A 115343-nucleotide genomic window follows, 5' to 3' on the forward strand; every position below is an offset into this window, starting at 1 on the left:
GCGCGCACCGTCGCGACCAGGTGCTGCACCGCCGCGTAGCGCTCGAGCTCGGGGAAGGCGTCGACGCTGACTCCACCGGGCGTGGCCACGCGGCCCAGGTCGTTGCGCTCGAGGTCCACGATCATGGCCAGCTCGGCGCGGTCCTTGACACTGGCCAAGAGCTCCCGCGCCAGGCGCGCGTCTTCCTCGTCGTCGATGCCGCGCGGCGCGGTGCCCTTGATCGGACGGGTGACCGCCTCGCGGCCGTCGAAGTCGAGCAGCAGCTCGGGGGACGACGAGAGCAACGCCCCACCCGGGAACTCCAGGTAGCCGGCGTAGGGCGCCGGGTTGGCGGCGCGCAGGCTCTCGTAGAGCGCCAGCGGCGACTGATCGACGGAGCAACTGATGCGGTGGGCGATGTTCGCCTGGTACAGCTCGCCGTCGCGGATCAGCTCGCGCACGGCCTCGACGCGCTGGCGATGTTCCTCAGGCGGCGTGTGGCGTTTGAGTCCGCGGCCGGCAACCGCGAGCGGCGGTGGGTTGACGCGAGCGTCGGCCAGGCGATCGCGGGCGTGCTCGAGGCGCCGCTCCAGGGGTCCGCGCGGGTCGTCGTCGAGTTCGGCGGCGACGAGGGTCGCCGTCCCGCGCACGTGATCGAGCAAGAAGAAGTCGGTGTAGAGCCCTCCCGCGATCAGTGGCTGACCCCAGGGCTCCGCGGGCAGCTCAAGAGCCTCCCCCGCCACGCCGAGGTCGTAGGCCAGGGCGCCGATGAACCCGCCGGCGAAGGGTCCCTGCACGCCCAGATCAGGGATCTGGCCAACCAGGTCCCGCAGGCCGGCGATCGACGTCGTGCCCTCGGCGCGGACGAGTGGATCGAAGCCCACCAGACTCCAGCGACGCGGGCTCCCGGCGACCGAGTCCAGGGCGACGGGCCCGCCCAGGCAGACCGCCGCGCGCAGGGCGATGACCGCGTCGATCCCCTGTTCGAGCTGCAACTGCTCCACCCTCGAGGGGCGACCTGCTCCAGCGCTCCCGTTCATTCGGCCGGGAGTCTACGAAAGACGGTCGGCAGCCCTTGGATTCGCTCCGGCGCGGGAGAAAGGCCGCAGGCGCCCGAGTCCCGGGCAGTAGCCTGACGCCCTCGTGCCCTGATCCCGAAGTTCGACCGCACCTGGCGGGTGTTCCGACGCGGGAACGCGTCGCTGGCGCGCCTCGCCGGCGACCACCCGGCCCACGGCCGTTGCCGTCGACCTTCGCGCTCAGGACACCAGTTCCGCCACGGCTCCCGACTCCCTCGAACCTTGTCCAATAAGCGCTCCGGCCGGTCCGTCCTGGGCCTCGTGTTCCTGACCATCTTCATCGACATGGTCGGGTTCTCGGTGCTGTTCCCGCTGTTCCCGGATCTGCTCGCCCACTACTTGGATGCCGAGGGCCCTGGCAGCTTGATCGGCGGACTGGAATCGACCCTGCAGGGTTGGGTCGGCGGTCGCGAGGGTGCCGAGTTCGCGGTGATCGCGCTCTTCGGCGGCGTGTTGGGTTCGCTCTACTCGATGCTGCAGTTCCTGTTCGCACCCTTCTGGGGCGGGCTCTCCGATCGCATCGGCCGTCGCTCGACCCTGCTCTTGACCCTCGGCGGCACCGCGCTGTCCTACCTCGTGTGGTTCTTCGCCGGCAGCTTCGCGCTCCTGATCGTCGCGCGCATCCTGGGCGGGATCATGGCCGGCAACATCGCCACCGCCAGCGCGGTCATCGCCGACGTGAGTGAGCCGAGCAAGCGCGTCAAGAACATGGCCGTGGTCGGCATCGCTATCGGCCTGGGCTTCGTGCTCGGCCCGGCGGTCGGTGCACTGGCCTACCTGCATATCGACGTCCTGGCCTGGTGGCCCGGCGGCGAAGCCCTGGGCGTCAACCCCTTCTCGGGCGCGGCCCTCGCGGCCCTGGTCCTGGCCCTGTTCAACTGGCTGTGGGCCGCTGTCCGCTTCCCCGAGACCCTGCCCGTCGAGCGTCGCGGCAGCTCCGACGGCGCCGAGCGCTCTCGCAACCCCTTCGCCGCCCTGGCGCGCATCAACCTGCCCGGGGTGACGCGCACCAACATCACCTACCTGATCTACCAGACCTGCTTCGCGGCGATGGAGTTCACGCTCGTGTTCCTGGCCGCCGACCGCTTCCTCTACGGGCCGAAGGAGAACGCCTGGATGTTCGTCTTCGTGGGACTCACGATCGCGTTCATCCAGGGCGGCGTCGTGCGGCGCCTGTCGGGCAAGGTCTCCGAGAAGAAGATCGCCATGGCGGGGATCACGCTGATGTTCCCGGGGCTCTTGGCCGTGGGCTTCAGCGGCTCGCCCAACCTGCTCTACTTCGGCCTGTTCTTCCTGGCCGCTGGCAGCGCGCTGACCTTCCCGAGCCTGTCGGCGCTGATCTCGCTCTACGTGCCGAGCACCGACCAGGGCCTGGCCCTGGGCACCTTTCGCTCCATGGGATCCCTCTCGAGGGCCATCGGACCGGTGCTGGGTGGCCTCGCCTATTGGGGTCTGGGGACCACCGCGCCCTACTTGATGGGGGCGCTCGTGCTGATCGTGCCCCTCGCCATGGCAGCCACCCTGCCGCCGATTCCCGAGGACGAATCCGTCTCGGCTACCTGACCGGGGTGGACGAATCTCGACCCGGGCATCAAGGCCCGGGCGGGGCCCGGTCGATCCTCCGTTCGCCATGAAAGCCTCCCGCACCCTCGCCCCCCTGCTCCTGACCGCCGCCGCCCTCGCTGGAGGCCACGCAGCCTCGCGACCCGAGGTGGCCAGCCTCCAGCAGGACAAGGCGACCCTCGAGGAGCGGGTGCTGACCCTCGAGAGCAAGGTGGCGGAGCTCTCCCGGCGGATGGAGCAGGTCGCGGCGGACGCCAGCACCTCGCGCCAGAAGACCGACCAAACGGTGGACTACCTGCGCCGCCAGGCCAAGCAGGCCGAGCGGCTGAAGCAGTCCTTGGACGTCTCCGAGGAGGCGGGTTTCACGGCTGGCATCAACCCCCGCTCGCGCGAGGTGCTGCTCGAGGCCTTCCGCGGCGTTGCGTCCGAGGCTCAGGTCGGCCTCCCCGGTGGCAACGCCGCGCCCGCGCCGACGGGCGGGCGTCGCCCCTGACGGGCGCTGCGCGCGACCACGAGGGGCGCGGGAAGACGGGGCGAACTGCGCGCAATCGCGGGCTAGGATCGGCCCATGTACCTGCGACCCAGCTTGTCCCCGCCCAGCCTGCGTGTTGCGGCGAGCATCGTCGCGCTGTGGATCGCCGGTACCGCCCTGGGCTGCGTCGGTGACAAGTGGACCTCGACCGAGGCCTCACCGCCTTGGCCGATCGTCGAGGGGACCTGGCGCGACGACCCGACCTGGTACGACGGCTTCGCCGAGGTCGCCGTCTACGACGCGACGCGGGTGATCTACGGCGAGCCGCGCCACTACCGGGCCACGGCCTACACCAACAAGCAGCGCATGGACCCGGCCACCACGACCAAGGCCGAGGGTTCGGACGGTGTCGAGGTCTTCAAGCACCATTGGTCCGAACGGGTCCCCACCGAGCGCTACGACTACGACTTCTCGACCGCCGTGTTCACGCGCACGGCGGACCTGTCCACGTTCAAGTGGACCTGCGCGACCCAGGAGGACTGTGGCGCGAGCTTCAAGCAGGCCTGGTCCGACGGCGACGGCTGGCGCCTGTTCGAGTCCACCTACTTCCCGGGCGAGGGCATGACCCAGGGGCGCCGGCCCGGCCCCCTGCCCCTGTCCGTCGACGCCCTGACCCTGGTCCTGCGCGACTTCCCGGTCGACACGCAGGGCCGAACCGTGCGAATCGCCCTCCTGCCGAGCCAGCGCGACACCCATCGAGTGCCGTGGACAACCGTCGAGCTCGAGTTGGTGGACAGCGGAATCGCGACGATCGAAGTCCCCTACGGCACGCTCGAAGCTCGACGCATCGATCTGTGCGAAACGGGCGCCAAGACGCTCGTGGCCAGCTATTGGTTCGCGATCGACGACTCCGCGCCGCTGCTGGGAGCCTTGCTGCGCTTCGAGGATCGCGACGGACGCAGGTACGAGCTGGTTTCGCTCGAACGCTACCCCTATTGGGCGCGGGGCCCCCGTTGAGCGCGGACGACACAGTGCAGCCCAGGGCCGACACGCCCCTGGCGCGCGACGTCGATCGCTTCCTGGACCACCTGGCCCACGGACGTGGATCGAGTGAGCACACGGTGCGCGCCTACTCCGGCGATCTCGAGGAGCTCTTGACGACCCTGCACGAGTTGGGCGTCGAACGGGGCGAGGACGTCACGCCGCGTCACCTGCGGCGGCATCTGGCTCGCCTCGATGCGCGCGAACTCGGCAAGACCACCATCCAACGCAAGCTCTCGGCGGCCCGCTCCTTCTTCAAGTTGCTGGTGGACGAGGGGCGCATCGAGCTGCATCCGGCCACCGGACTGCGTCAACGCCGCACGCCCCGACACCTGCCAGGCGCCCTGTCGATCGAAGAGGTCGAGACGTTGCTGCGCGCGCCGGACCTGACGCTCGCCGCGGGGCGCCGCGACCGCGCGATCTTGGAGCTGATGTATTCGGCCGGCACTCGCGCGGCGGAAACGGTCGGGCTCGACCGCGCCGACATCGATCGGGAACAGGGCCTCGCGCGAGTGCGCGGCAAGGGACGCAAGGAGCGCTTGGCGCCCCTGGGGAGCTACGCCTTGGAGGCCCTGGATCAATACCTGACAGACCCCGAGCGTCCGACCCCCGACGAGGCTGGAGCGGTGTTCCTGAACCTCAAGGGCGGTCGCCTGACGACGCGTTCGCTGCAGCGCATCGTCGAGCAGCGCGCTCTGGAGGCGGGGCTGCGGCGGCGACCGACGCCGCACACCCTGCGGCACAGCTTCGCCACCCACCTGCTCGACGCCGGAGCGGACTTACGCAGCGTCCAAGAGCTTCTGGGCCACGCCAACCTGGTCACGACGCAGATCTACACCCACGTGAGCCTGGAGCAGCTGCGCCGCGTCTACGAGCGCGCCCATCCGCGGGCCCTGGACTGACCGCCCTTGCGCGACGGGAGCGAGCCTCGGCCCTGCCCGGAGCGCCAAATCCGACGGATTCGAGTCCGCGCCCGGAGCCCAGGTTGCTCCTACACCCTCGGGGCCTGCGGAGCCCTGTCGTGCCCATCCCTGGGCACCACTTCGGCCCCCAGTGGGCCCGGACGAGCCGAGGGCCGCGGCCCCAGGACGAAGGAACGAGACGCAATGATCAACCACATCTCCAACCTCGGTGCGACCCTCTGGCGCGCCATGGGAGACGGCGCGCTGGTGACGGACGGAGCCCTGGTCCTGGGCGCCAATCGGGCCCTGGCCACTGCTCTGGGAACGACCGAGGAAGACCTGGTCGGTCGGCCCCTGACCGATCTGTTCGCGACCTCCCTGGCGGCGACGCACGATGGCTACGGCCCCTACACCATCGGCGATCTGGTCAGGGACGCCGCCGCGGGCCACCCAGGTCGTGCGTCGTTCGAGCTGCGCGGAGGTCGCGCCGGTGGGCGGGAGATCGAACTGCACCTCGAGCGCATGGATCCCACGACCCTGGTGGGCCTGGTCCAGCGTGGCCCCGAGGACGGCGTCCTCGACGTGCGCCTGCGCGAGGCCCAACGCATGGAGTCGGTGGGACGGCTCGCGGCTGGGATCGCCCACGACTTCAACAACATGCTGTCGCCGATCCTGGTCTATTCCGACCTGTTGCTGGACGACGCGCAGCTGACCGAGGTCCAGTCGGAGCAGCTGGGCGTGGTGCGCTCGGCCGCCGAGCGTTGCCGCGTCCTGTCCCGACGCCTGCTGGATCTCGGTCGACGGCGGCCCTCGGGACAGCGCGCCGCCGATCTGCGGCAGGTGGTCAGCAACCTCGAGCCGCTGCTGCAGCGCAGTCTGTCCAGTGACGTGCGCCTGGAGGTCGAACTGACCTCGGCGGAAACGGTGGTCCTCGCGGATCCGTCGCAGATCGAGCAGATCGTCTCCAACCTCGTGCTCAACGCCCATGACGCCATGCCCACCGGCGGCGAGATCCACGTACAGATCCGGCGACGGACGTTCGCGGCCGGGGACTTGGACGGGCATCCGGACGCCGTGGCGGGTGATTTCGGCGTGATCGTCGTCTCCGACAACGGTGTTGGAATGGACCCGGACTTGCAACAGCGCGCCTTCGAGCCCTTCTTCAGCACCAAGGGCGACGCGGGCACCGGCCTCGGCCTGGCGACAGTGCAGGGCATCGCGCGCCAGCACGGCGGCCACGTTCGGCTATACAGCGAGCCGGGCTTGGGCACGACGCTGCGCGTCTACCTGCCCTCGACCAGTGCGTCGATCGCAGAGCCGGTCTGCGGGCAGGCGCCGATCGAGTCGCGCCGAGGTCGAGGCGAGTTGATCCTGGTCGCCGAAGACGACCACCTGATTCGCGCGGTGGCCAGCACGATCCTCGAACGCATCGGCTACCGAGTGATGGTCGCGCGCAGCGGCGCCGAGGCCCTCGAACTGCTCTCCACCTCGAGCGAGCGGGTCGACCTGCTCCTGACCGATGTGATCATGCCGGACATGACCGGAGCCGAGTTGGCCGCGCGGGTCAAGGCGCGCTTCCGTGCAGTGGAGGCGGTCTACATGTCGGGCTACACCGATAAGGTCGTGGCCCGCCACGGCCTACTCCATCCCCACATCAGCGTGCTGGAGAAGCCGTTCACCGAGAACGAACTCGCGGCCCAAATCGGCCGGGCACTCGACTGAGGTCGGGAACGGCGCGCTTGCCGGGGGGCTCGGGCCAGTAGGCTGGCCAGCCCGCAGGAGACCCACGATGCAGCTACGAACTCGACTTGCCCCCGCCGCCCTCTCCGTCTGCCTCGCCCTCGGTGTCGCCGCGCCCGCGGGCGCCCAGGACATCGTCGTAGTCAATGTGGCCGACCTCGAACTCGACGGATCGGAGTGGCCCGCCGACCTCGGCCGAGGACTCGGCTGGTTTCGACCGGGTGAGTTCGAACTGAGGCTGGCGTTGGACGGAGCCCCGGAGGCGTACCTGGTCACGGCCCTCGACGACCAGGGCTGGATCGGCTACGAGGGCCTCGTCGCCGAACTACGCAGGGGCGCGATCGTGGCGGACCTGGGCCCTGGGGCGATCCTCGAAGGGTCCACGGAGCTGCGCGGCACCCTGACGCTGCCCGCGCCCGAGCGGGGTGACGCGCCCCTGCGGCTGCGTTTCCGTGCGCCGCGCGGTGCCTTATCGCGCGGTGCCTTATCGCGCGGTGCCTTGTCGCGCGGTGCCTTGTCGCGCGGTGCCTTGGAGTCCAGCGGCCCCCTCGACCTGGCCTATGGCCGTGCGAGACACTACGCGCAGCTGTTGGGACGCGACCTGCCGGGATCGGCCTGGTTCCGGCATCTGCGCGGCCGATCGCTCGCGCAGCTCGAGGCCGCGAGCGATGCATCGGAGGGCAGTGGCGTCGATGCCCCCCACAGCTCCTTGGAGCTGCGCTTCGGCTCGATTCACGGTCGCGACGGTGAGCTCGGGCCCTGGCGCGATCGCTGGCGCACCGACGACGCCGCGACCTTCAGTCTGGTCTCCGGCGGCCGCGCCTTGGCGGAGAACATGCAGCTCGATCGCATGTTGCCCCTGACCGTGCCCGCCGAGGACACGGTGGAGTTGGACTCGATCGAGGGCGTGACCGTCGCAGCCTTCGACTGGGGCCCCTTGGTCGAGGGACTGGATCCAGTGCGCGACGCCCTCGCCGCGCACATTCCGGCGGACCAATACGCCCTGTATTCCCCGTCGCTGGACGCCTTCTCGCGCCTGCTGGACGAGCTCGAAGCCGACGGTGCGCCCGTGGTCGCCGCACTCGAGACACGCGCGCGGGACGCGCGCACGCGCCAGATGTACGAGCGGCAGCTCTGCGCGCCCCTGGGACTCGTCGCGCGGACCCTGGGCGCACTGGTCGTGCGCTCGGTCGCCGTCACCGGAGGCGACCCCTACCTGCGAACCGGCACCGACCTCGCGCTGCTGTTCGAGACACCCGGCCCGGGGGTGCTCGCCGAGTGGCTCCACGGGCAACAGCGTGCCGCCGCCGAGGCCCACGCCTTGGCCCGCACGGTCGAGACCACCGTCGGACCCTGGTCGGTGCGCGGCGTCGTCACGCCGGACCGCTCGATCAGCTCCTGGGTCGCCAGCGGCGCGGACTTCGTGGTCGTCAGCAACTCGATCCGCCAGTTGGAGGTCCTGGCGCAGGTCGAGGCGGGCAACCTGCCCGCCGCCGCCGAATCGCAGGAGTACCGCTTCTTCAGGTCTCGCTATCCCCTCGGCACAGAAGACGAGACCGCTTTCGTGATCGTGCCCGACGCCGCCATCCGCACCTGGTGCAGCCCCCTGTGGCGCATCGCGACCGCGCGGCGCACGCGCGCCCTGGCCTACCTCGAGGACATCGCCGTGGCCTGGCGCTTCGCGCCGGTGCTCGAGCGCCTGGGCCTCCCGCCGGTACCGCGCGACGACGCCAGCCGCGCCATCGACGGTCTGGGCGAGCTGGCGCTGACCGTCGACGGTCCCGTCTCGGAGCACTACGGTTCGATTGCCTTCCTGACCCCCATCGCCGAGTTGGCCCTGACCCACGTGTCCAAGCGCGAGGCCGAGCTCTACGACACCTGGCGCGACGGGTTCGAGCGCAACTGGAGCAACTTCTTCGATCCGATCGGCGCGTCGGTGCGCCAGACCGAGAGCTCGCTTGCGGTGGACCTCAGCGTGATCCCGCTGATCCTGGGCAGCGACTACCGCGACATGATTCAGGTCGTCGGCGCACAGTCCCTGGAGGGCCGCGACGGCGATCCCCACGAAGGTGCGGTCGTGCACTTCACCAGCGCCCTCGATCCCGAGGGGGAGGAGATCCAGGAGGCCGGCCGCGACCTGTCCGGCTTCGTCGACGGCTTCGGGCCCAACGCGCTGAGCTGGCTCGGGGACTGGTGGTCGATCCACGCCGACGACAGCGAGCTCCTGGACGAACTGCTCGAGGCCGAGGATCTCAACGATGCCTGGGACACGCTGGAGGCCGACCTGGACCTGCTGCCGGTGGTGTTCGAGGTCGGCGTGGCCAAGCCCCTGGCCCTGGCCGGGTTCCTGACCGCGATCCGGGCCATGGCCGAGAGTTCGGCGCCGGGTCTCGTGGACTGGCACACGGACCAGACCGCGGATGGGCGAGCCTTCGTGCGCGTGGCCAGCACGGCTCTCTCCGACGACGAGTTGGCTCTGTACTACTCAACCACGCCGCGCTCGCTGATCGTCTCGTTCAACCGCGAGGCCCTGGTGGCGGCCCTGGACCGCTGGAACCCGCCCGCGGACGAGAACGGCGAACGGCCGGCGCGACCCGACGAGACCGCCCCCACCCCGTGGCTGGGTGAGAGCGTGGCCTTCGAGTTCGAACCCCGCGCATTGCTCTACCTGGGTTTGATGGACGGCGACGACCCGCGTGAGCTGCCCCTCGAGGCGAGCTTCGCGAACCTCCCTGCCCTCGACGAGTGGCACCGGCTGTTCCCCGGCCGGGATCCGGTCGAGGTGCACGAGGAGCTATTCGGCGAGCGGCTGGTGTGTCCGAGCGGCGGCACGTACGTCTGGGACGCCGAGGCCGGGCGCATGGCGTCGAGCGTCTACGGTCATCCGGGCGCACCGCAGCATCCCGCGGGGGCCCAGGTGCTGCCCCCGGCGCTGCGCGATCTGGCGCGGATCCGATTGGGCCTGACCTTCGAGACCGCCGTCGACGGGCTGCGCGCCCGGGGCGAGCTGCTGCGCCGCTGAGGCCGCCCACCACCGAAAGGAGCCAGCGTGGGGCAATCAACGAGCTGGACACCGCCCGAGGTCGCCCCAGGCGCCGAGCTGCGCGCTTGCCTGCCCGTCGAGGGCTGGCGGGCGGCGATGGGCGTGATCGCCGCCCGCCACGGGCTGGATACCGCCTCCTTGGAACCCTTCGCGGGCGGCTCCGACGTCGTTTGGGCCTGCGGTGACCGCGTGGTCAAGCTGACCGATCCGCGCTGCTCCTGGCAGCTCGCCGCAGAGGCGGACTGGCTCGAGCGGCTGGCCGGACGGACCTCACTGGCCACGCCGCGGCTAATCGACATGGGCGAGCTGGAAGGTTGGCCCTACCTCGTTCTCTCGCTCTTGCCCGGTCGCGCCCTGGGCGAGTTCTGGCCCGCACTGCCCTACGACGAGCGGCGCCGCCTGGCCGCCGACATCGGGAACTTCATCGCCGAACTGCACGGCGTCGATCCGAGCGACGCCCCGCGCACCTGGCCCGACTTCTGGACTGACTGCCGCGAGCGCGCACCGGTGCGCGACCTGGGCGATCCGCGGTTGCCGGATTGGGCCAGGCCCCTGGCCGAGGAGGTCGGCTCGTTCCTCGAAGCCGAGGGACCGCTCGACGCGCAACGCCATGTGTGCCTGCACACGGAGTTGCTCGACCAGCACCTCTTCGCCCGAGAGCGCGCCGGCAGGGTCGAGCTGTGCGGCGTGCTCGACTTCGCCGACGGTCGCGTGGGCCCCGCCGAGTACGACTTCCCGCCCCTGGCCGATTTCGTATTCCGCGGCGAGGGCGACCTGCTACGCACCTGCCTCGAGGCCTACGGTCGACCCGGGGTCGAGCTGAACCACGGCCTCGCCCGTCGGCTCCTGGCCTGGGGACTCTCCCACCGCTTCGGTCGACTTCAGCGCATGCTCGCCGCCGTTGCGCCGAGCCGGCCGCGCACCCTGGACGAGCTCGCGACGCTGCTCTTCGGTCTCGACTGACGACCGCGGAAGTCGACCGCCGAACCCGGTCCTCCTGGTTAGCCAGCTCGGACTGTTCATGAGGACATGCTCGTGAGTAGTCCGGGCTAGTGTCCTGGACACTGGATGGCCGGCCGAAGACAGGCCAAATGCTCGCGGCGGTGGCGATTCAGCCTTCCGACAACTCCAAGGAGCGGCGGGCGACCTTCCAGTCGGCCAGGGCCGCACCCACTGCCGAGGGCTCGCCGAACAGGCGTACGCGCAGGGCGCGCCCGGGGCCCAGGGGTAGGACCTCGAACCAGAAGCTGCGCCCGGCGGACTCGAACTCGCAAGCCTGGCCGCGGCCCAGAGAGCAGCGCACCGGTCGCACGCGCTGCACTTCCTGCTGTGCGCGGACCTGCGCGATGGTGGCCTCGATGTAGTCCGCGGCCTCCTGGGCGCCGATGGCGTAGCCGCCGAACTCGAGCGTCACCTGCTCGCCGCCGCCGTAGAGGGTCGTGGTGAAGCGGGTGTGGTCCGCGTCGTCGCTGAGGAACCAGTGACTGGGCAGCTCGACAGTCAGGTCCAGGTCGTCGACGGTGCGCGGCACCGATCGGTAGCGCAGGCCCAGGAGCAACGCTTTGGTCACCGCGGCGCCGGTGGCGCAGTTCAGGCCGACTTCGAAGGTCGCCGAGCCCTCGAGCTGGAAGTCGATCCCCGAGCCGAACACGCTGCGCTCGCCCGACCAGTCGAGTTCCACCAAGCGGTGGGCCCGGGTGTCCACGATCAGCTTGCAGTCCCCTTCGTAGCGCACGGCGAGCACGGCCGTCTCCTCGCGACGCACCTCCGAGCTGACCAGGCGGCCGACCAACCGCGCCAGGCCCAGCTCGTCCACGGACACCAGCTCGAATTCGCCCAGGGCCGTCACGTCCCCCACGGCGTCGGTCAAGAGGGTCCCCACCGCGTGGGGCGCGACCGTCAAGCTCTCGCCGACGCCGACGCCCACTGGCAGGCCCAGGTCGAAGCCGAAGCTCGACGCCTCCGCGAGCAGTCCGTCCATGACTCGGCCGCGCACCCCACGCCCAACGGTACTGGCGTCGAACATGCCCTCCCGCTCGCGGTAGGCCACGCGGACGCCGACCAGCTCGGGGTCACGCACGGTGCGCTCGACGCTCTGGTCGAAGCGCAGGAACCGGCGCACCCCCTCCCAGCCCCCGTTCTCGATCGCGGTGAACTCGTCCACCAGTGCGATCGTGCGACGCTCGTCCACCGGCGCGCGCGAGCGCCCCTGCGGCGTCTCCGTGGTGAGCGAACCGCGCACGCGCGAGGTCCACTCGACCAGCACCGGTCGGCCGACCTGAGGCACCGAACTCAGATCGTGCAGCACCTCCGCGGCGGTAGGTTCCTGGTACGAGGCCGCAAGGCCGGCCGCTAGGCAGGTGACCAGACTCGAAGCCAGGCTCGTCTTCGTCATTCCCATGGTCACAGGACTGGCGCGGCGCCACGCTCGGCGGCGCCCGTCCGGGTCCATTCTGGACCTTATCGCGCCGATCGCGGAACCGCCGCGGGAATAGGTCGTGCGGGGTCGTCGTCCAGCTCCGCGCCGCCACGACCGCCCTCCAGAGAGCTCCCATCCAGACCCGTTTCGTCGTCCCGCTCCTGTTCGCCGCCCTCGCCAGCGCCTGCCAGGTCCCGCACCGACACGGGTGAGAGCTGCCCTCGAAGGCGGCGGAGACGACCTCGGAACAGCCCACGCTGGCCGAGTTCCAGATTCTCACCCTCCAGAACGCCTCGGCCGCGGAACTATCCATGACTCTCCGGCCCCTGGTGCCCGAGTCGCTGCGCCTGACGGCCAATCAACGCACCAACTCGTCGATCGTCTCCGGACCCCTGGATCAGGTCGATCAACTGAGAGCCCTGGTGGACCGCCTCGACCGGGAGGTTCGCTGACAGGGAGGATGATCCAGGAGGGCTCGTCGAGCGGGCCCGCGCCAGTTCTCGGCCGCGCGGATCTGACTGCCGGGGCTTCACTTCGGCGTCCGCTTCGGCGAGAACCTGCACGGTTCGATCGACCGCCGCGCGGACGGTACCTCCCGCAACCTCCCCTTGAAGCCCGAACAGATCACCGAGACCGCCCGTCGTCTGCGCACGGCCGAGTCCGGCGTTCGCATCCTGCGCACGCTGAGCTGGTCGCCCGAGGTGCGGCGGGAGTTCTTCGCCCGGGACGCCCGCGAGCTGCCGCGGGTGACCTACCCGGTCATGAACGCGGCGCCGATCCACGCCCAGTTGGCCGAGATTCGTCGGGGCATCGAGGGCGACGGCACGGTTGCACGCTGGCTGCGCCGCTGCGCGGATGCGATCGGCAGCTCGGCGGACATGCTGGCCAGCGCCGGCACGCCGGCCTTCCTCGAGTACGGCAAGCGGCTCTACGGCACCCCGACCAGCCAACAGGGGGACGCCACGGCCCTGGCCCTGGCCCAGACGGTCGAGCGGGTGTGCGACAGCGTCGCCGGCCTCGACCTGGGCGCGCCCTCGGCCGCCTGCCACTTCGCCACCGCCGTGGCCCAGGGCCTGCGCCGCGCCTGCGTGCGGCTGTTCGGCGACCAAGCGCCCGAGGTGGTCGTCGTGGACCAGCTCTCGGCCAATGCCCTGGCCGGGCCACGCCGCATCCAGGTCCGGCGCGACGCCTGCTTCACTGACCGCGACCTGAACCAGTTGATCCAGCACGAGGCCTACGTCCACGTGTGCACCTCGCTCAACGGTCGCGCCCAGGCCAAGCTGCCGATCCTGGCCGCCTCCCACGCGGGGACGACTCGCACCCAAGAAGGGCTGGCGGTCTTCGCCGAGTTCATCACCGGCACCCAGGACCCCGACCGACTGCGGCGCCTGGCGGACCGCGTGCTCGCGATCGACATGGCCCTGCGGGGCGCGGACTTCCTCGAGGTCTACCGCTTCTTCCTGGGCCGCGGCATTCCCCGCGAGCAAGCCTTCGAGAATGCCCGTCGGGTATTCCGCGGCGGCGTGGTCGAAGGCGGTGTTCCGTTCACCAAGGACGTGGTTTACCTGGACGGCTTCCTGCGGGTCACGAACATGCTGCGGGCGATCGTGGCCGGGGGGCGTGCCGACTGCCTGTCGCTCCTGTTCTGCGGCAAGTTGGACCTCGAGGACTTTCCGGCCCTGGCGGAGCTGAGCGAGATCGGCCTGTGCGCGCCACCGACTTACCTGCCCCCCTGGGCCGCCGACCGCCGTTTCCTGGTGTCGTACCTGGCCTACTCGCAGTTCCTGGACGGGGTCCGGGTCGACGAGCACCGCAGTCACTACCGCGAGCTGCTCGGGCGCACGGACACCGCGCCCTGGGGCGGCGAGACCGTTCCCACCGACATCCCCACCCGTGGGGCGGTGATCGACGGCTGACGGAGCGGACGTCGGAGTCCAGGGTGCCGCCAGCGCGCGAGAGGCGGGCCCGTCCGGCAGGCGATGAACGGTCCCCCCCCGCTACGTCGACTGCGCCCTCCACGACACCGGTCGACCACCGTTGGTTGACGTCGATTGGTGGCGATCGTGGCCGGGCCTCTTGCTAGCCTGCTGCGGTGAATAGTGACAACGACGAAGGGGCCGGCAGCCTGGCCTCGACGACGGACCAGGGCCCCCTGGTCCTGAATGGGATCGAGATCCCAAAGGGCACTCGCCGCACGCTCTCCCTCCCGGTGGCGCGACGCTACACCGCCGGCGAGGTGTCCTTGCCCGTGTGCGTCATCCATGGCCGCAGGCCCGGACCGCGGCTGTTCGTCTCGGCGGCGATCCACGGCGACGAGATCAATGGGGTCGAGATCGTCCGACGCCTCTTGAAGCGCCAGCTGCTACCGAAGCTGCGCGGCGCGCTGATCGCGGTCCCCGTGGTCAACGTCTACGGCTTCGTCGAGCAGACGCGCTACCTGCCCGACCGCCGCGACCTGAACCGCTGCTTCCCCGGCTCGGCCAAGGGCTCCCTCGCCAGCCGCTTGGCGAACACCTTCCTGCAAGAGGTCGCGAAGAAGGCCACCCACGGCATCGACCTGCACACGGGCTCGCTGCACCGCACCAACCTGCCCCAGGTGCGGGCCTCCCTCGACGTACCCGGCAGCGAAGCCCTGGCGCGCAGCTTCGGTGCGCCGGTGATCCTGGATTCCGCGATCCGCGAGGGCTCCCTGCGCGAGTCGGTCGGCGAGCTCGGGGTGCCGATGATCATCTACGAGGCGGGCGAGGCCCTGCGCTTCGATGAGCTCGCCATCAAGGCGGGCCTGCGCGGGGTGCTCTCGGTCATGCGCGACCTGGGCATGCTGCCGGCAGTCAAGCAGAAGAGTCGCCGGGTCGAGCCCTTCGTGGCCCACGGCAGCTCGTGGGTCCGCGCTCCCGAGAGCGGCATCCTCGTCACCAAGCTGCAACTGGGCGCACGGGTCGCCCGCGGCCAATGGCTCGGCACCATCTCGGACCCGCTCGCCGAGGAGGAGGAGCCGATCATCTCCCCCACCGACGGCGTCCTGATCGGGCGCACGAACCTGCCCCTGGTCAACGAGGGCGACGCCGTGTTCCACATCGGCGTCTTCGAGCGTCTCGACCCCGTCGCCGACGAAGTCGACTACTTCCAGGACGAACTCACCCCCGATTCGTGAACACGGACGGGGGGACCGCTGGAGCCCGGGCCCCCTGCTCCAACGCTGGTCCCCGGCGGCATCCCCGCCGCGGTCAGCGCGAAGCGCCCGAGAGCACGCGCCCTGAGGCCCGAGAGAACGCGACCTGAGAAACGGGCCCCAAAGAACAATGAACTCCACCATGAAGATCGGAATCCTCTCCTGCAGCCCCAACTGCTACAGCACGCGACGGCTGAGGGAGGCGGCCCTGTCCCGTGGACACAAGGTCACGGTGCTGAACACGCTGCGCTTCAGCATCGACCTCGACAAGGGTCGGCCCGCCCTCTACTACAAGGGCAAGAGCCTCTCGACCTACGACGCGATCATCCCGCGCATCGGCGCCTCGATCACCTACTTCGGCACCGCTGTCATTCGTCAGTTCGAGCAGATGGAGGTCTTCTGCGTCAACGGCGCAGCGGGTATCTCCAACTCCCGTGACAAGCTGCGTTCGCTGCAGATCCTGTCGCGCCACGACATCGGCATCCCGGCCACCGAGTTCGTCAAGAACCGGGCGGACGTGCTGCCGGCCATCGAGCGTGTCGGCGGCGCGCCGGTGATCATCAAGCTGCTCGAGGGCACCCAAGGGGTGGGCGTGATCCTGGCCGACAGCGAGAAGGTCGCCGAGGCGATCATCGAGACCCTGCAGAGCACGCGTCAGAACGTCCTGATCCAGAAGTTCGTCTCCGAGAGCAAGGGCAAGGACATTCGCGCCTTCGTGATCGGGGATCGCGTGGTCGCAGCCATGCGACGGGTGGCCCAGGGCAGCGAGTTCCGCAGCAACGTGCACCGCGGTGGCCGCACGGAGCTGGTCGACCTCGAACCTGCCTACGCCGAGGCCGCGGTGCGCGCGGCCCAGATCATGAACCTGCAGGTGGCCGGCGTGGACATGCTCGAGAGCAGCACAGGCCCCCAGATCATGGAGGTCAACTCCTCGCCGGGCCTCGAGGGCATCGAGGGAGCGACCAAGCTCGACATCGCCGGTGCGATCATCGACTACACCCAGGAGCACGTGCGCTTCCCCGAGCTCGACATCCGCCAGCGCCTGACCGTCAGCCGCGGCTACGGCGTCAGCGAACTGCACATCCCCGAGGGCTCGGAGTTCGTGGGTAAGACGATCGTCGCGTCGGGTCTGCGCGAGAAGGACATCGCCGTGCTGGCGCTACACCGCGGCAACACCGTCATCCCCAACCCCCGCGACAGCCGCGTGCTCGAAGGCGGCGACCGGATGATCTGCTTCGGCAAGCGCGAGTCCATGAAAGACCTGATCCCCGAGCGCCGCAAGCGCCTGCGCAAGCGCAAGACCAAGGTGCTCGACACCGAGGTCCCCACGCACCTCGGCAACGAGTGACGGCGAGCCGACGCCGCGAGGAAGCGCCGAGCCGGCCCGCGCCGACCGTGTGGCGCGCATGGGCGGCTGCTGCGCCTGCTCGCGCGGAGGGGTGCGGACCGGGCGGCGCTGAGGACGGACCCGGGAGAGGGAGCTGACCTGGCCTCCTCTCCCCCGGGCATCTCGCCCGGCGGGCCGCCGTCCGGTTGGTCGAGCCCTCCCCACCGGGCGCAGGAACGAGCTGGCACTCGAACAGATCGGCGTCACCCCTCGGCGGTGGCCATTCGTCGAGTGCCGGCGATAGTCCGCCAATCCCCCGAGGTGGTCGGTCGAGCCGCCGCTACCCTGCTGCGCCTTTTCGCCCGGCTCCCGCCCCTCGATCCCCTTGTTCGACATCCAAAGCAGTCCGGAATACCGACCCCGGACTGACCTGCTCTCCGGCCTGACCGTCGCCCTGGCCCTGGTCCCCGAGGCCGTCGCCTTCGCCTTCGTCGCCGGGGTCGAGCCGCTGGTGGGTCTCTACGCGGCCTTCATGGTCGGCCTGATCACCGCCGTCTTCGGCGGGCGGCCGGGGATGATCTCCGGCGCCACCGGCGCCCTCGCAGTGGTGCTCGTGAGCCTGGTGAGCGAGCACGGCCTGCAGTACATGCTGGCGGCGGTGCTACTGATGGGCCTGATCCAGATCCTGGCCGGTCTGCTGCGGCTCGGCAAGTTCATCCGCATGGTGCCCCATCCGGTGATGCTGGGCTTCGTCAACGGCCTGGCGATCGTGATCTTCATGGCGCAGCTGGGGCAGTTCAAGGCCCCCGACGCCGAGGGGCACCTGCAGTGGTTGAGCGGCGCGCCGCTCTACACGATGCTGGCCCTGGTCGCGGCGACCATGGCGATCACCTACTTCCTGCCCAAGCTGACCAAGGCGGTGCCTTCGTCCCTGGTCGCGATCGTCAGCATCACCCTGTTGACCGCCGGGCTCGGGCTCGATTCGCCGACCATCGTGGACTACCTTCGCACCATGAGCGGCAACCCCGAGGCGTCGCTGGCGGGCGGCCTGCCGTCATTCGCGCTGCCGCAGGTGCCCTTCAATCTGGAGACGCTGCGGATCATCCTGCCCTACGCGGTGATCCTGGCCTCGGTGGGCCTGATCGAGTCGCTGCTGACCCTGACCCTGATCGACGAGCTGACCGACACGCGCGGTCGCGGCAACCGCGAGTGCGTGGCCCAGGGCCTGGCCAACGTGACCTGCGGCTTCTTCGGTGCCATGGGCGGCTGCGCGATGATCGGGCAGAGCATGATCAACATCAACTCGGGCGGGCGCGGTCGCCTGTCGGGCATCACCGCCGCCCTGGTGCTGATCTCCTTCGTCGTGCTGGCCTCACCGCTGATCGAGTTGGTGCCGGTGGCGGCCCTCGTGGGCGTCATGTTCATGGTCGTGCTCGGCACCTTCGAGTGGTCGAGCTTCCGCGTCATGACCAAGGTCCCCAAGTCGGACGCGATCGTGATCGTGCTGGTCTCGGCCGTGACGGTCGCCACCGACCTGGCGGTGGCCGTGCTCGTCGGCGTGATCTTCTCGGCCCTGGTCTTCGCCTGGAAGCACGCCAAGGTGATCCATGTGGTGTTCGAGACGGACGCCAGCGGCCGCAAGGTCTACTCCCTGCGGGGTCCCCTGTTCTTCGGCTCCACCAAGAGCTTCCTCGAGCTCTTCGACCCGAAGGGCGACCCCGACGACGTGATCGTCGAGTTCCAACACGCGCGAGTTTCCGACCACTCGGCGATCGAAGCCATCGATACCCTGGCCGAGCGCTACCTCAGCCTCGGCAAGACCCTGCACCTGCGCCACCTGAGTCCGGAGTGTCGCAAGCTGCTGCGCAAGGCGGGCAACCTGGTGGAGGTCAACGTGATCGAAGATCCCAAGTACCACGTGGCGACGGACGCCCTGGCCTGATGACCACCGAGCCCGAGCGAACCGACCGAGCCTCATCCCGTCGCGGAGCCTCGCTGCTGTTCGGCCTCGGGGGCCTGTTGCTCGCCCTGGCCGGCTGCGGAGGCGGCGCCACGGAGGCAGGTCAGGGCGACTATTGGCAGGGCTACGTGGAAGGCGACAACGTCTTTGCCGCGTCGTCCCAGGGCGGCAGCCTGGTGCGGATCGCGGTGGAGAAGGGACAGGCGGTAAAGAGCGGCGAACTGCTGTTCGAGCTCGACCCCGAACCCCAAGCGCTGCAAGTGGAGCAGGCGCGCGAGCGAGTGGCCCAGGCCGAGGCGCGCCTGGCCGACCTCGAGCGGGGCGTGCGCCCCAGCGAGCTCGCCGCGATCGAGGCGCGCCTCGCGGGCGCGAAGTCGGCCCTGGGGCGCGCGCGCGCGGACCTCGAGCGCCGTCGCGAGCTGTTCGAATCCTCGGGCCCCGACGTCGTCTCGAAGGAGGAGATCGATCGCTTCGCCGCCGAGGTCGAGGTCGACGCCTTCAACGTCGCGAGCCTCGAGGCGGAGCTCGAAACCGCCAGGCTCGGCGGTCGCTCCGGCGCCGTCGAGGCAGCTCGACGGGAGGTCGCCACGTTGCGCATCGCCCAGCGCGAGGCCCAGTGGGCCCTGGACCAGAAACGGGTCACGGCCCCCACCGCTGCCCTGGTCCAGGACACCCTCTTCGACGTGGGCGAGGTCGTGCCCGCCGGCCGTCCGGTGGTCTCGCTGTTGCCGCCGGGCGGAGTGCTGGTGCGCTTCTTCGTGCCCCAGTCGGCCCTGCCGACCCTCGCCGCCGGCGACTCGGTGCAGGTGCGCGTGGACGGCCTCGAAGGCGAGTTCCAGGCACGGATCCGCTTCATCACCACCGAGGCCGAGTTCACCCCGCCGGTGATCTACAGCCGCGAGTCGCGCTCGAAGCTGGTGTTCATGGTCGAAGCCACTCCGGAGCCCGATGCCCTCGCGCGACTGCACCCGGGGCAGCCCCTGGAGGTCAGGCCGGGCGCGCGGTGAGCGACGGCGAAGCAGGCGCGCCCCCGCCCGTGATCGACGTGCAGGGGGTCACCAAGGCCTTCGGTGCGAAGACCGTGGTCGACCACATCGACATGTGCGTCCGCGCCGGGGAGATCTACGGCTTCCTGGGCCCCAACGGCTCGGGCAAGACGACCTTCCTGCGGATGCTCTGCGGCCTCTTGACGCCCGACGAGGGCACGGGCACCTGCCTGGGCTTCGACATCCGCCGCGAGTCCCTCTCGATCAAGCGCGAGGTCGGCTACATGACCCAGCGCTTCAGCCACTACGAGGACCTCAGCATCCGCGAGAACCTCGACTTCGTGGCGCGGCTGTACGGCATCCCGAAGCGGCGCGCGGCGGTGGATCAGACCCTGGAGCAGTTGGGGCTGGTCGAACGCCAGCGGCAGCTCGCCGGCCAGCTCTCAGGCGGTTGGAAGCAGCGCCTGGCCCTGGCGGCCTGCCTTCTGCACCAGCCCAAGCTGCTGCTGCTCGACGAGCCCACGGCCGGCGTCGACCCCAAGGCGCGGCGCGACTTCTGGGAGCAGATCCACGGGCTGGCCGCCAAGGGCCTGACGGTGATGATCACCACCCACTACATGGACGAGGCCGAGCGCTGCCACCGCCTGGCCTACATCGCCCGCGGCCGCCTGATGACGCGCGGCACCGTGGAAGAGGTGATCGAACGCGCGGCCCTGGCCACCTTCGAGGTGCGCGCCGGCAATCGCCCGGAGCTGATCGCGCGTCTGCGCTCGGCGCCGGCCATCGCCCAGGTGGTGCCCTTCGGCAACTCCCTGCACGTCAGCGGTCCGGACCGCCGGGCCATCGAAGCGGTGCTGGCGGAGCAGGTCGGCTCGGACAGCGCTTGGAAGCAGATCGACTCCAGCCTCGAGGACGTCTTCATCAGCCTGATGACCGAAGCGGAGCGAGCGCCGCGATGAACCGCGTCTTCTCGCTGACTCGGCTGTTCGCGATCGTCGCCAAGGAGTTCGTCCAGATGCGGCGCGATCGGCTGACCTTCGCGATGGTGCTCGGCATCCCGCTGATGCAGCTCGTGTTGTTCGGCTTCGCGATCAACTCCGACCCCCGCCACCTGCCCACGGCGGCGCTGATCGAGGACCACAGCGCCTTCTCCCGCGGCTTGATCGCGGCCATGGAGAACAGCGAGTACTTCGACCTGACGGAGGTGGTCGAAAGCGAGGCCCGGGCCCAGGAGCTGATCGAGCGCGGCGAGGTGCAGTTCGTGCTGCACGTGCCCCAGGGCTTCGCGCGGGACCTGCTGCGGGGCGAGCGCCCGCAGTTGCTGCTGCTCGCCGACGCCACCGACCCGGCGGCGACCAGCAACGCCCTGGCCTCCCTCGACGAGGTGCTGCGGCGCGTGCTCGGCCGCGAGCTCGACGGACCCAACGCCTGGCTGCTATCGACCCCGCCGGCCGCGGCCCTGGTGGTCCACGCCGCCTACAACCCTGAGCGCATCAGCCAGTACAACATCGTGCCCGGGCTGATGGGCGTGGTCCTGACCATGACCATGGTGCTGATCACGGGCCTGGCGATCACCCGCGAGAGCGAGCGCGGCACGATGGAGAACCTGCTCGCCACGCCAGCCCGTCCGGTGGAGATCACCCTCGGCAAGATCATCCCCTACGTCCTGATGGGCTACCTCCAGGCCGGGCTGATCCTGCTGGCGGCCAAGTTCCTGTTCGCGGTCCCGATGGTCGGCAGCATCCCCCTCCTCGCGGCGGTGACCTTGATCTTCATCGCCGCCAACCTGGCGATCGGCATCACCTTCTCGACGATCGCCCGCAACCAGCTCCAGGCGATGCAGATGGGCTTCTTCTTCTTCCTGCCCTCGATCCTGCTGTCGGGCTTCATGTTCCCCTTCCGCGGCCTGCCGGTCTGGGCCCAGTACATCGGCGAGGTGCTGCCCCTGACGCACTTCCTGCGGATCGTGCGCGGCATCCTGCTCAAGGGCAACGGCATCGAGGCGATCGCGCACGAGGTCGGGCCCATGGCCCTGTTCGCGCTCGTCGCTCTGTTGATCGGCTTGACCCGCTTCCGGCAGACCTTGGACTGAGCGCGAGCCGTCCGGCGCCGCGCGGGGTCGGCTTCACGGGTCCGTCGGCCGCAGGGCGTGGTCGAGCCGATCCGGCGTCCCAGGCGGTTGCCCTCGACCGAGTCGTAGAGGAAGTGGATCCCCAGGTCGACCCGCGAGAGGTCGCACTCCATCGCCGCCTCGGCGAAGCTGTCGAAGGAGCGCTCGGGCGGCTGAATCTCGAGCTTGCCGGAGTAGGGGCCGGCCCGATCCACCAGCGGTGTGTCCATCGTGAAAGAGTGCTGCGCGCCGAACGTGTCCTCGAGCACCGCCACGGCCGCCGCACTGGCACAGCCATTGGTAGACCTCAGGCGCGGTGGCGCGCGGGCTCCGTTTCCTGAGGTCCCCTTTCAAACCGTGCGTGCGAATTTCCCGCACACGGCTTACCGATGGTCTCTTCACGACGCATGCGTGCCTCCGGGGTAGCGAATGGTGCCGAGCAGCTTGTGGAGTCCGAAGTCATGGACGAAACGAGTATGGGGCCAGTCGGAGTGGGAGAAAGGACGACGCTTCCAGCCCTCGCGCTGGGCGAGCAGGCGCACCAGTCGGGAGGTCACGAAGCGGTCCACAGAGCCAAACTGCTTCGAGGCGTTGCCGGTGCGAAAGTAGTTGCCCCAGCCCCGCAGGACCGGGTTCAGGACCGCGATCACATCGCGTATGTCCCGCAGACCCGCCCAGCGGCGCCGATTCGTCAGCTCTCGCACGCGATCACGCACGGCGTTCATCGCTCGATGCGACGGCCAGCGGAAGAGGTAGCACCCCCCCTTGAAGACCGACTGCACCAAACGAAGATAACAGCCCAGGAAGTCAAAGCCTTCCTTCCCGATCTCAAGCTCGACCAGTTTCGTCTTCGTCGGGTGCAGCTCGAGGCGCAGGTTGGCCAGGATGCCCTGGAGCCGGCGCAGCGCCTCCGCGGCTTGGCTGCGGCGCCGGCACATCACGACGAGGTCGTCCGCATGGCGGACGAGCTGCCCCAGATGCGACCAATCGCGTTGCCACGCCTCGTCGAGTGCGTCGAGGTAGATGTTGGCGAGCAGCGGCGAAATCACACCACCCTGGGGAGTCCCCGTGGTGGCCTTGCGCACGCTGCCCTCCTCCAAGACCCCGGCTCGAAGCCACTTCCAAAGAAGCTTCAGGACCCGTCGGTCCGAGACTCGGCGAGCGATGCGATCCATCAAGACGTCTTGGTCGATCGCATCGAAGAAGCCCGCTATGTCGGCGTCGACCACCCAATGGTGGCTACGATTGCCCGCCACGCGCAGCTGTTCTTTCGCCTGCGTCGCGCTGCGCTTCGGCCGAAAGCCGTAAGAGCAAGGCTGGAAGTCCGCCTCGAAGATCGGCTCGAGGACGAGCTTCGCGGCCTGCTGCACGACACGGTCCCGCACCGTCGGAATGCCCAAGGGGCGGGTACGCCCATCAGGCTTGGGGATGTACTGCCGCCGGACCGGACTGGGGCGGTACTTCCCATCTCGTAGCTGCTGCTGGATCAAATCCAGAAACGCGGCGACGCCCGCGGCTTCGATGGAGGCGATCGTCTCGCCGTCCACTCCCGCCGCGCCGCCGTTCGCGCGCACGCGCTTCCACGCCTCCAGCAAGACCTCACCTCGCCAGATCCGGTCGTACAGGGCGTGGAAACGCCGCTCCCGGCTGCACTTGGCTGCCGCGTAGAGCTTGCGTTGCAGGCATCGGACTTTGTCAGGGGGGGTTGTTGGCCTTCACGGCATGCCCTCACCCGTTCCTGCAAACACAAGCATGACCAAAGCAGGGCCCCTTCCCTCGTCCCGACTTTCACCGGGCGTCAACAGCACTACGAGCCCCTCGGACTCCCTTCCGGCACGACACCACTTCGCATTCCGCTCATAGGCGTCGCCTGCGCTCGACGTGAGCCGCCGGTTAGGGTCTCTCCTGTTCCGTGACGAGCTGTCGCTGCGTGCTCTCCTCCGTACCCCGGGGGTGTCCTGCGCCGCTCCGGATTCTTGCGCGCAGTCTGTTGCCTTCGCCGTGACATGACCGGCTCGGCCGACCCCTCCCTTTCGGGGGCTTCTCTCTCGGGGCTGCAAGGTTCGCTTATGGCTGGGCCCGCAGCCTTGCTCCCCGCACGGCAGGCCTACGCCCACCGTCGGGCTCTCGACGCTCCGCTCAGACGGCGGGATCTCTCCCGACGCCCGGAGCCTGCTACCTGGCTCTCCGGCGACTACCAGGGCGGGACTTCCACCCGCGAGCTCGTCACGGCCTGCGAGCCAGCCCTCTCCAGTCCCCCTCCGGGGGACCGGGAGGGAGTTCGCGTCAGGACGCACCATGGGCAGAGGGTACGAGGGAAAGGCGTAGGTGTACCGATGGGTGTTGCTCCAGTCGGGCTCCGCCAGCGTGTCCGGGTTGCCGTCGTGCTCGGCCCAGCGAATCGCGGCGTAGGGTCGCCAGTGGTTGTAGGAGATCTTGTTTTCGAAGGCGTTCACGCAGGCGTCGTAGACCGCCATCTCGAGCAGGGCGAACAGGCGCGTGGCCTCCCACAGGTCGAGGTCCTCTTCCGTCACCTGCCGCCGCGCCAGGCGGTTGTGCGAGTTCTCCACGAAGTCCTTCCACCACCGGGCCAGGTGGCTCTGGTCCGCGCTGCGCGTCGCGCTCTCGAAGCGGCCGAGCTGGCTGACCTCGTCGAACGCGCGCGGGTAGGCCTCGCTGTCGATGGCCGGCGGCGGAGGACTGCGGAATCGGTCGCAGCGCTCGAGCACGAAGGGCCGCGCCCGCGCCACCCGGCTCCGAAGAAGAAGCCATCCGGCGTGCCGCTGTGCTCGTCGAACTCGGCGTAGACCCCGGCCCGATGGGATGCCGGCTGTACTCCCCCTCGCCGTTCCACCCGTCGGCGACCCGCCGGGCCAGCACGGCGGCGGCTGCAGCGCGACCGAGGGCCTCGCCGCCCATCGAACCGGCGCCGTCGCCGGCGCTCGCCAGGCCCTCCTCGAGCAGGCCGAGCAGGTCCTGGGCCCGGTCGGGGTAGTGGTCGACCGCGACCTCGAAGGCCGCCCGGGCCGCGGCGACCAGGGGGTCCGCTGGCGGCTCCTCGCCGCGGTAGGCGTAGCTCTCGTAGCGGGGCCTGATCACATTGAGGGCGTCGTGCACCGCCAGGTGCATCATCGCGGCGGCAGGCAGCCCCTTGAGGGTCAGGAAGCCGTCCTCCTGCTGCGCGATGGCGAGCAGCTGACCGTTCCACTCTCGGGCCAGGTCGGCCTGCGCCTGGGCGCCGAGCGGCGCCGGCGGCGCGTCGTTGGTCGGGGTGTGGGCGCAGGCGCCGGCCAGGGGCGCCAGCAAGACGAGCGTTGCGCGGGACTGCATCCTCTTGCCTCCTCGGTCCGGTGGCGGTGGCCGGAGTCATCGGGAAGCGGCGGCTCGCGGACGCACCACACGCCACGTACCTGTTGACTCCTGCCGGTGGGGCCCCGGGCCCGCTGATCGATCAGATGGCCGTCAGGGGACAGCAGTTGGCGCGCGACCTGACCGACGAGGACCTCGATCCCGCCTTCCTCGCGTGGAGCATGCATGCACGCATGAACACCGAGGCCCTGCCCCCGGGCCGACTGGTGCTGGAGTTCGCCTTCGAGGGCGTGCCCGAGAGCCTGAGTCGCTTCTGGCTCGTCAGCGAGGAGCGCGTGGTCGACTTGTGTATCCGGCCCCCCGGGCTCGACACGGACCTCCTGGTGCTCGCGGACCTGCGCCGCTTCGTCGGGACCTGGCGTGGCTTCCGCGACCTGCGGGCCGAGCTGAAGGCGGGGACGATCCGTCTCAGCGGACCGGTGGAGCTGCAGCGCCAGTTCCCCGCTTGGCTGCTCCGCAGCGGACTGGCGCCCTACGAGCGCAGGCGCGACGGACGGGAGCGCCGCCTGTTCGAGGCCAGCCGCCGCGACGATCGATCGGCGGCGACGCCGCCAACGGTCTGAGCGGGTATCCGGCGTCCCGCAGGGAGGCCATACTCGCGAGTGCTGGCCCGAGATCCACGGGCGCGCCGCGGTCGACGCCCTCCGAGCTCGGCCGCGGCGCCCGGACTCCCAGAACGATGCGAATCGTGTTCACGAAGCTGACGGACCAGCGCCACCGCCTCGAGCTGCGGCGCGAGGGGTACCCGTGCGAAGCCGTCGAGCTGGAGACGCGCAGCCTGCTGCTGCACGACCTGACCCACTTCGCCGTGGAGGCTCGGGCCGAGATCACAGAGGGGGTCTACGGCCGCCTGGCCGCGGGCTCCAGCCTCGCGGAGCTGGCCCAGGCCGTGGAGGCGCCCGGGCTCGCCATGGCCGAGGACCTGGTGGGGCCGATGCAGTCGCTGTTCAACGGTCGCGGCAGCCGCGAGCGCTACCTCGAACTCGGGCGGGCCCGCTACCCGCAGGTCGTGGACGAGGCGTTCGTCGACGACGTGCTCGAGTCCCTGCGCCGCCTAGTGGGTCGCTGGCGGGCGACCCCCTTCGGGGGCTCGATGGAGCTGACCTGGCCAGCGCGGGACGCCGTCTGGGGTCCGAGTCCGGACCCTTGACCGTCCTGGAGCGGCTCCGTCCCGGCACGGGGCCCGGCGGCCCCCTATACATATGATTCCGATGCATGTAGGGTGACGCCTGGTCGCGGAAGGACCCAACCCCGCCGCGGCCACCGACCATGAACCTCAAGGGCACGCTACCGCTGTTGATCCTGAAGGTGCTGCAGGGCGGTCCCCTCCACGGGTACGCCATCGCCCAGCGCATCCGGCTGCTGTCCGACGGGCTGCTCGACTTCAAGGAGGGCAGCCTCTACCCCACGCTCCACGGCCAGGAGAACCGCGGCCTGATCGAGTCCGTGGAAGAGCAGGAGCGGGGGCGCGCGCGGCGCAGCTATCGCCTGACTCCGAAGGGTCGCAAGGCCCTGACCACCGAGGCCCAGCAGTGGCAGAGCCTGGCTGCGGCCGTCGACACGATCCTGGAAGGTGGCCCCGCATGAAGACCGACCGCGGCGCCCTGCCGATCGAGCTCCGCCACTGGCTGGAGCAGGCGACCCACGGACTGAGCGACGAAGCGCGCCAACGGGTGGGCCGCGAGATCGAGGACCACTTCCGCTCGGCCCTGGAGGCCGCGTCGGCCGAGGGGCTCGATCCGTCCCTGGCGCGACGCCGAGCCCTGGACGCCCTCGGCGACCCGGCTGCCGCGGCGCGTGACTTCCGCCGGACCAACCTCACCCGCTTCCAGTCGCGGTTGCTCGAAGGCCACTGCGGGCGCCCGAGGTGGCCAGTCCTGGCACTGCATCTGGGCCTGGTGGCGCTGGGGGTCTGGCTCACCGCCGCCCTGTCGGGGCCAGAGGGACCCTCGCTGGTGGCCAAGGTCTCCGTCGTCTCGATGGCCGTCGCGGCCGCGGTGATTCACCTGGTGGCGCCCTGGCTCTTCGATCGAGGCCGGAAGGGCCTCGCCGTCCTGTCTAGCGGCCTGGCCCAGTGGCTACTGTTCGCGAGCCTCTGCGTCGGTGTGCCGCGAGGACTCGACGTCCCTCCGCAGCCCCTCGCCGCCTGGTTCTACGCTGCGGTGCTGCTCGTACTCCTCGTGCTCTACCTGCCTGCCGTGAGCAAGGCCAGGCATCTGGGGCCCGAGCAGGCCGGACCCTGACCTTACGGCTGGCCGGGTGACCGCGCCCCGGCCGGCGCGCTTCGATCCGGGGCTCGCTCGCTAGGCTGCTGCGATGCAGGTCCACTACCTGGAGATCGTGACCACGGACGTCGAGGGCGTCTGCACGCGCTTGGAGCGGGAGCACGACACCGTCCTGGGCGAGGGCGACCCGCTCCTGGGCGGAGCGAGGACCGCGCCGCTGGCAGGGGGCGGGATGGTCGGCGTCCGCGCGCCGCTCGACGGGTCCGAGCAGGCCGTGGTCAGGCCCTACTTCCTGGTCGACGACATCGAGGCCGCCGTGGCCGCCGCCCAGGCGCAGGGCGCCGAGGTGGCCCACCCGCCCCTCGAGCTCCCGGGCCGCGGTAGCTTCTCGATCCTGATCCAGGGCGGCCTGCACCACGGACTCTGGCAGCTCTGACCCCACTGGCCCGCCACCCCCAGCGACGGCCATGCGTGACATCTCCAAGTCCATTGGTCACACGCGGCTAGGCCAGCTGGCTGCGACCGCGATCTGCGGCAACGACATCACGTCGTCGTGCCTCTACGTCTCGGCGCTCGCGATCCTCTACGCGGGCAAGCTCGCCCCCGTCGCGCTGCTGCTGGTGGCGGGCGTGCTGTACCTGTACCGCTCGATCTACGCCGAGGTCGTCGGCGCCCTGCCCCTCAACGGCGGTGCGTACAACGCCCTGCTGAACACGACGAGCAAGTACCGGGCCTCCGTGGCCGCCTGCCTGACGGTGCTCTCGTACATGGCCACGGCGGTCATCTCCGCCAACGAGGCCATGCACTACGTCCACACGCTCTGGGCGGGTTTGCCGATCCTCTGGGCGACGGTCGGCCTCTTGGCCGTCTTCATGGGCCTGACGATCATCGGTATCAGCGAATCCTCGCGCGTGGCGATCGCGATCTTCGTCACCCACCTCGCGAGCCTGCTGCTGCTGCTGGCGGTCGGACTTGTCTACATCGCAGGCCACGGGCTGGAGACCTTGACACAGAATCTCGCCACGCCCTCGCCCGGCGGCTTCGCGATGGCCCTGTTCTTCGGCTTCTCCGCCGCCATGCTCGGCATCTCGGGCTTCGAGAGCTCGGCCAACTTCGTGGAGGAACAGGAGCCGGGGGTGTTCCCCAAGACCCTCCGCAACATGTGGCTGGCGGTCTCGTTCTTCAATCCGGTCATGGCGCTCCTGGCGCTGGCGCTGGTGCCGATCCCCGAGGTGGCCGAGAACCGCACCGCGCTGCTGGCCCACATGGGGCACGAGGCCGGGGGCAGTTGGCTGGCGACCCTGATCTCGCTCGACGCCGCCCTGGTCCTGAGCGGAGCCGTGCTGACCTCCTTCGTGGGCGTCAACGGCCTGGTCACGCGCATGACCCTCGATCGCTGCCTGCCCCAGTTCCTGCTCGAGACCAACCGACGCGGAACGACCCACCGCATCCTGATCGCGTTCTTCCTGCTCTCGGTCTCGGTGCTGCTGATCACCCGCGGCGAGTTGGAGGCCCTGGCGGGGGTCTACACCATCTCGTTCCTGGCGGTGATGGTGCTGTTCGGCCTCGGCAGCATGCTGCTCAAGATCAAGCGCGCCAAGCTCCCCCGCCCGACCATCGCCACCTGGCCCACGGTCATCCTGGGCGTCGGCGCGGTGCTGGCCGGCCTGGTCGGGAACATCGTGATGAACCCGCCGTACTTCTGGGTCTTCGTGCGCTACTTCGTGCCGGCTCTGCTGGTGGTCTCGATCATGCTCGGTCGCATCGCGATCCTGAAGGCGATGCTCTACATCGCACGGCAGTTGATCGTCTCGGTCACCAAGCCGATGGGCAAGCTGGTCGTGACGATCCGCGAGTGGATCGACGAGATCAACTCCCAGCAGATCGTCTTCTTCACCCACGGTGACGACATCGCGCAGCTCAACAACGCGATGCTTTACGTGCGGGCCAACGAGAACACCAACCGCATCAAGATCGTCCTGGTCGCGAAGGACGCCGAGGAGGTACCCGAGCACCTGCGCGAGGAGATCGCGCTCTTGGACCAGGCCTACCCCAAGATCGACATGGAGTTCGTGGTCAGGAAGGGCGAGTTCGGGCCCAAGTTGATCCACGAGCTGTCGGAGCTGTGGAAGGTGCCCACCAACCTGATGTTCATCGGCTCGCCCACGGGGCACTTGGAGTACAGCCTCAGGGACCTGGGCGGCGTACGCCTGATCATCTGATGGCTCGACGGGCCGCTCAGGCGGTCTCCAACTCGGCCAGGCGACGCTCGAAGTAGCGACGCTCGGGAGCCTGTCGCGCGAGAGCCAGGGCGCGGCGGTAGGCGGCGGCCGCCTCGTCCCCGCGGCCGAGGCGTCGACACAGGTCGGCGCGAGTGGCGTGGGCCGGCAGGTAGCGCTCGAGCTCGCGTCCCGCCGCGCCGGCGAACAGGGCGTCGACGAGGGCCAGGCCCACGGCCGGGCCGTCGCGCATGGCCACGGCGACAGCGCGGTTGAGCTCCACCACAGGCGAGGGCGCCACGCGCAGTAGAAGGTCGTAGAGCCCCACGATCTGGGGCCAGTCGGTGGCCTCGGCGCTCGGTGACTCGGCGTGCACGGCCGCGATCGCCGCCTGCAGGGTGTAGGCGCCGAAGTTGCGGTTGGCGAGGGCCCGCTCGACGAGGGCCACGCCCTCGGCGATCTGCCCTCGGTCCCAGAGGGCGCGGTCCTGGAACTCGAGGGTCACGAGGTCGCCCGCGACGTCGAGGCGCGCGGAACGCCGGGCGTCGTTCAGGAGCATCAGCGCGAGGAGTCCGGCGGCCTCGGTGGCGCCCGAGGAGCGGCGGGGCTCGAGGCCCAAGTCGCGCCGCGCCGCGCTCGGTGTCTCGTCGCCGCCATCGATCAGCCCGAGCACCAACCTGCCGAGGCGGATGGCCTCGGCACAAAGGTCGGCGCGCACCAGCGTTGCACCGGACGACGCGTGGTGGCCCTCGTTGAAGACCAGGTAGACCACCTGCAGGACCCCAGCCAGGCGAGCCGGCCACTCGGCCGGGCCCGGCACTTCGTAGGGGAGCTGCTCGTCGCGGATCTTCGTCTTGGCGCGGACGATGCGCTGGGCGATGGTCGACGGCGCGGTGAGGAAGGCGCTCGCGATCTCTTCCGTGGCCAGGCCGCAGACCTCGCGCAGGGTCAGTGCCACCTGCCCCTCGGGGGCGAGGGCGGGGTGGCAACAGGTGAAGACCAGGCGCAGGCGATCGTCGACCAGCTCCCCGTCGAGGGCGGCCAAGCCCGGCGCCGAGGTGGAGCGGTAGCCCTCGGCATCGCGCTCGATCCGCTCGGCGACGACCGCCAACGACGCATCCCGCCGCGCTCGCCGCCGCAGGGCATCCAGGGCGCGGAAGCGCCCCGCCGCCACGAGCCAGGCGCGCGGGTAGGCGGGGATCCCCTCGCTCGGCCAGCGTCGCAGGGCCTCCGCGAAGGCGTCGGAGAGGGCCTCCTCGGCCAGGTCGAAGTCGCCCAGACGCCGGATCAGCGTCGCCAGCACGCGGCGCGAATCGGCGCGGTAGATCGCGTCGATTCGCGCCGGAACGTCGCCCGCTGCGGCCGCCATCGCCTACTTGTGGCAGGTCGGCGAGAAGGGCCGGACCTCGATGCCCCAGCCCAGCTCCTCGCCCATGTTCGCGGCCGGGTGCAGGGCGGCGATCCGCAGGGCCTCGTTCATGTCCCGCGCCTCGATCAGGATCAGACCACCGACCTGCTCCTTGGTCTCGAGGTACGGGCCGTCGGTGATCACTGTCTTGCCGCCCCGCGGCCGCAGGCAGACCGAATCCCACTCCAGGCTCTCACCCGAGATCAGGTGACCGCTGGCGCGCAGCTCCTCGTCGTAGACCCGCGCCTGGGCGACGATCGCCTCGAACTCGGCCGGGGTGAGCTGCTCGTTCTTGGATTGGTCGCCGTAGGCCAGGACCAGGTACTTCATCGTCGTCTCCGCTCGCGTCGCTCTTTTCTCGGGCGCCCGCCCGGACAACAGGTCCGCGAGCTCACCCACGAGTCGCTCGGCGGGGTCCACGATCGACAAGTGTCTCGAGGAAATCCAGAGGGCGGGGGCGCGTGGGCGCCGCTCGGGTTCATCGGCAGCGCGGGGCGCGCGCCAAGGGCGGTAGGGTGTTGGCCAACCATGGCCCTTTGGAACAAGTGGTGGCCCCGCAAGGGCCGAGCTCCGCAGTCGAACTCGCCGGTCGCGGCACCTGCCGACGCGCCGGTACCTGGGCCGGGGGCCGAGCTGCGGATCGTGCGGGCCTACCACGAGCGGACCAAACACCACCTGCACCGCTACGCCGAGGGGCCGGCGGAGCTCGACTGGGAGAACCAGCCGGACCCCTTCCGCAGGTTCGACGGCTCCCCCACGGTCGAGCTTCCGCTGCCCCAGGAGGATCCGGGGACCGCGTACGGTCAGGCCCTGGTCGAGGGCCGCGTTGCCGCTGCGCCACTGGATCAGGCCGGCATCTCGCGCCTGCTCTACGACAGCCTGGCGATCTCGGCCTGGAAGGAGGCGGGCGAGACGCGATGGTCCCTGCGGGTCAACCCGTCAAGCGGGAACCTGCACCCGACCGAGGGCTACCTGCTCCTACCGAGTCTCGGCGTCGAGGGACTCGGCGAGAGCGCTGGTGTCTACCACTACGCGCCGCGCGAGCACCTGCTCGAACGTCGCGCGGCGTTGCCGGCCGACCTGTGGGAGGACCTGGGCTTGGCACGGGGCAGCTTCCTCGTGGCCCTGAGCTCGATCCATTGGCGCGAGGCGTGGAAGTACGGCGAACGCGCCTACCGCTATTGCCAGCACGACGTCGGGCACGCCCTCGCGGCGCTCGCCGTCGGCGCGTCGGGGCTCGGCTGGCGGGTGCGGCTGGTCCAGGGCATCGGCACGCGCGACCTCGGCCGGATGATCGGACTGCCGGACACGGACGAGGACCCCGGACCCGAGGCCGAGTACCCCGACTGCCTGGTGAGCGTCAGCCCCGACGGGTCCGAGCCCGCCTTGCCGCCATCGGTCATCGCGCGCTTCGACGGTCTCGATTGGCACGGCACTCCCAACGCCCTCTCACCGGACCACGTCGAGTGGGACGTGATCGAGGTCACGGCCAAGGCAGCCCTCCAGCCGAGTGGAGCGCCGCCCTGCGCGCCCTGGCAACGCGAGGTCAGCGGCCGTCCGCCCGTGGCCGCCACCGGCAGCCTGCGCCAGATCGTCCGCCAGCGCCGCAGCGCCCTGGCCTTCGACGGTCGCACCGGCATGTCGGCCGAGACGTTCTTCCGGATCATGGAGAGCTGCATGCCGCGCGCCGGCCGCGTGCCCTTCGCCACGCTCCCCTGGAGCCCGAGGGTCCACCTGGCCGTGTTCGTGCACCGGGTCGACGGCCTGACGCCCGGGCTCTACTGGCTACAGCGCGACCCCGCGAGTCAGGAGGCCACTCGCAGCGCGTGCCGTGAGGAGTTCCTGTGGCTCCCCGCCGAGGGCGCGCCCGAGGACCTGCCCCTCTCGCTGGTCCTCCCCATGAACCTGCGCAGCCAGGCGGCCTCGATCTCCTGCGGCCAGGCGATCGCGGCAGACGGCGCCTTCAGCCTGGGGATGATCGCCGAGTTCGACCGTTCCCTGGACGAGCACGGCGCCTGGTTCTACCCGCGCCTGTATTGGGAGGCCGGCGCCATCGGCCAGGTCCTGTACCTCGAGGCCGAGGCAGTCGGCCTGCGCTCGACCGGCATCGGCTGTTTCCTCGACGACCCCATGCACTCGATCCTGGGCCTGAAGTCGCGGTCGTTGCAGAGCCTCTACCACTTCGCCGTCGGCAAGCCCGTCGACGACGAGCGCCTGACGGACCGGCCCGCGTATCCGGCGCCTTGATCCCCCGCCGCTGTTCCGTTCCGCTGGCCGGGCTCCGTTCCCCGACGCGGATCGACAGAAGGCGTTCGACGCGGACCTCAAACACTGGCGTCCCTACAGGACGTGGCGCTTCGAGCGAAACGCCGACCGGGCCGACCTAGAGCACCGCCATGGCTACGACACGAAGCACGCGATGCACCTGGCTCGACTGCTGAAGATGGGCGAGGAGGTGCCCTCCCAAGGCACGTCGATCGTGCGCCGACCCGACGCCGAGTGGCTGCTCGGAATCCGGGATGGCACCCTCGACCACGAATCGCTCGTCCAACTCGCCGAGCCGATGACCTAGAACCTCAATCAACAGATGGAGACGTCGAAACTTCCTGACGTCCCCGACCAGCAGGCCGCTGAGGACCTACTGACCGAACTCCGCCAGCAGGCTCTGGCGCCTTCTGCGAACGGATCCGAAGCGCGAGATTGAGCGCTTGCTCGAAGGCCGCGCACCGCGCGCCACCGAGTCGCCCGAGGCCGCCGGAGCCCGCTCGCAGCCGTCGAAGGCTTGGTGCCAGGGGCCCAGTGCGTCCCCTTCGACGGTGTCTCGTCTGCAACCGTCGCCACTTCCCCGGTGTATGGCCGCTTTCGCATGGGGCGTGCGAAGGGGAAGAGATGGTGAAAGTAAGGGGACACCGTTAGAACTCTTCTCCTGCGGCGTCCTGGAGCTGGATAGTCGGATCCAGGACCTGGTCCGAGAGGCCGCATGAGAGAGCGCGTGAGGCTCCCTGGCCTGGCAGCCGGCCCATCGGGCCCAACGTGGGCCGATGCCCTCAGATCGCGTCTTGGCCGCCCAGGACGCCCGCCTGCCCGCCCCAGCGGCTTCCCCTCAGCTCGCGTTCTTCCGGGGCTGCGCAGTCCTCTCCGTGGCTCCGCCTGGGACTCCGGGATCGGGCGGCATCGCCCCCTCTTGGGCGAGGCGCCGTCGAAGCTCACATACGGATGGGCTGGCAAGGAGATGCCAAGCTGTTCCAAGCACCTCCGAGAATGCAATCGACAGTCCGTTGCCGTCGAGCTGGAAGGCCCGGCCAACATCGCTGATGAGCTTCTCGACTTCCTTGAAGGTCTCCGCCGTCGCCGAGTGGTGCGCTCCTCCGCACCTGTTGGCGACGAAGCGAACGGCCTTCTCGCGGTCAACCGTCGCTCCGAGCGTCCCGAGGCTTGGTTGCTTCCAGAACTTGCCGAGCATCACCTCATCCGTGCCGTAGTCCTTGCGCGACTCGGCAGCCAACCACTCGAACTACGGTCGGTGCGGGCTCTTCGACCGGGGCTCCCGGAGGACCCAGAGCGGTGGCACCACCTTCTCGCGGCATCGGTGCCCCCGCACTCGAAGAAGAGCGATTGCTCGATCAGATCCGCCTTCACCTTCGGGGTCGTCACCTACAAGTCCAGCCCATGATCGCGTCCCACTCGACCGAGCAGGCCGTCGTCCATGAGGACGCGCAAGATGATGCTCGCCTGGACCGCTCCCCCAGGGCCGGGATGGCCAGAGGACACGATCGCGGCGAGCTGGTCGAGGTGAAAGCAGACGAGTGCCTCGCGGCTGATGAGGGGCATGGTCGGGTCCTCCTTCCGAAGGAGATCAACACTCGGAACTCTGAGCTTGAGCAAGGGAAACGGCGCATCCAGCCGAATCCCGCCTGCGCAGTTCGGCACTCACCATTCCGACAACGAAGAAGGCCGGTCCCTGGGAGGGTCCGCCCTTGGGCACTTCCAGATCACAGGCGCGCCATCGCCCGGCTCAACTCCAGGAAGGAGCTGCGACATGGCTCAGTATCGCCCCTGCCGATCGACCGTCCAGCGTCCGTCGCCGAGGTCGAACGACGCCACCTCGTGGACTTCGCGGTGGTACGCGCTTGCCAAGCACCTCGATGGCCGAGGACACCACAGGCGGGCGTGGCGCCTCCGCAACTGCCGACCGCGCAAGGAAGGTGGCTTCACCTGCAAGCGTCCGCAGCTCTGCGACTACTGCCGACTCGTGCGCACCCTGGATATCAGAAAGGACTACGCGACACGGGCGCTGAGGGGCGTGAACGAGTTCCCGTCAACTCGGCTGTTCTGGGCGACCCTTACCTTGGGCGAGGACGACTCGTTCGAGTCTCAGGCCAGCGCCTTCCTCAACATGCTGCGCTCGATGCCGAGCCGGAGCAGCTCTTGGAAGAAGGTCACGGGGATCCTGTGGTCCCCTCGAACCCTCCAAGAGGGCGAGCCGAAGATGGCGTACCCACCTCCACTGCATCCTCGCCGTCGATCTCCTCGATGCACCGAGGCATCCCAGATCTCTGGTGCTCGCATGGACACGCGCGGTCTGGGCACACGAGCACCAAGGGAACCCCGCACCTTCCTCGAAGGCCGCTGAACGCTTCTTCCGACGCCTCGTCCTCAACCGGGACATCCGCCCGCTCCACTGCTACTCGTTGTCTGCACTCTCCACGCCTCGAATCGCTACCTACTCGACGCGCAATCTGGCCGACGACATCGGGAAGCTGTGCGAGTACGTGGGAATGCGGAAGGACCACCGGCACGACGCAGGGCCCGCCGATTCTCGATGCGAGCCCAGGACCACGTCGACGTGGACGAAGCTCGGGTGTACCTCCGTGGCTGCACCGTGGCCTTCCGGGCCATCCCGAGGGAAGACCTCGACGCGCTCGCCGTCATCTGGAAGACTGGGAACTCGATTACAGAAGAGGAAACTCCGGGTAGAGCGGAACGAGGGAAGCTCGATGAAGATCACCAGCCTTTGCATCCTTGCCATCGGACTCGCCGGATCGGCGAGGCTCCTCCCGTCCCAACCCCAGGATGAACAGGCCAAGTCGAGTGCCACGGTCGAGGGAGTCTTCGTCGATCAAGACGGAGCCCCGCTCGAAGGCGTTCATGTCCTCAACCGCATCTGGCCCGGGGCGGAGTCCTCGACCGAGAGTGATGGGGACGGGCACTTCGAGATCCTGCTCGAATGGGATGGCAACAAAGACGGGACCTGGTACGAGGGCTACGCCCGGAAGGAGGGTCGCGCGATGCTCAAGTTCCGCGCCGATCTTCGTGCGGGACAGGAGTTCGACTTCGGGCGACTGACGCTGACCCCCGGCGGAGTTCTCTCCGGCGAGGTCCTCGACGCTTCGGGAGCCCCCTTGTCGGGGGCCATGCTTCTCGTCGTGGATGCGGCCCAGCAAGCCTCGGCCCCCGAAGGCGCACAAGCGGACGGTCCACCTTGGGAGCAGGTCATCGACCGGGGCAGCACCGACGCATCGGGCGCCTACGAGATCATCGGTGTCCCACCGGGCACCTGGTTCATCGTGGCGAAGCACGAGAGCACCTGGTGGCTTTGGAGCGAGCCGATCAGGCTGGAGGCGGGGAAGAGGGCAACAGCATCCCCCTTCCACCTGGAGTCCCTCCCCGCGGAGTATCAGATCCAAGGCCGGGTCGTGGATCCCGGCGACAAGCCGGTCGCCAACGCGCAGGTCGCCACTTCGGTCCTCTCCCCTGACGGGCGCTTCATGATGCAGACGACGGCTCGTACGGATGAGTCGGGCCAGTTCGTCCTGTTCTTCTCTCGGCTGCCCAGCGGGACGGTGGACCTTCGCGTCCAACCGGAGGGAGACGAACTGGATGACGGTTCGCTCTTGGATGTGTCGCCTGGAGCGCGCGACCTAGTCGTACACCTGGGAGGAACGAAGGTCCTTCGGCTCCACGTCGTGGACGACACGGGCCGACCCGTGGAGCGCTACGGATGGGGGCTTTCGATCGACAAGCCGGGCAGCTTCGTCATGACCGGGTCTGCTCCCGCGTTCCATGAGGGCGGCTACGCGACCCTGCGCGTCCCCGAGCACCCTTTCGAGCTGGAGATCCGCTCTGACGCCCACGACCGCAAGGAAATCGGCGCGTTCACGCCCGATGCCTTGCCGAAGGTCTTGGAGATCACCCTCACGTCCTCGCAGGCGATCTCCGGCTACGTCACCTTCCAGGGCCGTCCTGTCCCGGACGTTTTCGTCGAACTGGTTCAGCGAACGCCCAACTACCTCGACGGCGTCGTCGAGGGCCACTGGAACGGACTGTACTACGGCCTCGAGAGTTCCACGACGCACACCGACCAGAGCGGACGCTTCCGCATCCCCAACGACTTCCCCCACATCACCTACTACGCGCGGGCGTGGGCGGACGGGTACGCGGAGGGAACGTCCGGTCCCGTCAAGGTCGGGGCGACAGGGGTCCACGTCGAACTGGGGGTTGGCGGCGAGATTGCCGGAGTCGTGAGCGTGCCTCGCGGATTACCGCCAGGTGGCATCGAGCTGGAGTTCTACCGGGAGGAGATCAAGGCGAGCAGCATCAACACCTCCGTCGGCAAGATCCTTCGAACGATAACCGACGACGACGGGTCGTATTCGCAGCCCCACCTGGATCCTGGAACGTGGCTGGTCAGAGTCCACCCCTCCGGGACGTTGCTCTCTGACCTGGGCTGGTCCGAGGCCAAGGTCGAGGCGGAGTCCCATCCGTACGTCGTGACGGTCCAGGACCAAGACACCACCTACTTCGACATCGCACTCGGAAGGGACGAGCCTTGCATCCTCGAAGGACGCATCTCGGTCGGGGACAAGATCCGGGAGGGCTACAGCGAGTTGCTCCTCGAAGGTCCCTTCGCGCTCGATCTCGATTTCTCCGGCGTAGACGAGCATGGACGCTTCCGGCTAGTGGCACGGTCATCCGGGAAGTACCGCCTGGTCATCAACGCCGGACCCGGACACCACCAGTACAAGACGATCACCGACCTCGTCGAGCTTGTCCCCGGCACCAACGCATGGGAACGCGACCTGCCCGTTGACCAGTGGACGGGGGAAGGCATCCGCCTCGACGCCCACTGAGCCATGACGGGGGAGAACGCGCTCCATGTGCTCCAGCTCGACGACCGCCTGACGATCCGCCTGACTGCCGCCGAGAAGCACCTCATCAAGTTCCTTGCCGGTCAGGCGGGGATGTCCACGGGGCGCTACGTGGTGATGGCAGAGGGAGTACGTGTACTACCGCTGCGCTCGGTTCAACGCTCCGGGTCACCCCAGAGTTCGCGTGTTGGAGGCGGCCTTGGACGCGCAGGTCCTCGCGCTGTTCGACACGCTCCGCGTGGAGGACAACGGAGGTTCGAGCCTGATTCGTGGGGGCTCTCCAAGCGCGCACGTGGAAGGCACAGGAACGGTCGGCTCGTCACCTCGGCCGCCTGAACTCGCGCGTCGCACGCGTGCGGAGCATGCGAGACGAACTCCTCAATGGCCGCCTGGCGCGTGAGTTCGACGAGGAGACCATCGCTCGCAAGGACACCTAGCTGCGCTACGAGGAGGCCAGGCTCAAGGACCAGATCGACACGATCGACAACCACCGCACCGACGAGACGAGCTTGATCGTCGAGACGTTTTCGCCGTCGGCAAGCCCGTCGACGACGAGCGCCTGACCGACCGGCCCGCGTATCCGGCGCCTTGAGGGCGGCCGGTCTCAGTACTGGATGAGTTGCACGGGTCAAGATCGCTGAACGCGTGCTCGTCAACTGCGGCAAGAAGTCGGGCAGGAGCGAAGGATGAGCGCCCCCCTCGGGCCTGCGGCAACCGCGGCCCTGCGTACGGGCACCCTCGCGATCGACAGTTGCTTCGAGCAGGTCCGCTACGGAGCGTCCAGCCCCGGAACGAGCGACCGGTGCTGTCCCCGTGAACATGTCTCGAGTGCCTGGTCACTGGGCACCTGTACCGCGGGCGCGCAGCGGCCCGCACTAGACCGATGGGCCCCGCCGTCTCTGGCCAGCCATGCGAACGACCATCCTCGGCCTGCTTCTCCTCGCCTCCTGCGCCGCCTGGCACTACGACGTCGATCAAGCGGCAAGCCCCTTGGCCACCGACCAGCGGCCCGCCGGTGTCGTTCCGACGGTGCAACACTAGGGCGGGATGCGGACGGTCCTGCGGGAGGGGCGCACCGAAGGCCGCGTCGACCTCATCGACGTCGTTGGTCCGACGACCGTCGCGGTCGGGGCCCTGGAGGGTCTGGTCGGGGAGATCAGGGTCCTGTGCGGCGTCGCCCACCTCGCCCAGGCCCAGGACTCCGCATCGGTAGACGGCCTGCTGGTCCGCAGCGCTGTCGATGGCGACCGAGCAGCACTTCTGATCGCCGCCGCCGTCGCGGATTGGAGTGAGCACAAGATCGGTTCGGTCATGAGCCTTGCCGAGCTCGAGTAGCGGATCGCGTCCGTCGCCGCCGATCAGTCCATCGACTCCAACCCCTTTCCCTTCCGGGTCGAGGGCACCGCGAGCCAGCTCGAGTTCCATGTCCTCGACCACTCCAGCCCGATCGCCCGCCCCGACGGACCTGCCCCATGGCGCCTCTCCGGCGAGGACGAGAGGGTCGTCCTGGTCGGGTTCTACGCGCGGGATGCCGGCGGCGTCCTGAGCCACCACGGGCAGACGACGCACACCCACGCGATCGTCGAGCGTAGTTGGGCTTCAGGGCACCTGGACCAGGTGTACTCCACGGGCGGCGCCACGCACTTCTTCCCGTTTCGCTGAGCTGGGGTCGCCGATGCTTGCAAGTGGCGCGGGCCGGCGCGGAATCATTCCCAGCCGGCCCGCCGACGATCCCTCAGGGCTGCCCGACCAGGATGTCGAGTCCGTTGGTGAGCCGGATGCCCGCAGTCGGCGTCAACGCAGCCCCCTGGCAGGTCAAGTATGCCCCGACGAGGGTGCAGGTGTCGGGCAGGCCCACGGCGAACGGTGCGCCCGGCGCGGTCGCCGACAGGAGCACAAAGGGTCCGCCGAGATCGCACAGCAGGGTCCCCTCGACTCCCAACGGGAGGTTGGCGGGGATCGCACCCACCAACAGGAAGTCGGCCACGGCGCCCGGCTCGAACGTCGAGTGGTCGATCGAGGGTGACCAGATCGAGCCGACCACGGGCTCGGCGCCCGTCGTCGGTTGGAGCGCGGCGGGGTTGGCCGGCAGCCCGCTGCGGACAACCTGCACTGGCTGGACGGCCTGGTTCCCGCAGCCGTCGATGGAGAAGACCACGTCGCTCCCGTCGGAGCTCGCTTGAACGCGTCGGTCGCGCGCGATCACGCGCACCCGCACGTCGGCGATGCCGTCACTGGACGAGAGGCGCCAGTCGTAGGCGAACTGGGTCGCGGGGAGATCGTCGATCAGCCAATGCCAGGTGCGCCCGCCGTCGTAGGAGGCCTGGAGGTCGAAGCCGCGCAGGGCCTCGTCGTCGGAGACCGTCCAGGTGACCGCGACGATGCCGCCGGAGTGATAGGCATCCCCCGCCGACGGCGAGGTCATTGCAACCATCGGCGGCGCGTCACCGATCCATGGGTGCGGGCGCAGCTCGAAGTTATCGCTGAAGTACCAGCGGTCCTCGCCGGCGCAGAACAGGGCGTAGCGCGCCAGGTCCGTGCTCGCGGCCGGCACGCGGTCGGAGAACATCGGCTGCTCCAAGCCGTAGCCGAGGTCGACGAAGGTCCCGAGGTCCTCGAGCTGCAGGTACAGGTTGCCCCAGACGCCACCCCACGCCAACGAGTACGGCTGGCCCACGGTGACGCCCGAGGAAAGGTCCGTCTCGAAGGCGAAGGGCTGCTCCCCGTACTCCGCGTCGAAAAAGAGCACGTCGCTCCAGCCCTCCTGACCGGCGTCGTCGACGGCCACGATGCGGAACGCCGACGGGTTGATGTTGGAGGACGGCACGGGATCGGGGATCGTGACCTCGAACGACCGCGCGAGCCCGGAGATCCCCTCGACGATCGGCGCGAGGCCCGGATTGTCGCCGTGCGCCGAGTACTCGATGCGATGGGACACGATCTCACCGTCGTCCTCGACCGTCCAGCGCAGGTGCAGCTTGCTACCCGGCTCCAGCGAGCTGGTGATGCGCGGCACCCGCACGACGGGCGGGTGGTCGTCGAAGTCGGGCGGCGTCGCGAGGAAGCGCAACACCCCGACCGGTCCCTCGACCAGATCCCCGGAGCCGCCGGGGTTCGAAGGGTGCTGGGGCCCGTCGGCGCCGCCCCAGTAGGCGCCCTGGGCCTCGTCCTCGACCGGCTCGCCGCTCAGCACCTCGCTCTGGACGGCGATGCCGTTGCCCTCGAACCAGTTGGGGTTGGGATCCGCCTCCAGGTGGGCGCTGCCGAGGCCGGTGGCGCGCGCCCCGATGGCGTTGTCGAGGATGCGGGTCTTGCCCACCTCCAAGGTCCCGAACTGCGCCGCGGTCGCGCCGAAGTCGTTCTGCTCCAGGAGACAGCTCTCGAGCCGCACGTAGGAGTCCGACGCGACCACGCCGATCTCGGCCCCGCGAACGATGCAGTGCTCGAGCTTCGGTCGGCGGTCGTTGCCCTTGTAGCGGATGCCGGCCCAGGGCTGAGCGGGGTCGGCGGCCTCGAGCACGATCGGCGCGTCGGGTGTTCCCAGGGCATTGAAGCGCGAATGAAAGGAGGCCAACGCCTCGGCGGACGGTTCGAAGAGGATCCGCGTTCCAGGCTCGACCTCGACGATGCCGGACAGATCGCCGTCGCCGAACGCGCTGCCCTCCCGCCACAGGTAGGGCACGTCGAGGGCCCCCAGGTCGATCACGCCGCGCGCGATGTTGTCGAGGAACTCGGCGACGTTCTGCTGGTTCCCCGACGTCGGGACGACGCTGCCGGGCAGTAGCCCACCGCCGCGCAGGGTCAACGGAACCGGATTGCCCGCGATCGAGTTGTTCGGGCCGAGCATGTGGTTCGAGCCGAACAACGAGATCGGTCCCTGTCCGTAGTCGGTCTCGCCCGGTTGGTAGTCCGTGACGTAGTCGATGGCCACCACGCCGTGCTGTTGGGCGGCATCGGCGACCTGCAGACCGCCGCGGACGAGTTGGCTACCGCCGTCGCTGAGGGCGAGAAGAGCCTGGGACCTGGTCACCCCCACCTGGCTGGCCTGCTCGACAACCTGGCCGCCGTACGCCTCGCCGCCGGCGACGCACGGGGCGCCGAACAGGCCAGCCGCGCATGCTTCGAGGTCCGCCAGCAGCTCCACCCCAAGGGCCACTTCCTGCGCGCCCGGTCGGCGGCGCGAATCGGCCTGGCGCTCCAGGCCCAGGGCCTCGAATCCCAGGCCCTGCCCTGGCTGGAGCTGGGCGAGGTCGGCTACGCGCTCCAACTCGAAGTCGGAGACCCCCGACGAGCGGAGTTCGAGCGGGCCCTGGCGAGCTGCCGCGAGGCGCTCGGATCGGGCGAGCCCCGGCCCTCTTCTGCGAGCGAAGGCCATGCGTCCGATGGGTAGTTGGCTGCCAACAGGTGGGTCCAGCGAGCGCTCGGACCGATGGCCCCCGCAGCATGGCTGCGGCCCAGACCCCGAGGTGCACCGGTAGCAGTGCCGATGCGACTCGGATGACGGCACGATCGACTCTCGAGCTTCGCGATCTCCGAGCGACCTCGAAACTCGGAGACCCGCTCGATCTCGCCCCGGCGAACGCGCCTGAGGACTACTACCTCGAAGGGTGGTCCCGCCATGAACGCTCAATCACCTCGATGGTCTGGATCTTCATCCTCGGCGAGCCCGTCCGCTGCGTGTGGTTCGACGAGGACGGGAAGCTCGCGGACTGGTTCGTCGGCGGCTCGTGATCAGCGCGGCCGTGTCCTCGGATCCCCTCACTGGCTACCCCCGGGCAATCAGGAACCCGACGCGCGTGGTCTCGAATGTGGCCACGGGGGCCGCCGCCACCGCTCTACGGGAACTGACTTCGCACGCCGGCCGAGGCAAGGAGGCCACCCACCGGCGACACGGGCGACCTATAGTTGCAGGCGCGGCTCCCAGTGGCTGCGTGCCGCTGCCAGCCCCGCCAGCGGCCCCAATCGGACATGGACCAGCCCAAAGCGCCCAGCCGCCTCCACCTGTGGAGGTTCGTCCGAGGGGACGAACCGTCGCCGGCGTTCGAGCAATGGGCCTACCAGGACCCGACCCTGCAGACGCAACTCGGAGCCGACCTACACCTGGCGTTGATCTCGACGGACTTCTATGACGCGGAGGCCGTCTGGTCGCTGCGCGAGCGGCTGGGCTCCTACCTGCGCTCGTTGCCCGGGCCCCGCTGCCGCTGCGTGCGCCTGCGCGACCGGGACATCGTGGACATGGGCTCGTTCAACGCTCCCGCACCGGTGTTCGAGCAGGACCGTGAGTGGTCCCACGAGGACGTGATGGACACGCTCGCAGAAGTGCGACGGCGCGGTGAGCCGCGTTGGTGGCTGTGGGCCGCACGCTGTACCGCCTGCGACCAGGCATGGCTCGTCGGCTCCGAGGAGCGCCAGAACGACCTCTACTGCTTGCGACGCCTGGACGAGAAGGAGCTTCGCGCCATCGAGGATGAGGACCGCTGGCCGCAGGACTTCGACAGCTACGAGCGTCTGCTCCATCTCGGCAGAGAGGCGGGACGAAGGGTCCGATTCGCCGATCCGCTCGACTCGTCCTTGGATTGCACGATGGCCGACCTCGCGCGTGCGAGGCCAGGGATCAAGGTCGGTGAGCTGGCGAGTCTCCTGAACCTCGACATCGACTTGGCCGCCGAACTGGCGCGACGCGCCGAGCGGCAAGGCGGCGTGACCATCTCGTTCGACGAGCAATCTTCCGGGTGAACGCGAAGCGATGCGCTCGGTCGTGTAGCGGGCACCGGACGCACGCGGCCCCCCCGGCAACAACGACACTTGCAGAGCCTGCTTCGGCAGCAGGCGACGGCAGCCAGCTCCCTGATCCACCCTCCGCTGGTGGGGTTGACGCACCGTCGTTGGACGACGGCGAGTCGTCCGGAACGGCACTCGCTCGAGCCCGGCAGGCAGGAGATAGTGGAGGCAAGGTGGCAGGGTTACACCTCTCTGCTCACGGTGTCCGTAACCCAGAGCTCGATAGCGGGGAGCTGACCCTCACACCGGCCTGATCGAATGACCGACCACACGAAGCCGTTGCATAGCAGCACGGCCCCCCCATGCGCGCCTACGTGATCCACGCCCCCGGTGGCCCGGATGCCCTTCAACTGGAGACGACTCCCGACCCCGCGCCGAAGGAGGGTTGGGTCCTGATCGACGTCCGCGCGTTCGGTCTCAACCGCTCGGAGTGGTTCACCCGGCGAGGAGACTCTCCCTCCGTCAGGTTCCCTCGTGTGCTCGGAATCGAGTGCACCGGGGAAGTCCTCGACGCCGGCGGCACCGACCTCGTCCCCGGCACGCGCGTTGCGGCACTCATGGGTGGCATGGGTCGCGAGTTCGACGGCAGCTACGCGGAGAAGACCCTGGTGCCGCGTGACAGCGTGTTCGCCCTCCCCAACGACCTGCCCTGGTCGCACTTCGCCGCCCTGCCCGAGATGCTGCAGACGACCCACGGGTCGCTGCACAAGGGACTCGAGGCCCGCGCGGGAGAGACGCTCCTCATTCGCGGTGGGACGAGCTCCGTCGGCCTCGCCACCCTGGCGCTCGCGAAGGACGCCGACATGACCGTGATCTCGACCACCCGGTCGCTGGAGAAGGAGGACATGCTGCGTGCGGCAGGCGCGGACGACGTGATCGTCGACACGGGCGAGATCGCCGGAGAGATCAGGCGACGAGCCCCGGGTGGCGTCGACCGCGTCTTGGAGCTGATCGGAGCGACGACGCTCCTCGACTCCCTGCGCTGCACCCGCCGCGGCGGCGTCGTCTGCATGACGGGCATCCTCGGAGGGTCCTGGACGCTCGACCAGTTTCACCCGATGGGCGACATTCCCACTGCGGTGAAGCTGACTTCGTACGCCGGGGACGCAGGCGACATCACAGCCGACTTGCTCTCGTCCTACATCCAGAAGGTGCAGAGCGGGTCGCTTTCGATCCCGCGTGGACCCGTGTTCCGATTCGATGAGCTGCGCGAGGCGCACACGCTCATGGACGACAACAAGGCCAACGGGAAGATCGTCGTCACCCTGGAGACCCCGTGAGCCGTTCGCTCGAAGTCTCGATGTCGCAGAGTGCGAGAGAGGTGGTGACCCCGAGGGGATTTGAACCCCTGTTACCAGGATGAAAACCTGGTGTCCTAGGCCTGACTAGACGACGGGGCCACCGGTCGCGCGAGCGGCTTGCCGCCCTGCGAAGCGAAGAAGTTAGGGTCCCCTACCGGGGGCTGTCAACGCGGCGCAGGCCTAAATTGACGGGGGTCGGGTCGCGCGCGGGATCGGAGCTCGGAGCTGTCGTCGAGGGGCCGGCCCGCTCAGCGCAGGGGCGGTTCCCAACCGGCGGCGGCGATGCGGGCGAGCACGTGGGCGTACTCGCGCTCGAGGCCGTCGACCAGGGCGCCGGTGCCGCGTGCTTCGTGGGGCAGCACATTCCAGGTGTAGGTCTCGATCTCCACGTGCAGCTCGTCGAGGCCCCACAGGCGCGGCTCGGCGAGCAGGTGGCCCAGCATCTGGTCGGCGTCGGCCAGGGTCGTGGTCAGGCCACCGGCGCCTTCGAGGGGGCCCGCGAGATCCACCGGCACGTGGAAGTGGCAGCGCCACTCGCGCGCGGCGTTCCAGCGCTCGCGGCCGGCCTCGTCGAGGGCGGCCAGCTCGGCGATGTCGCCGCAGCGCAGCACGCCGCCGCCTTCGCTCTTGGCCGTGACCTGGTGCAGGTAGACGGGCTCGTCGAGGGCCAGGAGGCGCTCGCGCCCGGACTCGTCAGAGCCGGGGTCGGGCAGGCGCAGGGCGCTGGAGAACTGCAGCTTGCCGAGCGGCAGGCCGACGGAGTTCGCGGCGCCGCAGGCGCGCTCGAGGTTCTCGAACTCCACGGCGGCGTGGCAGGCGTCCAGGCACAGGCCCATGTAGCGACGCACGCGCTCGCGCACGTAGCCTCCACCCAGGGCCCGCGCCACGTGGTCGACGGTCGGGGGCACGTCGGCGGACCACTCCACCGTGTCGTTGGCGCAGGAGCGTGGCTCGGGCTCGACGCTCAGCACCATGCGCGGCGCGCCCCCGCGCTCGAGCTCCTCGAGTTCCGCCACGGCCGCGGCGAAGCCGGGCGCGCAGCGCTCGATGGCCTTGGCCGCGTGGGCTTCGGTCGAATGCATGCCCGCGTGGGTACTGATCGACACGTGGCCCGGATCGTGGCGCTGGAGCCCGGCCGCGATGCGCGCAACGCCGACCGTGTAGGCGGCGCGCTCGGCCTCGTCCCAGCGGGGCCGGAAGACGCCCTGCTTCAGCCCCTCGGCGTGGAAGTCGCCGTAGGGGAAGGCGTTGAAAGTGAACGGGTCCAGATCGCCGTCGGCCAGGACCTCGGCCAGGCGCGCGCGATCCGCGGCGCCGTTCTCGGCCGCCAGGGGCAGGGCCACCGATGCCGGCAGGTAGAGGCCCACGCCGAACGGCCCGCCGGCGCCGAGCCGCTCGCGCAGGGGCAGGGTGACCTCCCGTACGCCGGCGATGACGCCATCCAGGTCCTTGGCCGGATGGACGTTCAGGCAGTAGGCCAGCTTGACAGCACGGCCCGGAAACCTCGGGTGAACGAAGCGCACGAGGGCGGGCTCGACTGGCTCTCAGGCCGCCGGGACGGCGATCCCCTCGTCCACGAGCAGCACCGGGATGCCGTCGCGGATCGGATAGACGATCTGGCCGTCCTCGCGGAGCAGGCCGCCCTCGATGGGCTCGGTGACGCGCTCCCCGCCGACGTTGGTCAGGGTCCTGCCCGCGATGGCCGCGTTGACGCGGGCGATCAGAGCCCCGTCAGCCTCGGTCAGGGGCTGGAGGGTCTCGGGGCAGGCGACGATCTCGAGTAGGTCCTTGTTGATCATGGCGATGGGCGCGGCGGCGGATGCGGTTAGGTTAGCCGCTCCAAGACCATGCGGATCCATCGAGCCCCGAGCACCTGCTTCTGTACCGGTTTCTGGGCCGCGATGTTGGCTGTATTGCTGGCTTCGCCCCTCGTTTCCTCGACGGCCCGGGCGGCCGCGCAGGAGCTCGAGATCGGTCCACCGACGGGTATCGAGTGGCCCAGCGAGGGGCGCGTCTCCGCAGCCTTCGCGGCTCTACCCCCCGGCGAGGCCGGAGTTTCGCCGTCCTTGGCCTGGCCTCCGGTCGACGCCGCGCCCGGGGCCTGGACGGACGGCGGGCCCTGGTCGGATTGGGCGGAGGCGGTGGCCGCCGAACGCGACGGCGACCAGCCGGACGTGGCGCGACGCGAGCGGCTGTGCCTGACCGCCCTGCGCCAGGGTCGTCACGGCGACGCCTGGCGCCACGCGGCCGTGGTCGCGCGCCAGGACCCCGACCGCGGCCGAGCCCTCTTGGCTCGCCTCCAGCCTGGCGCGCCGGCTGGAACGGCGGTGCTCGGCGACGGCCGGCTCGAGCCCCTGCCCATGGGCGTGCTGCTGGAACCCTCCCTCGCGCCCCCCACCGATCCCGGTCCCAACCGCCTCGACATCCGCGAGGTCGTCGTGCATGGCCTGCGGATCGGCGAGGGAGTGGTCGGCCTCAAGGTCGGCGTACGCGGCGACGGGGTCGAGTTGCAGATCGAGCACGAGGGCGGAGCCCCGGTCGAGCTCTCCGTGCGGGTCCCCTGCCCGATCGGCTTCCGCACCCGCGTGGAGTACGCCAACTGGGAGAAGCTGCCCACCATCGGCGAGTCGATCCCGGTGCGCGTTGAAGCGGGCGGCGAGGCCTTCCGGGTCTGGGCGCGCAACGAGCTGGATCCGACCCCCTGGCCGGCGGCGACTCCGGCGACCTTCGACAGCCGACTGACCCACTCCGGGCTGCTGCTCGTGGTCGCACCGGGCGACCCGGCGGCGGCCGAGCTGGGCGGCCTGGCGACGGCCTTCTCGCGCCTGTTGGGCGTGGCCTGCTCGACCGTCACCGACCCCCGTGCCCCGGCGGCGGGCGTCACCGCGCCGCTGCGGGTGGATCTGACCGACCCCGCGAGCCGCGGGCCGCGACTGGCGGCCCTGACCGGCGCCGTCGAACACTTCGCCCTGGAGCGCGGCGAAGGCGCTCGCTGAGAATCCACGGCGGCCCCGAGCGCAGCGCAGGCGGGATGACGACGGTCCCGGCCCGCGCCTACCGCGTCCCGCCCCGCGCGCGACGTCCGCTGGAGCCCGGTTAGACTGCCCGCCCCGTCCCCTCCCCCCCGCGAGACCATGAGCAAGAGCCGACCCTACGCCGACCATCGCCGCCGCTTCCTCGACCTCCTGCGCGAGCAGGACGCTGCGGCGGTGATCTTCACGGCCACCGAGAAGACCCGCAACCACGACGCGGAGTACCGCTTCCGGCCGGACAGCGACTTCTGGTACCTGACCGGCTTCCGTGAGCCCGACTGCTGTCTGCTGCTCCTGCCCGATCGCGAGGAGGGCGAGTCGGTGCTGTTCCTGCGCCGGCGGGTGCCCGAGGAAGAAGTCTGGACCGGTCTACGCCTGGGCGTGGAGCGTGCCTCGGAAGTGCTCGGTGTGGACGAGGCGCGGCCGATCGAGAAGCTCTGGGACGACCTGCCGGAGCTGTTGAAGGGCTACCGCGACATCGTCTACGCCCTGGGCCGCGACGAGGGACGCGACCGCAAGATGATGGACGCGGCCAAGGTGCTGCGGCGTCAGGCGCGCGGTGGCGTCCAGCCGCCGTTGGAGTGGATCGATCCGCTCGAGACGCTGCACGAACTGCGCCTGTTCAAGACCGAGAGCGAGCTCGAGATCATGCGCCGCGCCGCCGCGGTCACCACCGAGGCGCACACCGCCGCCATGGCCGAGACCGCGCCCGGCGTGAACGAGGCGGCCATCGACGGCCTGCTCGAGTACACCTTCCGTCGCCGCGGTGGCACCGGTGCCGCCTACACCAACATCGTCGCGGGTGGGGCCAACGCCTGCATCCTGCACTACATCGAGAACGACCGTCCCTTGAAGGCGGGCGACCTCCTGTTGATCGATGCGGGCTGCGAGATGGACTTCTACGCCTCGGACGTGACGCGCACCTTCCCGGTCGACGGTCACTTCAGCGCGGAGCAGCGAGCCCTGTACCAGGTCGTGCTCGACGCCCAGAAGCAGGCCATCGAGCACGTCCGCAAGGGCGTCACCTTCGAGTCGGTGCACGACGTCGCCACCCGCGCCCTGTGTGCGGGGCTGGTCGAGCTCGGTCTGGTGCAGGGCAGCGTCGACGAGGTCGTCGAGAGCGGCTCCTACCGGCGCTTCTACATGCACCGCACCGGTCACTGGCTGGGGCTCGACGTCCACGACCAGGGTCGCTACCACCTCGCCGGCCAGTCGCGGAAGCTGCAGCCGGGGATGGTCCTGACGGTCGAACCGGGGCTCTACGTGGCGCCGGACGACGAGACCGTCGAGGCCCGCTGGCGCGGGATCGGCATCCGGATCGAGGACGACATCCTGGTCACCGAGAGCGGCTACGAGAACCTGACTGCCGCGATCCCCAAGGAGATCGAGGACGTCGAGGCCGCCTGTGCCGGAACCGGCAACCTGGCAGCCGTCTGACCCCACGCCCATGGCCGATCGACCCGAGGGCGTTCCGAGCAGGCTGCCGCGCGAGCAGGTCTACGCGGCCCTGGTCGAGGCCCTGCGGGTCGCCAGTCGGCCGCGTGCGGCGTGGATCGCCGGCTTGCTCGTCCCGGTCTTCGGCTACGTCCCGCACCTGCGCGGCGACGGCTTGATGATCAGCGACGGCCAGGGGGTGGTCAGCCCCTTCAGCGGGGTCGAGTTCAACCTGGGCCAGGGCAATCTGCAGATCGCGGTCACCGCCATCGCCCTGGCCTTGCTCTGGATGCGGCTCCAGGCCAGCGCCATCGCCGGCCTGATCGTCGAAGCCGACCGCAAGGTCGGCCGCCTGGAGCGGACCGACGGCGAGCTTGGCGAGGACGAGCCGTCCCTGAAAGCCCTGGGCAAGAGCGGCGAATCGCGGGCCCAGGACTGTTTCGGTGTCCTGGTCGCCCGCTACTGCCTGGGTCTGGCTGCGATCACGGGCTTCCTGGTGCTGCCGTCGGCCGCAGCGGTCAACACCAGCAACTGGGCGCCTGGACTCGAGCCGATTGTCTGGTCGGCCTTTGTCCTGATCGTGCTCCTGGTCTTCCTCTACCTGGCCGTGGTCGAAGTGACGGCGCAGATCGCGCTGATGAGCTGCGTTCACAACGGACGCGGTCCGGTGTCGGCGCTGCAACACGCCTGGCGCCTGATGCGCTCCGACCCCGGCGCCGCCACCCGCGCGGGCCTGGCCCACTTCGCAATCTTGGTCGGAGTAGCCCTGGTTCAGGGTGTCCTCGTCGGCGTACTGGGCGGACTCGGAACCATCCTCGCGTTCGCCGCGGCCGGCGCAGGCGGGGTCGCGCGCATCAGCTTCTGGGAGCGCGCCTACGACGCCCTGGGTGGCTGGCGCACCGCGACGCCGACCCCGCCGAGGGATCCCTCGACCCAGAAACCGGTAACGGCGGGCGTCGCCGCGGTCGGCGAGTAGCGTCCACACGCCTGGGTTCAGTTCACCCGTCCTACGTGCCCTGATCGAAATCACCGATCGGCTCGACCCGGGGGAGGACCCGCACCGGGGAGGTAGGTGGTGAGCGCACCAGGGATCGAACCTGGGACCTACTGGTTAAAAGCCAGTTGCTCTGCCAGCTGAGCTATGCGCCCACCGTCCGACCGGCGGCGAACCGTCGGTCGGGGGCGAAAGCATAGGGAATCGAATCCGGCGATGGAAGCCTCCCAGACTCCCGATTCCCTCGGATCCGCGGAGCACGAAGCCGCGCCCCCGGAACCCACCGGGTCGGCGGGAGCGAGGCCCCGACCCGGTCCACCACCGACCGATCCGCCCCCGACCTTCGATCGCCGCCGGCCCCCACGCTGGTCTCCACTCGCGGCAGCGCAAACACAGCTCGCGGCAGTTCAAGTCCGGCCAGCCGAACCGAGAGCCACGAGTGCGATTGCGAGCAGCCCCGGTCGAGGCAATGCGGCCGGCCTCTCTCAGCGCGGCGCCCGCACCAGCGACACCGCGGAAACCGACGACGCCTCGCGAGCCCGGGGCTCGCGAGGCGTCGGCACGATCGCATCGGAATCGGCACCAGCGCATCGGAATCGGCGCCGGCGCGCGGGAGTCGGCCCTCGGCCCTACTCCATGATCTCGGCGACCTTCTTCTCGTAGACCGCGTCGACCTTCTTCTCCCACTCCTTGAGCAGGACCTGGATCTCGTCGACCAGCTTCTTGTGGTCGTCCTCGGTCAGGTCGCCGTCCTTCTTCTGCTGGTCGGCATGCTTGTTCATGTCGCGGCGGACGTTCCGCATGGCGACGCGTGCCTCTTCGCAGATGTCCTTGACCTTGTGCGCGAACTTCTCGCGCTGCTCACCGGACAGGGGCGGCAGGGTGATGCGTACGACCTTGCCGTCGTCCTGAGGCGCTGCTCCGAGGTCGGCCTTGGAGAGGGCCTTCTCGATCTCCTTCATCACCGAGGCGTCGAAGGGCTTGATCGCCAGGGTGCGCGCATCGGGGATGGTCACCGAGGCGAGCTGGGCGATGGGCGTCGGCGTCCCGTAGTAGTCGACCTTGATGTTGTCGACCAGCGCCGAGCTGGCGCGTCCGGTGCGGATGCCGCGCAGCATCTCGGTCAGGTGAGACAGCGCCTTGTCGAAGCGCTGCTTGGTCTCCTTGATCGTCTCGGAGTCAGCCATTGGATTGCTCTTCCTGCGTCTGGGCGCTCGAATCGGCGCCGGGGGTCCCCATCCTAGCTCGCGGGTTCGCCGGAGCCACCTCGGGGCGGTCCAAGTTCACGACCGAACCGTCACGGGTTCGGGGCCAAGCCCCGAGGCCGGGGCCGCTCATGCGCCGACGATCAGGCCTGGATCAACGTGCCCAAGTTCTCGCCGCGGATGGCGCGCTCGATGTTGCCCTCGCGGAACAGGTCGAAGACCAGGATCCGCAGGCCTCGCTCCATGCAGAGGGTGATCGCGGTGCCGTCCATGACCTTGAGGCCGCGCTCGAGCACTTGCATGTAGGTCAGCCGGGGCAGGCGCTCCGCGCTCGGATCGAGCTTGGGGTCGGCGGTGTAAACGCCGTCGACCTTGGTCGCCTTGAGCAGGACCTCGCAGCTCAGCTCCGACGCTCGCAGGGCCGCCGCCGTGTCGGTGGTGAAGAAGGGGTTGCCGGTTCCTCCGCCCAGGATCACCACCCGGCCTCGCTCCAGATGCCGTAGGGCCCGACGCCGCACGAACGGCTCGGCCACCTCACGAATCTCGAGCGCCGTCATCAGGCGCGTCGGTGCGCCGGCGGCCTCGATCGCCTCGCTCAACGCGACGCCGTTGATCACGGTGCCGAGCATACCCATGTAGTCCGCGCTGGCCCGGTTGGTGCCCAGCTCGCTGAACTGGGCCCCGCGCAGGATGTTGCCCCCACCGCAGACCAGAGCGACCTGGACGCCCAGGCTGGCCACGTGGGCGACCTGCGCCGCCACGCGCTTGACTGCGTCGGTATCGAGTCCGTGGCCGGTTTGGGGATCGCCGAGGGCCTCGCCGGAGAGCTTGAGGAGAACGCGCTGGTAGGGCATCGGGGGAGTCTCGTGGGGGGCTGCGAGAGTCGGGATGGTCGGGGCCCGCGGTCGGCGCCACGGTCGGCGCCACGGTCGGCGCCACAGTCGGCTCTGCCGCCGCGGTCGTGATACGACGCGCGGCCCAACCGTCGGGGACGGTCGGACCGCGCTTGGTGGTCAGGTATGGCGACCTGGCTCGATCACACTTCCATCAGGGAGAAGAACTCCACCTCGGAGTCCCCACCCAGCTCGGCCTTGACGGCCTTGGCGACCGTGAGCTTGTCGTCGAAGATCCAGGCCTGGTCCACCAGGCAGCGATCGGAGAAGAACTTGCTCATCTTGCCGTCGATGATCTTCTCGCGCATTTCCGCGGGCTTCTTGGCGAGCTCGTCGCTGTCGCGGAAGACCTCACGCTCGCGCTCGATCACGTCGCCGGGGACATCCGCGGCGTGCAGGTAGGCCGGCTTGGAGGCGGCGATGTGCTGGCACAGTCGCACGAGCATCGCCTTGACCTTGTCGGCGTCCGCCTGGGACTTGATCGCCGCAAGGGCGCCGACCCGATGGTTGTGGTGCACGTAGGACCCGACGTAGCCGTCTGAGGTCGTGAAGCGCGCGGCGTCGGCGACCCGGATGTTCTCGCCGAGCTTCCCGATGGCCTGTTGCACGTGCTCCTCGACCGTGACGCCGTTATCGACGGTCATGCTCGAGAAGGCCGCGGCGGCTTCCTCACCCGAGGGCAGGTCGCCGTTGAAGGCGGTCTCGGCGAGGTCACGCATCAGGGTGGTGAAGTCCTCCGTGTTGGCCACGAAGTCGGTCTCGCAGCGGATCGCGATCAGCGAACCACAGCGGGCGTCGTCACCGATCTTGGCCGCCACGCGACCCTCGGAGGTGTCACGATCGGCCTTCTTGGCGGCGGTCTTCAGGCCGGATTTGCGCAGATGGTCGACGGCGCCTTCGAGGTCGCCGCCCGAGGCCTCGAGGGCCTTCTTGCAGTCCATCATCGCCGCGCCGGTCTTCTCGCGCAGCTCGCGGACCAATGCAGCCGTAATGGCCATGGTGCTCGTCTCCTGATGGATCTCCAGGCCGGCTGTGCCGACGCTGTCGACCCGGGTGTCGGGTGAATCGTGGGTTACGGTCGCGGTCGCACCGGCTTCGATGCAGCCGCCCTTCGTGGAGCCAGCCACCGGGACTGAGCCGCCGAGGCCCGCCCGCGAGGGGTGGCCGTCGGGGCGATCCCGGGCGCGTGGCAGGAACGGGCGCGCGATCGATGATCACGCGCCCTCTTCCTCGGATCAGTCCTTGTCGGCCTCGACGCTCTTGACGGGCGTGGCCGGCGCGTTCAACTCCGCCGCGTCCGCATTGGCCGCGGGACGGTCGACGGTCGACGGCGAAGCGGAAGCGACTTCAGCCGAAGTAGCGGCTTCGACAGGCTTGGGGGCGCCCGCAGCGGCGGCCGAACCACCGGCGACCGGCGTCTCGTCCGCGCGGCGCGGGGGCGGCACGTTGCCGCGCGTCGGGCGCGGCTCGTCGCCGACGGGCGCGTCCTCGTTGCGCTGGGCCGAACCCACCGCGGCCAGGCTCTCGCGAGCGTTGGCGGCACCTTCCTCGACGGCCGAGACCAGGTTCTCGACCAGCAGGCGCACCGACTTCAGCGCGTCGTCGTTGCCGGGGATGATGATGTCGATGCCCTCGGGATCGCAGTCCGTGTCGAGGATGCCGATCACGGCCAGGCCCATCTTCTTGGCCTCGCGCACCGCGTTCGCCTCGCGGCTGGGGTCGATCACCAACAGCGCGCCGGGGATGCCGCTCATCTCGCGCACGCCACCGAGGTTGCGCTCGATCTTGCGCTTCTCGCGGCGCAGCGACGCGACCATCTTCTTCGAGAACTGCTTGATCGAGCCGTCCTCCTCCATGCGCTCGAGCTCCTCGAGGCGGCGCAGGCGGCTGCGGATCACGCTGAAGTTGGTCAGGGTGCCGCCGATCCAACGCTCGGTCACGACCGGCATGCCGGTGCGCTCACCCGCGTCGCGGACCACGCCCTTGACCTGGCGCTTGGTGCCGACCCACAGGACCTGGGCGCCCTCGGCGGCCATGTGGTAGAGGAAGTTCCGCGCCCGCAGGAGACCGCGCACGGTCTCGCGCAGGTCGATGATGTGGATCAGGTTGCGGCGCGCCTGGATGTAGGGCGCCATCTTCGGGTTCCAGCGCGAGACGTGGCAGCCGAAGTGCACGCCCGAGTCGATGAGTTCTTGAACGGTGACGTTCATGGGGTAGGGACCGTGATCTCCCCGGATCCGGGGGTCGTGACCGGCGGCCGCTGCAGCGGGGCAGTCGGCGCGCGGGTTGAGGTAGTTCGATGGAAGCAGATGTGGCGGCGGGAGATGCGAACCGTCGCACAGCCCGAACGCCGGCCCCCGGAACGACACGCTCGAATCACACCCGAGGGCCCCGCGCGGCCTTGCCACCCACGTCGCCGGATCAACGACGGGGTGCGGGGCGGGCGCCGGATCGCGGTGGGCTCCAGGGGAGCTGCTCTCGCGAAGGGGCGCCACGGTCCCCCACGAGACCGGGCCAGGAGCCCCCGGAGGCAGTCCGAGGGGACCGATTCCGGAGGAGAGGGCCGACAAGAATAGCGACGGCCTCTCCACAGTCAATCGAGCGCTTGGGCTCCGTGGCCCTGGCGACGCATGTCGACGCCGATTCGAGGCCGCTCGAACCGGCGGTCGCCGGGCGGCCCGCCAACGGCCAGACGACCCTCGACCGGCAACTTGCTGGACGACTGCAAGCCAGACCAACCCCATCGCAGGGGCCGCTCGGCGCCCGGTCGTCCGCGGCCAACAAATGCAAACCCCTTGGGCGCCGCGGCCCCCGCAATCCGGAGTCGGAAGGCCCGTTTCGAGTCTCGTCGCCAGGGAGCCGTCGACGCATAATCGGCCGCCGCGTCGGGGTTGCCCCCCCCCACCCGACCGAAAGAATGCACGAAACGAGCACGATCCTGGTCTGCGACCACCGAGGCGCCGGCATCCTCAAGGCCCTGCGCCCCCTCGCCGCCGCTGGCTTTCGCATCGAGTGCTCGCAAAGCCTCAAGCACAGCCTCGAACGCCTGAATCGGGCCCGGCCGACCCTGATGGTGGTCGACATGCTCTCGCCCGAGGGCTTCCACGAGCTCGGGGCGCTGGATCGCGCCCGCGAGGAGCCCCAACTGGTCCCGATGCTGGTGGTGCGGGACTCCGAGCATTCGGCTGCCTGGCAGCGGGCCGTGCGCGCCCTGCATGCCCCCGCCTGGGACCTGGTCGATCGCGAGGCCAGCGCCGAAGAGTTCCGCCTGCGGATCGACCGGCTCCTGGCCGAATCGCGCCTACGGCACGAGGTCGACGACCTGCGCCACCGTGCCAGCCACGACGACCGAACCGACCTGCTGCGGCCCCAGGCCTTCCAGTCGCGCCTGTCCGAGCAGTTCTCCGCGGCCCAGCGCCACGGCCTGGCCCTGACCCTGGCCTTGATCGACCTGGACAACTTCGGGTCCGTGAACAAGATCCACGACCACACCGTCGGCGACCAGCTGATCTCCGAGGTCGGCAGCGTCGTGCGCCAGAGCCTGCGTACGGAGGACATCGCCGGGCGCCTGGGCGGGGACGAGTTCGCCGTGCTGCTGCCCTTCACGTCGCCCAGCGACGCCAGCGGCGTCGTGCGCCGACTTCTGACGCAGATCGAGCGCCTCTCGGGCCAGATCAGTGGCCGCTCGGGCGCCCCGCTCTCGGTCACCGGGAGCCTGGGCTACGCCACCTTTGATGGCTCCAACGTCCCGACCGCCGACGAGCTCCGTCGCCGGGCGGAGCAGGCCCTCCGCGCCGCCAAGACGGGCGGTGGCAACCGCGCCATCGCCTGGATCGAAGTGCCCCAGACGGGCGCCGTCGACGAGGGCGTGGCAGCGCGCTCGGTCTAGGGCTCTCAGCGGGCGGGGCTCTTCGCGGACGGGGCCATCAGCGGACCAGGCGCAGGCGCAGCCAATCGGCCCGGTCGGCCACGTGGCGCTCGTCGGCCTCGTCGACGATCAGAGCCAGGCGCGAGACCCCCTCGAGCGAGAGCGTCGGCAGTCGGCGCACGGGATCGCCGCCGCGCTGGATCGCGCTCTCCCACAGGAGTTCGCCGTCGGCCTCGATGCGGAACTTCACCGATCCGCGGGCCGAAAGCTCGAGCACGGAATCGTCCAGGGATACCGAACCGCGCAGCTCGCGGTAATCACCGTCCAGGACGTATTCCAGGCGACTTGGCGCGTGCACGCCGATGCCGCGCGTCCACAACACGCCGCCCGCCAGCAGCGGCCCGCCGGTCACGGCGCGATCGATGTTGTGGGGCCAAACCATGCCGAGGTCATCGCCGAACGGAGACGCGTCCACCGCCACGTCAGGCGCGAGTTCGGAAAGGTAGCGCAGGCGTCCGTCGGCGACGGAGACCTCCGCGACCGCCCGCCAGCGCAGGAAGATCGGCACGCCGGCCGGCTGGACCCGGAGCTCGACGCCGTCGCGATCGATGCGCTCGAGGTCACCGCGCAGGCGCGAGCCGTCGGCCAGGTCGACGGCCACCGGCGACGTCAGCGTCGGCCCCTCGTCCAGATCCCCGAGGGGCTCCACGAAGAGCGCCGCGACCTCTTCCCAACTGAAGCGTGAGGCCCCCACGACCCCGTCGAACCGGACGCCCTCGGCCGAGAAGCCCGCCACAGCGCCATCGACGCGGTCGAGCCGATTGCCGACCAGTCGGTAGAGGCGATCGCCCTCGGAGGGCGCCTCCACGGCAACTCCCGGGTCACGCGGCAGGCGGCCGGAGAAGATCAGGGACTCGATCGCGTCGATGGGCAGGGGCACGAGGATCCCGGTTGCCAGCTCGAACAGCAGGCTCTCGTCCTCGCCTCCGGCGATGGCGCCGCGCAACCGGTCGCCGCCCACCAGGACGACCTCCGCGCGCTCCCTGATCGGGGGCGGGTCGGGCACCGATGTGTCGGCCACACGCAGGACCAGGCCGCCCAGGTCCGCGCGGCCGTCGGCCGGCAGACTGTCCGCAGTTGTCTCGGAGAGGGAGCCGTCAGCAGCCTCGATCAAGAGGCGCGGGACCGGGGTCTGGGGAAGGCTCGGCGGGGCAACGAGCAGGGCGGCTGTGAGGGCGGCGCGAAGCATGGACGGATGCTAGCCCCCATCGGTCGCCGGCAGCCACGCCCAGCAGCGCCTACCGGCGGCTGGCGATCGCTTCTCGCGCTCTGCCGGCATGGGGCAGGTCGATCCGCCCCCATCCGGGCCAGGGTTCCGCCCCATGGGAACAGCCCACCCGGCGTCGTCAACGGGCGAACTGAACGCGAGCCCAGACCGCAGTTCCCGCCTCCCGATGGCGCCCGGTGCAGATGCTGCGGCCCGTCAGGGGGCCCCCGCCTGCTGCAGGGGCCGCCGACCGTCCGAGCTGGATCTGCGGGCCCGCTCGGCCCCGCGGACCCGCGCCGCGGCCGAGTTCCCGGATGGGTCGCGACCGGTCGCCGGTCCGCGGGTCGCCGCCCGCTGCCAGGTTGACAGTCCTCTGGAGAGGCAACAGAGACGCCTGCCAGTGTGGCAGCGAAGTCCCGGCCCAGGGCGCCTGGCCGAGCTCCGGAGCCCTGGTTTCCGCCGCGGCATTCTCTTTGCTGAGGCGTAAGGCTTCCACAGCGCTCGCGCCACCGCGCGAAGCCGCCCGCCTCCCGCGGGTCAGTCATCCCCACGAGGCGACGGCGCTCTCCAGACGGACAGCTCGTCCGCCTCGCCCGGCGCCCAACGCGCCGGAACCCACACAAGATCACACCCCCATGGCCAAGCAGATGGTTTTCGAGGCAGACGCGCGCGAAGCACTTCGCGAGGGCGTCGCCAAGCTCGCCAAGGCCGTCACCAGCACCCTCGGTCCGCGCGGTCGCAACGCGGTCCTCGACAAGGGCTGGGGCGCACCGACGATCACCAAGGACGGCGTTTCCGTCGCCGAGGAGATCGAGCTCTCGAACCCCTACGAGCAGATGGGCGCCCAGCTCGTCCGCGAGGTCGCGAGCAAGACCAGTGACGTGGCCGGCGACGGCACCACCACCGCCACGCTCCTGACCGAGAGCATCTTCACCCACGGCCTGCGCGCCCTGACGGCCGGCGCCTCGCCGAACCGCCTCAACGCGGCCCTGCGCGACGGCTCCGAGGCCGTCGCCGCGGCCCTGGACAAGGCCTCGAAGTCGGTCACGACCTCGGCCGAGATCGCCCAGGTCGCGACGATCAGCGCCAACAACGACCCGCGCATCGGCAAGCTCATCGCCGGTGCGATGGACAAGGTCGGCAAGGACGGCGTGATCACGGTCGAAGAAGGCAAGAGCCTCGAGACCGACATCGACATCGTCGAGGGCATGCAGTTCGACCGTGGCTACCTGTCGGCGCACTTCGTGTCCGACACGAGCGCCATGGAGTGCGCCTACACCAACCCGCTGATCCTCGTCCACGAGGGCAAGATCTCCAGCGTGCAGCAGTTGCTGCCCCTGCTCGAGGCCGTCAAGGGCTCGAAGAAGCAGCTGCTGATCATCGCCGAGGACGTGGACTCCGAGGCCCTGGCGACCCTGGTCGTCAACAAGCTGCGCGGCATCGTCGACGTCTGCGCGGTCAAGGCTCCCGGCTACGGCGAGCGCCGCAAGGCCATGCTGATCGACATCGCGACCCTGACCGGTGCGACCGCGATCATGAAGGACCTGGGCTTGGACCTGGAGCGCGTGACGCTCAAGGACCTGGGGACCGCGCGTCGCGTGATCGTCAGCTCCGACAACACCATCGTCGTCGGCGGCAAGGGTGAGCAGAAGGCCCTCGACGGCCGCATCGCCCAGATCCGGCGCGAGGTCGAACGCACCACCTCCGACTACGACCGCGAGAAGCTCCAGGAGCGCCTCGCCAAGCTGACCGGTGGCATCGCCCAGATCAACGTCGGCGGCGCGACCGAGACCGAGGTCAAGGAGCGCAAGGCGCTGATCGAAGACGCGCTGCACGCGACCCGTGCGGCAGTCGAGCAGGGCATCCTGCCCGGCGGCGGCGTGGCCCTGCTGCGCGCGCGCGGCGTGCTGGCCAAGCTCCCGTCGAAGGACGAGGACTACAAGATGGGCCTCGAGCTGCTGAACGAAGCCTTGGCCCGTCCGCTGATGACGATCGCCCAGAACGCCGGCTTCGACGGCGCCGTGGTGGCTCACCGCGTGATGCGGGACAAGAGCAAGACCTACGGCTTCGACGCGCTCAAGGGCGAGTACGTGGACATGCTCGATGCGGGCATCGTCGACCCGACCAAGGTGACCAAGGCGGCCCTGCAGAACGCCGTCAGCGTGGCCGGCCTGCTGTTGACCACGGACGCCCTGATCGCCGTCAAGCCCGAGCCCAAGGGCGCTATGCCCCCCGGCGGCGGAATGGACGGAATGGATGGGATGGGCGGCATGGGTGACATGGGCGGAATGGGCTTCTGATCCGAGCCTGCGCCTGATCCCGTACTTCCGAACACACGAAACAAGCTGAAGAGAAACCACCCATGTCCAAGCAGATCCTGTTCGACGACACCGCACGCCAGAAGATGCGCGTCGGCATCGAGAAGCTCGCCAAGACCGTGCGGGTCACGATGGGCCCGGCGGGCCGCAACGTGATCCTCTCCAAGTCCTTCGGCGCCCCGTCCGTGACCAAGGACGGCGTCTCCGTGGCCAAGGAGATCGACCTCGACGACCCCTTCGAGAACATGGGCGCCAAGCTCGTGCTCGAGGTGGCCAAGAAGACCAACGACGTGGCCGGTGACGGCACCACCACGGCGACGGTGCTGGCCTCGGCGATCTTCGAGCAAGGGCTCAAGTTCCTGGCCTCCGGCGTGAACCCCATCTCCCTGCGCAATGGCATCGAGAAGGCCGTGGCGACCGCAGTGGCCGAGATCGAGTCCATGTCCCGCAAGATCAAGACCCACGCCGAGAAGGCGTCGATCGCCACGATCTCGGCCAACAACGACCCGACCATCGGCAAGCTCTTGGCCGACGCCTTCGAGAAGGTCGGCGACGACGGCGTGATCACGGTCGAGGAGAACACCGGCCTCGGCACCGAGCTTGAGCTGGTCGAGGGCATGGAGTTCGACAAGGGCTACCTGTCGCCCTACTTCGCCACCAACGCGTCGAAGCTGATCGCCGAGCTCGAGGATCCCTACATCCTGATCCACGAGAAGAAGATCACCAGCGCCCGGGACCTGATCCCGCTGCTGGAGAAGACGGCCCAGACCGCCCGCCCGCTGCTGATCATCGCCGAGGACATCGAGGGCGAGGCCCTGGCCACCCTGGTGATCAACCGCCTGCGCGGCATCCTGAACGTGTGCGCCGTCAAGGCGCCCGGCTTCGGCGAGCGTCGCAAGGCCTACCTGGGTGACATCGCGGCCCTGACCGGCGGCGTGGCGATCACCGAGGAGCTCGGGCAGAGCCTCGAGAACATCAGCATCGCCGACCTCGGTACGGCCAAGCGCGTGCGCGTCAGCAAGGACTCCACCACCCTGGTCGAGGGTGGCGGGACCGCCAAGGCGATCAAGGAGCGCTGCGCCCAGATCCGCACGCAGATCGAGAAGACCAGCTCCGACTACGACCGCGAGAAGCTCGAGGAACGCCTCGCGAAGCTCTCGGGCGGCGTGGCCGTGGTCAAGGTCGGTGGCGACACCGAGTCCGAGATGAAGGCCGCCAAGGACCTGGTCGAGGATGCGCTCAACGCGACCCGCGCCGCGATCCAGGAAGGCGTCGTGCCCGGTGGCGGTGTGGCGCTCCTGCGCGCCGCCGACGCACTGGTCGACACCCGCACCAAGGGCGACGAGAAGTTCGGCGTCGACATCGTGCGCCGCGCGCTCGAGCAGCCCGCCCGCCAGATCGCCGAGAACGCCGGCGAGGATGGTTCGGTGGTCGTCGAGATGATCCGCGAGAAGGGCAAGAACTTCGGCTTCGACACCCTCAACCGTCAGTACGTCGACATGGTCAAGGCCGGGATCATCGACCCCGCCAAGGTCGTGCGCTCGGCGCTGCAGAACGCGGCTTCGATCGCCGGCCTGCTGCTGACCACCGACTCCATGGTGACCGAGCTCAAGGACGACCGCCAGGCCATCACCGGCAGCCTCTCCTGACCCTCGAGAACCGCGACGCGACGCGAGCGGTTCACCGCTGATACCCGCCGGGGCGGGGCCCGGGCGCACTCGGGTCCCTGGCTCCGGCCGGGGGTCCGCGCACAAGAGAGGGCGGCGACTTCGAAGGTCGCCGCCCTCGATCCGTCCCACCCCCCGACAGCGACAGACGACGATGAGCGAGAAGCGCGATTACTACGAGGTGCTCGGGATCGAGCGCAACGCCGGCGCCGACGACATCAAGCGCGCCTATCGCAAGTTGGCGATGCAGTACCACCCGGATCGCAACCCCGACGATCCGGACGCGGAACGCAAGTTCAAGGAGGCCGCGGAGGCCTACGACATCCTCGGCGACGCCCAGAAGCGCGGTCAGTACGACCAGTTCGGTCATGCGGCCTTCTCCGGCGGCGCGGCCGGCGGCCAGCGCTTCTCGAACCTCGAGGACATCTTCGACGCCTTCGGGGACATCTTCGGCGGTGGTGGCGGCGGTGGCTTCTTCGGCGACCTCTTCGGGGGCGGCCGCAGGCGCCAGCGTGGACCGCGCCGCGGACGCGACCTGAAGATCGTGCTCGAGATGACCCTCGAGGAGATCGACAGCGGCGTCGAGCGGACCATCTCGCTCAAGCGACACGAGCACTGCGACTCCTGCAACGGCAACGGGGGCAAGGACGGCGCCGCCCCCACGACCTGTCCCACCTGCGCCGGGGCCGGGCGCGTCCAGCGCACCCAGGGCTTCTTCGCGGTGCAGACTGCATGCCCCACCTGCCAGGGGCGCGGACAGGCGATCAGCGACCCCTGCACGGTCTGCAGCGGTAGCGGGCGCAAGACGGTCGAGAGCGAGGTCGTGATCCAGGTCCCGGCGGGCATCGAGGACGGTATGCGGATCCGCGTGTCAGGCGCCGGTGACACCGGTGATCCGGGGGCGCCCCGCGGCGACCTCTACTGCATCGTGCGTGAGGCCGAGCACGCGGTCTTCCAGCGCGGCGGCGCGGATCTGATCACCGAGATCCCCTTTGGCTTCTCGCAACTGGCCCTGGGCGATCGGGTCGAGATTCCGACCCTGCGCGGCAAGGCCGACATGAACATCCCGGCCGGCACCCAGCCCGGACGGGTCTTCCGAATGCGCGGACAGGGCCTGCCGCACTTGGAAGGCTCGGGCCGCGGCGATCAATTGGTGCGGGTCTTCGTCGAGGTCCCGAAGAAGCTCACCGACCGTCAGAAGGACCTGTTGCGGGAGTTCGCGGAGATCGAGGGTGAGAGCACCGGCTCCCGCACGATCCTCGAGCGCATTACGGACTACTTCAACGGTTGAGCGGGACCCGGCGGCGCAGCAAGAGAACGAGTACGGCGCGACAGACCAGCCTCGGGGAGGCCCGATCGGGACCAACTGGCCCGCTCGGAACGATCGAAGCACGATGACCAAGAACCATCCTGACACCACCAACGGCGAGATCCCGGTCGACGAGCTCGAGCCGCTGGAGCGCGAGCCCCACTCGGTCGAGGACCCCGCAGCCCCCGAGTCGGCGCAGGAGTCTGGGGATGACAGCCTGGAGTCCCTGCGCGCCCAGCGGGACGAGTACCTGGGTCACTGGCAGCGCGCCCAGGCGGACTACCAGAACCTCAAGCGGCGGTCCTCGACCGACGTGGAGAACCGACTGCGCCGCACGATGGAGCCCCTGCTCCGGAACCTGCTGCTGGTCATCGACCACCTGGACATGGCCCTGATGAGCCCGGCGCAGAGCCAGGACGCCCAGAACTTGGCCATGGGCGTCGAGTTGGTCCGCCGGCAGATGGCCACGGCGCTCGAGGAGAGCGACGTCGAGCCCATCGCCGACGGGGGCAGCTTCGATCCCGAACTGCACCAGGCCGTGGCGCGCGTGCAGGACCCGGACGCCGAGCCCAATACGGTCCTCGAGACGGTCCGCCGCGGCTACACCTGGCGCGGCCGGGTCCTTCGCCACGCAGAAGTGCGCGTCGCTGCCGAAGCAGGCGGCGATTCGAGCGATCCCGACTCCGAGGGCTGAGCGAGCGCTCGCCAGTCGTCCCGCCCGCTCACTCGCTCCCCATCCGTCCCAACAGCACCGCTCCCATCAAGATGCCGACCTACGCCTATGTCTGCGGCGCCTGTGAGGCGCGCGTGGAGTTCTTCCAATCGATGCGGGAAGGACCCAAGCGCAAGTGCCCACAGTGCGGAAAGCTGCGGCTCCAACGCCAGATCGGCGGCGGTGCGGGCTTCATCTTCAAGGGGGCGGGCTTCTACCAGACGGACTACCGCTCGGACTCCTACAAGCAGCGGGAGGCAGCGGAGAAGGGTGCGGAGTCCTCCGCCCCGGATTCCGCGGCGGCAGGGACCTCGGCGGCGCAATCGAAGGCCGCGGAGCCCAAGGCGAGCGGCTCGACCGAACCCGGTTCGGGCAAGTCGAAGACCGCCGGAAAGGCAGGCTCGGGCAAGGACTCGCCCGCTTCGGGTGGTGACGCCGCCTGAGAACGGGCGATCGGAGGCACGGGCGATCGTGGCGCCGGTAAGCACGAGTGCCCGTGGAGGCTGCTCGCCTGCGTGAGCGCGCCGTGCTCCTGGCTGTGATACAAACGGTGCCGCGATGAGCGACGTGAGTCAGCAAACCGAGACCGGCCAGACGACACCGAAGCCCTCGGGCGGGCGCAAGTACGAGCGCGAGGTGGCGAACTTCGTGGCGCTCACGGGTGACCTGGCCGCGGGGAGGCTGGAGTGGTCGTCGAGGCCCTACTACCTCGAGTACTCCACCAACAGCGCCTGCAACCTGCGCTGCATCATGTGCAGCCAGGTGGAGAACCCGCCGGTGGTCTCGACCCCCCTGGACCTGCAGGAGGACCTACTTGACGCGCTCCTGCCCCTGACCACGATCTGGACGCCGAGCGCCACCAGCGAGCCGCTCCTGAACAACTTCAAGCGGCTGCGACCGATGCTGGAGAAGCACCAGGTCGCCCTCGACATCATCACCAACGCGATGCTGCTGACCCCGGCGGTCTTGGAGGGCATGCTGCCCTTCCTGCACCGGTTGACCCTCTCGGTCGACAGCCACAAGCCCGAGGTGTTCGAGAAGCTGCGGGCGCCGGCGGACTTCGCCACGGTGATCGAGCACTCGCGCCACGCCACGCGCGTCTGCCGCGAACACGGGATCCCCGTGGTCTACCACATGGTCCTGGCCCACGAGTGCCTGCCGGACCTCGAGGACTACGTGGACTTCGTGGCGGACCTGGGCGGCTCGCGCATCACCGTCCTGGAGCTCTTGCCCAACAGCCCGCAGTTCCAGGAGCTCGACCCCTTCCAGCGTGACGGCGAGCAGCACGTGGCCGCGCGCCTGGAGTCCATGCGGGCGCGGGCCGAAGAGCGCGGAGTCGGGATCTTCTTCGAAGTCCGCGAGCCCCTGGGCGGTGAGTACAACTACGCGCCCGTGGCGAGCCGCATCAACTCGGGCACGGTGCTGGAGATGATGCACGGCGAGCTGGGCATCCAACACGAGGGCTTCTGCCCGATGGTCGCCGGCTACTTCAAGGTCGAGCCGGACGGGCGGGCCTACCCCTGCTGTCGCGCCCCCGTGGAACTCGAGCTCGGCAACGTGCTCGAGGAGGGCTTCGAGGGCGTGTGGAACGGTGAGAAGATGCAGAAGCTTCGCAAGCGCATGTTCGAGCGCGACTACCCCCAGCCCTGCGTCGGTTGCGCGGTGCTCGAGGGCCCGCGCTGGCGCGCGGAGGCCCGGCGACGCGAGGCGGGCGAGACCGAATGACCCGGGTCAGGCGGACGTCAGGTGCCAGGAACCCGTCCGCCGCCTGAGCGGGGGCGGGATCAGAACAGCTCGGCGATCAGGTCGGCGATCGCATCGCTGTCACAGGATCCGATCGAGCGGTGAGCGGATGCCCTGGCCTCCGTCATCGACTCCCCCATCGCCACCGCCAGTCCGGCGCGCTCGAACATGGGGATGTCATTGGTCGCGTCGCCCACGGCGACCACCCGCGCGGGGTCGATCCCGCGCTCCTCCCACAGCCAGCGAATGGCTTCGCCCTTCCCCCGGCAGGGGGGCTGCACGTCCACCACCTGGTAGGCGCTGCTGCGCTGGTGGGCGAGCCAGTTGAGCGGGAAGTCGGTCAGGTAGATCGGTCGATCGATCACGGCCTCGAGCTCCCGGGCCAGGCTGCCCGAGTCGCGACTCGAGCGGCAGTAGATCGAGATGCGGATCAGGTACTCGGTCGGCAGGTCGGCGCGCTCGACCAGCTCGAGCCCTTCCAAGCCACGCAGGGCGTCGAGTTCCTGGGGATCGGCGGGTCGCGAGGCGAACTTGCGGTGGTTCTGCATGACCGAAGTCAAGAGCTCGCGCTCGGCCGCGAAGGCCAAGGTCCGCTGCACCGCGACATCGGAGATCAGCCGCTCTTCGAGCAGCTTGTCGCTGCGCGGGCACCACAGGCCAGCCCCGTTGTAGACCACGCAGGGCAGCTCGATCTGCAGCTCACGCGCGATCTGGACCGTGCCGAGCTCGGAGCGGCCGGTCGCGATCATCACCGGCACGCCCCGTGCGACGAGGCCCCGTACGGCGTCGCCCACCCGCGGGCGCACGTGGCCGTCCTCGCCGACAAGGGTCCCGTCGAGGTCGAAGACGATCGCGTCGTAGGTCGGCTCGGACATCGGCCGGGGCATGGTACTGGGGCGCGCCGCCGGGATCACCCGTGCGGCGCGCCCCGTCGGCCCCGTCGGCCCCGTCGGCCCTGGTGGCCGGGGTCAGGGGATCGTCAAGGTCACCGGCTGTCGGACCTCCGCCTCGACTTCGACCGACTGGCTCGCGACCGTGTTGCTGGCTCCGTCCGGACCGAAGGAACTGACCGACAGCTCCCAGGTCCCAGGCCGCAGGCCGACGAGCAGCAGTTCGCCGCTCTCGGAGACGAACTCGCGACGGGGCTCGGGCGCGTCGTCCTCGTTGCCCTGCCAGCGCGCGGCGACCATGCAGACCCCAAAGGGCCGCCCATCGCTGTCGACCAGGTCCAGGGCAATGGCTCCCGCCGGCGCGATCTCGATGTCGACGCCGTCGCGACGCTCTCCCGCGGGGACCTCGAAGACGTCGCTCTCACCTTCCTCGCCCAGCTCGGGCTTGGCCTCGACTCGAATCGGCCGGTCGGCGGCCACTCCGCGCAGCTCGTACTTGCCGTCCGCGTCGGTTCGCACGGACACCGCTTGGTCCGGACCACCGAAGGTCACCATTCCGCCCGACCCACCGCCCGAATCGAAGGTCACAAGGCTAACGGCGCGCATCGACCCGACGACCTGGGGTCCGCCCGTCGCCTGCTGCACTTCCTTGGCCTCGACTACGACCCCAGCCATGGGCTCGCCGTGCTTGTCGACGATGCGCCCCGCAACGACCGTCAAGGGCAGGTCCAGGTCGAGCCGCTCCTGCGGATCGGAGAGCTCCGTCTCCAAGGTGTAGGGCATGGCCCGCGTGGCGTGGGTGACCTCGATCTCGTACTCGCCGGGCTGGATACCCTCGATCTCGTAGCGACCATCGGCGTCGGTGCGCGCCGAGGGTCCGCCCATGCCGGGCAGCCTCAGCATCGGGGAGCTGGCGTCGCCGGCCTTCGAGAGTGAAACGGTGGCGCCGATCAGGGGCGACCCGGACTCCGAGATCCGGCCGCGCAGCACCGTCAGCGTTGGCGAGACCAGGGTCAGGTCCGCCACTTCCCCGGCGACGACGGAAACGACGATCCAACTCTCGTCGGGCGCCGATTCGTCCACACTGGCGAAAACGAAGTTGCCCAACCCGCCGCCGGTGGAGCGCGACGTGTTGATCCTGAAGCGGTGTTCACCGGGCTCCAGGTTCTGGAAGGCGATCTGTCCCTCGGCGTCGGAGACCTCCCCGCCGCCGCCGAAGGAGCCGCCGATGATCCGCATGCCCTCGAACCCGCCGTCGCTGGGTGAACGGTGTTCGACCCTGGCCCCGGGGAGCGGGGTGCCGGCCTCGTCGACGACCAATACGCGCACTGCGCCGCCCTCGTCGAGGGCCACCTCGTAGGCTTCGCCACCGGACTCCAACTCGACGGGCTTCTGGTTCAGTCGAGCGAAGCCGTCGGCGGTCACCGTCAACTCGACCTGGCCCTCGAGCGCCGTCAAGCGCGCGATTCCATCGGCGTCCGTGACCGCCGAGCGCCTCTCGCCACCCCAATCGATCGATTGGGTCGCACCGGAATCGTCGACCGAGATCGACAGGGACATGGAGCGCGTGGCCCCCTCGGGCTGGGGCGGAGACCAGGGCGACACGTTCACCCTCGCGCCTTCGATCGGTTGTCCGTCACGCCCATCGACGACGCGCACGAGCATCACTTCGGCGCTCTCGAGGCGCAGGTCCCCGAGGTCTCGGCCCTGGCCCGGCTGGAGCACTCCCAGCTCGAGCTTCAATATCTCGTAGCCCACGGCTTCGATCGACAGGGTCGGCTGCACACCGGCCGCCCCCGCGTTCGCGCTCATGTTCTCGATTCGCGCTAGACCGCCGGGGTGATGGTTGGGCCGCTCTGAATCCGGCCCCTGCGCCGTCTCGTAGATGAATTGGCCGCTGGCCTTGGCCTCGAAGTCCTCGATCGGCTGCCCCGTGTTGTCGTCGACGACTCGGAAGCTGACCGACGAGCCGACGCTGTACTCCAGGATCAGGCCACCGTCGCCTCCGCGCGCGATGACCGCCTGGGAGCGCGGCTCCGCGTAGCCGAAGCGGAAGTCCCGGGAGCGATCGCTTCGAACCTTGGCCGACTCGCGCACCTGGACCCGATAGACCGCGTCCGGCACCAGGCCCGGGAGCGCGAAGCTACCGTCCGCCGCCGGCGCCAACTCGCGGCTGTGGCCCAGTTGCTCTTGGTCGACGGAGCGTGCCTGGACCACCAGGTCCCCCGCGAGACCAGCGGGTAGACCCACGATCTGACCGCTGATGGTCGCACCGCTGGAAAGCTGGAACTCGAGCCCGCTCGTGGTCGAGCCCGGTCCCGCGGAGTCGCCTTCGAACATGGCCGGCGGGTGCAACTCCGAGTTCACCACCAGGGCCCATGCGCCGCCCTCGATGCGGTCGACGACGAAGGCGCCGCCGCCGTCCGTGATCGCCAGGGGCTCCCGATCGAGCAGTGCACCGATGGTGAACCAGTCCTTGCTGAGCGGGAAGATCCGCGCGCCGGCGACCCCTGCGCCGCCCGCGTCGATGACCCGACCGCTGAGGATCGCGCCGCGGGCGGAGGTGACGTCTCCCAGGTCCAGTCGACCGCCGGCCGGGACTGCGAGGTCGGTCCGACGCACGGGCGCGTGTCCCTGCGCGCCGACCTCGAGCGTCCACACGCGTCCCCCGAGTCCGTCGATCTCGAAACGGCCGTCGGCGCCACTGCTAGCCTCGCGCGGCTCCTGACCCATGGCGAAGGCGTTGCCGCGGATGACCAGCTCGGCATCGGCCACGGGCGAGCCGAGATCGTCGACGATGCGCCCCACGAGTCGCCCGGAGGAGGCCTGGGCCTCGGGCTCGGTCGGCGAGACCGTCGGCGCGAGCTCGGTACTGACGACCGCACGGTTGTCGACGCTGCGCCCCTCGGCCGACTCTTCTCCGACGGCGCGCAGGGTCGTGTCCGCGCGCGGTCCGGCGGCGCTCACGGGCGCGGAAGGCGCAGCTCCGCCACCCGCGGGTGACACGGCAGTGGACGACCTGGCCCCCAGCAGAAACCAGCCCACCGCCGCGAGCAGGGCCAGGGCGCCGAAGACCAGGACAAGGACCGTCAGGGCGTTGCCTCGGCGGCGGACGGGGGGCCGCAGGGCCCAGGGGTTGCGGGTGGTGAACATCGCAAGAAGGCGCGCCCAAGGGGCGTCCCGGGGGGTCTCGATCGGAGGTCCGAGGTATCGGCCCGGACCGCCGCGGGGTGGGGTCGGGGCCCGGGCGGGCCCATCAACTACCGCGGTAGAAGATCCTACGCCCGTGCTTGCGCTGATGTTGGCCCGGAATTTCCGAACGGACCGAGCGGTGCTGGCAACTGGCCCGTCACGGCGGGACTGCGCCCGTGCGGCCGGCCCCCCGCCCGTGTCAGAATCCCGCCCATGATCCGTCGCCTGACCGCGCCCCTCGCCGTGACCGTGGCCCTCCTGGCCGGCGGCTGCGCCACCTCCAAGCTGCAGTACGACCCCACCGTCATCATCGATACCCGCGGCGGTCGTGAGCTGGGCGTCTCGACCAACTACGGCATCGTCTTCCTGGGTCGCACGGCCCGCGCCGGAGATGTCGACGTGGCCGTGTGGTTCGGCGATGGCCCCAGCATCGAGCAGAGCGTGATCGAGCCGGTGGGCGGCGGCCTCTACACCGTCGACACCGAGATCCGCGTGCCCTCGATCCCGCTCGGATTCACGGACCCCGCGGACGGCCAGCCGGTTTGGATCCAAGGGCGCGATGTCAACGGTCGTTGGCGCATGGAGACCCAGGTCGTGCGTCACCCCACGGTCGACGGGATCCTGCTCGCGGTGCCCGACGCCCTGGTCAGGTCCACCGACCAGACCGGCGCGGGAGTCTTCGTCTACGACGAGAAGGGTCGCGCGCGGGTCCTCGGCCTGGTCTCGGGGCGCCTGATGCTCGAGACCACCGAGGGCACCGAGTCGTACCTGACCGTGGTCGGCCCGGAGTCCCTGTGGCGCCTTGTCAGCTACCGCCGCGACCCGGACGTGCGGCACCGTGTGCCGTACCGCGACGACGTGCTCTGATCGCCTCCGGCCCGGGTCCTCAACTGCGCCAGAAGCGCGGCAGGAACAGGACGACGAGGGCGTAGAACTCCAGTCGCCCGAGGATCATGAAGATCGAGCACAGCAGCTTCGCCAGGTCCGGCATGTCCGCGAAGGTCTGAGCCGGTCCGACCGCGGCGAGACCCGGACCGATGTTGTTGAGCGTGCCCAGCACGGCGGTCGAGGCCGAGATCAGATCCACGTCCAGGGCGGTCAAGGCAATGGTGCCCGCGATCATCACCAGGGACCACAGGCCGAAGTAGCCGGTGACCATCGCGATCGTGGGCTCGTCCAAGGTCTGGCCGTCGATGCGGACTTGGTGCAGGGCGCGCGGACGTGAGAAGTGTTGCACGCTGCGCAGCGCCACCTTGGCGACGATCAGGACGCGCACGACCTTGATCCCACCGGCCGTCGACCCGGCGCAGCCGCCGATCGCGGCCAAGAGCATCAGGACCGCGCGACACAGGTCGGGCCAACGGTCGAAGTCGGCGGTGCCGAAGCCCGTGCTGGTCTGGATCGAGACGACCGAGAACATCGAGTCGCGCAGGCACAGGCTCAGGTGCGAGTAGTCCGGCAGACCGTCGGCCGCCCCTGCTACGCCGTTGGATCCGCCCCAGAACCACAACACCGATGTGATCAGCACCGTCGCCGCGGCCATGATCCCGGCGTAGACACGAATCTCCGTCGAACCGCGCACCGTGTCCCAGGCCGAACGCCAGCCGCGCCGCAGGATCGAGTCGTACAGCGCGAAGTTGATCCCGGCCAGGAACATGAAGACGATCAGAACGGCCTCGAAGGCCCAGGACCCGAAGTAGCCCGCGCTGGCCGAGTGGTTCGAGAACCCCCCCGTGGCGATGGTGCCGAAGGCGTGCAGGGTCGCGTCGTAGAGCCCCACTCCGGTCATCGTCAGGACGCCGATCTGGATCACGGTCAGGCCCACATAGACCCGCGCCAGGCTCAGGGCGCTGTCGCGCACGCGGGTGTGGGCCGCCTCGCGCGAGACGCCCGGCACTTCCGAGCGGAACAGGCTGCGCCCGCCGGTCGGGAAGAACACCACGAACACCAGCACGATGCCGACGCCGCCCAGCCAGTGCAGGAAGCTGCGCCAGAAGAGGACACCGCGATTCAGCGCGTCCAGATGCTCCGCGGGCAGGATGGTCGAGCCTGTGGTGGTGATGCCCGAGGCCGACTCGAAGAAGGCATCCACCGGACTGGCGATGGCGCCGGCGAGGACGAAGGGTATGGCCCCCAGCACCGACGCGGCGACCCACGACAAGCCCACCGCGGCCAGTCCCTCGCGGCGGAAGAAGTCCGGGCGACCCTCGGAGGTCAGGGCGCGGCCGCGGTAGATCGCCGAGAGGCCCAGACCCAGGAGCACGGCGATCAGCGCCGACAGCAGGAAGGCCAGGGCGTCGTCGCGCTCGGAGTAGTATTCGGCCACCGCCGCCGGGACCAGTTGGAACAGGCCCATCAGCAGGATCACGCGACCCAGCAGCCAAGCGACTGCGCCGAGGTTCAAAGTCGCACCCCGCGATCCGACGGGAGCTGCGCGGCTCGCGCCGGCGGCTGGCCGTCAATCCAGGGCCCGTCAATCCAGGGCCCGTCAATCCAGGGCATAGCCATCGCTGACTCCGAAGAACTCGCTCAGTTCTTCGACGCTCTCCGCAAGACTGAAGACGATCAGCCGGTCGCCGTTGCGAATGGTCGTCTCGCCGCGGGGGATCGTCACGTCGTCACCGTGGACGACGGCGCCGACCACCACGCCCTTGGGCAGGCCCAGGTGCTTGAGCTTGACGTCGCTCTTGCCGCCGGGCAGGCGGGCCTCGATCTCGATCACTTCGCCGCGACCTTCGGCCACCACGGCGATCGACATCACCGCCTCCGAACGCACGAAGCGCAGGATCCGGTTGGCACACAGGATGCGCGGCGAGATGGCGAAGTCGACTCCCATCACGTCGTAGATATCGCGGTAGGACGGCTTGTCGAGCAGTGCCACGGTGCGCTCGGCGCCGTAGGACTTGGCCAGCTGACAGGCGATCAGGTTGTCCTCGTCGTCGGCGGTCGCGCCGATGAACACGTTGACCTTGTCGAAGCGCTCCTCGCGCAACAGGTCCGTGTCGGTGGCGTCACCGACCAACACCATCACGTTCTCGGGGAAGCGCGCGGCGATCGTCCGGGCCCGGTCCGGGTCGCGCTCGAGGATGCGGATCGAGAGGCCCGGCAGCTCCGACAGACGCATGGCGAGCTGGCTGCCCACCCGGCCGCCCCCCATGATCACCACCGAGCGCCGACCCAGGCGCCTGGCGCCGGTCAGGAACTCGAACTGATCGAGAGCCGCGCTGCGACCGATCAGGTAGACCTGGTCGCCCTTCTCGAGCCGGTCGTCACCGTGGGCGGCGAAGAAGCTCTTCTTGCGGGCGATGGCCGCTACGACGACGTTGTCGGGCAGGTCCAACTTCGAAAGGGCCGCACTGGTCAGCTCCCCCGACTCGCTGATCCGCACGCGTCGCAACTGGACCCGACCGTCGGCGAAGGACTCGACCTCCAGGGCGTGCTGCTCGCGGACCGTGCGGATGATCTCCTGGGCCGACAGCTCGTCGGTGGACAGGGCCACGTCGAAACCCAGGGCCTGCTTGTAGAAGAACGAGTAGCCCTGCAGACGCCAGGTGTCCTTGAGACGCAAGATCACCCGCTTGGAGCCCATCCTGCGCGCCAGGGGCGAGGCCACCATGTTGATGTGGTCGTTGTCCGTGACGGCGATGAACAGGTCGGCGGTGCTGGCCCCGGCGCTGGCCAGGACCGAGGCCTGGGTGCCGTCCCCCTCGAGGGCCTGCACGTCCAGGGTCTCCCGCAGCCGGCGGATCTTGCCCGGGTCGCTGTCGATCACGCTCACGCGATGCGACTCACGCGCCAGGATGTCGGCCAGGTGGAAGCCCACCTCACCGGCGCCGACGATGACGATGTCCATGGGCGCACGATACGCTTCCCGCGCCGGCCGTCGCCAGGGCCCCGGCCGACCTCCGTGCCGCTTTGATCCTGCTCCTCGACCATCGCGACTCGTTCACCTTCAACGTCGCCCAGGGCCTGCTCGCCCTCGGCGCGAAGGTGGAGGTCGTCAGACTCGATGGACTCGAGCCAGCCGAGCTGCTGGCGCGCAAGCCCACCGGTGTGGTCCTCGGTCCTGGCCCAGGGCATCCGGCGGCGGCGCACGCAACTGCGGCCCTGGTCCGGATGGCTCCGCCCGATCTACCGCTGCTCGGAATCTGCCTCGGGCACCAGGTCTTGGCACAGGTCCACGGTGCGCGGGTGGTCCGCGCGCCGCGCCCGGAACACGGGCGCGCCGACCGCATCGACCACGACGGCCGGGGGTTGTTCCTGGACCTGCCCTCGACCCTCGAGGTCGGCCGGTACCACTCCCTCGCCGTCGACCCAGCGAGCCTCCCCGCCGAGCTGGAGCTGGCCGCGTGGTCCTCCGACGGCTGTCCGATGGCCCTGCGCCACCGGCACCTGCCCCACGACGGCCTGCAGTTCCACCCGGATTCGATCCTCAGCGAGTGTGGCCAAGACCTGTTCGCGCGCTGGCTCGAGCGGGTCGGGGACGCCCGTCAGCCGCGGCGTTCGACTTCGAGGTAGGCGACGACTCCGAAGGGGTCCGCGTGGACCCGCGTGCGGGCGACCTCGTCCGGTGCCAGGGTGCTGGCCAGCTCGGCCAGGTCGCGCTCGTCGCGGCAGATCAGTTCCCAGCCCATGAAGGTCTCCATGTAGCCGGCGTCCGCCACGGTCGGCAGGAAGTTGCTGATCCGGCTGCGGACGGCAGCCCGATCGCCCCACACGATCGGTCGACTGCCGCCGTTGATCTTCGGAACGCGGCCCGTGGTCGAAAGCGAACTCGTCACGGCCGACCTCGATCGAAACGAGCATCGCGAACACGCGGCACGATGCCCTGAAGGCGCCCGCGCCTCGAACACGTCATGCCTTCATCACGCTCGTCGACCCGCAGCGGAGCGTGCCGAGCCTCGATCCGCTCGCGCCCTCGGCTCGGGGGTCTGCCCACCCGACCACGGGGACACGGGACGGGGCCCACGGGCTTCGACATGGGCCGGTTCCCGGCCCGGAGAGTCAACGCCAACTCCCTGTCGTAGGGCGCTGCCCACGAGCCTGCGCCGTTCTGCGAACAGCCCCGAGCGAAGGCGCCAGGGCGGCGACGTGGCGGCGTCGACCTCGCCCTGTGCAGCTTCGGCCGGGCTCTGATCCAGGACACTAGTCCCGTCCAAGCGGAGCGGTCCAGGTGGGCCAAGGGCCACTGCTCGGGCGGCGCTCCTCGCCGTCGCGGGTGCGCAGGATGCACCGCGTGACGAAGTTGTAGAGGGGCTTGCCCGTGCGGCGCCAAACGGCTGCCAAGGGCGATCGACGACGCTGGGTCCCGCGGGCCCGCTCCTGCTCGGTCTTCGGTCGACCGCGGCGCTCGTAGCGCAGCCGATGCTTGTGGACGTGGCGCAGGTCGTCGCCGCATCTCGAGTGGAAGCTGCGGCCAGCTCGCCGCGGGTGGACACTGGCCAACTGGAAGTCGATCAGCGCCGGTCGCCCGTTCTCGAGGACCAGAATGTTCTGCTCCTTGTGGAGGTCGTTGTGGCAGACGCCGCGCTCGTGGAGCCGACCCACCAGCTGCTCCAGCAGTTCGAAGAAGTCGCGGGGCAGGGCCGTCGCCCGGTGCAGGGGCTGGCCGGCGAGGTAGGTTCGCAGACCGCAGGCGCGGCTCTGCTCGCCCATCAGAACGGGCACCGCGTCGAGACCCTGCAAGCACTCCAGGGCACGTCGCTCACGGGCCAGGAGAACCTGCGCCACCAGGCGCGAGGCGGGCACGGACCCGCCGCAGGCCACGCGACGCACCAGCGCCGGATCACCCGGCACGAGCTCGACGCGGCCGAGTCCGTCGCGCTTGAGCACCTGCGTCGCTTGCCCGGGGTCGTCCACGGGCCGTATTCTCCGCGGGCATGAGCCCCGGTGACAGCCCCGACCCTGGCCCCGCGGGCGAGGCGCGCGTCCGCCGCGGTCGACGGACGCTGCACAAGCTGCTGCTGTCGGTTGCCGTGGCGCTGGGGACCTTGATCCTCGCCGGGGTCGCGCTCGAGGTCGGCCTGCGCCTCTCCGGTGACCGCGACGCGGCCCTGGAAGCGGGCCTCAACCGCACCCACCGGCGCTGGGCGGAGCTGCTGCAATCGGACTTCTACGAGGAAGTCGACGATCCGGTACGCCGCTACGCCATGCGCCCTGGGGCCGTGACCCAGGTCGACGGTTGGACCTTTCGCGCCAACTCCCACCGCAGCCGGGGCGAGGAGTTCCCGACCGAGAAGCCCGCGGGCGAACGGCGCCTCTTGGCCCTGGGCGATTCCTTCTGCTTCGGCATGTGGTGCGACGAGGACGAGACCGTCGTGGCGCGCCTGGCCGCCAAGGCCACCGCGGCCGAGCGCGCGGCCGGCAGCGACGTCACCTGGCGCGGGGTCAACATGGGCGTGCCCGGCTACCACACGGGGCAGCAACTGCGCGCCCTGGAGCAGGACGGTCTGGCCATCGATCCGGACGTGGTGCTGCTGTACTTCAACACCAACGACATCCTGGCCGACGGCTTCTTCTACGACGAGGACCTGCGGATCCTGTACGGGGATGCCATGCCCCTGCCGGCGGGGCTGCGTCGGCTGATGTTCTCGAGTCACCTCTACGACTGGATCGAGCGGCGTTACGAGGCCCGGCTGACTCGCGGCCCGTCGCCCCACCTCTCCGACCGGAGCCCCTGGTCCCACAATCGCCCCGAGAATCGCGAGGCGACCCGTGCGGCCATCGCGCGCATCGCGCAGATCTGTCGCGAGCGCCACATCCCGCTGTTCGTGATCCACCAGCCGCTGATGAGCTGGATGGGCGACGCCCGCGACCCGAACTGGCAAATCCTGCCCTTGGTGGAATTCGCGGACGGGATCTTCGAAGAGGAGGGTCTACCGACCTTCAACATGCTGGGCTGGATGCGCGGCAACCTCGACGGGATCGACCGCGGACCCGAGGGCGAGGGACCCGCGCGCGAGTTCCAACTGGAGCAGTACTTCGCCGACGAGGCCGTCCAGGCCTACCTGGCCAAGTTGGCCGAGGGCAACGCGCCCGCCAACGTCGAGCTGCCCCGGGACCCGGACTTCCACCTGAACGGCGACGGCTACGGCGCCCTCGCAGAGCTCGTCTACCCGCGCATGCGCGCCGCCGGAATCCTGCCTTGACCACCACCACCCAACCGAGCGCGCCCGGGTTCACGGGCGTCTCGACCTCCCTGCGAGGTCTGACGCGCCACTTCGGCGACAAGATCGCCGTGCAACCCCTCGATCTCGACCTCGAGCCGGGCTCGATCGTCGGTTTGATCGGCCCCAACGGCAGCGGCAAGTCGACCCTGATGCGGATGGTCGTCGGCCTGCTGCGCCCCAGCGGCGGCTCGGCCACGGTGGCCGGGGTGCGCCTGCACGGCGACGGCACCGCCGTGCGCGCGCGCTGCACCTTCGCGCCCGGAGAGCTCGGCTTCTACGGCGAGCTGCGCTGCGAGGCACACCTGAAGTGGCTGCTCAAGGGCCGCGAGCGCTCCTCCGTGGCGCGCGGCATCGAGCTGCTCGAGCGCCTGGGCCTGCCGCGCCGCGGCCGGGTGCGCTCGTTCAGCCACGGGATGAAGCGACAACTGCTGTTCGCCGCGGCCCTGGCTCCCGACGTGCCCCTGCGGATCCTGGACGAGCCCACCGAGGGCCTGGACCCCAGCAAGCGCGGCGAGGTCATGGACCTGTTGCGCGAGGACGCCAGCCCCGGGCGCACGACCCTGCTCTCCTCCCACCACCTGGGCGAGGTCGACCATTCCTGCGACCGGCTCCTGTTCCTGTCCGCGGGCCGCTTGATCGCCGACGAGAGCGCGGTCGACCTGGCTGCCCGCGCGCGTCGCCTGGTGCGCGTCGAGTGGCCCGACGAGCCGCCGGCGGACCTCGAGTCCGCGGCCCGCTCCAACGGCGCCGTGGCGGTCATGGCCCACGGCTCGCGCACCACGATCGAGCTCGACAGCGACGATCCGCGCCCGATCCTGGGCCTCGTCGCACAGCGCACCGACTGGCCGCGCCCGGCCAAGGTCGAGTACGGCCAGCTTTCCCTGCGCGAGCTCTACCGCGACCTCTACGGCGTGGAAGGCCTCTGATCCCCCATGCCCTACGTCTGGCGCTCGGCCTTCTTTCGCGGCCTGATCTTCTCCCTGTTCCTGCTCGCGCACCTCTCGGTGACGATCGGCTTCTACCCCAAGTTCCTGGACGAGATGAGCGCCCTGGTGCGCCTCGCCAGCAACCTCGGTAGCCAATTCAAGATCCTCTCCGACGCCACGACCCAGAGCGACTGGGGCTACATGGCGGTGCAGCAGTTCTTCAAGTTCGGCGCGACCACCGGCACCTTCGTGGCCGTGTTGTTCGCCTCCGGCGCCGTGGCCGGCGAGTCCGAGCGGCGCACCCTGGAGGTCTGGCTGGCCCGCCCCCAACCGCGCTGGCGCGTGCTGCTCGAGCGCTACCTCGCGGGCGCCTTGGCGATCCTGGTGCCCTTCGTCGTGACCAGCGCCATGGGCCCCTGGATCGCCCACGTGCTGGACGTTCCGCTCGAGCCCGTCACCGACGATCCGTGGCTGTGGGCCTCGGCCGGCCTGCACTCGGCCCTGTTCCTGTTGATCATCTATGGCCTCGCGTTCCTGTGCTCCACGCGGGCGCAGAACGTGATTCGCCTGATCTTGACCCTGCTCTTGATCGGGATCGCCCTCTACGCCGCCTACTTCGTGCCGGGCGTCAACGACTGGTCGCCCTACGAGTACGTGGACCCCAAGGCCTTCGAGAACATCCGCGACAACGGCGGGGTGTTGATGAACCGCGTGGTGCCCTTCAGCGTGATCAACATCGTGCTGCTGATCGCGTCGTTGCTCAGCTTCGAGCGGCGCCTGCCGTCGTGAGCCCGGCCCACCAAGCTTTCAGCGCCCAACCGCGAGCCTCGCTGCGTTGGAACTTCGGAGCCTCGTCGGCGAGCTGGCGGGCTGACGCGAAGGCGGTCTTGGCCTCGGCCGACCTGCCCAAGGCCACCAGGGCGCGGCCCCGGCGGTAGGCGGCCTCGGGCGAGGGGCCGTGGTTGCGGTCGACCCGCTCGAGCAGCTCCAGGGACCCCGCCGGGTCGCCGCTGGCCAGGGTCGCCTCGGCCAGGCGCATCAGGGCTCCGCCGTAGGCGTACTCCTCGTCCCGCTCGACCACGGCGCGGAGCTCCGCGACCGCGGGCTGGGGCGACCCGCTGGCCAGGCGCGCGCAGCCCAGCCGATAGGGCCACTCGATCGCCTCCGGATCGCCACGACGCGCCTCCTCGAGGGGTTCGATCGACGCACGCACGCGACCGCGGGCCAGGAGCGCGGCGCCGAGCTTGCCGCGACCATGGGGCGTGTTCACCCGGCGCAGATCCGCAAGGCTGGCCCCATCGCGAGTGCGCGCCTCGCGCGACGCGACCAGGCGCTTGGCGAGGGCCGAGACGATCAGGAAGCAGGCCAGGAATCCGAGCAGCGACGAAGCCCTGACCAGGCCCCCGATCAGGGGCACCACGGACAGGACGTTGTAGAGCACGAATGCTCCGAGGAAGATGCCGACGAGCTGCACGAGGGGCCCATGTTACCCCTCGTCGGCAGCAATCCTCGACCGTGCAGCCTTGCCCGGGCCGCGCCCCGCGGGCACAAAGAGTCCTTGGAGACGCACCAGCCGCGCCCCACCTTGACCCGAGGCCACTCCGAGCGCAGAGCTCGCCACGGCCTCCCGCCGCAACTTGCGGTGGCGCGCGAGTTCGCCCGTGCCCTCGGGGCGCTGCTCCTCGGCCCCCTGCGTCTGGTGGCCTACTTCCTGACCCGGCGTCGGCTCGAGGCCGAGGTCCTCGGCGACCTCAGGAGCGGCTCCCCGCCGGATGACCCGCCCGCGCTGAGTCCCCCCGCGCCGGAGCTCGACCGCGGCCGCCCGCTGCGAGTGTTCATCTCCTGCGCCGAGCCCTCCGGCGAGCTGCATGCGCGGCACCTGATCGATGCGCTGTGCGAGGTCGCGGCAGAGCACGGCCTCGCCACCCCGACCTTGACCGGCCTGGGCGGCGAACGCCTGGACGAGAAGGGCGTGCGCCGGGTCGGCGATCCCGTGGCCAAGTCGGCCATGGGCTTCGGGGTGGTCGCGGCCCTGCCCTTCTACCTGCGCCTGCTGACCGACGCCGCCCGCGAGCTGCGCGACGGTCGGCCGAACCTGATGATCGCCGTGGATTCGCCGGCCCTGCACGTGCCGTTGGGTCACATCGCGCGGGGCTACGGCGTTCCCGTCGTGCACTTCGTCACGCCACAGTACTGGGGTTGGGCGCCCTGGCGCGTGGGCGGCTACCGCGCGGCCGTGGACCTGGCCCTGTCGATCCTGCCCTTCGAGCCGCCCTGGTTCGATCGGCACCGGGTGCGCACCGCCCACGTGGGGCATCCGATCCAGGACGCCCTGGCCCGCGTACCCGCCAATCCCGACCCTGACCGCTGCTCGACCCTGGCCCTGTTGCCGGGCAGCCGCAACTCGGTCCTGCGGCGCAACCTGCCCTGGATGCTGGGCGTCGTGGCAGAGCTGCGACAGCAGTTCCCCGAGCTGCGCGTGGCGCTGCCCCACGACCGCACCGAGTTGGAGCCCACCGTTCGGGAACTGGTCGAACAGGCCGGGGCCACCGATTGGGTCGACCTGCGGTTCGGTTCCCTGCACGCGACCCTGCGCGACTGCCGTGCGGCCTTCTCGGTCTCGGGCACGGTCCTGCTCGACCTCTTGCACCACCGCCTGCCGACGGCCGTCGTCTACCGCGTCGATTCGAAGCTCGAGGCTTGGCTGGCCCAGCACGTGCTGACCGTGCCCTTCTTCGCCTCGACGAACCTACTGGTCGGGCGCGAGGTCTGCCCCGAATGGTGCTTCGCGGGCGACGGGCCGAGAGGCGACGTGCTCGAAGCGCTGAGGACCCTCTGGGTCGACGGACCCGAGCGCAGCGCCGCCCGCGAGGGACTGGATCTGGCCGCGTCGCGGCTGGGCCAGCCCGGCGCCAATCGCCGCGCCGCCCATTGGGCCCTGGCCGAGGCGGGTCGGGAGCGAGCCGATGTCTGAGGCCCCCGAGCAGTCCGATGGGAGCCAGATCCCCGCGCCCGGACCGAAGGAGTCCGCGATGGAGCCGAGGCAGCCCATGAATAGGCGCAACGAGGCGGCGTATGAGCCGCCCTCGATGGAATGCCAGGTAACCCGATTGATGACCGCGGCCAAGGCTGGCGACCGCCACGCGTTCGACGAGCTCGTGGCTCAACTGCGCGGGCGCGCCTTCCAGGTCGCCTCGTCCATGGTCGGCTCGCGCGACGACGCCCTCGACCTCTCCCAGGAGACCTTCATGAAGGTCTACCGGGCGCGCGAGACCTTCCGCGAGGACCAGCCGTTCCTGCCCTGGTTCCACCGCATCCTGCGCAACACCTGCTTCAGCTTCCTGCGCAAGACCAAGCGCCTCAAGCGCTCCTCGCTCGACGCCCACGACGAGGACGAGAGTCCCTGGGAGATCGTCGACGAGGGACCCTCGCCCAGCCGCGGCGCCGAGATCGAAGAGGTCCGCACCCTGTTCGAGCGCGCGATGTCGGAGATGAAGCCTCGCGACCGCGAGATCCTGACCCTGCGCCACACCCAGGAGCTCTCCTACCGCGAGATCGCCGAGGCCCTGTCGATCCCCGAGGGGACGGTGATGTCGCGCCTGTTCCACGCGCGCCGACGACTGCGCGACCAGCTCGGTCCGCTGCTCGGCGAGACCGAAGACCCGACTCCCGTGGCGGCCCCCCCCGAACGCCCCAGGCCTCCGAGATGAGCTCCCAAGAGCACCCCACGCCCGACCAGTTGAAGGCCATGGCCTACGTCGACGGGGAACTCCCCGCCGGTGAGTGGGCCGAGTTCGAGTCGCGCTTGCGACGCGAGCCGAGCCTCGCGCGGGAGGTCGCCGAACTGCAAGGCTTGGCCCTCCTCGCCAGGCAGATGGCCCCGCCCGAACCCCAGGACCACGAGTGGGAGCGCCTGCGCGCCGATCCCTGGCACCGCTTGTTCACCCGTGGCGGCCTGGCCCTGCTGCTCGGTGGCCTGGGCACCGAGGCCGCGCTGCTCTTGCTCGGAATCCAGAACGAAGTCGGCGAGCACGCCCTGCTGTTCAGCGGCGGCGCGGGCTTGGCCGGCTTCGTCATGCTGCTCGCGGCCGCCCTGCGCTGGCGCACGCGCAACCTGCCCTTCGACCCCTACGTCCACGTGCGCCGGTGAGCGCCCGCCAGGCATGCTGATCACCACCACTCCGGCTATCGCGGATCGCGAGATCGCGCAGACGATCGGGCTCGTGCGCGGCAGCGCCGTGCGCGCCAGCCACCTCGGTCGCGACATCTGGGCCTTCATGAAGAACCTCGTCGGGGGCGAGATCGACGACTACACGAAGCTGATGGCCGAGGCCCGCGAGCAGGCCATCGACCGCATGGTGGCCGAGGCCAGAGCCCAGGGCGCGGACGCGGTCGTCGGCCTGCGCTTCGCCAATTCGACCATCGCGTCGGGCGCGGCCGAGGTCCTGGCCTACGGCACAGCGGTGAGGCTGGCCCAGAGGTGACGCTGACCGGGCGGTGACGCTGACCGGGCGGTGACGCTGACCGGGCGGTGACGCTGACCGGGCAGTAAGGCTGACCGAGCAGTGACAGGCGGTCCAATCGCCGGGGAGCGCAAGAGTCGCTACGCTCGGCCGTACATGGTTCAGCCCTGCTCCCCGAATTGGCCGCGGCGTCGGTCGCTGCCCCCCTTGCACGCGCTCGCGGCCGTCGGGCTCGCGGGCATCGCGGCCGCCTGCGCCCCGGCGCCGGCACAGCCGGGGTCGTCGGCGGGCGAAGTCGCGACGGACGCGCCGGTCCAGGCCGGCGAGCAATCGACCGCACCCGCGCCGTCCCCTGCGGGCATGGTCTGGGTCCCGCCGGGACGCTTCAACATGGGCTGGGACGGCCCCGAGGCGCGCGCGGACGAGCGGCCTGGCCACCCGGTCCAACTCGACGGGTTCTGGATCGACAGCACCGAGGTCACCAACGCGCAGTTCGCGCAGTTCGTCGATGCCACCGGCTACGTGACCATCGCGGAGCGGGCGCCGGATTGGGAGGAGCTCAAGGCTCAACTCCCGCCCGGAACGCCCGAGCCGCCGCCCGGGGTGCTGGTCCCCGGATCCCTGGTCTTCACGCCGCCCTCCCATGCCGTCTACCTCGACGACGTGAGCCAGTGGTGGACCTGGACCCCCGGCGCGTCGTGGCGTCATCCCGAGGGTCCGGGCAGCTCGATCGAAGGCCGAGAGCGGTATCCGGTGGTGCACGTGGCCTGGGACGACGCGGTGTCCTTTGCCGCCTGGGCCGGCAAGCGCCTGCCGACCGAGGCCGAATGGGAGCGCGCCGCTCGCTTCGGTCACGACGGCCAGCGCTTCGCCTGGGGCGACGAACTCGAGCCCGGCGGCCGGCACCTGGCCAACATCTGGCAGGGGAAGTTCCCCCACCACAACGAGGCCCTCGACGGCTTCGTCGGCGCAGCGCCGGTGGGCAGCTTCCCGCCCTCGGAGCTGGGCCTGTTCGACATGTCCGGGAACGTGTGGGAGTGGACCGCGGATCGCTTCGACCCCGGCACCTACGGCCGGCGCGTGGCCGAGACCGAGCCGGGGACCTGCTGCTCCAACCCCACGGGACCGGCCCGCGCGGCCGATCCGCGCAACCCGTTGACGCCCGACAGCCGCGTGCAGAAGGGCGGCTCGTTCCTGTGCCACGCCAGCTACTGCTCCAGCTACCGGCCCAGCGCCAAGATGGCCTCCTCCCCCGACTCGGGCCTGAGCCACCTCGGGTTCCGCTGCGTGACGACGCCACAGCTGTGGGCGGCGCGCCCCGCGGCGGGGGGACAGCCGCAGCGCTGAACGCCACCGCCGCGGCGGCGCCAGAGTGGGGACGGGGCCTGCTACCCGAATCGGTGCGATCGCGCGACGGCATCCCGATTGAGCTCGGCCGGCCCCGGCGGGGAAGGGTGGCAGACGCCCCCGAACCGAGGACCCGGTCGCCCCACAAATCGCGCGCGGGAGGGGTTGAACCCGATCGACGATCGGGCGTTGATGTCGGACTCCGGGATCCCAGCTCCCGCCCCTTCCCAACGACGCCGGCCCTCCGCCGTACCCGCAGACGATGATCGCCGCCCTGCTCCTCGCCGCCCTCGCCAGCCCGACCCTGTCCTCAGCCGCTGCGCCCGCCGGTCTTCCGACCGCTGGCGCGCCGCCGCAGGGGGCGGTCGAGGCCACGGCCGAGGGCCTGAAGTCCGAGATCGACGCATCCCTGCGTTGGCTCCGCGCCCAGCAGGACCTGACCACTGGGGCCTACGGCGACGTTGAAACCACGGCCTGGGTGGTGCGCGCCTTCATCGGCAGCCCGCGGGGCTACCACGTCTCGGACGGGCCCTTCCTGACCAAGGCGCTCGACGCCCTGCTCACCAGGCAACGCCCGGACGGCGCCGTGGCCGACGCCGACGCCGCCCCGCACCAGGTGCTCGCCCAGACCCTGGCGGTGGCCCAGACCCTGTCCCTGATCGACGAGGAGCCGGCCCTCGCCATGTTCGGACGCGCGCGGGCCTTCCTCGGTCTGGCGTCGGTCGAGGCACCGCACCCCGCGGCCACGGACGCCGCGACGGCGGCGCGCATGGCGAACAACCTGCTCGCCCAACGGGACAAGGCGGGCTTCTGGGAGGGCTACGGCGGTCGCACCCTGACCACGGCCAAGAACGTCTGGGAGCTCTCCGGCTACCACGACGCGGTCAAGGCCGCCGAGCCCAAGGCCGCGCCAGTCGAGCCCGTGCCCCTGCCCGCCGCCCGGAGCGTCGACAACGAGCAGGCGCGCCAGGGCCTGGCCCGCGGCGCCGGTTTCCTCGTCGCGAATTCCAATGCAGACGGCCTGTGGGGCGCGCTGGGTCAGACCGACCCGGGTATCACCGCAATGGTCGTGGGTGCGCTCCTGACGACGCCCGAGCCGCGCGGGGTCGAGGTCGAGTCGGCGATCAACAAGGGCCTCGACTACCTGCGCGGATTGAAGCAGAAGGATGGTTCGATCCACGCGGGCGCCATGGCGAACTACGTGACGTCGGCTTCCGTCCTGGCGCTGACGCGTGCCGGCCGCACCCAGGACGTGCCCCTGGTCGAGGGGGCGCGCGAGTTCCTGCTGGCACTGCAGGCGGACGAGGGTGAGGGCTATGGACCGTCGGATCGCTACTACGGCGGCGTCGGCTACGGCGGCGACGAACGCCCCGACCTCTCCAACCTCCAGCTCGCCCTGGAGGCCTTGGCAGCGGCCGGCGTCGAAGAGGGCGACGAGGCCTACAAGAAGGCCCTGATCTTCCTGCAGCGCACCCAGAACCGCAGCGAGAGCAACGACCTCGTGCTGGTCGTCGACGGGGACACGGTGCGGCCCGGCAACGACGGCGGCGCGGGCTACGCGCCGGGCGAGTCGAAAGCCGGCTTCGTCGAGCTGGCGGACGGGACCAAGATCCCGCGCTCCTACGGCTCGATGACCTATGCCCTGCTGCGCGGCTACCTCTTTGCCGGCCTGCCGAAGGACGACCCGCGTGTCGAGATGGCTTGGAAGTGGCTCACGGAGAACTACACCCTCGACATCAACCCGGGCTTCGCCATCGGTAGCGATCCGTCAGCGCCCTACCAGGGCCTCTACTACTACTTCTATTCCATGTCCAAGGCCCTCGACACCTATGGTCAAGAGCAGGTGGTGGACGGCGCGGGCGTGGCGCACGACTGGCGCGAGGAGCTGGCCGGCCGTTTGACGGCGATGCAGCGCCTCGACGGATCGTGGATCAACGCCAACAGCCCGCGATGGTGGGAGGGCAACCCGGTCCTGGCCACGGCCTACGCCATGCTGGCCCTCGAGGTCACGGCGCGCGGCTTGACGACGCCGGGGGCCCCCGCCGCGGGGAACGCGGGCGACGGACACACCGATCACGAACACCGCTGACCGATCGCGGCGTAGGATCGCCGGCATGAAGCTGGAGATCCTCGCCGCTGTCCACCTGGCCGCTGTCCGCCTCGTCGTCCCTGTCCGCCTCGCGGCTGTCGGTGTTGCCACGGCGACCTTCGCGTCGGCCGTCTTGGCCGCCCCCGCGGTGGCGCAAGGCCTGCCGATCGCAACCACTCCCCTCGAGGGGCTGCGCCTGGCCGCGGGCGAGTCGATCGAGTTGGAGTTGGACGCGCCCCTGCCGGCGCGCTCCCTCGGCCTTTGGTGGCGGGGGGATCTCGGGGAGGCCTGGTTCGAGTTGCTGGATCCGAACGGAGCGGGGCTCGGGGTCCAGCCGATCGTCGCCGCCCACGACCTCGCCCCCGATGTCGTCGGTCTGGACCGGCCCGCCGGCGCCGCATCGGTGTCCGGGCTCACCCACGCCTACGGAGGCCCGGCGGCGGGCGCGCGATTGACCCTGGTTGGCCCGACCACGTTGAGCGGCCTGACCGTCGTCTGGATCGGCCCGGGAGCCACGCCGCTGCAGCCGACGCCCCTACCCGTCGCGGCCGGCGCGGGCTATCCGAAGCCCTTCATCTACGACCGCGCGAGCTGGGGAGCCCTCGCGCCCCAGTGCGGCGTGAGCTACTGCAACACGACCCACGTGGCCCTGCACCACTCGGCCTCGTCGGCGGACTTCCAGGCCTCGACCTGGTCCCAAGCGGCGGCGAACGTCCAGTCGATCCAGGCCTACCACATGTTCACCAACGGCTGGTGTGACGTTGGCTACAACTACCTGATCTCCAAGCAGGGCTGGATCTTCGAGGGGCGCGCCGGCGGCGACGACGTCAAGGGCGCCCACGACGGCAAGAACTGCGGTTCGATGGGCGTGTGCGTGATGGGCTACTTCCATCCGCCGGTGAACAACGCCCCCACTGCGGCGCTGCTCGAGGCCTTCGGCGAGTTGGCCGCCTGGAAGTGCGATCAGCAGGGCATCGATCCCACGGGCTCGGCCTTCTACGCGGGCCTGGGTGCCGTCGAGCAGACGCTCTACGGCCACCGCGACGTGAGTGCCACCGCCTGCCCCGGCGACTCGCTCTACGCCGAGCTGCCCGCGCTGCGTGCGGACGTGGACGGCAAGTTGAGCGGAGGCGTCGGCACCAGCGGCACGCTCAAGGGCGTGCTCTACGACGCGACCCTCGGCATCGGCGCGCGCATCGCGGGCGGCACCGTGGCCCTGTCAGACGGGACCTTCACGACCTCCGCGTCGGACGGCTACTGGGAGTTCCCCCTGCCGGCCGGCACCTATCCGGTGGCCGCCACCGCGCCGGGTTACCGCGTGGCCCACTCCAGCGAGACGGTCACCGGCGGTGACGTGTGGGAGAGCCTCGGCCTGGTGCCGAGCCCGGGCTCGCCGACCCTGGTGGTCACGCCACTCGCCGGCAGTAGTTTCGCCAGCTCCACGGGCGCGTCACCGAGCAGCGCCGTGTGGTTGGGCTACGCGGGCGTGCCGGGCATCCCGCCGGTGCCCTTCGGCGCTGCGGGTGACCTGTGGCCGCACCTGGCCACCCTGCAGACCGTCTACCTCGGCAGCGTCGGCGGATCGGGCGTCTTGAACGTGAACCTGCAGGTCAGCGGCGCGCCCTCTGGGCTGACCCTGCACTTGCAGTGCTACGTGCTGACCGCCGGCCAGGCGCGCCTGACGAACGGCGCGGCCTGGCAGGCGCCCTGATCACTGCTGCTCGATGGGGACGAGCTCGAGGTCGCCGTAGAAGCCGACGTGGTCCTGGAGCGGTCCACCCAGGCTGACCTCGGTCGGCGTGAGAGAAAGTCCCGCGGACTCCAGCGAGGGCAGGGGCACCTGCCCCAGCACCGCCGCCAACTGGGGCACCAGGAAGCCGGCCAGGAAGTCGAGCCCCACCTGCAGCACGGTCAAGTCCCCGCCGGGGAAGGACCCCACCACCAAGCCGGTGACCTGCTCACCCGTCAGAGCCGCGGACAAGGTCCCGTCGGCCTGGATCGTGAGGCCCAGGTCGGCGCTGGCGTCGAGCACCAGGCGCAACACCGGAATCGGCGCATCGGCCCCGGCCACGCGGAACTCGACCACCAGACCGGCCAGGTCGATCGTGCCCAAGTTCGCGCTCCCGGGTGTCGCGCGCACGCGCGGCGCCAGGCTGCCCTCCGCGCGCATCTCGACCGGCGTGCCGACCGGAAAGCGATCGAAGCCGGCGCCGGGGAACAGCACCTGGAGGGCGTCGACGGTGAGCTGCTCGCCAGGTTGGCCCCCGAGCAGGGCCGGATCGACCAACTCCGCCAGGTCGCCGTCCAACAGCCCCGCGGCGGTCGAGGCGCAGAGCACCAGGTTCAGGAAGCCCGCCGAGGCCGCCAGGCCCGCGGTGTAGACCTGGCCGTTCGGGCTCAGGGCACCGAAGGCCGGACCGCTGCCGAAGGTCGCCGGGTAGACCGTCACCACCGGCGAGCCAGGCTCCGAGGACAGGGCCGCCGCGGCGCCGTTCATCCGTAAGGTGACCCCGCCCGACGTCTGCTGGACGCTGGCGAAGTCGGCGTCGATCTGCACGTCGACCTCGAGCGTCTCGAACAGGTTGCCGCTGAGCTCGTAGGAGTTGAGGATCTCCTCGATCGCCGGCCCCATCTCGGCGCTGAGTGAATCGGCCACCGCGCTCTCCACTTGCTCCTTGACCCAGTCCTCGATGATGAAGAGCTCGGCCACGGAGCCGAGGAAGCCGTCGAGGTCGAAGTTGAAGCCGTTCCGCACCACAGTCGGGTTCTGCAGATCGACGACGATCTCACCGTTCTGCACCGACAGCACCATCAGGGCCGAGAGGTCCGTCGAGCTGGAGTCGATCGATCCGGTCAGGTTGTAGGGGATCTCGAGCAGGTCGCCCCAGACGTCGAAGGTGGCGTGGACGTTCTTGACCTTGACCAAGCCGAGCAGACTGCCCGACTGGGGCACGAGCTGCAGGTCGATGTCCTGGCCGAAGCTGACCGAGGTGAACTTGACCGTGGCCGAGAAGATGGTGAAGCCCCACAGCCCCTCGTTGTTCGCGACTTGGGTCGCCGGCAGGCCGAGCAGCAGAGCATCCAGATCCGCCGCCAGCAGCTCCTGTTCGCCGGCCTGGGCGACCATCTGCAAGCCCGCCGGAGCGAGGTGCGCCGAGAGCTGACCCGCCGCGCCGGCCGTGAGCGGGAGGGCCAGGCCCTGGCCGACGGTCACGCGCTTGCGCGCCACCTGGCCACCCGCAGTGGTCAACTCGAACAGCAGCGGCTCGAAGGCCGCCGCGGGATCGAAGGCGACGAACTGTGACGCGAAGGCGCCGCCCGGTCCCAGGGCGAGTGCGTTGCCGTCGAGCGTCAAGCCTGCACCGGCTACGGGTCCGGCGACGAGGCCCGACACGTTCAGGCCCGGCCCCGCGACCCAGGTGCCGTCGAGAGCCGGCGTGGTGTCGAGCCGGAAGGCCTGCACGAGGGTCTCGTCCACCGTCTCGACGCCACCCGCGCTGACCCGCAACCGCGCGCCGTAGGTTCCCGGCAGGTCGGGCACCAGCACGCCGAAGAGGCCGTCGGCGTTGGCGATCGTCGCGCCGCTGCCGGGGGGCGCGGAGGTCAGCTCCCACAGCAGTGTGGTTCCGGCGGGGACCAGGCCGTCGGGGTCCGCTGCGTCGCCGCCGTCGAGCACGACGGCCGCCTCGACGAAGGTGGCCTGGTCCTGACCGGCGCCGACGGGCGGCACCACCGTGAGCAGCGCGCCTGGCGTCACAGCGAGCCCGAGCGGTTCGGCCGCGTCGAGCACCAGGCCCGCGAAGTGCACCTGGAGCCCGCTCAACACCGGCGCGTCAGGCACGATGCCCAGGGTCGCCAGGACTCCGGCGCCGTCGGTGCTGCCGAGCACCAGTTGGCCCAGCGCCGGCGTCAGGCCCAGCGGTACCGCGACCCCCGCGATCGTCGTGGGGCCCGGATCCACGTCGTAGTAGATGGCCGCGATCGAGCCCGGCGCTCCGCTGACCTGGGCCACGAAGGACGTTCCGTACGTGACCTCGATCGACGAGGCCCCGTCGAGGGTCAGATCCGCGCCCCAGGCCGGCCCGCTCAGGGCCAAGCAGCCAAGTGTGGTGAGCGACCGGGTCCGGAACGAGCGACGCCATGCGGTCGGGGGGGTGTGGCTGTGCATGGGCCCAACGATAGCGCCGCGCTCCGCCGACGACCGACTCGCGGGGTCGATCGACCTGCACTACCCTCCCTGATTCGCCGTGAAACCGTATAGATGGCGCCCCAGCCCCGCATCATCTCCCCCATGACCGATCGACCGACCCCCTCGAAGGCCCGTCGCGCCCTGCTCGTCTCCTCCATCTCCTTGGCGGTGATGGTCCTCGGCAGCGAGCTGCTGCTGCGCGTCGTCGGCTTCAGCAACGAAGAACCCGACCCGGTCTACGCCGTCTGGGGCAACGAACTCGATGCCCAGATGAAGAGCGGGCGCGGCCTGCACCAGATCACCATCGGGACCCTCTGGGAGCCGCGGCCCGGCGCCGAGATCCCCATGGCCCCGGGCGAGTTCGTCAACAGCGCGGGCTTCCGAGGGCCCGAGCGCGAGGTCGCCAAGCCCGACGGCGTGGTGCGCGTGCTGACCCTCGGCGACTCGTCCTCGTTCGGGATGAAGGTCGCCTACGACGAGTGCTACACGGCTCAACTGGAACAGAACCTGCGCGGCGCCGGCCTCGACGCCGAGACCATCGCCGGCGGCGTGATCGGCTACACCATCGCCCAGGGCCTGGAGCGCTTCCGCAAGCTGTCGGTCTACTCGCCCGACGTGGTCGTCCTGGCCTTCGGCGCCGTCAACGAGCTCTATCCCGCCCAGGGGCTGCCCGACCGCCCGAAGATCGCCCATCAGAAGGGCGTCGGTTTCTCCAAGACCGACGTGCTGCGCGCCAACTCCAAGCTGGTGCAACTCGCCCACTACGTGCGCGACGACCTGCTCGGCGGCCGCGAGGCCGATCGGATCGCCAAGTACGAGGCCTGGGTCAAGGCCGAGCAACACGTGGGCGGCCAGGGCGCCCTCGACTGGCCCGGAACCCGTCGCGTTGCCCCCGAGGACTTCGGCGCCTACCTGGACGAGTTCGTGGGCGAGATCCGCGCCGCGGGCGCGATCCCGGTGCTGCTGTCGATGCCCAGGCAGCGGGTGTACGAGGTCGAGTCGCCCTTCTGCCTGAAGTACACCAAGCAGCTCGAGGCCGCCGCCGAGCGCCTGGACGTGCCGCTCGTGGACGGGCGCGACCTGTTCAAGTGGGACGAGGTCGAGCGCCCGGACCCCGACCAGTTGTTCCTCGACCACTTCCATCCCTCGGCGGAGGGTCATCAGATCCTGGCCGGCGGACTGGCGCCGGTCGTGCTCGAAGCCCTCGCTGGAACGCGCGACTGAGGGGAGCGCGGCGCGGCCGCGCCCCCCCTCGCCGCGCCTGCTCGATCGCCGCGCCTACTTGCCCGCGTCGATGTCGGCCAAGAGCGCTGCGACCGCCGCTTCGAGCTGGGCGTCGACGCCAGCGGCTTCGTCGGTCGGCGTGCGCGGCACGTCCACGTCGGGCAGCGCACCGTGGTGCTCCATGTCCGTGCCGTCGGGCAGGTACCAGCCGCGGAACGGACGGCGCACGACGGTGCCGTCGATCAACTGCGCGGCGCCGGTGGAGATGACGCCGCCGAAGGTCTGGGTGCCGATCAAGCGCCCGCGACCGATGGTCCGGATCGAGTGGGCGAAGATCTCCGCGTTCGAGAAGGAGTTCTCGTTGATCAACACGGCGATCGGACGCGAGTAGCCGTAGATCAGGCGCCGATCGCGCGGGTAGGCGTCGGTCGGAACGCTGGCCGGATCCGCGCCGCGGGGCACGGTGAAGGCGTGGTTCGGCGCCGTCAGCGAGGCCAACAGGATGTCGGTGGTCGACCCACCGCCGTTGTCCCGCACGTCGATCAAGAGCCCGTCCTTGCCGTGGGCGGCAGCGTAGAGGTCGCGCTCGAAGTCGCGCACGTAGCGCATGCTCATGCCGCGGATGTGGAGGTAGCCCAGGCGTCCGCCCGAGAGGCGCTCGACGTCGTCGCGCCTGGCGAGCACGTCATGCTCGTAGCGCAGGTCGCGCTCGGCTGTGTAGGACATCGGCTCGATCACGAGCTGTCGCACGGTGCCGTCGACACCGCGCACGCCCAGGAGCAGCTCGGCTCCCTCGGTCCCCTCGAGCACCGTGTAGAGGTCCCGCTCTGGCAGGCTGCCCAGGGGCGCCAGGGCCCGACCCGCCATCGACACGATCACCTCGCCGGCCTCGATGCGGCTCGCCTCCCGGTCGGCCGGACCACCGAGGATCACCTCGGTGACCTCGAAGCCGCCCACGACGGGCTCGATGTCGACGCCCAGGTAGCCGGTGTCCTGGGAGGGCGCGCGGAAGGCATCGCCGCCGAAGATGCCCAGGTGCGAGCCGTCCAACTCGCCGAAGAGCATCGTGCCCACGCGATTGAACTCGTCCGAGGTCCGTGTGCCCTGCGCCAGGGTCAGGTAGCGCTGGGTCAACGCACCCCAGTCCAGGCCCTTGAGGGTCGGGTGGTAGAAGGCGAATTCCAGCACGCCGGCCGCCTCGAGGAACTTCTGACGTTGCTGGGCCGCAATCTCGAAGCGCGCGCGCGCGTCGATGTCGAAGGTCTCGGCCTTGCCGCCGTCGGCCTTGACGCGCTTGGCCTGACCGCCCTCGACGAAGGCGATCTGCTTGCCGTCCGGGCTGAAGCGCACGTTGCCGGGACTGCCGCCGACGACCTTCTCGCGCTCGTCCCCATCGGCACCGATCGACCACAGACCGCTGTCCTCGCCCACGGAGCCCGTGAACACGACCTTGGAGCCACCGGGGCTGATGCCGAGGTTCGACTCGGAGCCGGGCAAGCTGGTCAGGCGCCGGGCGCGTAGCCAGGCGTCGTCGAGGTCCAGCTCGAAGGGCTCGGGCTGCTCGGTGTCCTCGTCGATGGCGCCACGCTTGGCGAAGGCCTTCTCGGCCTCTTCGAAGTGCTCGGCGAGCTCGTACTGGGAGAGGCCCTCGAGGGAGCGATCCAGGTAGACGCGCCACACGTCCCACTCGAAGTTCTCACCGGCGCGCTCGGACAGGAACACCAGCACCTTGCCGTCCGCCGACAGGCGCGGCTCGTGGTCGATGTCCGGATGGCGCGTGACGTTGACCGGCTCGAAGGTCCAGTCGACGGCGTCCGCCGGCCCCACGTCGCCGATCCACACGTCGCCGTTGAAGTCCAGGTCGCTGACCGCATAGACCAGGTGGCGGGAGTCGGCGGCCCACTCGACCTCGGGCTCGTCCCAGTTCCCGAGCAGGGTGCGCGAGGCGCCACTGGCCAGGTCCATCAGCACCATGTCGCCGCGCTCGCGCAGGTACAGCAGCGAGCGACCGTCGGGCGAGGGCAGGGGGTGCCAGAGGTGGACGTCGGGATCGAGCACCAGGGGCTCGACGGTGAAGGTCAAGGCTTGGGCCCAGCGCTCGCCGGGGGTCGGGCCCTCGGGCTCGTCGTCTTCGTCGGACTCCGCCTCGTCCCCATCCCCTTCATCCTCGGTCGTCGCGTCCGATTCCGGCTCGGTGCCCTCGACGTCCACGTCGACCTCCGTATCCGAAGACGTATCGCCGGCTTCCGACTCCGCCGCTTCGTCGTCGGACTCCTCCGCCGCGCTCTCCGGGGCCTCCGCGGGCTCGAGGTCCTGGCGCGCCAGGGCCACACGCGCGGTGTAGATGCCCTTGCGGCCACTCTCGTCGGAGACGAAGTAGAGGGTCGCGCCGTCCGGCGACCAGGCCACGTCCGCCTCTCGCGAGACGCTGTCGGTGATGCGCCGCGTGGGCCGATCCTCCGCGGTGGCGCGCACCAGGACCTCACCGCGGGCGACCACCGCGACCGTGGCCCCGTCGGGCGAGACGGCGCTCTCGTCCACCTCGCGCGCGAGGTCCACGACGTCGACGTCCGCCTCGCTGTCGTCTACGGACAGGGCGATGGCCACGACCCGGGGAGCCGCGTCCGCCTGGCCGAGGTCGAGGGTGTAGATCCGATCCCAGACGGCGAAGGCCGCGTGCTTGCCGTCGACCGAGACGTCCAGGTCGCGCACGCCGTGGCCGATGGTCGGCTCGCCGGGCGCCGGGACGAAATTCGTCAGGGCTTCGGTGCGGCCCGCGGCGTCGGTGCGCCAGACCTGGTTCGAGCCGCTGCGGCTGGACACGAAGACCAGGCCGCCGTCCGGGGTCGGAAAGCCGGCGTGCTCGCTCGCGTCGGAGGGCGCCAGGACCTCGAAGGCGCCGCTGGCGAGGTCGAGGGACCACAGTTCGGGCGCTCCGGGGCCGCGGTAGCGCGGGCGCTCGTAGAGGTCGCGGCCGCGGCGGAAGACCACGCGCCCGTCCGCGCCCTGGTGGGGCTCGGAGCCGAAGGCGTCGGTCAAGCGCGTGATCGGCCCGCCATCGATGCCGACCCGGAACATGCGCGAGGCGCGGTAGAGCCCCGGCTCGCGGGAGCTGGCGAAGAGCAGCGCGCTCCCGTCGCCCGTGAAGCCACCCAGGGACTCGCTGCGGTCGGTGCTCGTGACTCGCCGCGGCTCACCGGCGATCAAGCGGCCGCCCTGCTGCTCCAGGTCCACCACGTAGAGGTTCGTGGCGCCGTCGCGATTGGACTCGAAGGCCAGGCGGCGCCCGTCGGGCGCGAAGGCCGAGCGGCCCTCGCGCGCGGGGTGTGCGGTCAGCCGCGAGGCCACGCCACCGGCGGCGGGCACCGCCCAGAGGTCGCCGGCGTGGCTGAAGGCGATCCACTGACCGGTCGGATCGATGGAGGGGAACTGCGGCAGGCCCGGGGCCCGCAGCACGTCCGTCCGCGCGTTGGCGCGGGGCTCGAACACCGTCGGCTCGACGTCGGCGACGACCGCCGCGGGCTGCGGCAGGGCGCAGGCGGCGGTCAGGGCGGGCGAGAGCAGGAGCAGGCCGAGCAGGGTTCGCGTGGGTTCCATAGGGGTCGCTGGGTGTTTTCGGAGCGGGAGGGCGCCGCCGGGCGGGGCGCGATCCTACCGCCAGGCCATGGGAGGCTGGACCGCAGTGCCGGAGCCGAGGAAGATCTCCCCTCGCTACCCCCCGGTACGCGCCCTCGACCCCCAGCCACCGTGATCGCCGTGCAATCAGTCTCCCTCCCGCGTCCCCTCGCCCTCCGTCGCCTGGTCCTGACCGCCGCCGCCGCCGTCGCGGTCCAGGGCTTCGCCATCGCCCAGGGCGTCGGCGAAGCGCCGCCCGCGCGCTCGGGCAAGGACGTGTTCCGCCAACTCGAGGAGGTCCTGCCGACCCCCAACGCCTACCGCAACGCATCGGGTGCACCGGGGCACGAGTACTGGCAGCAGAAGGTCGACTACGCCATCGAGATCAGCCTCGACGAGGACAGCCGTCGCTTCACAGGCTCGGAGCGGATCACCTACACCAACAACTCGCCCGACGAGCTGCGCTACCTCTGGGTCCAGCTCGAGAACAACCTGTACTCGCCCGACAGCCACGGCGCCCTCGTGGAGGAGAACTCGGGGCTCGCGAAGGAGGGCTTCGGAACGATGCGCGCGATGCTGGCGCGCGACGAGTTCGAGGGCGGCATCGACGTGCTGGCCGTGCGCGACGGCGCCGGCGCGGCCCTCACGCACACGGTCGTCGACACGATGATGCGGGTGGACCTGCCCCAACCGCTGGCCTCCGGGGCCCGGACCGAGTTCGAGATCGACTGGACCTTCGTCATGAACGACTCCAGGGAGGTCTGGGCACGGGCCGCCGCCGAGTACTTCGAGGACGACGGCAACTGGATCTTCGAGGTGGCCCACTGGTTCCCGCGCCTGGCGGCCTACACCGACGTCAACGGCTGGCAACACAAGCAGTTCCTGGGCCGCGGCGAGTTCACGCTCGAGTTCGGGGACTACCAGGTCGAGATCACCGTGCCCGCCGACCACGTGGTGGCGGCCACCGGGGTGCTGCAGAACCCGGACGAGGTGCTGACGGCGCAGCAGCGCCAGCGACTGGCCGAGGCCGAGCGCTCCGACGCGCCGGTACTGGTCATCACGCCGGCCGAAGCCGACGCCAACGAGCAGGAGCGCGCGGACGGCACGGCCACCTGGAAGTTCGCCGCCGAGAACGTGCGCGACTTCGCCTGGGCCAGCTCACGCAAGTTCGCCTGGGACGCGATGGGCGTGGACATCGACGGCCGCCGCGTGCTGGCCATGTCCTACTTCCCGGGCGAGGGTGAGCCCCTGTGGAGCCGCTACTCGACCCACGCCGTGGCCCACACCCTCGAGGTCTACTCCAAGTTCGCGGTGCCCTACCCCTGGCCGGTGGCGATCAGCGTCAACGGGCCCGTGGGCGGCATGGAGTACCCGATGATCTGCTTCAACGGGCCGCGACCCGAGGAGGACGGGACCTACTCGGCGCGCACCAAGTACGGCCTGATCTCCGTGGTCATCCACGAGGTCGGCCACAACTGGTTCCCGATGTATATCAACTCGGACGAGCGCCAGTGGACCTGGATGGACGAGGGGCTGAACACCTTCGTCCAGTACTTGGCCGAGCAGGAGTGGGAGCCGGACTACCCCTCGCGCCGCGGCGAGCCGCGCAACATCACCGGGTACATGTCGAGCGCCAACCAGGTGCCGATCATGACCAACTCGGAGACCCTGCTGCAGTTCGGCAACAACGCCTACGCCAAGCCGGCCACGGCCCTGAACGTGCTGCGCGAGACGGTCATGGGGCGCGAGCTGTTCGACTTCGCCTTCGGCGAGTACGCCCGGCGCTGGGCCTCCAAGCGGCCCCAGCCCGCGGACCTGTTCCGCACCATGGAGGACGCCTCCGCGGTCGACCTGGACTGGTTCTGGCGCGGCTGGTTCTACACCACCGACCACGTCAACCTGGGGATCGTAGGCGTCGAGGAGTTCACCCTGGACCCCGGTGACCCGCAGATCGCCAAGGCGCGCGACCGCGCCGAGGACGAGGCCCGGCCCGAGACCCTGGGCGAGCAGCGCAACGCGGCCCTGGCCAAGCGCTCGGATCGCTATCCGGAGCTGCTCGACTTCTACAACAGCTACGACGAGTTCGCCGTCACCTATCAGGACGAGCAGGCCTACGCAGACCTGATCGAGGGCCTCGACCCCTGGGAGCGGGAGCTGATCGAGCGCGAGATGCCGTACTTCACCGCGGTCACCATCGCCAACCACGGCGGGCTGGTGATGCCGGTGATTCTCGAACTGCACCTGGAGGGTGGTCTGGTCCAGGAGGTCCGGATCCCCGCCGAGATCTGGCGCCAGAACGACCTGCGCGTGACCAAGCTGCTGATGACCGAGGCGCGCATCGAGAGCATCGTGCTCGACCCCCACGAGGAGACCGCCGACGTCGACACGTCCGACAACCACTTCCCGCAGCAGCCCGTGCGCACGCGCTTCGAGCTGTTCAAGGACAAGGACAAGCAGAACCCGATGCAGCTCGAGCGCGCGGCCGAGAAGGCCCGTGCGGAAGCGGCGGAGGGCGCTGAAGCGGTCGACGACGGCGGTGAAGGCGCGGTCGGCGGGCGGTGAGCTTCGCGGGCGCCCTGGCGCTGACGAGCCTGTGGTTGGCGGAGGCGGCGGTTTTGTGCCTGGCACCGTGCGAACGCCTACCGCGTGACGAGCGTCACCCCTGGCACGAGACCCAAGCCGAGCTGGACCTGCGCCCCGAGCGGGGACTGTTCGAGGTCGCGGTCCGCATCGATGCGCTGGAGTTGGAACAGGCCCTCAGCCGGCGGGCGGGACGCCGCCTGTCCCTGGATCGCACCGACGAGGTCGCCCCCCAGCTCGAGGCCTGGACGCGCGAATCCTTCCTGGCCCGCAGCGCCGGCGGCTCTTGGGCCACGCTGAACTGGGTCGGCTTCGAGGCCGAGGTGCGCGACGCCTGGATCTTCTTCGAGTTGATCCTGCCGCCGGGGCCCGGGCCGTTGAGCCTGTCGAACCAGATGCTGTTCGAGCGCAACGCGTTCCAGTCCAACAAGCTCTTCGTGCGAGCCGAGGACTTCGGTGCCGTCCTGGTGTGCGAGCCGGGCGCCCCGTGGGCCACGTTGAGCGCCGTCGACCTGCCCCCACCCCCGGGGCCACAGGTCGGCTGGTCCGTGCGCTTGCCTCCCCTGCCGGGCACCTTCGCCGCGCGGCTCGCGGCCGAGGGCACCGACTCGCCGGCGATCCCGGGCCCCATCGGAGGCTGAGCGGGACCGGCCTACAGGTCCGCGGCAACGGCGACGCCGCGGTCGCGGAACCGGCCAGCGATGCGCGCTACGAGTTGTCGGTTGCCCCGTCGGACTCCACCTCGTCGGCCGCCGCCGGCTCCGCCAGCCAGTCCTCCCAGGTCGCGAGCAGGGCCTCGGCCTTCCAAGCGGGGAGCTGGAACGCCCAGGGCTCCCAGGCCTCGTTCCAGGACTCGGCCTGGGCCGCTGTCACGACCAACTCGGTTGTCGCGGCGCCGCCATCCGATTCCGGCTGCGGGCCCACCGGCGCCGGCGGAGCCTCGCTGGCCTCGGCGTGCAGCCGCGCCCAAGGACCGCCCCCATCACCCCCGCGCCACAGCTCGAGCACCACCGCACCGCCATCGCCGGCCTCGAAGCGCACTCGACGCAGGGGCTCGCCGACCGTGTGCTCGCCGTCGGCCCGGGTGACGTCGTCGAAGTTGATCCGCGCCGCCTGGCCGAACAGGGGCGTGAAGGGATCGGCGGGCTCCAGCTCACGCCCTTCGGGGACGCCCCCCACAGGCCGCGGGTCCCCGTCGGCGTCGCGCTCCAGCACGAGTTCGAGGTCGCCCGAGATGACCACCCGCTGCACCTTGGCTGCGGGCAGCGCGACCAACTGCATGTCGAGCCACGTCCGAGCCCCGGCCTGGGGTCGCAGGCTCCCGCCACACAACCAGACCTGGTCCTCGCCCTCGCGGCGCAGGTAGACCGCCTCGCTGGGGCTCCACTGGCTCTTGCCGACCCACACGTCGGCCAGGACATCGCCCCCATCGGAGCGCACCTCGACGCGAGTCCCCGTGCCCTCGCCCTCGGCCGCCACTTGCAGATCTCCGTGGCGATCGGGCCGGGCCGTGCGCGGCTCGGCATCGCTCAGGCGAGCGAGGTCGATCAAGAGGTCGCGCACCGGCTCGAAGCGCGCCGGATAGCCGGACTTCGACGCGACGCGCCAGACGCCGTCGACGCGCTGCAGTTCGACCGCGTCGTTCGGGCCCGTGACGGTGATCTCGGCGGCGTCGTTGACCTCCTCGGCGAGGGCCGGCAGGAAGGCCTCCCGGGCGCGCTCGCGATCGGCGTGCACGCCGTCGTCATGGGTCCACCACAGGAGGCCGGCGACGGCCAGGCAGGCAATCAGGGTGAGCTGGGTGCGTGTCATGGGTCGATCTCAGCTGCGCGCCGCGCGTCGGCCACGCCTCCACAGGGACAGGCCCGTGAGGAGCGCGACCAGGGTCGGCATCCCCAGGACGTTGGCGAGCATCAGTCGTTGGCCCAGTCGATCGATGTCCTCCTGCAGCCCGTGCCGGACCGCGCGCAGCTCCTTGCGCGCCACCAGCATCTCCTGCTGGAGCCGATCGAGCTCGGCGGCCTGCGCGTCGGAGAGGATCATCTGGTCCTCGCCCGTCTTCTCGCGCTGCAACTCGTTGATCCGCGCCTGGGCCTCACCGATCTCCCCTTGCAGCTCGGCCTCGCGCGCCTGGTACTTGGCCTCGGCATCGCGGCGCAGATCCTCGACCCGCTCGAAGGACCGCTGACCCGTCCCGCCGCCGCGCAGGCCCAACAGGACGCCGTCGCCACCCAGGGCCTCGACCGCGTTGAGCAGGAAGTCCCCGTTGTCCGCCAGGCGGGCGTAACCGAGCAGCATCTGCCCGAAGCGCTGCTCCTGGATCCAGTTCCTGTCCGCCAGGAGATCGGCGTCGGCGACCAGCACGATGCCACCGGCCGTTGCGGTCTCGGGCTCGCCCGAGGCCCCATCGACGTCCTCGGCCCCATCGCCTCCGGCGTCGTCAGCGGCGAAGGCACGCCCGATCTGCCCGCTCAGCCGCGCGGCGATGGTCAGCGGTCCATCCGCGGAGACCAAGGCGCTCGCGAACCCGCGCGGATCCGGGAAGCCCGCCACCGTCGCCGAGGGCAGGGTGCCCGCGTCGTCGGACGTGGTCAGGATCGGCTCGAGCTTCACCTTCGCGCCGTCCCGCAGCCGCAAGGAGCCCGCGCTGGCGACGTTGATCGCCTCGAGCCGCGCCACGAGCGGGTCGTCGCCGGCCAGGGAATCGCCACGCAGTTGCGGCCAGGTCACCATGTCGGTCTGCTCGATCCCGCCCCGCCGATTGCGGACGGTCACGCGCTGCGCCTGCGCGCGATCGCCGACCACGCGCGACGGATCGAACTCGACGCCCCAGGCCTCGAGCAGCGGCCCCAGGTCCGAGGACTCCGGTCCCGGCATCGAACCACTGAAGGGGTCGGGCTCGCCGGCCACCGCCTCGCAGTGCGGGTCGACGAAGGCGATCAAGTCGCCCCCGCCGAAGGCGAACTCGTCGATCGCGCGCAAGAGGCCGTCGGACAGCCCCTTCGGGTGGGCCAGGACCACCACCTCGGCGTCCTCGGGCAGGGCCTCGGCGTCGGGCGCGACCAGCTCCACCTCGGCCGCCTTGCGCAGCTGCGTCAGCACCTGCCAGGGCGGCTCCGGCGGAGGCCCGCCGGAGAGCGCGGCCATCGGATCGGCCGGCCCGCCCTCCAGGGGTAGGGACGTGATCAACGCCACCTTGGTCGGCGAGGTCCGGTCGAGCGCGTAGATCAGGCGCGCGACCTCGTACTCCAAGAGGGCCTCGTCACTCGGGTCGAGGAACGGGATCGACTCGCTCTCGTCGACGGAGTTGTGGGCGACCAACCCCAGGGTCAGGGCCGCTCCGGTGCCGTCGATGGGCAAGGCCGCGAGGCCCGCGGCGGTGGCCTGGTCCTCGGCCTCGGAGAAGGGCTCGGGGTCGAGCACCTCGAGGCTGAGCTTGCCGTCCGAGGCCAACACCAGCTCCTCGAGGAACTCGCGCACGCGCTGGGCGTGGGCCCGGTAGGCGGGCAGTTCCTTGGCCGAGGTGTCGGACCAATAGAGCTGCAGTCGCACGGGCTCCGACAGCCCGCTGACCAGCTCCCGCGTGCCCTCGTCGAGGGTGTAGAGGTGGTCGGCGGTCCAGTCCGCTCGGGCCCAGCCGAGGGTGCGATCGAACAGGGCGTTGGTGGAGAGCAGGCCGACGACGACCGCCGCCGCTCCGAACAGGACGTTGTGGCGATTCACGTTCCTAATCCGCCTTCTTCCAGTCCAAGACGAGCACGTTGAGGAACAACGCCCCGGCCATCACGGCCAGGAAGTAGAGCACGTCGCGCAGGTCGACGACGCCGCGCTGCAGGGCTTCGAAGTGGGTCAACAGGCTCAGACCCGCGACCGAGTCGACCACGAATTCCGGCGCCCAGCCGGAGAGGAAGCCCAACACGAGGGGGAAGCCCGACAGCAGCAGCCCCAGGCAGACCACCACGCAGACCACGAAGGCCACGACCTGGTTCTTCGAAAGGGCCGATAAGCAGGAGCCCACCGCGAGGAAGCTGCCCGCCATCAGGGCCGCACCGAGGTAGCTGGCCAGGATCACCCCATGGTCCGGATCCCCGAGGTAGGAGACCGTCATCCACAGGGGGAAGGTCAGGGCCAGGGCCACGCAGGCGAAGGCCCAGGCCGCCAGGAACTTGCCCAGCACCAGATCGCTCAGGCGCACCGGCAGGGTCACGAGCAACTCGACGGTGCCGATGCGGCGCTCCTCGGCCCACAGGCGCATGGCGATGGCCGGCACCAGGAACAGGTACAGCCACGGCAGGTAGCCGAAGAATGGACGCAGGTCCGCCTGGCCCCGCTCGTAGAGCCCGCCCAGTTGGAAGGTGAAGGCCCCGGTGAGGAACAGGAAGATCACCAGGAACGTCGCGGCCAGGGGCGTCGCGAAGTAGCTCGCGAACTCCCGCCGGAACACCGCAAGCAGGGGCCGGCCGACCGTAGCGGGCAGGCGCGGGGTCGAGGCCGCCGCCCGCTCCGGGCGGTCGGCGGGCGTGGCGCGCTCCGGGCGCGGGACGCTCAGCGGCCTCGAATCGGTCGTTGCGCTCATGCGCCCACCCCCGACTCGATTCGCTCCGCACCCACGGCGGGCACGTCGCTGGTGGTCAGCTCGCGGAAGACGACATCCAGCTGCGGACGCCCTTCCATCGGCGCGCGCGCGGCGAGGTCCTCGGGGGTGCCGTCGAACACGATGCGGCCGCGGTTGACGATCACCGCGCGCGTGCACACCGCGCCGACCTACTCGAGGATGTGCGTCGAAAGCACCACCGCCTTGTCGGCAGCGAGGCTGCGAACCAGCTCGCGCACCTCGTGCTTCTGGTTGGGGTCCAGGCCGTCGGTGGGCTCGTCCAAGATCAGCAGTCGCGGATCGTGGAGCAGGGCCTGGGCGATGCCGACCCGGCGCCGAAAGCCCTTCGAGAGGGTCTCGATCGACTGGTGCATCACGCTCTCCAGGTGCACCGCCTCGACCACCGTGTCCATGCGCTCGCGCAGGGCCCCTCCACTCAGGCCACGCACGTCGGCGAGGAAGCGCAGGAACTCGCGCACGGTCATGTCCGGATAGCCGGGCGCGCCTTCAGGCAGGTAGCCGAGCTGGCGCTTGGCGAGCAGGGGCGCTCGGCGCAGGTCGTGGCCGCAGATCGAGACCGAGCCCGCGTCGGGCTCGAGGAAGCCCGTGACGAGCTTCATCGTCGTGGATTTGCCAGCACCGTTGGGTCCCAGGAAGCCGACCACCTCACCGGGGGCGACGGTCAGATCGATGCCGTCGACAGCCAGGATGGGGCCGAATCGCTTCCGCAGACCGCGAGCATCCAGGATCGTGTCCATGGGGGCGGAGCGGTTGAAGACGGGGCGGTTCGTGAACTCGCGCGGGACTACGACCGCCGCCCGGACCCGTTGGTGGGTCGACGAAGAAGAAGTGCGCGGGGCGCCGATCGCGGTCATCCCGACGGCGGGCCGTCCAGGCGCGCGCGCAGGGCGCGGGCGAAGACCTCGCCCATCCGCGGCCCCTGCTCGGGATAGAGGTAGGGCTCCACCAACTCGAGCTCCATCAGCAACAGACCCCCCTCGGGTCCGCGCACCATGTCGACGCGAGCCTGCAACAGGGGTTCGTCGGTCGCGGCCGCCAGCACCGCGCGCGCGAGGGCCAGCTCCTCGGGGCTGGGCAGGTGCACCCGCTCCCGAGCGCCGAAGATCGACTGCACGCGGTAGTCCCCCGCCGCCGGCAGCTTCTGGGCGCAGTGGGAGAACTCCGGCCCGAAGAAGACGAAGGAGTACTCGCCCTCGGTCGCCACCGCCGGGAGGAAGGGCTGCAGCAGGGCCGCCCCCGGCGGAAGCTCCTCGGCCCCCGGCAGGGACTCGCCCCTGCGAACGCGAGCCTGGCGCCAGGCACAGGCGCCCACCCGCGGCTTGACCACCAGCTCGTCGCACTGGAGCTCGTCGAAGGCTGCCCCGAGCGTCCCGGCGTCTGCGCGCTCGCGCCACAGGGTCGGCACGATCGGCGCGCCGCGCTGGCCCAGGTCCGCCAGGTAGCCCTTGTCGAGGTTCCAACGCAGCACGTCGACCGGGTTGAACAGGGGCACGACGCGGGCGAACGACTCGAGTCGCGAAAGGAACGCCTGGACCTGCTCCGCGTAGTCCCAGGTCGTCCCCACCACCATGGCCTCGAAGTCCCGCGGATCGAGATCCTCCCGATCCCAGACCACCGCGCGCAGCTCGAGCCCCAGCCGCGCGCAGGCCGCGGCCATGGGCTCGAACTCGAGTTCGTGCTCCCAGTGGTCGGCGCGCCTGTCGGGTCCGCCGCCGACCATGCAACGGGAGGTGAGGAAGGCGATCGGTCGCATGGTTCGTAGCGGCGCGAGGGCCCGGAGGACTCGCCCTCGCGCGGTCGATCAACCGCCCGAGGAACCCGGGCGGGGATTAGACCCGACCGCAGGCTCCGGCGCTGCGCCGCCGTTCGAGGGAGTCGACCGCCCTGGCGCGACCCACGATCGCGCCCGAGCCGTCGACGGGCGCTCAACCGCAGTGCAGGTCGCAGGCGCGCTCGAGTACCCGACGCAGGTCCTCGCGCCGATAGGGCTTCGACAGGTGGTGCTCCATGCCCGCGTCCGCCGAGCGGTGGCGATCCTCGGCACGGGCGCCGGCGGTCAAGGCCACGATCGGGGTCGATCCGTGACCGGGGAGCTGTCGAATGCGACGCGCTGCCTCGTAGCCGTCCAGGATCGGCATCTGGCAGTCCATCAGGATCACGTCGTAGGGGCCCGCCGCCGCCCTCTCCACCGCGCAAGCGCCATCCTCGACGGTCTCGAACGAGCACCCCAGGGCGCGCAGGTGCGCGACGATCAGCCGCGTGTTGACCGGATTGTCTTCGGCGACCAGCACACGCAGCCCCGAATCGCCGGCGGGATCCATCCTCCCCAGGGCCGGAAGGGCCACCTTGACCTGGTCCGATCGATCCGCGACCTCGCTGCACAGCAGGCCGCACAGGACGCGATGGACCGACCGCCGCAGCAGGGGCTTCACGAGCCGCGCAGCCCATCCGCCGGGCGGGTCGGGGATCTGCGCGCCACCCAGGGAGCTGGCGAGCACTACCGGAACCCGATCGAAACCCGGAAGCGCGCGCAGGCGGCACGCCAGCTCGACGCCGTCCATCCCGGGCATCTGGTGGTCGAGCACGATCGCATCGGGCGGCACGTCGCACGCTGCGAGGGCTTCCAGCGCATCGCGCGGATCGAGGTAGGAAGTGACCCTGCCGCCGATGGACTCGACGTGGCCGGTGAGGACTCTCGCATTGACCGGGTGGTCGTCGACCACCACGACGCGCCGACCGCCGAGGTTCGGCGCCTCGTCCCCCTCCACCAGGGGCTGGTGCGCCGCAAGCAGGGGCAGAACGACGGTGAAGGTCGTTCCGACTCCGAGCGTCGACCGCACCTCGACCGTACCGCCCATCATCTGGACCAGGTCGCGCACGATCGCGAGTCCGAGTCCGGTGCCGCCGAAACGTCGAGTCGTGCTCGAGTCAGCCTGGGAGAAGCGGTCGAAGACATGGCCCAGTCGATGCTCGGGAATCCCGATGCCCGTGTCCTTGACCTGGATCAACAGCTCGCGCGCGCCGTCGCCGGATCTGCGTTCCGTCGCGCGCACGAGCACGTGGCCCAGCTCGGTGAACTTGATCGCATTGCCGACGAGGTTGGTCAGGACCTGGCGCAACCGTGTCGGATCCCCTTGCAGGCCGTCCGGCAGGTCCTCGGACTGCTCGACGATCAACTCGACCGTCCGACCTTCGAGGCCGGAGGCCACCGCCGCGAACGTGTCGGAGAGCAGCTCGCCGAGCGAGAAGGGGACCGACTCCAGGTTGACGCCGCCGGCCGAGAGCTTGGCCACGTCCAACACGTCGTTGACGATGGCCAACAGGGCCTCGCCCGACCGGCCGGCGGTCTCGGCGAGCTCGCGCTGGTCGGTCGACAGCTCGCCCTCGAGCATCAGCTCCGTCATCCCGATCACCCCGTTCAAGGGTGTCCGGATCTCGTGCGACATGGTGGCCAGGAACTCGTCCTTCGCCCGCGCCCCCTCCAGGGCCTGCTCCCGCGCGCGGGTCAGATCGCGCACCTTCTCTCGCAGCAGGAGTCGCTGGGGCTCGAAGACCAACAACACCTCGAGCACGAGGGTCAACAGGATCATCGCGGCCAGGGCCCCCACGACCCGCTCCAGACGTGCCAGACGCGCCTCGGACTCCGCTTGGTAGGTCCGAACGACGGCCTGCATCCTGGGCAGGAAAGCGCGTTCACGGTCGAGGACTGCACGAACCCGTCCGACCTCCGTGTCCGCTCCGTCCGCGCGCTCGACGATCTGCCGGGCCGCCGCGATCAACTCCGAGCGGAGCGGCTCGAGGGCCTGCAGCTGGTGGCGGATGGCGGAGCTGGTGCCAATGTGCTCGAGAAGCACCACCTGGGCCGAATTGAACTGGCCGATCGACTGCTCGAGCTGGAGCCCAGACTCGACCGGATCCAGGTTCAGGTCGCTCCGAGACAGGGCCAGAGCCATCGCGTCCTTGGCGATCCTCTGGCTCAGCATCCGCTGCCGACCCGAGAGGTTGATCAACTCGGCGTCCGCCGCTCCCTCCTGGAGGATCATCTGCACGATCCACAGGGTGGCCAGGACGAGCGCAGCGATGAGGGCAAGTGGCAGCAGGTAGATCGGGCGGACGTTGGAAGCGGATGTTGTGGGTAGCGGAATCACCGGAGTTGGGGGAAAAGCGTCTCTACAGGGATCGGCCCTGCCGCTCCCGGCCCCTGACCCGCTCCGCGGTTGCACGGCCCGATCCCCGGCCGCGAGACGAATTGGCGTGCAAGAAACCCGGACGCAACCTCCCAGGACCTGGGCCGTGTCGATCGAGCCTGACTCGAGGTCCGCCCCCTCGTCCGGCGACTCTGCCGGGGGCACCTCCCTACCGGCGATCCGCCTCGCCGGACCGACCCGAGTGCCCCTGGAGGCTGAAACGGCTCGAACTCGATCCGCGCGGACGCGGGTCGAGCTCGATCAGGTCCTCTCGACGCGTCGATACGCCGACGGTGAACTCAGGGGACGAGGGAACTCAGGGAACCAGGGTCAGGCCCACCGCGTTGCTGGCGAACGTCACCGTTCCGAAGAAGGCGTCGGCCGCCACGAAGGCGTGGATCACCGACACTCCGGCCAGGGCCGGGTCGGTGCCGGGGGGCAGGGCGATCGAGGCGCTCCCCTCGCCGAGTCCATCGAGCAGGCCGAAGGTGCCGACGAAGGGCGCGCTGCCCGCCAGGTCGAGGGTGAACAGCAGGTAGGCGTCCAGGTTGAGCGGGATCGTCACGCCGTCGAGCACCAGGCCGGGGCTCGATCCGCTGGCCGAGCCCAGCACGAGGTAGAGCTGCCCCGCCGCCCCCGCGCCCGCATCGAGGCACAGCGACTGCACGCCGCCGGCGCTGACCGAGATCGAGTCCACGTCCACCGTCAGGGCCTGGCCGGTGCGGGCGAAGCCCAGGCCGTCGCCCCGCGGCGCGGGCACCAGCAGCACGTCGGCCGACGGCGTCGCCGCAAGGCCAGCCGGTGCCCAGCCGTTGTCGAGGCTGTGCACGATCGAGAGGCTGGCCGTGTCGACCACGTGCAGCTCGCCGGTCTCGTCGATCGAGAAGACTGAGCCGCCGATCGTGGCGGACCAGCCCCCGGTCACCACGTAGAGGTTGGCCTCGGAGGGGTCGAGCACCAGCCCGACGGGGTTGTCGGGCAGGGCCACCTCACCAGTCTTGAGACCCGAGGGCACGTCGACCACGCCGATCGAGTCGTCCAGGTATTCGAGCACCCAGACGGTCTTGCCGTCCGCGCTGACCTCCATCTCGTAGGGCCACTGCCCCACCGCGATGGTGGCCACCACCGTCGTCGTGCCCCCCACCACCCGCACGCGGGTCAGCTCGTCCGAGTCGCGGCAGGCCACGAACACGAAGCCGCTGTTCGCGGCCCAGGCCGCGCGCACCGGAAAGCTGCCCGTGGGCTCGTCGCCGAGCACCGTCCAGGTGGCCGTGTCGATCAGGGTGACGGAGTCGCTGAAGCTCCCGCACACGGCCAGGGTCGCGCCATTGGGCGACAGGCTGATCCCGCTCGACTGGGTGTACGGGAAGCTGATAGAGCCCATGTCGCCAGTGGCGAGCTTGGCCCCCGCCGTGGTCAGCGTGTTCAGGTCGATGCGCCAGACCCCGTCGCCGCCGGAGACCACCGCCACGTAGGCGTACTGGCCGTCGGGCGAGATCTCGACCTCACTGCCGCGGGTGGAGATCGCAACGTTCGTCACGGCCAGGGTCGCGAGATCGATCACCGAGGCGAAGGTCGAGTCCAGGTTGGCGACCACGGCCTTGGAGCCGTCGGGCGTCACCGCCACGCCGCTGGGCCGGTTGCCCACCTGCACCACGCCCAGGAGCGTTCCCGTCGGCACGTCCCAGACCGAGGCCGTGTCCATCAGGATGTTGGTGGTCACCGCGCGCTGGCCGTCGAGGCTGACCGCCACGCGACGGGTCGAGTCGGCCTCGAGGCCCTGGCCCGTGTTGCCCGCGAGCAGCAGCGAGCCCGCGGCGCCTGCCGTGTCGACCACGAGCCTGTCTTCGCCGAAGGTCGTCGCGACCATGACGGCCGTGCTCGAGGTCGGCGACACGGCGCCGAAGGCCGCGCTGACCTGATTGTTCAGATCCTTGATCTTGGAGCTAGTGGCGTACTCGAGCAGACTGCCGAAGAAGCCCACGCCGAGCACGTACTGCCCGTCCGCGGTGGTCAGCAATTGATTGACCGAGGCCGTGTTCAGGTTGGCGCCCACCGCATTCGTGGCCAGGTCGACCATCACCACCGCGTTCTGCACCGCCACGGCGGCCTTCGCGCCGGTGGGCTCGACGGCGACGGGCTCGCGCACGCTCTGGCCGATGGCGATGTCCTTGACGATCGTGGCCGAGGCCACGTCGAGCAGGGTGATCGACTGGGAAGTGCCCGTGTTGGTGATCACCGCCAGGGCGCCGTCGGGGGTCACGGCGATGCCGCGCGGCCCGTCAGAAGCCGCCAGGGTCGTGACCGCGCCGGTGGTCACATCGACCACCTCGATCTCGTCGGCGTAGTAGTCCGGGTGGATCGCCGTGTTGCCGGCCAAGCGCAGCTGGTCGAGTCCCAGGGAGATGGCGCCGGGCTCCGGCGCGAAGGAGAGGGTCGAGGCGAAGCCCATGCCGCCGATGCGTCGCAGCTCGAGGCCGGTCGTCATGTCGAACACGACCAGCTCTTGGGTGCCCATGGCGCCGACCACCGCCAGGGCGGAGTCGTGGGTGATCCGCACCACCGCGGGCAGGTCCACGCCGCCGGTGACGGCGTACTCGGCTCCGCTGGCCAGGTCCACGAAGCTGACCGTGCCCTCGAACACGTTGGCGACGACGGCCCGCGTTCCGTCGGCGGCCACGGCCACGTCCTGGGGCGAGCCGCTGATCGGCAGCTCGCGCAGGAAGGCGCCGCTGACGGCGTCGAACTCGGTCAGGTTGGCCGAGTCCCGGTGCGCGATCAGGTAGCGCGAACCGTCGGGCGTGAAGGCGATGGCACTGGGTGCGTCGCCCTCGACTTGATCGGCGTTCTGCACGAGCTGCTGCGCGATCCCGCTGCACAGGCCGCCCAAGGCCGACGTGGGCTGGGCGCCGGCGTGGCCCAGATTCGCGAGATCGACCTGCGCCAACTCGAGGCTGAGCAGGATCGGATCTCCGTCGGGGTCGTCGCCCGCGCTGGAGGCGAGGGGCGTCGTGATCTGCGGCAGGGTGGCGAGGAGCAGGATCAGGCTGGGCGTCGGCATGGGGTGGACGTCGCGGGACTGTGGACGGTTCAGGTCGGCGGCGCCGATCGAAGGGGCGGCGCGAGGTCCCGAGGTTAGCCCCTCGGCCCGAGATAGGGGGCTCTACCGCGAGGCCTGCGCTGAGCAGACGCCGGGCCGTGGCCCGTCCGCCGCCGATCCGTGGACCACAAGCGATTCAGTCCGCGGAACTCGGCCGCGCGGTCTTGGAACGCCATCCGATAGCCACGCCCGCGACGGAGGCCCCGATGAAGTTGAAGACGAGATCCCAGGCCGTGTTCTCGTAGCCACCCACGCCTGTCTCCGGCAGGGCCAGGACCGCCATGAACTCGACGATCTCGTTGGCCGCTCCCAGCCCCATGCCGCCGAGCGCACACAGCAGCAAGAGCCCGAAGCTCGGCCGCGGATCCGCCAGGCGCGCGCGCAGCCCCTGCCAGCACAACCAGGTACACAGGCCGAAGCCGAGGGCGTGGACGAGCTGGTCGTAGCGCAAGAGGCCGGGGACCAGCCACAGCCCGTAGAGCACTTCGTCGCCTCCATCCGCAAGCCCCAGGTCGGCCAGCCGCAGCAGCCCCCCACCCAGGTGCATCGCACCCCAGGCCACGAGCCCCCAAACAGCCCCGGGGTGCAGGCCGACGCGTCGATGCAGGGCCAGGACGCCCGCGCCGATCACGACCAGCACGGCCACGTACATCAGGAACTCGCTGTTGTCCCGCATCCAAGCGTAGGGCGCGGCGATCAAGACGTAGCCGGCGGCCACCGCGAGGGCGGCTCGGTCGCTGGTGGTCAAGGGATGGGTCGGTGCGGCAGCCATGCCCCCGGTTGTAGCGGCCCGGCCGGTGCGGGGCACGCAAGCCGGTCCTGCCCGGCTCGACGAAGGCGGGACACCGGGCCCGCGTCCGGGGCCCCCGCTTCGGACTTCCAAGACTAGGATCGGAATCTCCCCGCCATCGCCCCCACTGCACCCATGCTCCGCACTCTCCTCACGCTGCTCGCCGCCTCGACGCTGCTGACCGCCCCCGCACCGGCCCAGTCCGACTGGACCAATTATGGCGGCGGTCCCGGCCGCAACGGGCTCACCGATCGGTTCGGGCCGACGTCGTCCAGCGAGCTGTGGAGCAACGGGGCGGACTTCTCCGTGATCGCATGGCATCCCTTCCTGTGGCAAGAGCTGGTGATCACGGTGCGCGAGGCCGGCTTTCCAGGCGCCCAGGCCAACGACGCCATCGTGGCCTACCACCGCGAGACGGGGCTCGAGGTTTGGCGCACGACCCTGCCCTACGGCGGTGACTCGGGCGCCGAGTGGATCGCCTGGATCGGCGGCGTGGCCGACGGGCGCGTGATCGCCTCGCGCTCCGACAACGGACGCAAGCTGCCCCTGCAAGCCCTGGACGCGAGCACCGGTGCGCCCCTGTGGACGTCGCAGATCGCGACCTTCGCCTGGGCCCACGACGGCCTCGTGTTCCTGGACGACGGCGACTTCATCGTCGGCGACCGCGAGAGCCTCACGCGCGTCGACGGCTCTGACGGCACGACGGTGTGGAGCATCGCGCGGAGCTGCTCGGTCAGCGGCAACTGCGGAGCGGCGCGCTTCGCGGACGCGGTCTACATCGACGAGGCCGCGCCTGGCGGCCAGGTGCTCACGCGCGTGGATGCGAACACCGGGGCCAGGCTGTATTCCTCGCCGGCGATGCCGGGCTTCACCTGCCAGAACCAACCCTTCCTCTCGCCGGACGGCCAGGTCGTCTACTACGCGCGCAGCCAGAACAACCCGACCACGGACTTCCTCTACGCCTTCCACGACGACGGCACGCAGTTCACCGAGGTTTGGAACCGACCGATCCGCTGGACCACGCGCCACGAGCACGGGGTCGCGGCGGACGGCTCGATCTACACCTTCCTGCCCGGCGACGAGTTCGTGCGGTTGGACCCGGCGACCGGGAATGTGCTGAACACCGCGGGGATCCTGGCGCCGATCGGAACGAACCTCTCGCCCCAGACCGCGGTCGACGCCGCCGGTCGCGTCTACGTCAGCAACGGCTGGGCCAGCAGCCCGGCGAGTGATGGCCGCGTGTGGGCCTTCGGGCCAGACCTGGGCGCGCCGCTGTTCACCCTGTTCCTCGATCGCCAGAACGCCGGGGGTCCGGCCATCGGCGGCCAGGGCGAGCTGGTCATCGCCGACCGCAGCGCCGTGCGGGTGTTGCGTCTGCCCGGGCCCCAGGCCTCGGCCACGCCGCGTTTCGGCAGCGGCGTGAACCCGGTCGCCTTCGACGCCGTGAACCCGCCCGAGGTCTACGGCGAGTTCGAGGCCCAGGTGGCGGTCGACGCGAGCACGGCCCTGACGGTGGTGCTGGTCTCGATCGCGCCCCTCGCGGTGCCGATCCCCTTCGAGGGCGGGGAGCTGTTGGTCGCCCTGCCCTCGCCCTTCCCGATCCAGTCCGAGCCGCTCAGCTCGGGCGGGCTGCACGCTCTCGCGATCCCCGGCGATCCGGCCCTGCTGGGAGCCTTTCTGACCAGCCAGGGCGCGCGGGTGCAATTGAACGGCCCCGTGCCGAGCCTTCAACTCGGGAACGCTCTGGATCTGATCCTGGGCTTCTGATTCCGGGCGGTCGACGGGCGTCGCGGCACGCCCGTCGCCGCGGCGGTGGATCGCCTCGCGCGCCGTGTGGTTCCGTCAGCTTCGACCGTGCGCGGGCAACGATCGATCGCCCTCGTCATCCGATGCCGGCGAGCCCCCCGACCGCTGTTCGATCTGTGCTCGCAGCGACCGCGCGAAGTGCAAACCGGCGGCCTGCCACCCCACCAACGCGACGAAGATCAAGGGCAACAGGACCCCACTGATCCGCCCCACGACCACCAGCCAGTCGGGATAGTGATCCAGATGGCTGCCCGTGAGGGTGAGGCCGAGCAAGACGAGGTTCACGCACAGGATGAGGGTCAGCAGGGCCATGCGCCGGCCCCCGCTGGCGATCACCTCGTCGATGGCCTCTGACTCGCGCCCCTCGGCGCGCAGGGCCTTGGCGCGCCAGGTGGTGCCCTGCCCGCCACAGGCCCGGGCGACGGCTTCAAAGGTCGGGTCGTCCATGCAGAGAGTGTGCCCGACGACCCCTGAGACCGCCACACTCGAGCCCAGCACGAGTTCCTGTCGCCCGCCAGGGGATCTGCACCCCCTCGGGAAGTTCGCGTCGGACCCCGGAGCCACGCTCACAAAGCCAGCCAAAGCTGCCGTCCGAGGGTGCTCTCGCATCAACTAGCTCTGCCCCGCCGAATCGCTCTTCGCTCGAGGACACTGTCGGCGCGCCCGGGAGGGCGTAGGCGTTCGTACGGTGCCAGGCACAAAACCGCCGCCTACCGCAGAGACCGCGGCCGCCGTTGGCGGCCGCGGGCTCTGCGGTAGGCGGCGGTTTTGTGCCTGGCACCGTACGAACGCCTACGCCCTCCCGGTTCGAGGTCGGAGCGCTGCGCCTTGCCCGTCGCTGGTAGATCACCTAGAAACCTGGCATGGGTGAGCTCGAATGCGACTGGCCGCGCGCAACCAGGATCGTCGGGCGGGGCGCCGAGCTCTCCAGCGCCTGATCGCACCTCGTCGATGAGCCTGCCCACTCCCCTCGTACTGCTGCTCGCCCTGGTTGCCGCCTCCTGCGCCCGGGGCACGGCGGCAGACCACACCACCGTCGTCTTCGCCTCGGCATCGCTGGCCGCGCCGTTCGACGAGCTGGCCCGCGCCTTCGAGCGCGCGCAACCCGGCCACGAGGTCCGACTCAACACCGCCGGCACGCCGCAGCTCGTGCTGCAGGCTCGCGAGGGCGCACGGGTCGACGTCTTCGCCTCGGCCGATGCCCAGAGCCTCGTCAGCCTGCTCGGACCGCACGACGACGAGATCGATCCGATCGACTTCGCCCTGAACCGCATGGCGATCGCGGTTGCTGCTGGCAATCCCCGCGGGATCAAGGGGCTTTCGGACCTCGAGCGCGACGACCTGCTGGTGGCCCTGTGCGGTCCGGCCGTTCCCGCGGGGCGCTACGCGCGGAGCCTGCTCGAGGCCGCCGCGGTGCAGGTTCGCTCCTCCTCCGACGAGCCCAGTGTGCGCGCACTCGTGTCCAAGGTCGCCCTGGGTGAGTTGGACGCGGGCCTGGTCTACGCCAGCGACCTGGTCGGGACCGACGCAGCGGTCGAGGCGGTGACGATCCCGACGCCACAGAACGTCGTCGCGCGCTATCCGGTGGCGATCCTGGCCCGGGGCGAGCGCGAGGGGCGCGCCCGAGCCTTCGTGGACTTCCTGCTGTCGGAGGCGGGCGGCGCGATCCTCACGGCCCACGGCTTCGAGTTGCCGTGATGGACGCCCGCCGTCCCTCCGCGCGCTCGCTGCTGCTGGTCCCCGTGGGCCTGGCGGTGGCACTCTTGGCGCTCCCGCTGGTCGGCCTTCTGGCTCGTGCCCCCTGGAGCCGGCTCGCGGACAGGCTCGCGAGCGGCGCGGTGCTCGACGCCCTGCGCCTGTCGATCCTCAGCTCGACGGGCGCGGCCCTGGCCAGCCTGGTGCTCGGCCTGCCCCTCGCCCTGTGGCTCTCCCAGGGTCGCTCGCCCTGGCGCACGACCGTGCGCCTCTTGGTAGTCCTGCCGATGGTGCTGCCGCCGGTGGTCGGCGGCGTGGCGCTGCTGCTCGCCTTCGGGCGGGCCGGCGTCATCGGTGCGCCCTTGGAGCGGGTCTTCGGCCTCAGCTTGCCTTTCAGCGGAGCCGGGGTCGTCCTCGCGGCGACTTGGGTCTCCCTGCCGTTCTTCGTGCTGTCGGCCGAGGCCGGCTTGCGCGCCTTCGACCCGCGCTTCGCAGCCGCCGCCGCATCGCTCGGCGCTGGACCGTGGCGCACCTTCCGCACGGTCACCCTGCCGATGATCGCGCCGTCCCTGCGCGCCGGGCTGCTCTTGGCCTGGGCCCGCGCCCTGGGCGAGTTCGGTGCCACGATCACCTTCGCCGGCAACCTGGAGGGCACCACGCGCACCCTGCCCCTGGCGGTCTACACCGCCCTGGAAACCGCGCCGGAAGCGGCGATCGCCCTGAGCCTGTTGTTGGTGGCGATCTCGGCCCTGGTGCTGTTCCTGCTCCGCGATCGTTGGTTCCCCGTCGGATGAGCCTCGTCGCCGACTTCACCCTCGCGCGCGGCGACTTCGCGCTCGAGTTCGCGGCCACCGTCGAGCGCGGCGAGACCCTGGCCCTGGTCGGTCCCAACGGCGCCGGCAAGAGCTCGTGCCTGCAGGCTCTGGGCGGATTGATCCCGATCGACGCGGGCAGCGTCGAGCTCGACGGCAGACAACTGGAGCGTGGCGGATCGCGCCAGTCCCTGGCGCCCGACCAGCGCCGGGTGGGTTTCGTGTTTCAGGACCTGTTGCTGTTCCCGCACCTGAGCGTGGTCGAGAACGTGGCCTACGGCCCACGCTCGCGCGGGCTCGATCGGCGCAGTGCTCGCAGTCGAGCGACCGAGTGGCTCGAGCGGGTGGGCCTCTCCGAGTTCGCCGAACGACGCCCCGGCGAGCTCTCCGGTGGCCAGGCGCAACGGGTGGCCCTGGCCCGCGCCCTGGCCTGCGAACCCGCGCTGCTGCTGCTGGACGAACCTCTCTCGGCGGTGGACGCCAGCGCGCGGGCCGAGCTGCGCCGCGAGCTGCGCCAGCACCTCGACGCCTTCGATGGGGTGCGGTTGATCGTGGCCCACGACGCCATCGACGCCTTCGCCCTGGCCGATCGCGTGGCGGTGCTCGAGGGCGGGCGCGTGGTGCAGACGGGCACCACCCCGCAGATCTGTGGCCATCCCCGCTCGACCTACGTGGCCGACCTCGTCGGCTTGAACCTGTTCCGTGGCACGGCCAGCGCGGGGCACCTGAGCCTGCCCGGGGGCGCGGAGCTGGTGGTGGCCTCGGTGCCCGACGGGCCGACCCTGGCGGTGCTCCACCCGCGCGCCGTGGCCCTGTTCCGCGAGCGCCCACAGGGTTCTCCGCGCAACGTCTGGCGGTCCACCGTGGCGGCGGTCGAGCCGGCCATCGACCGCCTGCGGGTGCGCTTCGACGCGCCGGTGCCGCTGGTGGCCGAGGTGACCCACGGCGCGGCGCAGGAGCTGGGGCTC

90 protein-coding genes, 2 tRNA genes and 1 pseudogene (2 of these 93 cut by a window edge) are annotated in these 115343 nt (G+C 70.2%); 58 read left to right on the plus strand and 35 right to left on the minus strand.

Going from position 1 to position 115343, the window contains the following annotated elements:
* A protein-coding gene (locus Pla133_RS15180) for an anthranilate synthase component I family protein (protein WP_419195394.1) crosses the window boundary here: on the minus strand, nucleotides 1–974 show its 5' portion. 382 nt of this gene lie to the left of the window's left edge; 974 of the gene's 1356 nt are visible here — the first part of the coding sequence; its start codon is at nucleotides 972–974; its stop codon lies beyond the left edge, outside the window.
* A gap of 306 nt (nucleotides 975–1280) precedes the next feature.
* On the opposite strand from Pla133_RS15180, the gene Pla133_RS15185 reads away from it, so the two are divergent.
* From Pla133_RS15185 to Pla133_RS15215, 7 genes are all read left to right on the plus strand, one after another.
* Nucleotides 1281–2621, plus strand: coding sequence for an MFS transporter (locus tag Pla133_RS15185; RefSeq protein ID WP_145066700.1), 1341 nt, complete (start codon nucleotides 1281–1283; stop codon nucleotides 2619–2621).
* A 67-nt stretch (nucleotides 2622–2688) separates the two neighbouring features.
* Nucleotides 2689–3114 (plus strand): hypothetical protein, encoded by a 426-nt coding sequence (locus Pla133_RS15190; protein ID WP_145066702.1) that lies wholly within the window; start codon nucleotides 2689–2691, stop codon nucleotides 3112–3114.
* Between the two features lie 75 nt (nucleotides 3115–3189).
* Nucleotides 3190–4110, plus strand: coding sequence for a hypothetical protein (locus tag Pla133_RS15195; protein WP_145066704.1), 921 nt, complete (start codon nucleotides 3190–3192; stop codon nucleotides 4108–4110).
* Between the two features lie 14 nt (nucleotides 4111–4124).
* A complete protein-coding gene (locus Pla133_RS15200; protein ID WP_419191563.1) occupies nucleotides 4125–5036 on the plus strand; it encodes a tyrosine recombinase XerC in 912 nt (303 codons plus the stop codon).
* Between the two features lie 204 nt (nucleotides 5037–5240).
* Nucleotides 5241–6758, plus strand: coding sequence for an ATP-binding protein (locus Pla133_RS15205; protein WP_145066706.1), 1518 nt, complete (start codon nucleotides 5241–5243; stop codon nucleotides 6756–6758).
* A gap of 67 nt (nucleotides 6759–6825) precedes the next feature.
* Nucleotides 6826–9798, plus strand: coding sequence for a hypothetical protein (locus Pla133_RS15210; RefSeq protein ID WP_145066708.1), 2973 nt, complete (start codon nucleotides 6826–6828; stop codon nucleotides 9796–9798).
* Nucleotides 9799–9825: 27 nt separating this feature from the next.
* Nucleotides 9826–10782, plus strand: a complete 957-nt coding sequence (locus tag Pla133_RS15215; protein ID WP_145066710.1) for a phosphotransferase — start codon at nucleotides 9826–9828, stop codon at nucleotides 10780–10782.
* Between the two features lie 148 nt (nucleotides 10783–10930).
* Here Pla133_RS15215 and Pla133_RS15220 read toward each other — a convergent pair whose 3' ends face one another.
* On the minus strand, nucleotides 10931–12220 hold the full coding sequence (locus Pla133_RS15220; RefSeq protein ID WP_145066712.1) for a hypothetical protein: 1290 nt from the start codon (nucleotides 12218–12220) through the stop codon (nucleotides 10931–10933).
* A 290-nt stretch (nucleotides 12221–12510) separates the two neighbouring features.
* Between Pla133_RS15220 and Pla133_RS15225 the strand changes: the two genes are divergently transcribed.
* The 8 genes from Pla133_RS15225 (at nucleotide 12511) to Pla133_RS15260 (ending at nucleotide 21775) form a co-directional block, all read left to right on the plus strand.
* Entirely contained in the window at nucleotides 12511–12690 is a 180-nt protein-coding gene (locus Pla133_RS15225; RefSeq protein ID WP_419192453.1) for a secretin N-terminal domain-containing protein, read from the plus strand.
* 156 nt (nucleotides 12691–12846) lie between these two features.
* Nucleotides 12847–14154, plus strand: a complete 1308-nt coding sequence (locus tag Pla133_RS15230; protein ID WP_419191564.1) for a peptidase MATCAP family protein — start codon at nucleotides 12847–12849, stop codon at nucleotides 14152–14154.
* A 176-nt stretch (nucleotides 14155–14330) separates the two neighbouring features.
* Nucleotides 14331–15392, plus strand: coding sequence for a succinylglutamate desuccinylase/aspartoacylase family protein (locus Pla133_RS15235; RefSeq protein WP_419191565.1), 1062 nt, complete (start codon nucleotides 14331–14333; stop codon nucleotides 15390–15392).
* A 160-nt stretch (nucleotides 15393–15552) separates the two neighbouring features.
* Nucleotides 15553–16758 carry a RimK family alpha-L-glutamate ligase gene (locus Pla133_RS15240; protein WP_145066718.1) on the plus strand — a complete coding sequence of 402 codons (1206 nt, stop codon included), beginning with the start codon at nucleotides 15553–15555 and terminating at the stop codon, nucleotides 16756–16758.
* Between the two features lie 364 nt (nucleotides 16759–17122).
* A complete protein-coding gene (locus Pla133_RS15245; protein WP_145066720.1) occupies nucleotides 17123–18679 on the plus strand; it encodes a SulP family inorganic anion transporter in 1557 nt (518 codons plus the stop codon).
* The gene (locus Pla133_RS15250; protein ID WP_145066722.1) at nucleotides 18679–19704 is read left to right on the plus strand and encodes an HlyD family secretion protein; all 1026 of its coding nucleotides are present in this window, start codon (nucleotides 18679–18681) and stop codon (nucleotides 19702–19704) included. Before Pla133_RS15245 ends, Pla133_RS15250 begins: the two co-directional genes overlap by 1 nt.
* Entirely contained in the window at nucleotides 19701–20642 is a 942-nt protein-coding gene (locus tag Pla133_RS15255) for an ABC transporter ATP-binding protein (protein ID WP_419191566.1), read from the plus strand. The genes Pla133_RS15250 and Pla133_RS15255 overlap by 4 nt, the downstream gene beginning before the upstream one ends.
* Nucleotides 20639–21775 (plus strand): ABC transporter permease, encoded by a 1137-nt coding sequence (locus Pla133_RS15260; protein WP_145066725.1) that lies wholly within the window; start codon nucleotides 20639–20641, stop codon nucleotides 21773–21775. Before Pla133_RS15255 ends, Pla133_RS15260 begins: the two co-directional genes overlap by 4 nt.
* Nucleotides 21776–22191: 416 nt before the next feature.
* On the opposite strand, the gene ltrA is transcribed toward Pla133_RS15260, so the two are convergent.
* A complete protein-coding gene (ltrA, locus tag Pla133_RS15265) occupies nucleotides 22192–23388 on the minus strand; it encodes a group II intron reverse transcriptase/maturase (RefSeq protein ID WP_419191567.1) in 1197 nt (398 codons plus the stop codon).
* Nucleotides 23389–25248: 1860 nt separating this feature from the next.
* On the opposite strand from ltrA, the gene Pla133_RS15270 reads away from it, so the two are divergent.
* The 6 genes from Pla133_RS15270 to Pla133_RS15295 all read left to right on the plus strand — a co-directional run bounded on the left by Pla133_RS15270 (nucleotide 25249) and on the right by Pla133_RS15295 (nucleotide 29609).
* Complete coding sequence (locus Pla133_RS15270; RefSeq protein ID WP_145066729.1) at nucleotides 25249–25725, plus strand: hypothetical protein; 477 nt, start codon at nucleotides 25249–25251, stop codon at nucleotides 25723–25725.
* 116 nt (nucleotides 25726–25841) lie between these two features.
* Complete coding sequence (locus Pla133_RS15275; RefSeq protein WP_145066731.1) at nucleotides 25842–26312, plus strand: hypothetical protein; 471 nt, start codon at nucleotides 25842–25844, stop codon at nucleotides 26310–26312.
* 119 nt (nucleotides 26313–26431) lie between these two features.
* Nucleotides 26432–26749: a PadR family transcriptional regulator gene (locus tag Pla133_RS15280; protein ID WP_145066733.1), complete on the plus strand. Its 318-nt coding sequence runs from the start codon at nucleotides 26432–26434 to the stop codon at nucleotides 26747–26749.
* Nucleotides 26746–27405 carry a hypothetical protein gene (locus tag Pla133_RS15285; protein WP_145066735.1) on the plus strand — a complete coding sequence of 220 codons (660 nt, stop codon included), beginning with the start codon at nucleotides 26746–26748 and terminating at the stop codon, nucleotides 27403–27405. Before Pla133_RS15280 ends, Pla133_RS15285 begins: the two co-directional genes overlap by 4 nt.
* Before the next feature lie 73 nt (nucleotides 27406–27478).
* Nucleotides 27479–27823, plus strand: coding sequence for a hydroxylase (locus Pla133_RS15290; RefSeq protein WP_145066737.1), 345 nt, complete (start codon nucleotides 27479–27481; stop codon nucleotides 27821–27823).
* 31 nt (nucleotides 27824–27854) lie between these two features.
* Entirely contained in the window at nucleotides 27855–29609 is a 1755-nt protein-coding gene (locus Pla133_RS15295; RefSeq protein ID WP_145066739.1) for an APC family permease, read from the plus strand.
* Between the two features lie 16 nt (nucleotides 29610–29625).
* Here the strand turns inward: Pla133_RS15295 and Pla133_RS15300 are convergent, their stop codons facing one another.
* Both Pla133_RS15300 and Pla133_RS15305 read right to left on the minus strand, forming a co-directional pair.
* Nucleotides 29626–30975, minus strand: coding sequence for an RNA polymerase sigma factor (locus Pla133_RS15300; RefSeq protein WP_145066741.1), 1350 nt, complete (start codon nucleotides 30973–30975; stop codon nucleotides 29626–29628).
* A gap of 3 nt (nucleotides 30976–30978) precedes the next feature.
* The gene (locus tag Pla133_RS15305) at nucleotides 30979–31344 is read right to left on the minus strand and encodes a YciI family protein (protein WP_145070930.1); all 366 of its coding nucleotides are present in this window, start codon (nucleotides 31342–31344) and stop codon (nucleotides 30979–30981) included.
* 198 nt (nucleotides 31345–31542) lie between these two features.
* On the opposite strand from Pla133_RS15305, the gene Pla133_RS15310 reads away from it, so the two are divergent.
* The gene (locus tag Pla133_RS15310) at nucleotides 31543–33261 is read left to right on the plus strand and encodes a SagB/ThcOx family dehydrogenase (protein ID WP_145066743.1); all 1719 of its coding nucleotides are present in this window, start codon (nucleotides 31543–31545) and stop codon (nucleotides 33259–33261) included.
* A gap of 172 nt (nucleotides 33262–33433) precedes the next feature.
* Nucleotides 33434–33586: a hypothetical protein gene (locus Pla133_RS26345; protein WP_419191568.1), complete on the plus strand. Its 153-nt coding sequence runs from the start codon at nucleotides 33434–33436 to the stop codon at nucleotides 33584–33586.
* Between the two features lie 531 nt (nucleotides 33587–34117).
* On the opposite strand, the gene Pla133_RS15315 is transcribed toward Pla133_RS26345, so the two are convergent.
* Together Pla133_RS15315 and Pla133_RS26350 are read right to left on the minus strand one after the other, a co-directional pair.
* Nucleotides 34118–34477, minus strand: coding sequence for a hypothetical protein (locus tag Pla133_RS15315; protein WP_145066745.1), 360 nt, complete (start codon nucleotides 34475–34477; stop codon nucleotides 34118–34120).
* Between the two features lie 191 nt (nucleotides 34478–34668).
* The gene (locus tag Pla133_RS26350; RefSeq protein ID WP_419191569.1) at nucleotides 34669–34845 is read right to left on the minus strand and encodes a hypothetical protein; all 177 of its coding nucleotides are present in this window, start codon (nucleotides 34843–34845) and stop codon (nucleotides 34669–34671) included.
* A gap of 860 nt (nucleotides 34846–35705) precedes the next feature.
* Here Pla133_RS26350 and Pla133_RS15320 point away from each other — a divergent pair.
* The 3 genes from Pla133_RS15320 to Pla133_RS15325 all read left to right on the plus strand — a co-directional run bounded on the left by Pla133_RS15320 (nucleotide 35706) and on the right by Pla133_RS15325 (nucleotide 39497).
* Nucleotides 35706–38144, plus strand: a complete 2439-nt coding sequence (locus tag Pla133_RS15320) for a carboxypeptidase-like regulatory domain-containing protein (protein ID WP_145066747.1) — start codon at nucleotides 35706–35708, stop codon at nucleotides 38142–38144.
* Between the two features lie 927 nt (nucleotides 38145–39071).
* Nucleotides 39072–39203, plus strand: a complete 132-nt coding sequence (locus tag Pla133_RS26355) for a hypothetical protein (protein WP_419191570.1) — start codon at nucleotides 39072–39074, stop codon at nucleotides 39201–39203.
* 6 nt (nucleotides 39204–39209) lie between these two features.
* The gene (locus tag Pla133_RS15325; protein ID WP_145066749.1) at nucleotides 39210–39497 is read left to right on the plus strand and encodes a hypothetical protein; all 288 of its coding nucleotides are present in this window, start codon (nucleotides 39210–39212) and stop codon (nucleotides 39495–39497) included.
* Between the two features lie 400 nt (nucleotides 39498–39897).
* Here Pla133_RS15325 and Pla133_RS15330 read toward each other — a convergent pair whose 3' ends face one another.
* Nucleotides 39898–42093, minus strand: coding sequence for a molybdopterin-binding protein (locus Pla133_RS15330; protein ID WP_145066752.1), 2196 nt, complete (start codon nucleotides 42091–42093; stop codon nucleotides 39898–39900).
* Between Pla133_RS15330 and Pla133_RS15335 the strand changes: the two genes are divergently transcribed.
* The 3 genes from Pla133_RS15335 (at nucleotide 42064) to Pla133_RS15345 (ending at nucleotide 45223) form a co-directional block, all read left to right on the plus strand.
* Entirely contained in the window at nucleotides 42064–42552 is a 489-nt protein-coding gene (locus Pla133_RS15335) for a tetratricopeptide repeat protein (RefSeq protein ID WP_145066754.1), read from the plus strand. The genes Pla133_RS15330 and Pla133_RS15335 overlap by 30 nt on opposite strands.
* A 578-nt stretch (nucleotides 42553–43130) precedes the next feature.
* On the plus strand, nucleotides 43131–43898 hold the full coding sequence (locus tag Pla133_RS15340; RefSeq protein ID WP_145066756.1) for a ChaN family lipoprotein: 768 nt from the start codon (nucleotides 43131–43133) through the stop codon (nucleotides 43896–43898).
* A 347-nt stretch (nucleotides 43899–44245) separates the two neighbouring features.
* Complete coding sequence (locus Pla133_RS15345) at nucleotides 44246–45223, plus strand: zinc-binding alcohol dehydrogenase family protein (protein WP_145066759.1); 978 nt, start codon at nucleotides 44246–44248, stop codon at nucleotides 45221–45223.
* A gap of 42 nt (nucleotides 45224–45265) precedes the next feature.
* Here Pla133_RS15345 and Pla133_RS15350 read toward each other — a convergent pair.
* The 3 genes from Pla133_RS15350 to Pla133_RS15360 form a co-directional block, all read right to left on the minus strand.
* A tRNA-Glu gene (locus Pla133_RS15350) sits at nucleotides 45266–45343 on the minus strand.
* Between the two features lie 149 nt (nucleotides 45344–45492).
* Nucleotides 45493–46767: a metabolite traffic protein EboE gene (eboE, locus tag Pla133_RS15355; protein WP_145066761.1), complete on the minus strand. Its 1275-nt coding sequence runs from the start codon at nucleotides 46765–46767 to the stop codon at nucleotides 45493–45495.
* 21 nt (nucleotides 46768–46788) lie between these two features.
* The gene (locus Pla133_RS15360; protein ID WP_145066763.1) at nucleotides 46789–47043 is read right to left on the minus strand and encodes a Trm112 family protein; all 255 of its coding nucleotides are present in this window, start codon (nucleotides 47041–47043) and stop codon (nucleotides 46789–46791) included.
* Nucleotides 47044–47145: 102 nt separating this feature from the next.
* Between Pla133_RS15360 and Pla133_RS15365 the strand changes: the two genes are divergently transcribed.
* The 3 genes from Pla133_RS15365 (at nucleotide 47146) to Pla133_RS15375 (ending at nucleotide 50686) form a co-directional block, all read left to right on the plus strand.
* A complete protein-coding gene (locus Pla133_RS15365; RefSeq protein WP_145066765.1) occupies nucleotides 47146–48240 on the plus strand; it encodes a hypothetical protein in 1095 nt (364 codons plus the stop codon).
* A gap of 138 nt (nucleotides 48241–48378) precedes the next feature.
* Nucleotides 48379–49713 carry an aminopeptidase P N-terminal domain-containing protein gene (locus tag Pla133_RS15370; RefSeq protein ID WP_145066767.1) on the plus strand — a complete coding sequence of 445 codons (1335 nt, stop codon included), beginning with the start codon at nucleotides 48379–48381 and terminating at the stop codon, nucleotides 49711–49713.
* A 10-nt stretch (nucleotides 49714–49723) separates the two neighbouring features.
* Nucleotides 49724–50686, plus strand: coding sequence for a hypothetical protein (locus tag Pla133_RS15375; protein ID WP_145066769.1), 963 nt, complete (start codon nucleotides 49724–49726; stop codon nucleotides 50684–50686).
* A 97-nt stretch (nucleotides 50687–50783) separates the two neighbouring features.
* Here Pla133_RS15375 and Pla133_RS15380 read toward each other — a convergent pair.
* From Pla133_RS15380 to rpsB, 5 genes are all read right to left on the minus strand, one after another.
* Nucleotides 50784–50859: transfer RNA gene (locus Pla133_RS15380), tRNA-Lys, on the minus strand.
* A 474-nt stretch (nucleotides 50860–51333) separates the two neighbouring features.
* Nucleotides 51334–51891, minus strand: coding sequence for a ribosome recycling factor (gene frr, locus Pla133_RS15385; protein ID WP_145066771.1), 558 nt, complete (start codon nucleotides 51889–51891; stop codon nucleotides 51334–51336).
* A 161-nt stretch (nucleotides 51892–52052) separates the two neighbouring features.
* The gene (gene pyrH, locus Pla133_RS15390) at nucleotides 52053–52763 is read right to left on the minus strand and encodes a UMP kinase (protein WP_145066773.1); all 711 of its coding nucleotides are present in this window, start codon (nucleotides 52761–52763) and stop codon (nucleotides 52053–52055) included.
* 182 nt (nucleotides 52764–52945) lie between these two features.
* Nucleotides 52946–53929 carry a translation elongation factor Ts gene (tsf, locus tag Pla133_RS15395; protein WP_145066775.1) on the minus strand — a complete coding sequence of 328 codons (984 nt, stop codon included), beginning with the start codon at nucleotides 53927–53929 and terminating at the stop codon, nucleotides 52946–52948.
* A gap of 108 nt (nucleotides 53930–54037) precedes the next feature.
* A complete protein-coding gene (gene rpsB / locus Pla133_RS15400) occupies nucleotides 54038–55012 on the minus strand; it encodes a 30S ribosomal protein S2 (RefSeq protein ID WP_145066777.1) in 975 nt (324 codons plus the stop codon).
* Between the two features lie 707 nt (nucleotides 55013–55719).
* Here rpsB and Pla133_RS26360 point away from each other — a divergent pair.
* Nucleotides 55720–56691 carry a GGDEF domain-containing response regulator gene (locus Pla133_RS26360; protein ID WP_419191571.1) on the plus strand — a complete coding sequence of 324 codons (972 nt, stop codon included), beginning with the start codon at nucleotides 55720–55722 and terminating at the stop codon, nucleotides 56689–56691.
* A gap of 37 nt (nucleotides 56692–56728) precedes the next feature.
* On the opposite strand, the gene Pla133_RS15410 is transcribed toward Pla133_RS26360, so the two are convergent.
* Nucleotides 56729–57919 (minus strand): NPCBM/NEW2 domain-containing protein, encoded by a 1191-nt coding sequence (locus tag Pla133_RS15410; protein WP_145066782.1) that lies wholly within the window; start codon nucleotides 57917–57919, stop codon nucleotides 56729–56731.
* A 653-nt stretch (nucleotides 57920–58572) separates the two neighbouring features.
* Here Pla133_RS15410 and groL (Pla133_RS15415) point away from each other — a divergent pair.
* The 6 genes from groL (Pla133_RS15415) (at nucleotide 58573) to Pla133_RS15440 (ending at nucleotide 65668) form a co-directional block, all read left to right on the plus strand.
* On the plus strand, nucleotides 58573–60237 hold the full coding sequence (gene groL, locus Pla133_RS15415; RefSeq protein WP_145066784.1) for a chaperonin GroEL: 1665 nt from the start codon (nucleotides 58573–58575) through the stop codon (nucleotides 60235–60237).
* Nucleotides 60238–60299: 62 nt separating this feature from the next.
* Nucleotides 60300–61904, plus strand: a complete 1605-nt coding sequence (gene groL, locus Pla133_RS15420; RefSeq protein ID WP_145066786.1) for a chaperonin GroEL — start codon at nucleotides 60300–60302, stop codon at nucleotides 61902–61904.
* A gap of 172 nt (nucleotides 61905–62076) precedes the next feature.
* Complete coding sequence (dnaJ, locus tag Pla133_RS15425; protein ID WP_145066788.1) at nucleotides 62077–63213, plus strand: molecular chaperone DnaJ; 1137 nt, start codon at nucleotides 62077–62079, stop codon at nucleotides 63211–63213.
* Nucleotides 63214–63316: 103 nt separating this feature from the next.
* Nucleotides 63317–63925, plus strand: a complete 609-nt coding sequence (locus Pla133_RS15430; protein ID WP_145066790.1) for a nucleotide exchange factor GrpE — start codon at nucleotides 63317–63319, stop codon at nucleotides 63923–63925.
* A gap of 71 nt (nucleotides 63926–63996) precedes the next feature.
* A complete protein-coding gene (locus Pla133_RS15435) occupies nucleotides 63997–64386 on the plus strand; it encodes an FmdB family zinc ribbon protein (protein WP_145066792.1) in 390 nt (129 codons plus the stop codon).
* 115 nt (nucleotides 64387–64501) lie between these two features.
* Nucleotides 64502–65668 carry an SPASM domain-containing protein gene (locus Pla133_RS15440; RefSeq protein ID WP_145066794.1) on the plus strand — a complete coding sequence of 389 codons (1167 nt, stop codon included), beginning with the start codon at nucleotides 64502–64504 and terminating at the stop codon, nucleotides 65666–65668.
* Nucleotides 65669–65727: 59 nt separating this feature from the next.
* Here Pla133_RS15440 and Pla133_RS15445 read toward each other — a convergent pair whose 3' ends face one another.
* Together Pla133_RS15445 and Pla133_RS15450 are read right to left on the minus strand one after the other, a co-directional pair.
* Nucleotides 65728–66561 carry an HAD family hydrolase gene (locus tag Pla133_RS15445; protein ID WP_419191572.1) on the minus strand — a complete coding sequence of 278 codons (834 nt, stop codon included), beginning with the start codon at nucleotides 66559–66561 and terminating at the stop codon, nucleotides 65728–65730.
* Between the two features lie 93 nt (nucleotides 66562–66654).
* Nucleotides 66655–69729, minus strand: coding sequence for a carboxypeptidase-like regulatory domain-containing protein (locus tag Pla133_RS15450; RefSeq protein ID WP_145066798.1), 3075 nt, complete (start codon nucleotides 69727–69729; stop codon nucleotides 66655–66657).
* Between the two features lie 252 nt (nucleotides 69730–69981).
* Here Pla133_RS15450 and Pla133_RS15455 point away from each other — a divergent pair, with 252 nt between their 5' ends.
* Nucleotides 69982–70635 carry a hypothetical protein gene (locus Pla133_RS15455; protein ID WP_145066801.1) on the plus strand — a complete coding sequence of 218 codons (654 nt, stop codon included), beginning with the start codon at nucleotides 69982–69984 and terminating at the stop codon, nucleotides 70633–70635.
* A gap of 19 nt (nucleotides 70636–70654) precedes the next feature.
* On the opposite strand, the gene Pla133_RS15460 is transcribed toward Pla133_RS15455, so the two are convergent.
* Complete coding sequence (locus Pla133_RS15460) at nucleotides 70655–72172, minus strand: TrkH family potassium uptake protein (RefSeq protein WP_145066803.1); 1518 nt, start codon at nucleotides 72170–72172, stop codon at nucleotides 70655–70657.
* An 84-nt stretch (nucleotides 72173–72256) separates the two neighbouring features.
* On the minus strand, nucleotides 72257–73621 hold the full coding sequence (gene trkA / locus Pla133_RS15465; RefSeq protein WP_145066805.1) for a Trk system potassium transporter TrkA: 1365 nt from the start codon (nucleotides 73619–73621) through the stop codon (nucleotides 72257–72259).
* 62 nt (nucleotides 73622–73683) lie between these two features.
* On the opposite strand from trkA, the gene Pla133_RS15470 reads away from it, so the two are divergent.
* Nucleotides 73684–74286: an anthranilate synthase component II gene (locus tag Pla133_RS15470; protein ID WP_145066807.1), complete on the plus strand. Its 603-nt coding sequence runs from the start codon at nucleotides 73684–73686 to the stop codon at nucleotides 74284–74286.
* On the opposite strand, the gene Pla133_RS15475 is transcribed toward Pla133_RS15470, so the two are convergent.
* Together Pla133_RS15475 and Pla133_RS15480 are read right to left on the minus strand one after the other, a co-directional pair.
* A complete protein-coding gene (locus Pla133_RS15475; protein WP_145066809.1) occupies nucleotides 74259–74549 on the minus strand; it encodes a hypothetical protein in 291 nt (96 codons plus the stop codon). The two genes, Pla133_RS15470 and Pla133_RS15475, sit on opposite strands and share 28 nt — an antisense overlap.
* A gap of 364 nt (nucleotides 74550–74913) precedes the next feature.
* Complete coding sequence (locus tag Pla133_RS15480) at nucleotides 74914–75627, minus strand: phosphotransferase (RefSeq protein WP_145066811.1); 714 nt, start codon at nucleotides 75625–75627, stop codon at nucleotides 74914–74916.
* Between the two features lie 20 nt (nucleotides 75628–75647).
* Here Pla133_RS15480 and Pla133_RS15485 point away from each other — a divergent pair, with 20 nt between their 5' ends.
* The 3 genes from Pla133_RS15485 to Pla133_RS15495 are packed head-to-tail and all read left to right on the plus strand — an operon-like array spanning nucleotide 75648 to nucleotide 78652.
* Nucleotides 75648–76916 carry an SGNH/GDSL hydrolase family protein gene (locus tag Pla133_RS15485; RefSeq protein ID WP_145066813.1) on the plus strand — a complete coding sequence of 423 codons (1269 nt, stop codon included), beginning with the start codon at nucleotides 75648–75650 and terminating at the stop codon, nucleotides 76914–76916.
* Nucleotides 76913–77863, plus strand: coding sequence for an ABC transporter ATP-binding protein (locus tag Pla133_RS26365; protein ID WP_419191573.1), 951 nt, complete (start codon nucleotides 76913–76915; stop codon nucleotides 77861–77863). Before Pla133_RS15485 ends, Pla133_RS26365 begins: the two co-directional genes overlap by 4 nt.
* Nucleotides 77864–77869: 6 nt before the next feature.
* Nucleotides 77870–78652, plus strand: coding sequence for an ABC transporter permease (locus tag Pla133_RS15495; protein WP_145066815.1), 783 nt, complete (start codon nucleotides 77870–77872; stop codon nucleotides 78650–78652).
* Here the strand turns inward: Pla133_RS15495 and Pla133_RS15500 are convergent.
* The gene (locus Pla133_RS15500) at nucleotides 78624–79337 is read right to left on the minus strand and encodes a tetratricopeptide repeat protein (protein ID WP_145066817.1); all 714 of its coding nucleotides are present in this window, start codon (nucleotides 79335–79337) and stop codon (nucleotides 78624–78626) included. The two genes, Pla133_RS15495 and Pla133_RS15500, sit on opposite strands and share 29 nt — an antisense overlap.
* 111 nt (nucleotides 79338–79448) lie before the next feature.
* Here Pla133_RS15500 and Pla133_RS15505 point away from each other — a divergent pair, with 111 nt between their 5' ends.
* The 7 genes from Pla133_RS15505 to Pla133_RS15535 all read left to right on the plus strand — a co-directional run bounded on the left by Pla133_RS15505 (nucleotide 79449) and on the right by Pla133_RS15535 (nucleotide 87473).
* Nucleotides 79449–80837 carry a lipid-A-disaccharide synthase gene (locus Pla133_RS15505; protein ID WP_419191574.1) on the plus strand — a complete coding sequence of 463 codons (1389 nt, stop codon included), beginning with the start codon at nucleotides 79449–79451 and terminating at the stop codon, nucleotides 80835–80837.
* Nucleotides 80838–80952: 115 nt separating this feature from the next.
* A complete protein-coding gene (locus Pla133_RS15510; protein ID WP_419195446.1) occupies nucleotides 80953–81573 on the plus strand; it encodes an RNA polymerase sigma factor in 621 nt (206 codons plus the stop codon).
* A complete protein-coding gene (locus Pla133_RS15515; protein ID WP_145066823.1) occupies nucleotides 81570–82013 on the plus strand; it encodes a hypothetical protein in 444 nt (147 codons plus the stop codon). Before Pla133_RS15510 ends, Pla133_RS15515 begins: the two co-directional genes overlap by 4 nt.
* A gap of 13 nt (nucleotides 82014–82026) precedes the next feature.
* Entirely contained in the window at nucleotides 82027–82347 is a 321-nt protein-coding gene (locus tag Pla133_RS15520) for a YbjQ family protein (RefSeq protein WP_145066825.1), read from the plus strand.
* Nucleotides 82348–82533: 186 nt separating this feature from the next.
* Nucleotides 82534–83673: a formylglycine-generating enzyme family protein gene (locus Pla133_RS15525; RefSeq protein ID WP_419191576.1), complete on the plus strand. Its 1140-nt coding sequence runs from the start codon at nucleotides 82534–82536 to the stop codon at nucleotides 83671–83673.
* A gap of 262 nt (nucleotides 83674–83935) precedes the next feature.
* Entirely contained in the window at nucleotides 83936–85762 is a 1827-nt protein-coding gene (locus Pla133_RS15530; protein WP_145066829.1) for a prenyltransferase/squalene oxidase repeat-containing protein, read from the plus strand.
* A 25-nt stretch (nucleotides 85763–85787) separates the two neighbouring features.
* Nucleotides 85788–87473: an N-acetylmuramoyl-L-alanine amidase gene (locus tag Pla133_RS15535; protein WP_145066831.1), complete on the plus strand. Its 1686-nt coding sequence runs from the start codon at nucleotides 85788–85790 to the stop codon at nucleotides 87471–87473.
* Here the strand turns inward: Pla133_RS15535 and Pla133_RS15540 are convergent, their stop codons facing one another.
* Nucleotides 87474–89930, minus strand: a complete 2457-nt coding sequence (locus Pla133_RS15540; RefSeq protein WP_145066833.1) for a hypothetical protein — start codon at nucleotides 89928–89930, stop codon at nucleotides 87474–87476.
* Nucleotides 89931–90053: 123 nt separating this feature from the next.
* On the opposite strand from Pla133_RS15540, the gene Pla133_RS15545 reads away from it, so the two are divergent.
* A complete protein-coding gene (locus tag Pla133_RS15545) occupies nucleotides 90054–91175 on the plus strand; it encodes an SGNH/GDSL hydrolase family protein (RefSeq protein ID WP_419191577.1) in 1122 nt (373 codons plus the stop codon).
* A 54-nt stretch (nucleotides 91176–91229) separates the two neighbouring features.
* Here the strand turns inward: Pla133_RS15545 and Pla133_RS15550 are convergent, their stop codons facing one another.
* Nucleotides 91230–94772: a S41 family peptidase gene (locus Pla133_RS15550; protein WP_145066837.1), complete on the minus strand. Its 3543-nt coding sequence runs from the start codon at nucleotides 94770–94772 to the stop codon at nucleotides 91230–91232.
* A 159-nt stretch (nucleotides 94773–94931) separates the two neighbouring features.
* Here Pla133_RS15550 and Pla133_RS15555 point away from each other — a divergent pair, with 159 nt between their 5' ends.
* Together Pla133_RS15555 and Pla133_RS15560 are read left to right on the plus strand one after the other, a co-directional pair.
* Entirely contained in the window at nucleotides 94932–97352 is a 2421-nt protein-coding gene (locus Pla133_RS15555) for a M1 family metallopeptidase (RefSeq protein WP_419191578.1), read from the plus strand.
* Nucleotides 97349–98011 (plus strand): DUF6702 family protein, encoded by a 663-nt coding sequence (locus tag Pla133_RS15560; RefSeq protein WP_145066839.1) that lies wholly within the window; start codon nucleotides 97349–97351, stop codon nucleotides 98009–98011. Before Pla133_RS15555 ends, Pla133_RS15560 begins: the two co-directional genes overlap by 4 nt.
* 67 nt (nucleotides 98012–98078) lie before the next feature.
* Here the strand turns inward: Pla133_RS15560 and Pla133_RS15565 are convergent, their stop codons facing one another.
* From Pla133_RS15565 to Pla133_RS15600, 8 genes and pseudogenes are all read right to left on the minus strand, one after another.
* The gene (locus Pla133_RS15565) at nucleotides 98079–99182 is read right to left on the minus strand and encodes a DUF4340 domain-containing protein (protein WP_145066841.1); all 1104 of its coding nucleotides are present in this window, start codon (nucleotides 99180–99182) and stop codon (nucleotides 98079–98081) included.
* Nucleotides 99183–99191: 9 nt separating this feature from the next.
* Complete coding sequence (locus tag Pla133_RS15570; RefSeq protein WP_419191579.1) at nucleotides 99192–101093, minus strand: Gldg family protein; 1902 nt, start codon at nucleotides 101091–101093, stop codon at nucleotides 99192–99194.
* A gap of 4 nt (nucleotides 101094–101097) precedes the next feature.
* Complete coding sequence (locus Pla133_RS15575) at nucleotides 101098–101946, minus strand: ABC transporter permease (RefSeq protein WP_145066845.1); 849 nt, start codon at nucleotides 101944–101946, stop codon at nucleotides 101098–101100.
* A gap of 101 nt (nucleotides 101947–102047) precedes the next feature.
* A pseudogene (locus Pla133_RS15580) lies at nucleotides 102048–102713 on the minus strand (ABC transporter ATP-binding protein); the annotation flags it as partial.
* Nucleotides 102714–102835: 122 nt separating this feature from the next.
* Entirely contained in the window at nucleotides 102836–103738 is a 903-nt protein-coding gene (locus tag Pla133_RS15585) for an ATP-grasp domain-containing protein (protein ID WP_145066847.1), read from the minus strand.
* A gap of 172 nt (nucleotides 103739–103910) precedes the next feature.
* A complete protein-coding gene (locus Pla133_RS15590; protein ID WP_145066849.1) occupies nucleotides 103911–106133 on the minus strand; it encodes a response regulator in 2223 nt (740 codons plus the stop codon).
* A gap of 355 nt (nucleotides 106134–106488) precedes the next feature.
* Nucleotides 106489–109233 carry a YncE family protein gene (locus tag Pla133_RS15595; protein ID WP_145066851.1) on the minus strand — a complete coding sequence of 915 codons (2745 nt, stop codon included), beginning with the start codon at nucleotides 109231–109233 and terminating at the stop codon, nucleotides 106489–106491.
* Nucleotides 109234–109408: 175 nt separating this feature from the next.
* Entirely contained in the window at nucleotides 109409–110020 is a 612-nt protein-coding gene (locus Pla133_RS15600) for a DUF2238 domain-containing protein (protein WP_419195395.1), read from the minus strand.
* Between the two features lie 177 nt (nucleotides 110021–110197).
* On the opposite strand from Pla133_RS15600, the gene Pla133_RS15605 reads away from it, so the two are divergent.
* Nucleotides 110198–111829, plus strand: a complete 1632-nt coding sequence (locus tag Pla133_RS15605) for an outer membrane protein assembly factor BamB family protein (protein ID WP_145066855.1) — start codon at nucleotides 110198–110200, stop codon at nucleotides 111827–111829.
* Between the two features lie 75 nt (nucleotides 111830–111904).
* Here Pla133_RS15605 and Pla133_RS15610 read toward each other — a convergent pair whose 3' ends face one another.
* Nucleotides 111905–112315, minus strand: coding sequence for a hypothetical protein (locus Pla133_RS15610; RefSeq protein ID WP_145066857.1), 411 nt, complete (start codon nucleotides 112313–112315; stop codon nucleotides 111905–111907).
* A 504-nt stretch (nucleotides 112316–112819) separates the two neighbouring features.
* On the opposite strand from Pla133_RS15610, the gene modA reads away from it, so the two are divergent.
* The 3 genes in view from modA to Pla133_RS15625 are tightly spaced (each overlapping or abutting the next) and all read left to right on the plus strand, a layout consistent with a single transcriptional unit that may run on beyond the window.
* Nucleotides 112820–113566, plus strand: coding sequence for a molybdate ABC transporter substrate-binding protein (gene modA, locus Pla133_RS15615; RefSeq protein ID WP_145066860.1), 747 nt, complete (start codon nucleotides 112820–112822; stop codon nucleotides 113564–113566).
* A complete protein-coding gene (locus Pla133_RS15620; RefSeq protein WP_145066863.1) occupies nucleotides 113566–114357 on the plus strand; it encodes an ABC transporter permease in 792 nt (263 codons plus the stop codon). Before modA ends, Pla133_RS15620 begins: the two co-directional genes overlap by 1 nt.
* Nucleotides 114354–115343: the 5' portion of a sulfate/molybdate ABC transporter ATP-binding protein gene (locus tag Pla133_RS15625; RefSeq protein ID WP_145066865.1), read on the plus strand. It continues 63 nt past the right edge of the window; 990 of the gene's 1053 nt are visible here — the first part of the coding sequence; it begins with the start codon at nucleotides 114354–114356; its stop codon lies beyond the right edge, outside the window. The genes Pla133_RS15620 and Pla133_RS15625 overlap by 4 nt, the downstream gene beginning before the upstream one ends.

It is taken from the genome of Engelhardtia mirabilis (assembly GCF_007748095.1).
Classification (GTDB): Bacteria; Planctomycetota; UBA1135; order UBA1135.

Bases quoted from the DNA above. Each gene is read 5' to 3' on its own strand.
- Pla133_RS15190 (WP_145066702.1), top strand. From the start codon at position 2,689: ATGAAAGCCTCCCGCACCCTCGCCCCCCTGCTCCTGACCGCCGCCGCC.
- Pla133_RS15195 (WP_145066704.1), top strand. From the start codon at position 3,190: ATGTACCTGCGACCCAGCTTGTCCCCGCCCAGCCTGCGTGTTGCGGCG.
- Pla133_RS15205 (WP_145066706.1), top strand. From the start codon at position 5,241: ATGATCAACCACATCTCCAACCTCGGTGCGACCCTCTGGCGCGCCATG.
- Pla133_RS15210 (WP_145066708.1), top strand. From the start codon at position 6,826: ATGCAGCTACGAACTCGACTTGCCCCCGCCGCCCTCTCCGTCTGCCTC.
- Pla133_RS15220 (WP_145066712.1), bottom strand. From the start codon at position 12,220: ATGGGAATGACGAAGACGAGCCTGGCTTCGAGTCTGGTCACCTGCCTA.
- Pla133_RS15240 (WP_145066718.1), top strand. From the start codon at position 15,553: ATGAAGATCGGAATCCTCTCCTGCAGCCCCAACTGCTACAGCACGCGA.
- Pla133_RS15250 (WP_145066722.1), top strand. From the start codon at position 18,679: ATGACCACCGAGCCCGAGCGAACCGACCGAGCCTCATCCCGTCGCGGA.
- Pla133_RS15260 (WP_145066725.1), top strand. From the start codon at position 20,639: ATGAACCGCGTCTTCTCGCTGACTCGGCTGTTCGCGATCGTCGCCAAG.
- Pla133_RS15270 (WP_145066729.1), top strand. From the start codon at position 25,249: ATGGCCGTCAGGGGACAGCAGTTGGCGCGCGACCTGACCGACGAGGAC.
- Pla133_RS15275 (WP_145066731.1), top strand. From the start codon at position 25,842: ATGCGAATCGTGTTCACGAAGCTGACGGACCAGCGCCACCGCCTCGAG.
- Pla133_RS15280 (WP_145066733.1), top strand. From the start codon at position 26,432: ATGAACCTCAAGGGCACGCTACCGCTGTTGATCCTGAAGGTGCTGCAG.
- Pla133_RS15285 (WP_145066735.1), top strand. From the start codon at position 26,746: ATGAAGACCGACCGCGGCGCCCTGCCGATCGAGCTCCGCCACTGGCTG.
- Pla133_RS15290 (WP_145066737.1), top strand. From the start codon at position 27,479: ATGCAGGTCCACTACCTGGAGATCGTGACCACGGACGTCGAGGGCGTC.
- Pla133_RS15295 (WP_145066739.1), top strand. From the start codon at position 27,855: ATGCGTGACATCTCCAAGTCCATTGGTCACACGCGGCTAGGCCAGCTG.
- Pla133_RS15300 (WP_145066741.1), bottom strand. From the start codon at position 30,975: ATGGCGGCCGCAGCGGGCGACGTTCCGGCGCGAATCGACGCGATCTAC.
- Pla133_RS15305 (WP_145070930.1), bottom strand. From the start codon at position 31,344: ATGAAGTACCTGGTCCTGGCCTACGGCGACCAATCCAAGAACGAGCAG.
- Pla133_RS15310 (WP_145066743.1), top strand. From the start codon at position 31,543: ATGGCCCTTTGGAACAAGTGGTGGCCCCGCAAGGGCCGAGCTCCGCAG.
- Pla133_RS26345 (WP_419191568.1), top strand. From the start codon at position 33,434: ATGCACCTGGCTCGACTGCTGAAGATGGGCGAGGAGGTGCCCTCCCAA.
- Pla133_RS15315 (WP_145066745.1), bottom strand. From the start codon at position 34,477: ATGCTCGGCAAGTTCTGGAAGCAACCAAGCCTCGGGACGCTCGGAGCG.
- Pla133_RS26350 (WP_419191569.1), bottom strand. From the start codon at position 34,845: ATGCCCCTCATCAGCCGCGAGGCACTCGTCTGCTTTCACCTCGACCAG.
- Pla133_RS26355 (WP_419191570.1), top strand. From the start codon at position 39,072: ATGCGAACGACCATCCTCGGCCTGCTTCTCCTCGCCTCCTGCGCCGCC.
- Pla133_RS15325 (WP_145066749.1), top strand. From the start codon at position 39,210: ATGCGGACGGTCCTGCGGGAGGGGCGCACCGAAGGCCGCGTCGACCTC.
- Pla133_RS15340 (WP_145066756.1), top strand. From the start codon at position 43,131: ATGGACCAGCCCAAAGCGCCCAGCCGCCTCCACCTGTGGAGGTTCGTC.
- Pla133_RS15345 (WP_145066759.1), top strand. From the start codon at position 44,246: ATGCGCGCCTACGTGATCCACGCCCCCGGTGGCCCGGATGCCCTTCAA.
- Pla133_RS15360 (WP_145066763.1), bottom strand. From the start codon at position 47,043: ATGATCAACAAGGACCTACTCGAGATCGTCGCCTGCCCCGAGACCCTC.
- Pla133_RS15365 (WP_145066765.1), top strand. From the start codon at position 47,146: ATGTTGGCTGTATTGCTGGCTTCGCCCCTCGTTTCCTCGACGGCCCGG.
- Pla133_RS15370 (WP_145066767.1), top strand. From the start codon at position 48,379: ATGAGCAAGAGCCGACCCTACGCCGACCATCGCCGCCGCTTCCTCGAC.
- Pla133_RS15375 (WP_145066769.1), top strand. From the start codon at position 49,724: ATGGCCGATCGACCCGAGGGCGTTCCGAGCAGGCTGCCGCGCGAGCAG.
- frr (WP_145066771.1), bottom strand. From the start codon at position 51,891: ATGGCTGACTCCGAGACGATCAAGGAGACCAAGCAGCGCTTCGACAAG.
- pyrH (WP_145066773.1), bottom strand. From the start codon at position 52,763: ATGCCCTACCAGCGCGTTCTCCTCAAGCTCTCCGGCGAGGCCCTCGGC.
- rpsB (WP_145066777.1), bottom strand. From the start codon at position 55,012: ATGAACGTCACCGTTCAAGAACTCATCGACTCGGGCGTGCACTTCGGC.
- Pla133_RS26360 (WP_419191571.1), top strand. From the start codon at position 55,720: ATGCACGAAACGAGCACGATCCTGGTCTGCGACCACCGAGGCGCCGGC.
- Pla133_RS15410 (WP_145066782.1), bottom strand. From the start codon at position 57,919: ATGCTTCGCGCCGCCCTCACAGCCGCCCTGCTCGTTGCCCCGCCGAGC.
- groL (WP_145066784.1), top strand. From the start codon at position 58,573: ATGGCCAAGCAGATGGTTTTCGAGGCAGACGCGCGCGAAGCACTTCGC.
- groL (WP_145066786.1), top strand. From the start codon at position 60,300: ATGTCCAAGCAGATCCTGTTCGACGACACCGCACGCCAGAAGATGCGC.
- dnaJ (WP_145066788.1), top strand. From the start codon at position 62,077: ATGAGCGAGAAGCGCGATTACTACGAGGTGCTCGGGATCGAGCGCAAC.
- Pla133_RS15430 (WP_145066790.1), top strand. From the start codon at position 63,317: ATGACCAAGAACCATCCTGACACCACCAACGGCGAGATCCCGGTCGAC.
- Pla133_RS15435 (WP_145066792.1), top strand. From the start codon at position 63,997: ATGCCGACCTACGCCTATGTCTGCGGCGCCTGTGAGGCGCGCGTGGAG.
- Pla133_RS15440 (WP_145066794.1), top strand. From the start codon at position 64,502: ATGAGCGACGTGAGTCAGCAAACCGAGACCGGCCAGACGACACCGAAG.
- Pla133_RS15445 (WP_419191572.1), bottom strand. From the start codon at position 66,561: ATGTCCGAGCCGACCTACGACGCGATCGTCTTCGACCTCGACGGGACC.
- Pla133_RS15450 (WP_145066798.1), bottom strand. From the start codon at position 69,729: ATGTTCACCACCCGCAACCCCTGGGCCCTGCGGCCCCCCGTCCGCCGC.
- Pla133_RS15455 (WP_145066801.1), top strand. From the start codon at position 69,982: ATGATCCGTCGCCTGACCGCGCCCCTCGCCGTGACCGTGGCCCTCCTG.
- trkA (WP_145066805.1), bottom strand. From the start codon at position 73,621: ATGGACATCGTCATCGTCGGCGCCGGTGAGGTGGGCTTCCACCTGGCC.
- Pla133_RS15485 (WP_145066813.1), top strand. From the start codon at position 75,648: ATGAGCCCCGGTGACAGCCCCGACCCTGGCCCCGCGGGCGAGGCGCGC.
- Pla133_RS15495 (WP_145066815.1), top strand. From the start codon at position 77,870: ATGCCCTACGTCTGGCGCTCGGCCTTCTTTCGCGGCCTGATCTTCTCC.
- Pla133_RS15510 (WP_419195446.1), top strand. From the start codon at position 80,953: ATGGAATGCCAGGTAACCCGATTGATGACCGCGGCCAAGGCTGGCGAC.
- Pla133_RS15515 (WP_145066823.1), top strand. From the start codon at position 81,570: ATGAGCTCCCAAGAGCACCCCACGCCCGACCAGTTGAAGGCCATGGCC.
- Pla133_RS15520 (WP_145066825.1), top strand. From the start codon at position 82,027: ATGCTGATCACCACCACTCCGGCTATCGCGGATCGCGAGATCGCGCAG.
- Pla133_RS15530 (WP_145066829.1), top strand. From the start codon at position 83,936: ATGATCGCCGCCCTGCTCCTCGCCGCCCTCGCCAGCCCGACCCTGTCC.
- Pla133_RS15535 (WP_145066831.1), top strand. From the start codon at position 85,788: ATGAAGCTGGAGATCCTCGCCGCTGTCCACCTGGCCGCTGTCCGCCTC.
- Pla133_RS15540 (WP_145066833.1), bottom strand. From the start codon at position 89,930: ATGCACAGCCACACCCCCCCGACCGCATGGCGTCGCTCGTTCCGGACC.
- Pla133_RS15545 (WP_419191577.1), top strand. From the start codon at position 90,054: ATGACCGATCGACCGACCCCCTCGAAGGCCCGTCGCGCCCTGCTCGTC.
- Pla133_RS15550 (WP_145066837.1), bottom strand. From the start codon at position 94,772: ATGGAACCCACGCGAACCCTGCTCGGCCTGCTCCTGCTCTCGCCCGCC.
- Pla133_RS15565 (WP_145066841.1), bottom strand. From the start codon at position 99,182: ATGACACGCACCCAGCTCACCCTGATTGCCTGCCTGGCCGTCGCCGGC.
- Pla133_RS15575 (WP_145066845.1), bottom strand. From the start codon at position 101,946: ATGAGCGCAACGACCGATTCGAGGCCGCTGAGCGTCCCGCGCCCGGAG.
- Pla133_RS15585 (WP_145066847.1), bottom strand. From the start codon at position 103,738: ATGCGACCGATCGCCTTCCTCACCTCCCGTTGCATGGTCGGCGGCGGA.
- Pla133_RS15595 (WP_145066851.1), bottom strand. From the start codon at position 109,233: ATGCCGACGCCCAGCCTGATCCTGCTCCTCGCCACCCTGCCGCAGATC.
- Pla133_RS15605 (WP_145066855.1), top strand. From the start codon at position 110,198: ATGCTCCGCACTCTCCTCACGCTGCTCGCCGCCTCGACGCTGCTGACC.
- Pla133_RS15610 (WP_145066857.1), bottom strand. From the start codon at position 112,315: ATGGACGACCCGACCTTTGAAGCCGTCGCCCGGGCCTGTGGCGGGCAG.
- modA (WP_145066860.1), top strand. From the start codon at position 112,820: ATGAGCCTGCCCACTCCCCTCGTACTGCTGCTCGCCCTGGTTGCCGCC.
- Pla133_RS15620 (WP_145066863.1), top strand. From the start codon at position 113,566: ATGGACGCCCGCCGTCCCTCCGCGCGCTCGCTGCTGCTGGTCCCCGTG.